General features: G+C 60.1%; 104 protein-coding genes and 1 pseudogene. 57 read left to right on the forward strand and 48 right to left on the reverse strand.

Going from position 1 to position 112,872, the window contains the following annotated elements; translation table 11 throughout:
- A partial coding sequence (locus tag ABLU50_RS07540) for a hypothetical protein (RefSeq protein WP_348864652.1) occupies window positions 1-228 on the forward strand: 228 nt, incomplete at its 5' end.
- Window positions 229-272: 44 nt separating this feature from the next.
- Here the strand turns inward: ABLU50_RS07540 and paaZ are convergent.
- Entirely contained in the window at window positions 273-2,318 is a 2,046-nt protein-coding gene (gene paaZ / locus ABLU50_RS07545) for a phenylacetic acid degradation bifunctional protein PaaZ (protein ID WP_106479176.1), read from the reverse strand.
- A 286-nt stretch (window positions 2,319-2,604) separates the two neighbouring features.
- On the opposite strand from paaZ, the gene paaA reads away from it, so the two are divergent.
- From paaA to ABLU50_RS07615, 14 genes are all read left to right on the forward strand, one after another.
- Entirely contained in the window at window positions 2,605-3,534 is a 930-nt protein-coding gene (paaA, locus tag ABLU50_RS07550; RefSeq protein ID WP_023318104.1) for a 1,2-phenylacetyl-CoA epoxidase subunit PaaA, read from the forward strand.
- A gap of 11 nt (window positions 3,535-3,545) precedes the next feature.
- Window positions 3,546-3,833: a 1,2-phenylacetyl-CoA epoxidase subunit PaaB gene (paaB, locus tag ABLU50_RS07555; protein WP_004224492.1), complete on the forward strand. Its 288-nt coding sequence runs from the start codon at window positions 3,546-3,548 to the stop codon at window positions 3,831-3,833.
- A 7-nt stretch (window positions 3,834-3,840) separates the two neighbouring features.
- On the forward strand, window positions 3,841-4,596 hold the full coding sequence (gene paaC / locus ABLU50_RS07560; protein ID WP_087832845.1) for a 1,2-phenylacetyl-CoA epoxidase subunit PaaC: 756 nt from the start codon (window positions 3,841-3,843) through the stop codon (window positions 4,594-4,596).
- A gap of 11 nt (window positions 4,597-4,607) precedes the next feature.
- Entirely contained in the window at window positions 4,608-5,105 is a 498-nt protein-coding gene (paaD, locus tag ABLU50_RS07565; protein ID WP_069603584.1) for a 1,2-phenylacetyl-CoA epoxidase subunit PaaD, read from the forward strand.
- 7 nt (window positions 5,106-5,112) lie between these two features.
- On the forward strand, window positions 5,113-6,183 hold the full coding sequence (paaE, locus tag ABLU50_RS07570; protein WP_087832846.1) for a 1,2-phenylacetyl-CoA epoxidase subunit PaaE: 1,071 nt from the start codon (window positions 5,113-5,115) through the stop codon (window positions 6,181-6,183).
- A complete protein-coding gene (gene paaF, locus ABLU50_RS07575; protein WP_057214843.1) occupies window positions 6,180-6,947 on the forward strand; it encodes a 2,3-dehydroadipyl-CoA hydratase PaaF in 768 nt (255 codons plus the stop codon). Before paaE ends, paaF begins: the two co-directional genes overlap by 4 nt.
- Window positions 6,948-6,949: 2 nt before the next feature.
- Window positions 6,950-7,738 carry a 2-(1,2-epoxy-1,2-dihydrophenyl)acetyl-CoA isomerase PaaG gene (gene paaG, locus ABLU50_RS07580; protein ID WP_087832847.1) on the forward strand — a complete coding sequence of 263 codons (789 nt, stop codon included), beginning with the start codon at window positions 6,950-6,952 and terminating at the stop codon, window positions 7,736-7,738.
- A complete protein-coding gene (locus ABLU50_RS07585; protein WP_165453201.1) occupies window positions 7,739-9,163 on the forward strand; it encodes a 3-hydroxyacyl-CoA dehydrogenase in 1,425 nt (474 codons plus the stop codon).
- On the forward strand, window positions 9,153-9,575 hold the full coding sequence (paaI, locus tag ABLU50_RS07590) for a hydroxyphenylacetyl-CoA thioesterase PaaI (RefSeq protein ID WP_004204043.1): 423 nt from the start codon (window positions 9,153-9,155) through the stop codon (window positions 9,573-9,575). The genes ABLU50_RS07585 and paaI overlap by 11 nt, the downstream gene beginning before the upstream one ends.
- Window positions 9,575-10,780 (forward strand): 3-oxoadipyl-CoA thiolase, encoded by a 1,206-nt coding sequence (gene pcaF, locus ABLU50_RS07595; protein WP_057214846.1) that lies wholly within the window; start codon window positions 9,575-9,577, stop codon window positions 10,778-10,780. The genes paaI and pcaF (ABLU50_RS07595) overlap by 1 nt, the downstream gene beginning before the upstream one ends.
- A gap of 26 nt (window positions 10,781-10,806) precedes the next feature.
- On the forward strand, window positions 10,807-12,123 hold the full coding sequence (paaK, locus tag ABLU50_RS07600) for a phenylacetate--CoA ligase PaaK (RefSeq protein ID WP_023318113.1): 1,317 nt from the start codon (window positions 10,807-10,809) through the stop codon (window positions 12,121-12,123).
- Window positions 12,124-12,252: 129 nt separating this feature from the next.
- Complete coding sequence (paaX, locus tag ABLU50_RS07605; protein WP_025999095.1) at window positions 12,253-13,179, forward strand: phenylacetic acid degradation operon negative regulatory protein PaaX; 927 nt, start codon at window positions 12,253-12,255, stop codon at window positions 13,177-13,179.
- A gap of 9 nt (window positions 13,180-13,188) precedes the next feature.
- A complete protein-coding gene (paaY, locus tag ABLU50_RS07610; RefSeq protein ID WP_004204049.1) occupies window positions 13,189-13,785 on the forward strand; it encodes a phenylacetic acid degradation protein PaaY in 597 nt (198 codons plus the stop codon).
- A gap of 12 nt (window positions 13,786-13,797) precedes the next feature.
- Entirely contained in the window at window positions 13,798-14,238 is a 441-nt protein-coding gene (locus tag ABLU50_RS07615) for a GFA family protein (protein ID WP_004204050.1), read from the forward strand.
- Window positions 14,239-14,241: 3 nt separating this feature from the next.
- On the opposite strand, the gene azoR is transcribed toward ABLU50_RS07615, so the two are convergent.
- The gene (gene azoR / locus ABLU50_RS07620; RefSeq protein WP_087832848.1) at window positions 14,242-14,847 is read right to left on the reverse strand and encodes an FMN-dependent NADH-azoreductase; all 606 of its coding nucleotides are present in this window, start codon (window positions 14,845-14,847) and stop codon (window positions 14,242-14,244) included.
- A 203-nt stretch (window positions 14,848-15,050) separates the two neighbouring features.
- Here azoR and hrpA point away from each other — a divergent pair, with 203 nt between their 5' ends.
- Both hrpA and ABLU50_RS07630 read left to right on the forward strand, forming a co-directional pair.
- Window positions 15,051-18,953, forward strand: coding sequence for an ATP-dependent RNA helicase HrpA (gene hrpA / locus ABLU50_RS07625; protein WP_060655734.1), 3,903 nt, complete (start codon window positions 15,051-15,053; stop codon window positions 18,951-18,953).
- 148 nt (window positions 18,954-19,101) lie between these two features.
- Window positions 19,102-19,977 carry a hypothetical protein gene (locus ABLU50_RS07630; RefSeq protein WP_227526518.1) on the forward strand — a complete coding sequence of 292 codons (876 nt, stop codon included), beginning with the start codon at window positions 19,102-19,104 and terminating at the stop codon, window positions 19,975-19,977.
- Between the two features lie 133 nt (window positions 19,978-20,110).
- On the opposite strand, the gene ABLU50_RS07635 is transcribed toward ABLU50_RS07630, so the two are convergent.
- The 6 genes from ABLU50_RS07635 to ABLU50_RS07660 all read right to left on the reverse strand — a co-directional run bounded on the left by ABLU50_RS07635 (window position 20,111) and on the right by ABLU50_RS07660 (window position 26,491).
- The gene (locus ABLU50_RS07635; protein WP_060655735.1) at window positions 20,111-20,770 is read right to left on the reverse strand and encodes an O-methyltransferase; all 660 of its coding nucleotides are present in this window, start codon (window positions 20,768-20,770) and stop codon (window positions 20,111-20,113) included.
- Between the two features lie 106 nt (window positions 20,771-20,876).
- Window positions 20,877-22,247 carry an efflux transporter outer membrane subunit gene (locus ABLU50_RS07640; RefSeq protein WP_087832849.1) on the reverse strand — a complete coding sequence of 457 codons (1,371 nt, stop codon included), beginning with the start codon at window positions 22,245-22,247 and terminating at the stop codon, window positions 20,877-20,879.
- A complete protein-coding gene (locus tag ABLU50_RS07645) occupies window positions 22,244-23,329 on the reverse strand; it encodes an HlyD family secretion protein (RefSeq protein WP_004204059.1) in 1,086 nt (361 codons plus the stop codon). Before ABLU50_RS07645 ends, ABLU50_RS07640 begins: the two co-directional genes overlap by 4 nt.
- A gap of 28 nt (window positions 23,330-23,357) precedes the next feature.
- Window positions 23,358-25,010, reverse strand: a complete 1,653-nt coding sequence (locus ABLU50_RS07650; protein WP_017898724.1) for an MFS transporter — start codon at window positions 25,008-25,010, stop codon at window positions 23,358-23,360.
- A complete protein-coding gene (locus ABLU50_RS07655; protein ID WP_004204063.1) occupies window positions 25,010-25,441 on the reverse strand; it encodes a MarR family transcriptional regulator in 432 nt (143 codons plus the stop codon). Before ABLU50_RS07655 ends, ABLU50_RS07650 begins: the two co-directional genes overlap by 1 nt.
- A gap of 135 nt (window positions 25,442-25,576) precedes the next feature.
- A complete protein-coding gene (locus ABLU50_RS07660) occupies window positions 25,577-26,491 on the reverse strand; it encodes a LysR family transcriptional regulator (protein ID WP_087832851.1) in 915 nt (304 codons plus the stop codon).
- A 100-nt stretch (window positions 26,492-26,591) separates the two neighbouring features.
- On the opposite strand from ABLU50_RS07660, the gene ABLU50_RS07665 reads away from it, so the two are divergent.
- The 7 genes from ABLU50_RS07665 to ABLU50_RS07695 are packed head-to-tail and all read left to right on the forward strand — an operon-like array spanning window position 26,592 to window position 34,074.
- The gene (locus ABLU50_RS07665; protein ID WP_106479177.1) at window positions 26,592-27,590 is read left to right on the forward strand and encodes an aldo/keto reductase; all 999 of its coding nucleotides are present in this window, start codon (window positions 26,592-26,594) and stop codon (window positions 27,588-27,590) included.
- A gap of 49 nt (window positions 27,591-27,639) precedes the next feature.
- Complete coding sequence (locus tag ABLU50_RS07670; protein WP_087832853.1) at window positions 27,640-28,827, forward strand: MFS transporter; 1,188 nt, start codon at window positions 27,640-27,642, stop codon at window positions 28,825-28,827.
- Window positions 28,824-29,888 (forward strand): aldo/keto reductase, encoded by a 1,065-nt coding sequence (locus ABLU50_RS07675; protein ID WP_023289473.1) that lies wholly within the window; start codon window positions 28,824-28,826, stop codon window positions 29,886-29,888. Before ABLU50_RS07670 ends, ABLU50_RS07675 begins: the two co-directional genes overlap by 4 nt.
- 60 nt (window positions 29,889-29,948) lie before the next feature.
- Window positions 29,949-31,433: an FAD-dependent monooxygenase gene (locus ABLU50_RS07680; protein WP_087832854.1), complete on the forward strand. Its 1,485-nt coding sequence runs from the start codon at window positions 29,949-29,951 to the stop codon at window positions 31,431-31,433.
- Between the two features lie 2 nt (window positions 31,434-31,435).
- A complete protein-coding gene (locus ABLU50_RS07685) occupies window positions 31,436-32,641 on the forward strand; it encodes an acetyl-CoA C-acyltransferase (protein ID WP_087832855.1) in 1,206 nt (401 codons plus the stop codon).
- A gap of 13 nt (window positions 32,642-32,654) precedes the next feature.
- On the forward strand, window positions 32,655-33,440 hold the full coding sequence (locus ABLU50_RS07690) for an AfsA-related hotdog domain-containing protein (protein WP_004204071.1): 786 nt from the start codon (window positions 32,655-32,657) through the stop codon (window positions 33,438-33,440).
- Window positions 33,421-34,074 (forward strand): HAD-IB family hydrolase, encoded by a 654-nt coding sequence (locus ABLU50_RS07695; protein WP_053810446.1) that lies wholly within the window; start codon window positions 33,421-33,423, stop codon window positions 34,072-34,074. The genes ABLU50_RS07690 and ABLU50_RS07695 overlap by 20 nt, the downstream gene beginning before the upstream one ends.
- A 61-nt stretch (window positions 34,075-34,135) precedes the next feature.
- Here the strand turns inward: ABLU50_RS07695 and ABLU50_RS07700 are convergent, their stop codons facing one another.
- A complete protein-coding gene (locus tag ABLU50_RS07700; protein WP_004204074.1) occupies window positions 34,136-35,410 on the reverse strand; it encodes a Glu/Leu/Phe/Val dehydrogenase in 1,275 nt (424 codons plus the stop codon).
- Window positions 35,411-35,622: 212 nt separating this feature from the next.
- Window positions 35,623-35,769, reverse strand: a pseudogene (locus ABLU50_RS07705) (hypothetical protein).
- A 169-nt stretch (window positions 35,770-35,938) separates the two neighbouring features.
- On the opposite strand from ABLU50_RS07705, the gene ABLU50_RS07710 reads away from it, so the two are divergent.
- Genes ABLU50_RS07710 through ABLU50_RS07735 form a run of 6 tightly spaced genes read left to right on the forward strand, consistent with a single transcriptional unit; the run spans window position 35,939 to window position 43,450 of the window.
- Window positions 35,939-37,144: a bifunctional succinylornithine transaminase/acetylornithine transaminase gene (locus ABLU50_RS07710; RefSeq protein WP_087832856.1), complete on the forward strand. Its 1,206-nt coding sequence runs from the start codon at window positions 35,939-35,941 to the stop codon at window positions 37,142-37,144.
- A gap of 18 nt (window positions 37,145-37,162) precedes the next feature.
- A complete protein-coding gene (gene astA, locus ABLU50_RS07715; protein WP_165453202.1) occupies window positions 37,163-38,185 on the forward strand; it encodes an arginine N-succinyltransferase in 1,023 nt (340 codons plus the stop codon).
- Window positions 38,176-39,642, forward strand: a complete 1,467-nt coding sequence (gene astD, locus ABLU50_RS07720) for a succinylglutamate-semialdehyde dehydrogenase (protein ID WP_087832858.1) — start codon at window positions 38,176-38,178, stop codon at window positions 39,640-39,642. Before astA ends, astD begins: the two co-directional genes overlap by 10 nt.
- Before the next feature lie 21 nt (window positions 39,643-39,663).
- Entirely contained in the window at window positions 39,664-41,004 is a 1,341-nt protein-coding gene (gene astB / locus ABLU50_RS07725; protein WP_004204080.1) for an N-succinylarginine dihydrolase, read from the forward strand.
- Between the two features lie 10 nt (window positions 41,005-41,014).
- The gene (gene astE / locus ABLU50_RS07730) at window positions 41,015-42,010 is read left to right on the forward strand and encodes a succinylglutamate desuccinylase (RefSeq protein WP_087832859.1); all 996 of its coding nucleotides are present in this window, start codon (window positions 41,015-41,017) and stop codon (window positions 42,008-42,010) included.
- 9 nt (window positions 42,011-42,019) lie between these two features.
- Complete coding sequence (locus ABLU50_RS07735; RefSeq protein WP_323084189.1) at window positions 42,020-43,450, forward strand: amino acid permease; 1,431 nt, start codon at window positions 42,020-42,022, stop codon at window positions 43,448-43,450.
- Between the two features lie 219 nt (window positions 43,451-43,669).
- On the opposite strand, the gene ABLU50_RS07740 is transcribed toward ABLU50_RS07735, so the two are convergent.
- Window positions 43,670-44,995, reverse strand: coding sequence for an MFS transporter (locus ABLU50_RS07740; protein WP_004204084.1), 1,326 nt, complete (start codon window positions 44,993-44,995; stop codon window positions 43,670-43,672).
- Window positions 44,996-45,376: 381 nt separating this feature from the next.
- Here ABLU50_RS07740 and ABLU50_RS07745 point away from each other — a divergent pair, with 381 nt between their 5' ends.
- A complete protein-coding gene (locus ABLU50_RS07745) occupies window positions 45,377-46,177 on the forward strand; it encodes a YdcF family protein (protein WP_087832860.1) in 801 nt (266 codons plus the stop codon).
- Between the two features lie 61 nt (window positions 46,178-46,238).
- Here ABLU50_RS07745 and ABLU50_RS07750 read toward each other — a convergent pair whose 3' ends face one another.
- Window positions 46,239-46,376, reverse strand: coding sequence for a hypothetical protein (locus ABLU50_RS07750; RefSeq protein ID WP_032425978.1), 138 nt, complete (start codon window positions 46,374-46,376; stop codon window positions 46,239-46,241).
- Between ABLU50_RS07750 and aldA the strand changes: the two genes are divergently transcribed.
- A complete protein-coding gene (gene aldA / locus ABLU50_RS07755; RefSeq protein ID WP_087832861.1) occupies window positions 46,375-47,814 on the forward strand; it encodes an aldehyde dehydrogenase in 1,440 nt (479 codons plus the stop codon). The genes ABLU50_RS07750 and aldA overlap by 2 nt on opposite strands.
- A gap of 48 nt (window positions 47,815-47,862) precedes the next feature.
- Here aldA and gap read toward each other — a convergent pair whose 3' ends face one another.
- Entirely contained in the window at window positions 47,863-48,861 is a 999-nt protein-coding gene (gene gap, locus ABLU50_RS07760; protein ID WP_348864656.1) for a type I glyceraldehyde-3-phosphate dehydrogenase, read from the reverse strand.
- 282 nt (window positions 48,862-49,143) lie between these two features.
- Between gap and ABLU50_RS07765 the strand changes: the two genes are divergently transcribed.
- Window positions 49,144-49,302 carry a YqaE/Pmp3 family membrane protein gene (locus ABLU50_RS07765; RefSeq protein ID WP_002903230.1) on the forward strand — a complete coding sequence of 53 codons (159 nt, stop codon included), beginning with the start codon at window positions 49,144-49,146 and terminating at the stop codon, window positions 49,300-49,302.
- 39 nt (window positions 49,303-49,341) lie between these two features.
- Here ABLU50_RS07765 and ABLU50_RS07770 read toward each other — a convergent pair whose 3' ends face one another.
- The 4 genes from ABLU50_RS07770 to ABLU50_RS07785 all read right to left on the reverse strand — a co-directional run bounded on the left by ABLU50_RS07770 (window position 49,342) and on the right by ABLU50_RS07785 (window position 51,887).
- Window positions 49,342-49,734 carry a DUF1398 domain-containing protein gene (locus ABLU50_RS07770; RefSeq protein ID WP_087832863.1) on the reverse strand — a complete coding sequence of 131 codons (393 nt, stop codon included), beginning with the start codon at window positions 49,732-49,734 and terminating at the stop codon, window positions 49,342-49,344.
- A gap of 245 nt (window positions 49,735-49,979) precedes the next feature.
- On the reverse strand, window positions 49,980-50,213 hold the full coding sequence (gene yedF / locus ABLU50_RS07775; RefSeq protein WP_004204092.1) for a sulfurtransferase-like selenium metabolism protein YedF: 234 nt from the start codon (window positions 50,211-50,213) through the stop codon (window positions 49,980-49,982).
- Window positions 50,210-51,421 carry a selenium metabolism membrane protein YedE/FdhT gene (gene yedE / locus ABLU50_RS07780; protein ID WP_087832864.1) on the reverse strand — a complete coding sequence of 404 codons (1,212 nt, stop codon included), beginning with the start codon at window positions 51,419-51,421 and terminating at the stop codon, window positions 50,210-50,212. Before yedE ends, yedF begins: the two co-directional genes overlap by 4 nt.
- 103 nt (window positions 51,422-51,524) lie before the next feature.
- Entirely contained in the window at window positions 51,525-51,887 is a 363-nt protein-coding gene (locus tag ABLU50_RS07785) for a DUF1304 domain-containing protein (RefSeq protein WP_087832865.1), read from the reverse strand.
- A gap of 238 nt (window positions 51,888-52,125) precedes the next feature.
- On the opposite strand from ABLU50_RS07785, the gene ABLU50_RS07790 reads away from it, so the two are divergent.
- Window positions 52,126-52,605 carry a hypothetical protein gene (locus tag ABLU50_RS07790; protein ID WP_075201775.1) on the forward strand — a complete coding sequence of 160 codons (480 nt, stop codon included), beginning with the start codon at window positions 52,126-52,128 and terminating at the stop codon, window positions 52,603-52,605.
- 70 nt (window positions 52,606-52,675) lie between these two features.
- On the opposite strand, the gene ydfZ is transcribed toward ABLU50_RS07790, so the two are convergent.
- Window positions 52,676-52,879 (reverse strand): putative selenium delivery protein YdfZ, encoded by a 204-nt coding sequence (ydfZ, locus tag ABLU50_RS07795; RefSeq protein WP_004151566.1) that lies wholly within the window; start codon window positions 52,877-52,879, stop codon window positions 52,676-52,678.
- A 308-nt stretch (window positions 52,880-53,187) separates the two neighbouring features.
- Between ydfZ and ABLU50_RS07800 the strand changes: the two genes are divergently transcribed.
- The gene (locus ABLU50_RS07800) at window positions 53,188-54,216 is read left to right on the forward strand and encodes a CorA family divalent cation transporter (RefSeq protein ID WP_048294707.1); all 1,029 of its coding nucleotides are present in this window, start codon (window positions 53,188-53,190) and stop codon (window positions 54,214-54,216) included.
- A gap of 13 nt (window positions 54,217-54,229) precedes the next feature.
- Here the strand turns inward: ABLU50_RS07800 and ABLU50_RS07805 are convergent, their stop codons facing one another.
- Together ABLU50_RS07805 and malX are read right to left on the reverse strand one after the other, a co-directional pair.
- Window positions 54,230-55,402, reverse strand: a complete 1,173-nt coding sequence (locus ABLU50_RS07805; RefSeq protein ID WP_087832866.1) for a MalY/PatB family protein — start codon at window positions 55,400-55,402, stop codon at window positions 54,230-54,232.
- A 52-nt stretch (window positions 55,403-55,454) separates the two neighbouring features.
- On the reverse strand, window positions 55,455-57,047 hold the full coding sequence (gene malX, locus ABLU50_RS07810) for a maltose/glucose-specific PTS transporter subunit IIBC (RefSeq protein ID WP_023318137.1): 1,593 nt from the start codon (window positions 57,045-57,047) through the stop codon (window positions 55,455-55,457).
- A 173-nt stretch (window positions 57,048-57,220) separates the two neighbouring features.
- Between malX and ABLU50_RS07815 the strand changes: the two genes are divergently transcribed.
- On the forward strand, window positions 57,221-58,249 hold the full coding sequence (locus ABLU50_RS07815; RefSeq protein WP_048334909.1) for a Mal regulon transcriptional regulator MalI: 1,029 nt from the start codon (window positions 57,221-57,223) through the stop codon (window positions 58,247-58,249).
- A gap of 39 nt (window positions 58,250-58,288) precedes the next feature.
- Here the strand turns inward: ABLU50_RS07815 and ABLU50_RS07820 are convergent, their stop codons facing one another.
- Window positions 58,289-59,848, reverse strand: a complete 1,560-nt coding sequence (locus tag ABLU50_RS07820) for a YdgA family protein (RefSeq protein ID WP_087832867.1) — start codon at window positions 59,846-59,848, stop codon at window positions 58,289-58,291.
- 86 nt (window positions 59,849-59,934) lie between these two features.
- Complete coding sequence (manA, locus tag ABLU50_RS07825; RefSeq protein WP_087832868.1) at window positions 59,935-61,113, reverse strand: mannose-6-phosphate isomerase; 1,179 nt, start codon at window positions 61,111-61,113, stop codon at window positions 59,935-59,937.
- A gap of 200 nt (window positions 61,114-61,313) precedes the next feature.
- On the opposite strand from manA, the gene fumA (ABLU50_RS07830) reads away from it, so the two are divergent.
- Both fumA (ABLU50_RS07830) and fumC read left to right on the forward strand, forming a co-directional pair.
- Window positions 61,314-62,960: a class I fumarate hydratase FumA gene (gene fumA, locus ABLU50_RS07830; protein ID WP_087832869.1), complete on the forward strand. Its 1,647-nt coding sequence runs from the start codon at window positions 61,314-61,316 to the stop codon at window positions 62,958-62,960.
- Window positions 62,961-63,102: 142 nt separating this feature from the next.
- Complete coding sequence (gene fumC / locus ABLU50_RS07835; protein WP_004887066.1) at window positions 63,103-64,503, forward strand: class II fumarate hydratase; 1,401 nt, start codon at window positions 63,103-63,105, stop codon at window positions 64,501-64,503.
- Here fumC and tus read toward each other — a convergent pair.
- The 4 genes from tus to rstA form a co-directional block, all read right to left on the reverse strand.
- A complete protein-coding gene (tus, locus tag ABLU50_RS07840; protein WP_087832870.1) occupies window positions 64,493-65,425 on the reverse strand; it encodes a DNA replication terminus site-binding protein in 933 nt (310 codons plus the stop codon). The two genes, fumC and tus, sit on opposite strands and share 11 nt — an antisense overlap.
- Window positions 65,426-65,500: 75 nt before the next feature.
- Window positions 65,501-66,802 (reverse strand): two-component system sensor histidine kinase RstB, encoded by a 1,302-nt coding sequence (gene rstB, locus ABLU50_RS07845; RefSeq protein ID WP_004887061.1) that lies wholly within the window; start codon window positions 66,800-66,802, stop codon window positions 65,501-65,503.
- A 263-nt stretch (window positions 66,803-67,065) separates the two neighbouring features.
- Window positions 67,066-67,428 carry a hypothetical protein gene (locus ABLU50_RS07850; RefSeq protein WP_057214895.1) on the reverse strand — a complete coding sequence of 121 codons (363 nt, stop codon included), beginning with the start codon at window positions 67,426-67,428 and terminating at the stop codon, window positions 67,066-67,068.
- A 232-nt stretch (window positions 67,429-67,660) separates the two neighbouring features.
- Window positions 67,661-68,377 (reverse strand): two-component system response regulator RstA, encoded by a 717-nt coding sequence (rstA, locus tag ABLU50_RS07855; RefSeq protein WP_017898700.1) that lies wholly within the window; start codon window positions 68,375-68,377, stop codon window positions 67,661-67,663.
- Between the two features lie 128 nt (window positions 68,378-68,505).
- On the opposite strand from rstA, the gene ABLU50_RS07860 reads away from it, so the two are divergent.
- Window positions 68,506-68,841 (forward strand): GlpM family protein, encoded by a 336-nt coding sequence (locus ABLU50_RS07860; protein WP_004887053.1) that lies wholly within the window; start codon window positions 68,506-68,508, stop codon window positions 68,839-68,841.
- On the opposite strand, the gene folM is transcribed toward ABLU50_RS07860, so the two are convergent.
- The 3 genes from folM to ydgH form a co-directional block, all read right to left on the reverse strand.
- A complete protein-coding gene (gene folM / locus ABLU50_RS07865) occupies window positions 68,838-69,560 on the reverse strand; it encodes a dihydromonapterin reductase (protein WP_087832871.1) in 723 nt (240 codons plus the stop codon). The genes ABLU50_RS07860 and folM overlap by 4 nt on opposite strands.
- A 36-nt stretch (window positions 69,561-69,596) precedes the next feature.
- Window positions 69,597-70,979 carry an amino acid permease gene (locus ABLU50_RS07870; RefSeq protein WP_032455954.1) on the reverse strand — a complete coding sequence of 461 codons (1,383 nt, stop codon included), beginning with the start codon at window positions 70,977-70,979 and terminating at the stop codon, window positions 69,597-69,599.
- 177 nt (window positions 70,980-71,156) lie between these two features.
- Complete coding sequence (ydgH, locus tag ABLU50_RS07875; RefSeq protein WP_004887044.1) at window positions 71,157-72,107, reverse strand: DUF1471 family protein YdgH; 951 nt, start codon at window positions 72,105-72,107, stop codon at window positions 71,157-71,159.
- 521 nt (window positions 72,108-72,628) lie between these two features.
- On the opposite strand from ydgH, the gene pntA reads away from it, so the two are divergent.
- The 3 genes from pntA to ABLU50_RS07890 all read left to right on the forward strand — a co-directional run bounded on the left by pntA (window position 72,629) and on the right by ABLU50_RS07890 (window position 75,894).
- Window positions 72,629-74,158, forward strand: coding sequence for a Re/Si-specific NAD(P)(+) transhydrogenase subunit alpha (gene pntA, locus ABLU50_RS07880; RefSeq protein WP_087832872.1), 1,530 nt, complete (start codon window positions 72,629-72,631; stop codon window positions 74,156-74,158).
- 10 nt (window positions 74,159-74,168) lie between these two features.
- On the forward strand, window positions 74,169-75,557 hold the full coding sequence (gene pntB / locus ABLU50_RS07885; RefSeq protein WP_004887040.1) for a Re/Si-specific NAD(P)(+) transhydrogenase subunit beta: 1,389 nt from the start codon (window positions 74,169-74,171) through the stop codon (window positions 75,555-75,557).
- Window positions 75,558-75,705: 148 nt separating this feature from the next.
- Complete coding sequence (locus ABLU50_RS07890) at window positions 75,706-75,894, forward strand: YdiH family protein (protein WP_004887037.1); 189 nt, start codon at window positions 75,706-75,708, stop codon at window positions 75,892-75,894.
- 119 nt (window positions 75,895-76,013) lie between these two features.
- Here ABLU50_RS07890 and uspE read toward each other — a convergent pair whose 3' ends face one another.
- The 3 genes from uspE to ogt form a co-directional block, all read right to left on the reverse strand.
- A complete protein-coding gene (uspE, locus tag ABLU50_RS07895; RefSeq protein ID WP_004887033.1) occupies window positions 76,014-76,964 on the reverse strand; it encodes a universal stress protein UspE in 951 nt (316 codons plus the stop codon).
- Window positions 76,965-77,102: 138 nt separating this feature from the next.
- Window positions 77,103-77,855, reverse strand: coding sequence for a fumarate/nitrate reduction transcriptional regulator Fnr (fnr, locus tag ABLU50_RS07900; protein ID WP_004887031.1), 753 nt, complete (start codon window positions 77,853-77,855; stop codon window positions 77,103-77,105).
- A gap of 194 nt (window positions 77,856-78,049) precedes the next feature.
- Window positions 78,050-78,565 (reverse strand): methylated-DNA--[protein]-cysteine S-methyltransferase, encoded by a 516-nt coding sequence (gene ogt, locus ABLU50_RS07905; RefSeq protein WP_004887029.1) that lies wholly within the window; start codon window positions 78,563-78,565, stop codon window positions 78,050-78,052.
- A gap of 267 nt (window positions 78,566-78,832) precedes the next feature.
- Here ogt and ABLU50_RS07910 point away from each other — a divergent pair, with 267 nt between their 5' ends.
- Window positions 78,833-78,991, forward strand: coding sequence for a phosphatidate cytidylyltransferase (locus tag ABLU50_RS07910; RefSeq protein ID WP_087832873.1), 159 nt, complete (start codon window positions 78,833-78,835; stop codon window positions 78,989-78,991).
- Between the two features lie 32 nt (window positions 78,992-79,023).
- Here ABLU50_RS07910 and abgT read toward each other — a convergent pair whose 3' ends face one another.
- The 3 genes from abgT to ABLU50_RS07925 all read right to left on the reverse strand — a co-directional run bounded on the left by abgT (window position 79,024) and on the right by ABLU50_RS07925 (window position 83,428).
- The gene (gene abgT / locus ABLU50_RS07915; RefSeq protein WP_080846653.1) at window positions 79,024-80,550 is read right to left on the reverse strand and encodes a p-aminobenzoyl-glutamate transporter; all 1,527 of its coding nucleotides are present in this window, start codon (window positions 80,548-80,550) and stop codon (window positions 79,024-79,026) included.
- Window positions 80,551-80,672: 122 nt separating this feature from the next.
- Window positions 80,673-82,118 carry a M20 family metallopeptidase gene (locus ABLU50_RS07920; RefSeq protein ID WP_087832874.1) on the reverse strand — a complete coding sequence of 482 codons (1,446 nt, stop codon included), beginning with the start codon at window positions 82,116-82,118 and terminating at the stop codon, window positions 80,673-80,675.
- Window positions 82,118-83,428 (reverse strand): M20 family metallo-hydrolase, encoded by a 1,311-nt coding sequence (locus ABLU50_RS07925; protein WP_087832875.1) that lies wholly within the window; start codon window positions 83,426-83,428, stop codon window positions 82,118-82,120. Before ABLU50_RS07925 ends, ABLU50_RS07920 begins: the two co-directional genes overlap by 1 nt.
- 166 nt (window positions 83,429-83,594) lie before the next feature.
- Here ABLU50_RS07925 and ABLU50_RS07930 point away from each other — a divergent pair, with 166 nt between their 5' ends.
- A complete protein-coding gene (locus ABLU50_RS07930) occupies window positions 83,595-84,503 on the forward strand; it encodes a LysR family transcriptional regulator (protein WP_087832876.1) in 909 nt (302 codons plus the stop codon).
- Window positions 84,504-84,604: 101 nt separating this feature from the next.
- The gene (smrA, locus tag ABLU50_RS07935; RefSeq protein ID WP_004887017.1) at window positions 84,605-85,168 is read left to right on the forward strand and encodes a DNA endonuclease SmrA; all 564 of its coding nucleotides are present in this window, start codon (window positions 84,605-84,607) and stop codon (window positions 85,166-85,168) included.
- On the opposite strand, the gene ABLU50_RS07940 is transcribed toward smrA, so the two are convergent.
- On the reverse strand, window positions 85,165-85,971 hold the full coding sequence (locus ABLU50_RS07940; RefSeq protein ID WP_049116847.1) for an IclR family transcriptional regulator C-terminal domain-containing protein: 807 nt from the start codon (window positions 85,969-85,971) through the stop codon (window positions 85,165-85,167). The genes smrA and ABLU50_RS07940 overlap by 4 nt on opposite strands.
- Window positions 85,972-86,140: 169 nt before the next feature.
- Here ABLU50_RS07940 and ABLU50_RS07945 point away from each other — a divergent pair, with 169 nt between their 5' ends.
- The 6 genes from ABLU50_RS07945 to pcaC are packed head-to-tail and all read left to right on the forward strand — an operon-like array spanning window position 86,141 to window position 91,205.
- Window positions 86,141-86,827, forward strand: a complete 687-nt coding sequence (locus tag ABLU50_RS07945; RefSeq protein ID WP_004887011.1) for a 3-oxoacid CoA-transferase subunit A — start codon at window positions 86,141-86,143, stop codon at window positions 86,825-86,827.
- A gap of 10 nt (window positions 86,828-86,837) precedes the next feature.
- Entirely contained in the window at window positions 86,838-87,494 is a 657-nt protein-coding gene (locus ABLU50_RS07950) for a 3-oxoacid CoA-transferase subunit B (protein WP_004887008.1), read from the forward strand.
- 10 nt (window positions 87,495-87,504) lie between these two features.
- Complete coding sequence (gene pcaF, locus ABLU50_RS07955) at window positions 87,505-88,707, forward strand: 3-oxoadipyl-CoA thiolase (RefSeq protein WP_087832877.1); 1,203 nt, start codon at window positions 87,505-87,507, stop codon at window positions 88,705-88,707.
- A gap of 9 nt (window positions 88,708-88,716) precedes the next feature.
- Complete coding sequence (locus ABLU50_RS07960; protein WP_087832878.1) at window positions 88,717-90,069, forward strand: 3-carboxy-cis,cis-muconate cycloisomerase; 1,353 nt, start codon at window positions 88,717-88,719, stop codon at window positions 90,067-90,069.
- Window positions 90,059-90,826: a 3-oxoadipate enol-lactonase gene (pcaD, locus tag ABLU50_RS07965; RefSeq protein ID WP_004887001.1), complete on the forward strand. Its 768-nt coding sequence runs from the start codon at window positions 90,059-90,061 to the stop codon at window positions 90,824-90,826. The genes ABLU50_RS07960 and pcaD overlap by 11 nt, the downstream gene beginning before the upstream one ends.
- Window positions 90,816-91,205, forward strand: coding sequence for a 4-carboxymuconolactone decarboxylase (gene pcaC, locus ABLU50_RS07970; RefSeq protein ID WP_004886998.1), 390 nt, complete (start codon window positions 90,816-90,818; stop codon window positions 91,203-91,205). Before pcaD ends, pcaC begins: the two co-directional genes overlap by 11 nt.
- 640 nt (window positions 91,206-91,845) lie before the next feature.
- Here pcaC and ABLU50_RS07975 read toward each other — a convergent pair.
- The 3 genes from ABLU50_RS07975 to ABLU50_RS07985 form a co-directional block, all read right to left on the reverse strand.
- Window positions 91,846-93,462 carry a mechanosensitive ion channel domain-containing protein gene (locus ABLU50_RS07975; protein WP_117434978.1) on the reverse strand — a complete coding sequence of 539 codons (1,617 nt, stop codon included), beginning with the start codon at window positions 93,460-93,462 and terminating at the stop codon, window positions 91,846-91,848.
- A gap of 164 nt (window positions 93,463-93,626) precedes the next feature.
- The gene (fumA, locus tag ABLU50_RS07980) at window positions 93,627-95,279 is read right to left on the reverse strand and encodes a class I fumarate hydratase FumA (protein WP_048294808.1); all 1,653 of its coding nucleotides are present in this window, start codon (window positions 95,277-95,279) and stop codon (window positions 93,627-93,629) included.
- A 54-nt stretch (window positions 95,280-95,333) separates the two neighbouring features.
- Window positions 95,334-96,845, reverse strand: a complete 1,512-nt coding sequence (locus tag ABLU50_RS07985; RefSeq protein WP_049092623.1) for an anion permease — start codon at window positions 96,843-96,845, stop codon at window positions 95,334-95,336.
- 642 nt (window positions 96,846-97,487) lie between these two features.
- Between ABLU50_RS07985 and ABLU50_RS07990 the strand changes: the two genes are divergently transcribed.
- Window positions 97,488-100,265, forward strand: a complete 2,778-nt coding sequence (locus tag ABLU50_RS07990) for a flavocytochrome c (RefSeq protein WP_032455986.1) — start codon at window positions 97,488-97,490, stop codon at window positions 100,263-100,265.
- Between the two features lie 65 nt (window positions 100,266-100,330).
- Window positions 100,331-101,281: an FAD:protein FMN transferase gene (locus tag ABLU50_RS07995; RefSeq protein WP_060655762.1), complete on the forward strand. Its 951-nt coding sequence runs from the start codon at window positions 100,331-100,333 to the stop codon at window positions 101,279-101,281.
- Here ABLU50_RS07995 and dcuR read toward each other — a convergent pair.
- Both dcuR and ABLU50_RS08005 read right to left on the reverse strand, forming a co-directional pair.
- Window positions 101,262-101,981 (reverse strand): two-component system response regulator DcuR, encoded by a 720-nt coding sequence (gene dcuR / locus ABLU50_RS08000; RefSeq protein ID WP_017900307.1) that lies wholly within the window; start codon window positions 101,979-101,981, stop codon window positions 101,262-101,264. The two genes, ABLU50_RS07995 and dcuR, sit on opposite strands and share 20 nt — an antisense overlap.
- Complete coding sequence (locus ABLU50_RS08005) at window positions 101,978-103,594, reverse strand: sensor histidine kinase (protein WP_032455987.1); 1,617 nt, start codon at window positions 103,592-103,594, stop codon at window positions 101,978-101,980. The genes dcuR and ABLU50_RS08005 overlap by 4 nt, the downstream gene beginning before the upstream one ends.
- A gap of 152 nt (window positions 103,595-103,746) precedes the next feature.
- Here ABLU50_RS08005 and ABLU50_RS08010 point away from each other — a divergent pair, with 152 nt between their 5' ends.
- The 4 genes from ABLU50_RS08010 to ABLU50_RS08025 all read left to right on the forward strand — a co-directional run bounded on the left by ABLU50_RS08010 (window position 103,747) and on the right by ABLU50_RS08025 (window position 108,191).
- Window positions 103,747-104,070, forward strand: a complete 324-nt coding sequence (locus ABLU50_RS08010; RefSeq protein ID WP_171879697.1) for a hypothetical protein — start codon at window positions 103,747-103,749, stop codon at window positions 104,068-104,070.
- A 199-nt stretch (window positions 104,071-104,269) separates the two neighbouring features.
- A complete protein-coding gene (locus tag ABLU50_RS08015) occupies window positions 104,270-105,190 on the forward strand; it encodes an N-acetylmuramic acid 6-phosphate etherase (protein WP_087833255.1) in 921 nt (306 codons plus the stop codon).
- Window positions 105,191-105,497: 307 nt separating this feature from the next.
- Window positions 105,498-107,108 carry a malate dehydrogenase (quinone) gene (gene mqo, locus ABLU50_RS08020; RefSeq protein WP_231829823.1) on the forward strand — a complete coding sequence of 537 codons (1,611 nt, stop codon included), beginning with the start codon at window positions 105,498-105,500 and terminating at the stop codon, window positions 107,106-107,108.
- Window positions 107,109-107,264: 156 nt separating this feature from the next.
- Window positions 107,265-108,191 carry a LysR substrate-binding domain-containing protein gene (locus tag ABLU50_RS08025; protein ID WP_004206070.1) on the forward strand — a complete coding sequence of 309 codons (927 nt, stop codon included), beginning with the start codon at window positions 107,265-107,267 and terminating at the stop codon, window positions 108,189-108,191.
- Here the strand turns inward: ABLU50_RS08025 and mdcH are convergent.
- The 7 genes from mdcH to ABLU50_RS08060 form a co-directional block, all read right to left on the reverse strand.
- Window positions 108,181-109,083 carry a malonate decarboxylase subunit epsilon gene (gene mdcH / locus ABLU50_RS08030; protein WP_087833256.1) on the reverse strand — a complete coding sequence of 301 codons (903 nt, stop codon included), beginning with the start codon at window positions 109,081-109,083 and terminating at the stop codon, window positions 108,181-108,183. The genes ABLU50_RS08025 and mdcH overlap by 11 nt on opposite strands.
- Entirely contained in the window at window positions 109,083-109,700 is a 618-nt protein-coding gene (locus ABLU50_RS08035; RefSeq protein ID WP_087833257.1) for a malonate decarboxylase holo-ACP synthase, read from the reverse strand. The genes mdcH and ABLU50_RS08035 overlap by 1 nt, the downstream gene beginning before the upstream one ends.
- A gap of 3 nt (window positions 109,701-109,703) precedes the next feature.
- On the reverse strand, window positions 109,704-110,663 hold the full coding sequence (locus ABLU50_RS08040) for an AEC family transporter (protein WP_032455991.1): 960 nt from the start codon (window positions 110,661-110,663) through the stop codon (window positions 109,704-109,706).
- Window positions 110,664-110,803: 140 nt separating this feature from the next.
- Window positions 110,804-111,604, reverse strand: coding sequence for a biotin-independent malonate decarboxylase subunit gamma (mdcE, locus tag ABLU50_RS08045; protein ID WP_087833259.1), 801 nt, complete (start codon window positions 111,602-111,604; stop codon window positions 110,804-110,806).
- Window positions 111,604-112,437, reverse strand: a complete 834-nt coding sequence (locus ABLU50_RS08050) for a biotin-independent malonate decarboxylase subunit beta (protein WP_023282544.1) — start codon at window positions 112,435-112,437, stop codon at window positions 111,604-111,606. The genes mdcE and ABLU50_RS08050 overlap by 1 nt, the downstream gene beginning before the upstream one ends.
- Complete coding sequence (mdcC, locus tag ABLU50_RS08055; RefSeq protein WP_017900317.1) at window positions 112,430-112,729, reverse strand: malonate decarboxylase acyl carrier protein; 300 nt, start codon at window positions 112,727-112,729, stop codon at window positions 112,430-112,432. Before mdcC ends, ABLU50_RS08050 begins: the two co-directional genes overlap by 8 nt.
- Window positions 112,730-112,746: 17 nt before the next feature.
- Window positions 112,747-112,872 (reverse strand): triphosphoribosyl-dephospho-CoA synthase (locus ABLU50_RS08060; protein ID WP_348864660.1); only part of this gene is annotated, 126 nt, incomplete at its 5' end.

Consider the following 112,872-nt stretch of genomic DNA (forward strand, 5'->3'; position numbering starts at 1 on the left):
CGCCACGGAAAACAGAATGAAGAAAAATTAACCGGGAGCGCAATGTGCGCTGAAGCCACAGATAACATAAAGAACCACACTTCAGTACTTCCCCTCACCCTGACCCTCTACCGGAGGGAGAAGGAACTATCCGGTAGCTGTTTTCGCCCCCTGCGCCTTGAGATAAATCACACAGAACAAACGTTTTCCCGGGGCGAAACCGTTGCAAACCGATTGCAGAAGCAATAGCTCAAGGACCGGCCAACAGAGCGCCAGCGGTCTATTTTCCGCCATTACGCCGGGAAATCCCCCTGCTGGCGCGCCACCAGGGTCAGAATGGAATACAGCGCCACCGCCTGCTGGTGCTGGTTGAAAATCTCTACCGCCCATTCCACCACGCCGGTGGCTTTCTCCTCAGCGCTGCGCTGCCGCTTGACCGTTTTCCGCTTACAGGTCAGACGCACCTGGATGGTGTCTCCCGGCTTGACCGGTTCAATAAAGCGCAGGTTTTCCATCCCGTAGTTGGCGATAACTGGCCCGACGCCGGCATCGACGAACAGACCGGCCGCCGCGGAGATCAGGAAATAGCCGTGGACCACCCGCTCGCCGAAAATCGACTCGGCGGCGGCGATTTTGTCCATGTGGGCGTAGAAATGGTCGCCGCTCAGGCAGGCGAAGTTAACGATATCCGCTTCGGTCAGGGTCCGGCGAGGGGTTAATAAGCTGTCGCCGGGCTGGATCTCTTCGAAATATTTGCGAAACGGGTGAATGCGATCTTCGCTCACCTGGGCGCCGCGTACCCACTGCTGGCCGATGGTCGCCAGCATCGTTGGGCTGCCCTGGACGGCGGTGCGCTGCATATAGTGTTTCACCGAACGCAGTCCGCCGAGCTCCTCTCCGCCGCCGGCGCGGCCGGGGCCGCCGTGCACCAGCTGCGGCAGCGGCGAACCGTGGCCGGTTGACTCGACCGAGGACGCCTCGTTCAGTATCTGAATACGACCATGCGCGCGGGCGGCGCCGAGGATAAACTCCCGCGCCAGTTCGCCGCTGGCGGTAACCAGCGTCCCCGCCAGGCTGCCGCCGCCGGCGCGTGCCAGCGTCAGCGCATGCTGGCGGTCCTGGTAGGGCATCAGGGTCGCCACCGGGCCAAAGGCTTCAATGGCGTGAACCGCCGGGGTTTCATCCGGCTGCGCGCAGTAGAGCAACGTCGGCGGGAAAAAGGCTCCGGCCGCGCTGAGGTCTGCCTGTCCGCCAAGCAGCGCTTCGCAGCCGGCGGCAATCAGTTTATTGACGCTCTCCTGTACGTCCCGACGCTGCTCGTGATTAACCAGCGCCCCCATCTTAATCCCTTCCTGCGCCGGGTCGCCGACGGTCACTTTATGCAGGCGGGCGATCAGCGCATCGCTAACCGCATTGATCTGCGCCAGCGGGACGATGATGCGGCGGATAGCGGTACATTTTTGTCCGGCTTTCGCCGTCATCTCGCGGACCACTTCCCGGATAAACAGCGCGAACTCCGGTTGCTCCGGCGTGACGTCTTCGCCTAACACACAGCAGTTGAGCGAATCCGCTTCCATGGTAAAGGGAATCGATTTGGCCACCAGGTTGGGGTGCGACCTCAGCCGCTGGCCGGTGGCGGCAGAGCCGGTAAAGGTCACCACGTCCTGGCTATCGAGGTGGTCGAGCAGATCGCCCGCGCCGCCGCAAATCAGGCTGATGGCGCCCTCCGGCACCAGGCCGCTGTCGACAATCGCTTTCACCATTGCCTGGGTGAGCTGGGCGGTAGCGGTGGCCGGTTTAACGATCGCCGGCATGCCGGCCAGCCACGTGGGGGCCAGTTTTTCCAGCATTCCCCAGCAGGGGAAGTTGAAGGCGTTGATATGTACGGCGACGCCTGATTTTGAGGTCAGCACGTGACGGGCGGCAAAACCGCCCTGTTTTGAGAGCGGGATCAGCTCGTCTTCCGGCCACAGGATATCGTCCGGTAATTCTCGACTACCGAGCCCGGCATAGGTGAAAAGGGTACCGATACCGCCATCAATATCCACCCAGCTGTCGGCGCGGGTGGCGCCGGTTTGCGCCGAGATGGTGTAGAACTGGTCTTTCTGCTCCAGCAAGTGTTTCGCCACCGCTTTCAGCATCGCGCTACGTTCAATAAAGGTCATGGCTTGCAGCGCCTTACCGCCGCGCTCAATCGCGAAGCGGCGCGCCTGCGCCATATCCAGACCTTCACTGGTCACCTCCCACAGCGCCGCGCCGGTAATGGCGTGATGAATAGTACGGGCGCGGCCCCGGCCGGTCTGCCAGGCGCCGGATAAGTAGCTGGCTAACTGCTGCATCGCAAATCTCCAAATGTGTTACGTGTGTTATCTATAAATAGTTCTTTTATGAATCATAAAATGCAAGCCCGTATTTAATAAATTATTAACATTGTGATCGCGATGGCGTTACACATTATGCTTAACTTACTGTATTTATTGTGGTTTACAAAAGGTTTTGCGGAGATCATCACAAAAAGAGCAAACAAAATTTGTGGTTTTATTTAACCAATATGTAACCTTCAATAAACAAAGTGATTCACATAAATGTTTTTGTTGTGAATATCGGAATCATAAAGGTGATGACGTGACAGAAGAACAACGCTTTGACCAGCGCATCGCGCAGGAAACGGCCATCGAACCGCAGGACTGGATGCCGGATGCCTACCGTAAGACCTTGATTCGGCAGATAGGCCAGCACGCGCACTCGGAGATCGTCGGCATGCTGCCGGAAGGCAACTGGATCACCCGCGCGCCGACGCTGCGCCGCAAAGCGATCCTGTTGGCTAAGGTACAGGATGAGGCCGGACACGGGCTGTATCTCTATAGCGCCGCGGAAACCCTTGGCTGCGCGCGGGAAGACCTGTATCAGAAGATGCTCGACGGGCAGATGAAATACTCCTCCATTTTTAACTACCCGACGCTGAGCTGGGCGGATATCGGCGTGATCGGCTGGCTGGTGGATGGCGCGGCCATCGTCAACCAGGTGGCGCTGTGCCGGACCTCCTACGGGCCCTATGCCCGGGCGATGGTCAAAATCTGCAAAGAAGAGAGCTTTCACCAGCGCCAGGGATTCGAAGCCTGCATGGCGCTGGCGCAGGGCAATGACGCGCAGCGGCAAATGCTGCAGGACGCCATTAACCGCTTCTGGTGGCCAGCGCTGATGATGTTTGGCCCCAACGACGATAACTCGCCAAACAGCGCCCGCAGCATGGCGTGGAAAATCAAACTGCACTCCAACGACGAGCTGCGTCAGCGCTTCGTCGATAACACCGTGCCGCAGGTGGAGATCCTCGGCATGACCGTCCCGGACCCGGATTTGCGCTTTGATGAAACCAGCGGCCACTACCGCTTCGGCGAAATCGACTGGCAGGAATTTAACGAGGTGATTAGCGGCCGTGGGATTTGCAACCACGAACGCCTGGCCGCCAAGCGTAAGGCCTGGGAAGAGGGCGAATGGGTGCGCGAAGCCGCGCTGGCCCATGCGCAAAAACAGCAGGCCCGCAGCGCGGCATAAGGAGAGACAACATGAGCAAAGTTTACTGGCCGTTATATGAAGTGTTCGTTCGCAGCAAACAGGGGTTATCCCATCGTCACGTCGGCAGTCTTCACGCTGCCGACGATCAAATGGCGCTGGAAAACGCCCGCGACGCCTACACCCGCCGCAGCGAAGGCTGCTCCATTTGGGTGGTGAAGGCCAGCGAAATCGTTGCCTCGCAGCCGGAAGAGCGCGGCGAATTCTTCGACCCGGCGGAAAGCAAAGTCTACCGCCATCCGACTTTCTATACCGTGCCGGACGGCATGGAACATATGTGAGGCGGCGATGAATAACCCGAATCCCATCGCCACCTACGCCCTGCGTCTTGGCGACAATGGTCTGGTTCTGGCCCAGCGTTTAGGCGCCTGGTGCGGCCATGCCCCGGAGCTGGAGATCGATCTGGCATTGTCCAACATCGGCCTCGACCTGCTTGGCCAGGCGCGCAACTTTTTAAGCTATGCCGCCGAGCTTAACGGCTGCTGCGACGAAGATACCCTGGCCTTCGGCCGCGATGAGCGCCAGTTCAGCAACCTGCTGCTGGTGGAGCAGCCCAACGGCAATTTTGCCGACACCATCGCCCGCCAGTTCTTTATCGACGTCTGGCACGTCGCCCTGTACAGCCGGCTGGTGAACAGCCGCGATGCGCAGCTGGCGGCCATTGCCGCTAAAGGACTGAAAGAGGTGCGCTACCACCAGCGATTCAGCCGTGGCTGGCTGGAGCGTCTTGGCAACGGCACCGAGGTATCCCAGCGCAAAATGCAGCAGGCGGTCGACAATCTGTGGCGCTTCACCGGCGAACTGTTCCTTGCCGATGACCTGGAGCTCAGCCTGGCCGGGCAGGGCATTGCGGTTGATCCGCGCGAGCTTCAGGCCGAATGGCAAAGCACCGTGCATACCGCGCTGCTTGACTCAGGCTTATCGATCCCGCAGGAAGCGGCCTTCCGCAGCGGCGGCAAACAGGGGCTGCACAGTGAACATCTCGGCCCGCTACTGGCGGAGATGCAATATCTGCAGCGTTCGCATCCCGGCCTGCAGTGGTAAGGGAGGGGAATATGCAACGTTTAGATGACATCGCTCCCGCCGAGGTGCGCGCTATCTGGGGATTGTTAAGCGCGATCCCGGACCCGGAAGTACCGGTGCTGACCATCACCGATCTCGGCATGGTGCGCAGCGTCGCGCGCCACGGCGACGGCTGGGTGATTGGCTTTACCCCAACTTATTCGGGCTGTCCGGCGACGGAGCATCTGCTGGGGGAGATCCGCGCAGTGATGAGCGAGCATGGTTATCTGCCGGTCCACATCGTCCTGCAGCTGGACCCGCCGTGGACCACCGACTGGATGAGTCAGGATGCCCGCGAGCGCCTGCGCCAGTACGGCATCAGCCCGCCGCAGGGGCACGCCTGCCATGCGGATATACCCGCTGAGGTGAGCTGTCCACGCTGCGGCAGCACCCATACCTCGCTGATTAGTGAATTCGGTTCCACGGCCTGCAAAGCGCTCTATCGCTGCGACAGCTGCCGGGAACCTTTTGATTACTTTAAATGTATTTGAGGTTGCCATGACGACGTTCCATTCGCTTAAGGTGGCGAGAGTCGAGCCGGAAACCCGCGATGCGGTGACCATCACTTTTGCGATCCCGCAAGCCCTGCAGGCGGAATACTGTTTTCGCCCGGGCCAGCATCTGACGCTAAAAGCCCGTCTGGGCGGTGAAGAGCTGCGCCGCTGTTACTCCATCTGCCGCAGCTGCACGCCGGGAGAGATCAGCGTCGCGGTCAAAGCCATCGACGGCGGGCGCTTCTCGCGCTACGCCCAGCACGATATCCAGCAGGGGATGGAGCTGGAGGTGATGGTGCCGCAGGGGCATTTCGGCTATCAGCCGCAGGCCGAACGGCAGGGCGACTATCTGGCGATTGCCGCCGGCTCCGGGATCACGCCGATGATGGCGATCGTTAGCGCCACCCTGGCCACCGAGCCGTACAGTCGCTTCACGCTGATCTACGGTAACCGCAACAGCCACAGCATGATGTTCCGCCAGGCGCTGGCCGATTTAAAAGACCGCTATCCGCAGCGCCTGCAGGTGATACATCTGTTCAGCCAGGAGTCGATGGACAGCGATCTTTTACAGGGGCGCATTGACGGCGACAAACTGCGCCAGCTCGCTGACCATCTGCTGGATTTCAGCCGTTTCGACGAGGCCTTTATCTGCGGTCCGGCTACGATGATGGACGAGGCGGAAGCAACGTTACGTGAACTTGGCGTAGCGGAGAAATCGATTCATCTCGAACGCTTCAATACGCCGGGCGTCAGCGTTAAGCGCGCCGCCGGGGTGCAGGCGGAGGGACGCACGGTCACCATCCGCCAGGACGGGCGCGATCGGCTGATCGCCCTCAGCGCCGAAGACGACAGCATCCTGGATGCCGCATTGCGTCAGGGGGCAGACCTGCCGTTTGCCTGCAAGGGCGGGGTGTGCGCCACCTGTAAATGCAAAGTGCTGCGCGGCGAAGTGGCGATGGCCGCCAACTATAGCCTCGAAGCGGATGAGCTGGCGGCGGGTTATGTGCTGAGCTGCCAGGCGCTGCCCACCAGCGGCGACGTGGTGGTCGACTTTGACGCGCGGGGGATGGCATGAGCGAGCTGCTGATCCACCGCCATGGCCGTGTGCTGCAGCTGACGCTCAACCGTCCGCAGGCCCGCAATGCACTGAACAATGCCTTATTAACCCAGATTGCCGAGGCGCTGGAGGCCGCGGCCGCTGATAACCACGTCAGCGTCTGCGTCATCAGCGGTAACCCGCGCTTCTTTGCCGCCGGGGCCGATCTGAATGAGATGGCGGAGAAAGATCTCCCGGCGACCCTGGACGATATCCGCCCGCGGCTGTGGGCGCGTATCGATGCCTTCCCCAAACCGCTGATCGCCTCGGTCAACGGCTACGCCCTCGGCGCCGGCTGCGAGCTGGCCCTGCTATGCGATCTGATTGTCGCCGGGGACAACGCCCGCTTTGGCCTGCCGGAAATTACCCTCGGCATAATGCCGGGCGCTGGCGGCACTCAGCGGCTGATCCGCAGCGTTGGCAAGGCGCTGGCCAGCCGGATGGTGCTGAGCGGCGAGAGTATTGACGCCCGTCAGGCGCAGCAGGCCGGGCTGGTGAGCGATGTCCATCCGGCGGCGTTAACCGATGAATATGCCCTGCAACTGGCGACCACCATCGCCCGCCATGCGCCGCTGGCGCTGCGGGCGGCGAAACAGTCGCTGCGCCTGTCGCAGGAAGTGAGCCTGCAGGCCGGCCTCCAGCAGGAGCGCCAGCTGTTCAGCCTGCTGAGCGCCACCGAAGACCGCCGCGAAGGCATCGACGCCTTCTTACAAAAACGTAACCCGGACTTTAAAGGACGCTAATCGTGGAAGCTTTCATTCTCAGCGCAGTGGAACAGGGCGTCATGACCATCACTCTCAATCGCCCGGACCGCCTCAACAGTTTTAACGATCGGATGCATCAGCAGCTGGCGGAATGTCTGAAGCAGGCCGAGCGCGACGACGGCGTGCGTTGCCTGCTGATCACCGGCGCCGGCCGCGGCTTTTGCGCCGGCCAGGATCTGAATGACCGCAACGTCGACCCCAGTGGGCCGCCGCCGGATCTTGGCCTGTCGGTGGAACGCTTTTACAACCCGTTAGTGCGCCGTCTGGCGGCGCTGCCGAAACCGGTGATTTGCGCGGTCAACGGCGTAGCCGCAGGCGCAGGGGCCACCCTGGCGCTGGGCTGCGATATCGTGCTGGCCGCGCGTTCGGCCAAGTTTGTGATGGCGTTCAGCAAGCTCGGGCTGGTGCCGGACTGCGGCGGCAGTTGGTTCCTGCCGCGGGTGGCCGGCCGCGCGCGCGCCATGGGGCTGGCGCTGCTGGGCGACAGCCTCAGCGCGGAACAGGCCGCGCAGTGGGGGATTATCTGGCAACTAGTGGACGATGCCGAACTGGCGGACACCAGTCTGCAGCTGGCGCGCCATCTGGCGGCCCAGCCGACGTTTGGTCTTGGGCTGATTAAAAAGGCGCAGCTGGCGGCGGAAACCAACAGTCTCGACGCGCAGCTGGATCTGGAGCGCGATTATCAGCGCCTCGCCGGGCGCAGCGATGATTACCGCGAAGGGGTCAGCGCGTTTCTGGCCAAACGGCCACCACAGTTCAGCGGGAAATAGATGATGACGACATCCTTAGCCAACGTGGCGGTGATCGGCAGCGGCACCATGGGGGCCGGCATCGCCGAAGTGGCTGCTGCCGCCGGGCACCCGGTACTGATTTACGACATCGATCATCAGGCCATCGTCCGGGCGATCGATGGCATTGCCAGGCGTCTTGCCTCTCGGGTCGAGCGCGGCAAACTGGCGTCAGAGCAGGCCGACGCGCTGCTGGCGCGGCTGCATCCGGCCCACGATTTAGCCGCGCTGGCCGACGCAGATTTAGTGATCGAAGCGGCCTCTGAACGCCTGGAGGTGAAAGCGGCACTGTTCGCGCAGCTGGCGGCGATCTGCGCGCCGTCAACATTGCTGACCAGCAACACCTCGTCGATTTCGATTACCGCCATCGCCGCCGGAGTAAAACATCCCGAACGCGTCGCCGGGCTGCACTTTTTTAATCCGGCGCCGGTCATGCAGCTGGTCGAGGTGGTGAGCGGCCTGGCGACGTCTGCGGAAGTGGTGGAGCAGCTGTGCCAGTGCGTGAGCGGCTGGGGGAAACGGCCGGTTCGCTGCCGCTCGACGCCCGGCTTTATCGTTAACCGCGTGGCGCGTCCGTTCTATGCTGAAGCCTGGCGGGCGCTGGAGGAGCAGGTGGCCGCCCCGGAAGTTATCGATGCCGCTTTGCGTGACGGCGGCGGCTTCCCGATGGGGCCCCTGGCGCTGACGGACCTGATTGGCCAGGACGTCAACTTCGCCGTGACCTGCTCGGTATTTAACGCCTTCTGGCAGGACCGGCGTTACCTGCCATCGCTCCTGCAGCAGGAGCTGGCGCTGGCCGGGCGATTGGGGAAAAAGAGCGGTCACGGCGTCTATCGCTGGCCTGCGGAGACGCAGCCGGAGGTGACGCTGCCGCCGGTCGCCACTGGCGCGCAATCCGTGATGACGGTAAGTGACAGTGTCACCGAGCTGGACGAGCTTTTGCTGCTGGAGACCGAAGGCGAAACCGCCCTGGCGCTGAGCGTTAAGCATCGTCGTCCGGTGGTGGTGTATGACCTGTGCGCCAGCGATACGGTGGTGCTGGCCGCCGCGGCGACCAACGCGCCGGCGGCGACGGACAAAGCGGTGCACTATTTCCAGCAGCAGGGCAAGAAAGTGCTGCGCATCGCCGATTATCCCGGCCTGCTGGTGTGGCGCACGGTGGCGATGCTGGTTAACGAAGCGCTGGACGCACTGCAGAAAGGGGTGGCCAGCGCGCAGGATATCGATACCGCCATGCGTCTTGGCGTCAACTACCCGCAGGGCCCGTTGGCGTGGGGGGAAAGCCTCGGCTGGCGCCGCGTGCTGCGCCTGCTGGAGAACCTGCATCACCATTATGGCGAGGAGCGCTATCGCCCCGGTTCCCTGTTGCGCCAGAAGGCGCTAATGGAGAAGCACCATGAGCAATGATCCGTGGCGCAACGCGCGCGTGATGTACGAAAAAGATACCTGCGCCAGAAAGATGGGGATCGAACTTATCGAAATGGACGATGGTTTTGCGCAGATGACCATGACCGTCTCGCCGGACATGCTTAACGGCCATCAAACCTGTCACGGCGGTCAGCTATTTACCCTTGCCGATACCGCTTTCGCCTACGCCTGTAACAGCCAGGGGCTGGCGGCGGTGGCTTCGGCGGCCAGCATTGATTTCCTTCGCCCGGCGTTTGCCGGGGACCGGCTGGTCGCCACCGCCCGAGTCAAACAGCAGGGCAAGCTGACCGGGGTCTACGACATTGAAATTGTTAATCAACAGCAAAAAATTGTGGCCCTGTTTCGCGGCAAATCGCACCGCATCGGCGGCACAATCACAGGAGAAGTCTAATGCGCGAGGCCTTTATTTGTGACGGGATCCGCACGCCGATTGGCCGCTACGGCGGCGCGCTGGCCAGCGTGCGCGCCGACGACCTGGCGGCGGTCCCGCTGCGGGCGCTGCTGAGCCGCAACCCCAGGCTTGACCCGACCGCGATCGATGACGTGATTTACGGCTGCGCGAATCAGGCGGGCGAAGATAACCGCAATGTGGCGCATATGGCGACGCTGTTGGCAGGTTTCCCGCATACCGTACCGGGCACCACGATTAACCGTTTATGTGGGTCTGGTCTGGATGCGATCGGCTTTGCCGCCAGAGCGATCAAAGCCGGCGATGCCGATCTGCTGATTGCCGGCGGCGTAGAGTCGATGTCGCGCGCGCCGTTTGTGATGGGGAAGGCCAGCGCGCCGTATCAGCGTCAGGCGGAGCTGTTTGACACCACCATTGGCTGGCGTTTTGTGAACCCGCTCATGGCGCAACACTTCGGAACTGACAGCATGCCGGAAACGGCCGAGAATGTAGCTGAATTGTTAAATATTAGCCGCGCCGATCAGGATGCCTTCGCCTGGCGCAGCCAGCAGCGCACGGCGCAGGCCCAGCGCGATGGCATTCTGGCGCAGGAGATCGTGCCGGTGCAGATTGTCGGCCGGAAAGGGGCGGTCAGCGATGTGCGCGAGGACGAGCATCCGCGCCCGGAAACCACGCTTGAGCAGCTGGCGCAACTGAAAGCGCCGTTCCGTCAGGGCGGCGTCATTACCGCGGGCAATGCTTCCGGCGTCAACGATGGCGCCGCGGCGCTGATCGTCGCCAGCGAACAGCAGGCTGCTATCCAGGGGCTCACGCCGCGCGCGCGTATCGTGGCGATGGCGACGGCAGGGGTCGAACCGCGGCTGATGGGGCTGGGGCCGGTACCGGCGGTGCGTAAAGTGCTGGAGCGGGCGGGACTCAATATCCACGATATGGATCTGATTGAGCTGAATGAGGCCTTCGCCGCTCAGGCGCTGGGCGTGCTCAGAAAGCTTGGCGTGCCGGACGATGCGGCGCATGTGAATCCCAACGGCGGCGCCATCGCGTTAGGCCATCCGCTGGGCATGAGCGGCGCGCGTCTGGCGCTGAGCGCCAGCCTTGAGCTGCAGCGCCGCGGCGGGCGCTATGCGTTGTGTACGATGTGTATTGGCGTGGGTCAGGGCATCGCCATGATCCTCGAGCGAGTGTGAGCTAATTTACCTGCGAGTACCCTACAATGATAACTACTACAAAATTAGATCCGATTGAAACCGCCTCGCGTGATGAGCTGCAGGCCCTGCAAACCCAACGGCTGAAGTGGACCCTGAATCATGCGTATAACAATGTGCCGATGTATCGTCGCAAATTCGACGCCGCCGGCGTGCACCCTGACGACTTTCGCGAACTGAGCGACCTGACCAAATTCCCGTGCACCACCAAACAGGATCTGCGCGACAACTATCCCTTCGATACCTTCGCGGTGCCGATGGAGCAGGTGGTGCGCATTCACGCCTCTTCCGGGACCACCGGCAAACCGACGGTGGTGGGCTACACGCAGAACGATATTGATAACTGGGCCAATATCGTCGCCCGTTCGCTGCGCGCCGCCGGCGGCACGGCGAAAGATAAAATTCACGTCGCCTACGGCTATGGCCTGTTCACCGGCGGCCTTGGCGCGCACTACGGCGCGGAACGCTTAGGCGCGACGGTGATCCCGATGTCCGGCGGACAGACCGAAAAACAGGCGCAGCTGATCCGTGATTTCAAGCCGGATATGATCATGGTGACGCCGTCCTACTGTCTGAATCTGATTGAAGAGCTGGAGCGCCAGATGGGCGGCGATGCCCGCGGTTGTTCATTACGCGTCGGCGTCTTTGGCGCCGAGCCGTGGACCCTGGCGATGCGCGCGGAGATCGAGCGCCGGCTGGGGATCACCGCCCTGGACATATACGGTCTGTCGGAGGTGATGGGGCCGGGGGTGGCGATGGAGTGTCTGGAGACCGTTGACGGCCCGACCATCTGGGAAGACCACTTCTTCCCGGAAATCGTTAACCCGGACGACGGCACGCCGCTGGCCGATGGCGAACACGGCGAACTGCTGTTCACCACGTTGACCAAAGAGGCGCTGCCGGTGATCCGCTATCGTACCCGCGATCTGACGCGCCTACTGCCGGGCACCGCCCGCACCATGCGCCGTATGGACCGCATCAGCGGACGCAGCGACGATATGCTGATCATCCGCGGGGTTAACGTCTTCCCGTCGCAGCTGGAAGAGGAGATCCTTAAGTTTGAACATCTGGCGCCGCACTACCAGCTGGAGGTCAATCGCCGCGGCCATCTTGATTCCCTGGCGGTGCGCGTGGAGCTGAAAGAGAGCGGGCTGGCGCTGAGTCACGAGCAGCGCTGCCAGATTTGTCACCAGTTGCGCCACCGCATCAAGTCGATGGTCGGGATCTCCACCGATATCACTATCGTCAACTGCGGCAGCATTCCGCGCTCTGAAGGCAAAGCCTGTCGGGTATTTGATCTGCGTAAAGCGGTGGTCAGCGGTTAAACCTCTCCCCGGTGGCGCTGCGCTGACCGGGGCTACGCGGTTAGCCCGGCTGAGGTCTTTACGCCCTCAGCCGGGGAAATTCCTGTGCTATGATTCATAAAGGAAAAATATAACAACAGCATGAATCAGATGAGTAAACTCGACGCCTTTATTCAACAAGCCGTGACGGCGACGCCGATCAGCGGCACGTCATTGATCGCCTCGCTGTATGGCGACGCCTTATTACAACGCGGTGGGGAAGTGTGGCTGGGCAGCGTCGCGGCGCTGCTGGAAGGATTAGGCTTCGGCGAGCGCTTCGTCCGCACCGCGCTGTTTCGCCTCAATAAAGAAGAGTGGCTTGATGTCGTCCGTATCGGCCGCCGCAGCTTCTATCGTCTGAGCGACAAAGGGCTGCGCCTGACCCGTCGTGCGGAACATAAAATTTATCGGGCGAACGCCCCGGAATGGGATGGTACCTGGCTGCTGCTGCTCTCGGAAGGCCTGGAAAAAAATGTGCTGGCCGACGTCAAAAAGCAGCTGCTGTGGCAGGGATTTGGCGCGCTGGCGCCGAGCCTGTTAGCCTCGCCGTCGCAAAAGCTGGCGGATGTCCAGTCGCTGCTCCACGAAGCAGGCGTCGCCGAAAACGTCATCTGTTTTGAAGCCCACTCGCCGCTGGCGCTCTCCCGGGCGGCGCTGCGCAGCCGGGTAGAGGAGTGCTGGCATCTCACCGAACAAAACGAGATGTATGAATCGTTCATCTCGCTATTCCGGCCGATACTGCCGCTGCTCCGTGACTGCGACCCCGCGGAGTTAACGCCGGAGCGCAGCTTTCAGATCCAGCTACTGCTGATTCATTTCTATCGCCGGGTGGTGCTCAAAGATCCGCTGCTGCCGGAAGAGCTGCTGCCGGCGCACTGGGCGGGGCAAACCGCCCGCCAGCTATGTATCAATATTTACCAACGGGTGAGTCCCGGCGCGCTGGCGTTCGTCAGCGAGAAAGGTGAAAGCTCGGTCGGCGAGCTTCCCGCGCCGGGCCCGCTCTATTATCAGCGCTTTGGCGGTTTGCCGGGCGCATAAGGAGGTTGCATGCCGATTTATCAGATTGATGGACTGACCCCGGTGGTGCCGGAGGAGAGTTACGTCCACCCGACCGCGGTGTTGATTGGCGACGTGATCCTCGGCAAAGGGGTCTATGTTGGGCCCAACGCCAGCCTGCGCGGCGATTTTGGCCGCATCGTGGTCAAAGACGGGGCCAATATACAGGACAACTGCGTGATGCACGGCTTCCCAGGCCAGGATACGGTGGTGGAAGAGGAGGGCCATATCGGCCACGGCGCTATTCTGCACGGTTGCGTAATTGGCCGCAATGCGCTGGTGGGGATGAGCGCGGTGATTATCGACGGGGCGACTATCGGCGAAAACAGCATTGTCGGCGCCTCGGCCTTCGTCAAAGCCAACGCCGAGATGCCCGCCAACCATCTGATTATCGGCAGCCCGGCAAAAGCGATTCGCGTCCTGAGCGAACAGGAGCTGGCGTGGAAAAAGCACGGTACCCGTGAATACCAGGTGCTGGTGGAACGCTGTAAGCAGACGCTGCACCAGGTTGAGCCATTACGGGAAGTGGAAGACGGGCGTAAGCGGCTGGAGTTTGATGAAAACCTGCGGCCAAAATCCTCCACCTGAGGGGTAAATGTAATGGCAGAGAAATTATCCGCTCACTGTCACTGCGGTGCGGTGGCCTTTACCGTTGAGCTCAGCGACGGCTTCAACACCGTTCGGCGCTGTAACTGTTCATATTGTCGAATGCGTGGGGCGGTCGCGGTCTCTTCGCCGCGTTCAGGAATCGATGTGGTACGCGGCAGGGATAAGCTCACAGAGTATCGCTTTAATACAGGGGAAGCCGTGCACTTTTTCTGCTCGGTATGCGGGATCTACACCTTTCATCAACGGCGATCAAACCCACAGCAGTATGGGGTGAATGTGGCCTGCATTGACGGCGTTTCACCTTTCGATTTTCCTTGCGTGGAAGTCAACGACGGCGTGAATCATCCAAAAGATGGCGGCGGAGGCGTGGTGGGGTATTTGCGCTACGAGAAAAAGCAAAAATCTCCTCCCGCAGGAAGCGAGAGGAGTTAACTATTAGGCTGCAACCACGCTGTCGATGGCCGCTTTCGCGTCAGACTGCGCTTTGGCCGCGACTTCCGGGCCGTAAGCGATACCTTCGGCGAACACGAAGTTCACGTCGGTGATGCCGATGAAGCCGAGGAAGGTGGACAGGTACGGGGTGACCAGGTCGGTCGGGGTATCTTTATGGATACCGCCGCGGCTGGTCACAACGACCGCGCGTTTACCGGTCACCAGACCTTCCGGCCCTTTTTCGGTGTAGCGGAAGGTCGCGCCAGCGCGAGCCACCAGGTCGAAATAGTTTTTCAACTGCGTCGGGATGTTGAAGTTGTACATCGGCGCAGCGATAACAATCACATCGTTGCCTTTCAGTTCAGCGATCAGCTCGTCGGAAAGGGCCAGCGCTTCCTGCTGACGCGGAGTCAGCGGCGCGTCGCTCGGACGCAGGGCGCCAACCAATTCACCATCCAGAACCGGGATCGGATTAGCGGCCAGGTCACGCACGGTGATCTCGTCGCCCGGGTGTTTTTCCTGCCATTGTTCAACAAAATAGTCGGAAAGCTGACCAGATTGTGAGTACCCTGCCAGAATACTGGATTTCAGAACTAATACTTTGCTCATGGGTGTTTCCTTTTTTAATGTGATTGACGGGTCAGTGCCCTGGTGCTTGATGACACTGTATTCACAATCGCGCCACAGAGATAGCGCAATATATCGAATCCTATGTTCAGATTTTTTGAACAAGGCATGAGTGGCGCAGATGTGGTACTCTAAGGCAATACTTCAAAAGAGATTTTCCCGGCAGAGCTCTGCCCGATAACGCTATGACAGAACAACAAAAAATCACCTTCCCCCAGCTTTATCAACAGCTCGACGGCCTGATGCTGCGCGACAAAACGCGCTTTGCCCGCCGTCTGCACGGCGTGAAGAAGGTTAAAAATCCTGAATCGCAACAGGCCATCCTTCAGGAGATGGCGCAGGAGATAAGCCAGGCAGCCGGTAAAGTCCTGCTGCGCGAAGCAGCGCGTCCGGCCATCACCTATCCGGAAAATCTGCCGGTTAGCCAGAAAAAACAAGAAATTCTCGAGGCGGTACGCGATCACCAGGTGGTGATTGTCGCCGGGGAGACCGGTTCGGGTAAAACCACCCAGCTGCCAAAAATCTGCATGGAGCTGGGCCGCGGGCTGAAAGGGCTAATCGGCCATACCCAGCCGCGTCGTCTGGCCGCGCGAACCGTCGCCAACCGTATCGCCGAGGAGCTGCAAACGGAGCCGGGCGGCTGTATCGGCTATAAGGTCCGCTTTAGCGATCACGTCAGCGACAACACCATGGTCAAGCTGATGACCGACGGTATTCTGCTGGCTGAGATCCAGCAGGATCGCCTGCTGATGCAGTACGACACCATCATTATCGATGAAGCGCACGAGCGCAGCCTGAACATTGACTTCCTGCTCGGCTATCTGAAAGAGCTGCTGCCGCGCCGTCCTGACCTGAAAATCATCATCACCTCGGCGACCATCGACCCGGAACGTTTCTCAAAGCATTTCAATAATGCGCCGATTATCGAAGTCTCCGGGCGGACTTACCCGGTGGAAGTGCGCTATCGGCCGATAGTGGAAGAGGCGGACGATACCGAGCGCGATCAGCTGCAGGCGATCTTTGATGCCGTCGATGAGCTCGGGCGCGAAGGGCCCGGCGATATTCTGATCTTTATGAGCGGCGAGCGGGAGATTCGCGATACCGCCGATGCGCTGAATAAGCTGGATCTGCGCCATACCGAAGTGCTGCCGCTGTACGCTCGCTTGTCCAACAGCGAGCAGAACCGCGTCTTCCAGCCGCACAGTGGACGACGCATCGTGCTGGCGACCAACGTGGCGGAAACCTCGCTGACCGTACCGGGCATTAAGTACGTTATCGATCCCGGTACCGCGCGTATCAGCCGCTACAGCTACCGCACCAAGGTGCAGCGCCTGCCGATCGAGCCAGTTTCCCAGGCGTCCGCCAACCAGCGAAAAGGCCGCTGCGGTCGCGTCTCGGAAGGGATCTGTATTCGTCTTTATTCAGAAGACGATTTCCTGTCGCGCCCGGAATTTACCGATCCGGAAATTCTGCGCACCAACCTGGCGTCGGTCATCCTGCAGATGACCGCCCTGGGCTTAGGCGATATCGCCGCCTTCCCGTTCGTTGAAGCGCCGGATAAGCGCAACATTCAGGACGGCGTGCGCCTGCTGGAAGAGCTGGGCGCCATCACCACCGATGAGCAGGCCACCGCCTACAAGCTGACCCCGATGGGCCGTCAGCTTAGCCAGTTGCCGGTAGACCCGCGTCTGGCGCGGATGGTGCTGGAGGCGCAGAAGCACGGCTGCGTGCGAGAAGCGATGATCATCACCTCCGCGCTGTCGATTCAGGATCCGCGCGAGCGGCCGATGGACAAACAGCAGGCCTCTGACGAAAAACACCGCCGCTTTCACGATAAAGAGTCTGACTTCCTCGCCTTTGTGAACCTGTGGAACTATCTCGGCGAACAGCAGAAAGCCCTGTCGTCGAATCAGTTCCGCCGTCAGTGCCGGGTCGATTATCTGAACTATCTGCGCGTGCGCGAGTGGCAGGATATCTATACCCAGCTGCGCCAGGTGGTGAAGGAGCTTGGCCTGCCGATCAACAGCGAGCCAGCGGAATATCGCGAGATCCATACCGCGCTGCTGACCGGTCTGCTGTCGCACATCGGCATGAAGGATGCCGATAAACAGGAGTTTACCGGGGCGCGCAACGCCCGCTTTTCCATTTTCCCGGGGTCCGGTCTGTTTAAAAAGCCGCCGAAGTGGACGATGGTGGCGGAACTGGTGGAGACCAGCCGGCTGTGGGGCCGCATTGCCGCCCGCATTGAGCCGGAGTGGGTGGAGCCGGTAGCGCAGCACCTGATCAAACGCTCATACAGCGAGCCGCACTGGGAGCGGGCGCAGGGCGCGGTGATGGCGACGGAAAAGGTCACCGTCTACGGCCTGCCGATCGTGGGCGCGCGTAAGGTCAACTACAGCCAGATCGATCCGGCGCTGTGCCGCGAGCTGTTTATCCGCCACGCGCTGGTGGAGGGCGACTGGCAAACGCGCCACGCCTTCTTCCGGGAGAACCTGAAGCTGCGGGCGGAAATCGAAGAGCTGGAGCATAAGTCGCGCCGCCGCGACATTCTGGTGGACGACGAGACCCTGTTCGAATTCTACGACCAGCGCATCAGCCACGACGTCATCTCCGCCCGCCACTTCGACAGCTGGTGGAAGCAGGCCAGCAAAGAGACGCCGGATCTGCTCAACTTTGAGAAGAGCATGCTGATTAAGGAAGGGGCGGAGCAGGTTAGCAAGCTGGACTATCCGAACTTCTGGCATCAGGGCAACCTTAAGCTGCGGCTTAGCTATCAGTTTGAGCCGGGCGCCGACGCCGACGGCGTGACGGTGCATATTCCGCTGCCGCTGCTGAACCAGGTGGAGGAGGCTGGGTTTGAATGGCAGATCCCCGGCCTGCGTCGCGAGCTGATTATCGCGCTGATAAAATCGCTGCCGAAGCCGGTGCGGCGCAATTTTGTCCCGGCTCCCAACTATGCGGAAGCGTTTCTTGGCCGGGCAACGCCGCTTGAGCTGCCGCTGCTCGATTCCCTGGAGCGCGAGCTGCGTAAGATGACCGGCGTGACCATCGACCGCGAAGCCTGGCAGTGGGATCAGGTGCCCGATCACCTGAAAATCACTTTCCGGGTGGTGGATGACAAAAACAAGAAGCTGCAGGAAGGGCGCTCGCTGCAGGCGCTGAAAGAGGCGCTGAAGGGCAAAGTTCAGGAGACGCTGTCGGCGGTCGCTGATGATGGCATCGAGCAGAGCGGGCTGCATATCTGGAGCTTTGGCACCCTGGCGGAAAGCTATGAACAGAAGCGCGGCAACTATAAGGTGAAAGCCTGGCCGGCGCTGGTGGACGAGCGCGACAGCGTGGCCATCAAGCTGTTTGATAATCCGCAGGAACAGCAGCAGGCCATGTGGCGCGGTCTGCGTCGCCTGCTGCTGCTTAACATTCCGTCGCCGATTAAGTATCTGCACGAGAAACTGCCGAACAAAGCCAAGCTCGGGCTCTATTTCAACCCGTACGGCAAAGTGCTGGATCTGATTGACGACTGCATCTCCTGCGGCGTTGATAAGCTTATCGACGAGGCGGGCGGTCCGGTATGGACGGAAGAGGGCTTCAACCAGCTGCACGATAAAGTTCGCGCCGAGCTCAACGAGACGGTGGTGGAGATCGCCAAACAGGTCGAGCAGATCCTCACTGCGGTGTTCAATATCAACAAACGGCTGAAAGGCCGGGTGGATATGACCATGGCGCTGGGGCTGTCGGACATCAAAGCGCAGATGGCGGGGCTGGTTTACCGCGGCTTTGTCACCGGCAACGGCTTCCGTCGTCTTGGCGATACGCTGCGCTACCTGCAGGCGATTGAAAAGCGCCTGGAGAAGATGGCTATCGATCCGCACCGCGACCGCGCGCAGATGCTGAAAATTGAGAGCGTGCAGCAGGCGTGGCAGCAGTGGCTGAATAAGCTACCGCCGAACCGCCGTGAGGACGACGATGTCCGGGAGATCCGCTGGATGATCGAGGAGCTGCGGGTGAGCTTCTTCGCCCAGCAGCTGGGGACCCCGTACCCCATCTCGGACAAACGTGTCCTGCAGGCGATGGAGCAGGTGACGCCGTAATCCCACCCTTTTCCCTGCCCGGCGGCGCAGTGCTTGCCGGGCAGGGGAAACCCGGGAGCGGTCGCGAAGCCGTACCCGATTATCTCCCCGCCCTGATGCTTCCCCGCCGAATGAAAAATGAACGGAATCTGAAAATCGACCTGCCGGCTTGGGTCATCGGCTGTCTTCGCGTATTTTTAGCCTCGTTTCGCAGGAAAACCAGAACACGGAGTCTATTTTTATCCTTCTTGATATGGACAAATTCCTCATGATGGCGCTGGCTATCCTTGTGATGGCCGCGTGTAAACCCTTCGTTGACGCTTCCTCCTGCGATGAAACACAGCGGGCGATCAACGATGCGAACTTTTTTATTTTAACCTCCCTTCCGCCGCTGAACGGCGAAGTGCAGAGCGTGCAAATCGTCGGCAGCCAGAATAACGAATATGGCGCCCTTCGTTTCGCGCGGTGCCGCCGGCTGGCAAGCTATGAGCGGGCAAAAACCCTTAACACCGCACATGGCGCAACGATCGTCAGAGATAATGTTCGCTGGCGAAATGATAAAGGATGGATGCGGGAATATATCCGGCAGACCCGGAGCGCGACGGGAAATATCAGCAAGATGGTGATGCGCGAACAGTTTTATACCGATTCTCTCGGGCGGATTGTGCGCGCCGAAAATGTGTCCGCGACGCAGCAACCGCCCAAAGTCCTGCATACGACCACCTATCAGTATGACGACCGGCACCGCCTGGTCCGTAAAACGGTCAACGGCGGTATGATGGTCATGCTTGCTGTCGATTACCGCTATACGGATGGGCGCCTTAGCCGCATGGCTGACTCGGACTCCACCTCGACGCTGCGTTGGGATGAAAAAGGGCGCTGGATATCCCGGGAAACGACCTCAACGTATAGTGGAGCACGCCAGGCCCGTTGTTTAGGGTGGGATCACCAGGGGAACTGTACCGCGGAGTATGGCGAGCAGCCTGCAGCAGGGGCAATGAAAGATCAGTCTCTGCACTACCAGTATACCTATTATCCTCGATGATCCTCCGCGGCAGAAAGCCCTGCGGGCCCGGCAGCATAGGTTCATGCAGGCTGGTGCTGCCGGGCAGGAGAGCGGGGTTTCTCCCTCTCTCTGGGGGAGAGGGCCGGGGTGAGGGTATCAGGCCGCCCGGATCTCAGCCATTCACCAGCGCCAGCGTAAAGCCATCCCATCCCTTAATGCCCACCGTCTGCAGCGCGGTGGCGGTGAGCCGCGGGTTATCGCCGATCATCTCGATAAACCGACGCACGCCCTGCACACGCGCGTCATCGCTTTGCCCATTAATCACCTCGCCATCGCGCACCACGTTATCGCCCACGATCAGCGTCCCGGGGCGGGAATAGTGCAGCGCCCACTCCAGATAGTGAGGATTATTAGGTTTATCGGCATCAATAAAGATCAGGTCGAACGGCTGCACATCCTCGAAATTTTCCAGCGTGTTCAGCGCCGGTCCTTCAATGAGTTCAATACGATCGTTTAGCCCGGCGAGGCGGATATTCTGGCGCGCCACCCCCGCATGCGTCGGGTCGGCCTCGAGGGTAATCAGCTTTCCGTCGGCGGGCAGCGCACGCGCCATCCAGATGGCGCTATAGGCGCCGAGCGTGCCAATTTCAAGGATCCGCCGCGCCTGGGTCATGCGCACCAACAACGCCAGAAATTGCCCCTGATTGGCCGCAACATCATGTTCAGGTAGCCCGGCGCGTTTGTTGTTTTCCAGAACCTGTCTCAGCACGTCATCATCAGGAATAAGCGAAGAAATCATGTAATTATCGACAGCAGACCACTGTTGTTGCATAGATTAACTCCCTGGTGGTAGTAGTGGCCGGGTGGCGCAACGCTATCCCGGCCTGAATACTGGCTTCCGCGCTCTGGACGGTGGCGGACCGACGCGCGCAGGCTTTTTACGCGTTCATCCAGCCGCCTCCCAGCGCCCGGTACAGATCGATCTGCGCCAGCAGCAGGTTATTCTTCACCTGGACCACGCTAAGCTGGGTGGAGAACAGCGTTCGCTGGGCATCAAGCACATCCAGATACGAAGAGTAGCCGTTACGGTAGCGATTCTGCGCAATGCGCAATGTTTCCTCCGCTACCGCCACCTGTCCCTGTAGCTCGGTCAACTGTTCGCCGTAGCGGCTAATGGCGTCAAGGCTGTCATTGACCTCTTTGAACGCGCCGCGCACCGTTTTCTCATAGCTGTACAGCGCCTGGTTGCGCTGGGCCATGGAGACATCCACCTGGGCGTTTAACGCCTGGCGGTTAAGCAGCGGCGCCAGGATGCTACCGCCAATGCTCCACAGTCGCAGCGGATCGTCGAGCAGATCCGGCAGCGTCCGGTCCTGCAGGCTGCCGGTGGCGGTCAGGTTGATAGACGGCAGCAGCTGCGCCTGCGACGAGGCCAGGGTGGCATCGGCGGCTACCAGCTGACGCTGGGCCTGTACGATATCCGGGCGGCGATTGAGTAGGGTGGACGGCAACTGCGAGGGCAGACGCAGCGGGGTGAGCCCGGCGAATTCGCCACGTTTGACCGCGCCGGGGTTATCCCCCAGCAGCACGCTGAGGGCGTTTTCCTGCTGCGCAATCTGGTGCTGCAGCGGCGGGATCTGCGCCCGCGTTGAGCGCAGCTCCGAATCCGCCTGCATCAGCTCAAGGCGCGAGGTATACCCGGTTTCAAACTGACGTTTGGCCAGCCGCCAGGCGTCTTCCCGTGATTGGAGCGTCTGCTGCGTGACCCGCAGCTGCTCATCCAGCGACAGCAGCGTCACGTAGCCCACGGCCACCGAGGTGGCGACGCTCAAATTGGCCGCGGCGGCAGCGGCTTTCTGCGCCTCGAGGCTGGCCCCGGCGGCGCTGGCCGCGCTGCGGTTCGCGCCCCAGATATCGACATCATAGCTGGCGGTCAGGCCGCCTTTGTACAGCGTGCTGTGGATCGGCAGGCCGGTGGCGGCGGACTGCGTGCGGGCGCGGGTGCCGGTCAGGCTGGCATCCAGCGAGGGAAAAAGGCTGCTGTCGGCGGCATACGCCCGCGCCTGATACTCATTGACCCGCTCGCGGGCGATCAGCACATCGCTGTTATAGCGCAGCGCCCGGTCAACATACTGATTCAGCGCATTGTCATGAAAATTGCGCCACCATACGCCTTCCACCGGGCTGGCAGGGCCAACGTCGGCCCGCCAGGCGGCAGGGATGGTCAGGGTCGGCTGCGCGCGCTGGACATCGGCGGACTGACAGCCGACCAGCGCCAGGACGATGACAAGGGTGACCGGGCGGATCATGGCTGCTTCTCCGCGCGGGTATCAATGGTCACCTGCACCGACATGCCGGGGCGCAGGCGCTCGCTGTTGCGCTGCCCCTCGTTAACCGTGATGCGCACCGGGATGCGCTGGGCGATCTTGACGAAGTTGCCGGTAGCGTTGTCCGGCGAAATAGCGCTGAACTCCACCCCAGTCGCCGGGGAGATACTCTGCACCTTGCCGTGGAAGGTCTCGCCGTTGAGCGCGTCAACGGTGAAGGTAACCGGCTGGCCGATACGCACATCGGCCAGCTGGGTCTCTTTCAGGTTGGCGATCACCCAGTGCTGCGGCGGGACCAGCGAAGTCAGATGGGTTCCGGCGCTGACGTAAGCGCCAAGACGCACCGAAATCTGCCCCAGCTGGCCGCCGGTGGGGGCGATGATCTGCGTATTCTGCAGGTCAATCTGCGCCAGTTCGAGGGCGGCTTTGGCGCTGGCCACGTCGGCCTCCAGCGAATCGCGATTGACGATGGTCGATTCGAGATCCTGGCGCGACATCTCCAGCGCCGCTTTCGCCTGTTCAATATCCGCTGCCCCCTGGGCGGCGCTGGCGCGGGCGGAATCACGCTCGCGGATCGACAGCGAGCCATCGGCGGTCAGTTCCTGCACCCTTTTTAAATCGGCCTGGATTTTCAGATTCTGCGCGCGGGCGTTTTGCAGCGCGGCTTCGTTTTTGGCGATCGTCGCCTCGGCGCTTTTGCGCTGCTGCAGGTTGTTGCGCAGCGCCGCCTCCTTCATCGCCAGGGTGGCCTGGGCCTGGTGCACCCGCTGCTTATAGATGCGATCGTCTATCTGGAACAGTACCTCGCCCGGCTGAACGATGGCGAAATCCTTGACGTTGACGGCAGTGATGTAGCCGTTGACCTGTGGGCTGATAAAGGTGGTCTGCCCGCGCACGTAGGCGTTGTCGGTAAACTGGCTATGCCGGGTGAACGGCGGTAGCTGCCAGGCATAGAGGATCACCAGTACGCCGACGAGGCCTATCGCCGCGGCGGTAAAAATGGAGACCACGCGAATGTTGTTTCGGGTATTGGCCTGTTGTTTGGCCGCATCCTGCTGACTCATAACGACTCCAGAGATGAAATGATGATAATTATTTGCTGCCAGTGGCGCGTTTTAATGCGATACGGGCGGTCAGTCGTAAGCGAATTAAGCGCCAAAAAACCCACACTAACGTCCCGGCGGAGATCGCCGCCGTCAGCAGATAGGTGTCATTCCAGGCGAGAATATTGGCCTGCAGCGTCGCGGCGTTTTGCAGGAGCGTCGTGGCCTGGACGTTAAGCAGCGTGCTGTCGCCGATCTGGCTCTGGTACATCTGGCTGTACTGCTGCAGGCGCTCGACGATCAGCGGGTTGAGGGTGGTGATCTGATCCGCCAGCTGACTGGAGTGAAATTTCTCCCGCCAGGTCTGGAAAGTACCGAGGATCGCCGATCCCAGCAGGCCGCCGATGTTCTGGCTCATGCCGAACAGCACCGAGAAGCTAACCAGGTTGCGCGGATCGGCGAATACCCCGCCAATACCGGCGAGCATCGCCGGCGCCAGAAAGAAGGCGCTGCCGAAGCCAAGCAAAAACTGGCTGAACATCAGTTGTTCCGGGCGGGTGAGGGCGTTGGACTGACTGTCGAGCAGCGAGGCCACCATGATCAGCGCCAGGGCGGTGGCGGTCGGCCAGTAGAGCTTCTGCGGGTTAAGCGTCAGGCAGCTGGCAATGATCCCGCACAGAATGCCGGCGAAAATTGACCACGCAAGGTTGGTCATCTGTTCGTTTTGCAGGCCAACGTACTGCAGCCAGCCGATCACCCCGGTATTCTGCTCCGCCAGCACGATGCGGATCAGCAGCATAATCAGACCGAGGCGCAGGATACTGCCGCTGGAGAGCCATTTGGTATTGAGCAGGGGATTGCTGCGGTTATGCTCGAAGGCGATGGCAGCGACGATCAGCACCACCGCCGCCGCCAGCGACCAGCCGATCCACGGCGCTTCGAACCACCACTCGAGCCGCCCCAGCGACAGCACCGCGCACACCAGCGCCATGCCGGGGGCCAGCAGGAAGAAGGTGATAAAATCCTTCTTCTCGAACACCTTTTTACGATCGCTCGGCGGCAGCTTCAGCGCGATGACGCAGGCCAGCGACACCAGCGCCAGCCCCAGTTCAAAGAAGTAGAGCCCGCGCCATTCGTCGGTCTGCAGCAGCTCGGTGGAAAAGAGGCGCGCCAGCGGAATGGCCAGCGACGAGCCAGTGATACCGATGGTCAGCCCTTTAAGGCGGTGGCGTGCGGGCCAGGCCTGCACCTGATAGTAGATCCCCAGCGAGCTGAGCGCCGCGGCCACCATGCCGTGGGCGGCGCGGACCATCATCGCCGAGCTGAGATCGTTGACGAACAGGTGGAAGAAGGTGACCAGCACATAGAGCACCAGAAAGCCTTCGGTAAAGGCGCGCAGCCCGAACTGCTGACGAAATTTCACCAGCAGCAGGTTGATGGAGACGTTGGTCATGACATACACCGCCGGCAGCCAGGCGATCTCCGTCGACCAGGCGGCGAAGGTGCCCTGCAGCAGCTGAAGATTGGCGGTGACTACCGCGTTGCCCAGCGCGCCGGTGAGGCACACCAGCAGCCCGACCACCCCGTAGGCCAGGCGCTTCGCCGGGCTGTGCAGCGGCGTCGATGGCGAGCCGAGCAGGGCCGGTTTTTCATGCGGCGCCCAGTCATGGGGGGCGTAAGGGTTACTCTGACGACGGGGCATTATTTCTTCTCCACTTCACGCAACAGCTTTTCCAGCACCCGCTGAGTTTGTTCCCGCTCCTGCGGAGTAATCGCCGTCAGGATCTCTTCACGCAGATCGTCCGCCACCGTTTTGACCTGCTCGAAGAGGGCCTGCCCCTGGTCGGTGACCACCAGCAGCCGCTTGCGTTTATCGCGGTCGGTGGTGACGCGCTCCACCAGGCCGAGGGTCACCAGGCGGTTGATCAGCGGCACAATGGTCGCGCTCTCCACTCCCAGCTCCTGCGCCAGTTCGCTTTGCGACAGCGGCTGGTGATGGCGGGCGATAGCGGCGACCGCTACCCAGCTGGCCTGGCTGAGGCCGAGGTTTTTCAGCCGACGATTAACCGCCAGCCGCCAGTGATGGGCGGTCAGATATAAAAGATGGGAGAAGTTAAGCTGTCGATGGTCCATAGGTCGTCTGCCAAAATCGTTAGAGCTCTAACGAGTTTATGCCTGACGACCGACGAAATTCAAGGGAAAGGATAAATAAGGGTTAACGGTGTGTGCGTTTATTGTAGCGAACAGGAGGATACCCCCTCAGGCCATTTACTCATGGAGGATACTCTTATTCAGCGCCATCACCCAGGTGATAAAAGCGCGCAGGGGCGCGGGAATATGTTTGCGACTCGGATAGTAGACACAGAAATGATCCGCCGGGTAGCGGTAGCTGGGCAATAAGCGGATCAGGCTGCCGGCGTTCAGTTGCGCGGAGACCAGCGACTGATAGACAAAGGCGATCCCCAGTCCGCTCTCCGCCGCCTGGATCATCGCCGTATCGGAATCGACGACCAGATCGCCTTTGACTGCGACTTCGCCTGGCTCGCCGTCGGGGCTGATAAACTCCCACCGATACTTTTCGCCGCTGGGAAAACATCGGTTGATACAGCGAAAATTGATCAGCGACTGCGGGGTGTCGGGCGCTCCGGCCTGGCGGAGATAGTCCGGGCTGGCTACCGGGATCAGCGACAGTTTCTCGCCAAAGGGGATGGCAATCATATCTTTGGGCACATCCCGGGAATAACGAATGCCAGCGTCAAAACCGGACTCGATAATATTCACTTTCCGATCGGTGGTAAACAGCTCCAGCGTCACGTCAGGATAGGCGGTTTTAAAAGCAATAAAATAGCGCTGAAAGAAAAGGTCGAGAACAATACGCGGTAAATTGACTTTCACCACCCCTTCCGGGGTCAGACGGTGATAATTCAGACTGTCGACTACCCGGCGATAATCATTCACCACCGGCGTCATATTATTAAGAAATTCCTCACCCACGGCGGTTAAAGACAAACTGCGCGTCGAGCGATTGAGCAGGCGCACGCCTAATTTTTCTTCCAGATGATTAATAGCGCTGGTGAGGGCCGGCGGTGAAAGATTTAATGCTCTGGCAGCTTGTCGAAAACTACCATGTTTCACTATGAGTATTAATATTTCAATTTGTTGCAAATCAGGCAACGTTTTCATTGTTAATTTCCAGCTAACACCGCGTTCGGAATAGATTAATTGTTATCAATGTAAAAGGGAAGTATATATTTAATAACATTCAGCACGTAAGGAAAATAAGGTGAAAACACGTTATCTCGGAAAAGAGAAGTTCCAGGTTTCCGCATTGGGTCTCGGGTGTATGGGAATGAGTTTTGCCTATGGCGGCGCTGAGGAGTCGCAGGCGATAAATACCATCCATGCCGCAGTGGACATGGGCGTGACCTTCCTCGATTCCGCCGAAGTGTATGGGCCTTTTGACAATGAAGTCCTTGTCGGGAAAGCGATTAAAGGCATCCGCGATAAGGTGCAGATTGCCACCAAATTTGGCTTTCGTATTCTGCCGACCGGCCAGGGGCTGGAGCGGATGGCCGGCGTCGACAGCCGTCCGGAACATATTCGCGAGGCGGTGGAAGGGTCGCTGAAGCGGCTGAATATCGAGACCATCGATCTGCTCTATCAGCACCGCGTCGATCCCGCGGTGCCGGTGGAAGAGGTGGTGGGCACCATGGCCGACCTGGTTAAAGAGGGTAAAATTCGCCACATCGGGCTGTCGGAAGTGTCAGCCCAGACGCTGCGCCGGGCCTGCAAGGTGCATCCGATTACCGCGGTGCAGACGGAATACTCGCTGTGGACCCGTGAGCCGGAGAGCGGCATCCTCAAGGCCTGCCGCGAGCTGGGGGTGGGCTTTGTCCCTTACAGCCCGCTGGGGCGCGGCTTCCTGACGGGCAAAATCACCGACCCCAGCCTCTTCGCTGCCGATGATTTTCGTCGCAATCTGCCGCGCTTCCAGGCCGAAACCATGCGCAAAAACCAGCAGTTGCTCGACCGTCTGCAGCAGGTCGCCGGCCGCTACGATGCCACCCTGGCGCAGATGGCTCTCGCCTGGGTGATGAGCAAAGGCGAAGATATCGTGCCGATCCCCGGGGCACGAAAAATCAATCACCTGCGCGATAATGCCGCTGCGGCCGATATTATGCTCTCGCCTGAGGATATTCTCACCATCGATCATATTTTCGCTGCCGAAAACGTCGCCGGCTTACGCTATAACCAGGGCGACTTTAATTTAATCGATAAATAATCTCCTGAATACGTTCCTCCCGCCGTTCTGGCGGGAGATAAGGTAACTTATGACTATTGCTGTTTCCCGTCCGGCGGGATTGCCTGCGGCGGTGTATGCGCTTTCCGTGGGTTCATTTGGTATTGGCACCACCGAATTTGTGATTATGGGTTTATTACTCGATGTGGCCCATGATTTTCATATATCCATTACCCTTGCCGCCTGGTCTATTACCGCTTATGCCTGTGGGGTGGTGATTGGCGCGCCGCTGCTTACGCCGCTATTAAGCCGTTATCGCAAAAAACCGGCGCTGTTATTTTTGATGATCTTATTTTCCATTGGAAATTTAGGCTGCGCGATCGCCGGTAATATGACCATGCTAATTATTGCCCGGGTAATAACCGCTTTCGCTCACGCTTCGTTTTTCGGAATAAGCTCAGTCTATGCCGCGGAGCTGGCGCCGGTAGATAAACGAGCTTCGGCGGTCTCCGCCGTGTTTCTCGGCGCCACCCTGGCCAATATTCTGGGCGTGCCGCTCGGCGCCTGGGTGGGGCAGTACCTTGGCTGGCGCTATACCTTCTATATGGTCACGCTGATCGGCGTTCTCTCCGCCCTGGCAGTCATTGCCCTGGTGCCTGGCCGTCAGGCGCAACCGTCGGCCCAGAGCCGGATCCGTGATGAGCTAAAGGTGCTCCGCCATCCCGCGGTGCTGCGCAGCCTGCTGATCACTGCCCTCGGGTTCTCCGGCGTCTTCGCCGCCTTCACCTACATCGCGCCGATGCTGAAAACCGTCACCGGGATGAGCGAACACCTTATTCCGCCGGTGCTGATGCTGTTTGGCGTTGGGATGGTCGCCGGAAATCATCTTGGCGGCCGACTGACCGACGGCGGCGTCCGCCGGGCGCTGCTGCTGACCCTCGCCTTGCTGAGCGTCGTCCTGTGTCTTTTCCCGTGGGCTATTCAGACGCTGCCTGGTGCCTGCGCGGCGGTGTTTTTGCTGGGGGCGGCGATGTTCTCCACCATTCCGCCGCTGCAGATGCAGGCGCTGGACAGCAGTGAGAGCGGTAAAAGCATGGTCTCCTCGTGCAATATCGCCGCCTTTAACCTCGGCAATGCCGGCGGCGCCTGGTTTGGCGGGCTGCTGCTCGCCTCCGGCGTCTCTCTATCTCACATTCCTCTGGCCGGTGCTTGCCTGACCGCCAGCGGATTGGTTATCGCTAGTGTGACGTTGTCATCTTTAAAAGGAAGTCAAGCATGAAGTATCGGTATTTAGGTTCCACCGGGCTGTCGGTTTCGGAGCTCTGTTTCGGCGCCATGACGTTTGGTGAGAAAGGGGCCTTTCTCGGCGCGCCGGGGCGCAACTGGTCGGAATTCGGCGTGGTGCCTGAGCAGACGGCCTACGATCTGGTGTACAAAGCGCTGGACGCCGGGATTAACTTTTTTGATACCGCGGACTGTTATAAGAACGGCCAGGGCGAAGAGCTGCTCGGCAACGCGCTGAAGGGAAAACGCCAGCAGGTGATTATCGGCACTAAAGGGCGCTGGCAAACCGACCCCAACCCGAATGCGCTGGGGGCGTCGCGCTACCATATCATCAATGCCGTCGAGGCCAGCCTGCAGCGGCTGAAGACCGATTATATCGATATCTATCACCTTCACGGGTTCGATCCGCGCACCGCACTGGAGGATACCCTGCGCACGCTGGATACCCTAATCCGCGCCGGGAAAATTCGCTATATCGGGGTCTCCAACTACGCGGCCTGGCAGCTGGCGAAGGCGCTGGGGATCTCGGAGCGCCTTGGGCTGGAGAAATTCTGCGTCTATCAGGGCTATTACAATATCGCCGCGCGTGAACTGGAGCATGAGATTATCCCGCTCAGCGTCGATCAGAACGTCGGCATCACCGTCTGGAGCCCGCTGGCCGGGGGCTTTCTCACCGGCAAATACCCGCGCAATCAGGCGTTTCCCGAAGGTAGTCGCCTGGCGAACGCCACGCCGTTCGAATCCGCGCCGATCGCCAACCGCGAGCAGGCCTGGCAGACCCTGGAGGTGATGCAGGAGATTGCCCGCCAGCGCAACGCCAGCGTCGCGCAGGTGGCGCTCAACTGGCTGCGTACCCGTCCGGGGATCGCTTCGCTGGTGATCGGCGCGACCAAACTGGCCCAACTGGAGGATAACCTGGCGGCGCTGAACTGGACGCTGAGCGACGAGGAGACGGCGATCCTCAACAGCGTGAGCGAGAAAGAGAAACCATACCCCTACTGGCATATCTGCAATGTCGCCGGCGATCGTCGTCTGGCCGATGATATCTATCCCTAATCACCCTGCACCCAGGCAACACGCGTATGCCCCACATGGGGCATACAGAGAGGCTCGATCGTGAAAAAAGTACTCATTGTTGGCGCCGGCCCGGTAGGGTTAATCATTGGCTGCTATCTGAATAAGTATGGAATTGATTTTGATATCATTGATAAAAATACCCACAGCACCACCTGGTCCAAAGCGCTGAGCGTCAGTCCGGCGACCATTAAAGCCTTCCACGGCTTAGGCCTTGCCGGGGAACTGATCGCCCAGGGAAAACAGGTGCAGTCAGTCTACGCTTACTATAAAAACCGCAAATTTCTGCATATTGATAACCGCCGACTCGCCACCTGCTATCCCTTCCATGTCAGTATCCCGCAGCCGCGGACGGAGAAGATCCTCGAAACGGCATTAGCCGCCGCCGGGCGGCAGGTGAGACGCGGGCACCAGCTGGTCTCCTGGCGCCGGGAGGGGGAGCGCTATCACGTCTCCCTGCTCGACGATGCCCGTCGGGCCTGTTCCGCCGCTTATGACTATATTATTGGCGCCGACGGCGCGGCCAGCACCGTCCGGGAGCTGGCCGGGATCGGCTTTAGCGGTCATGACTATCCGCTGCATTTTGTGATGGCGGATGTGCAGTTCGACCCCGCGGCGGCGCTCCCGGGGACCTCCTACCATATTGATGAGCAAGGCTTTCTGATTTTCCTGCCCATGCCGGACAATCAGGTCAGGATTGTGATTAAAAAAGCCGGGCGCTTGCCGTCGCCGCGTCCGGTGCCGGACCTGCAGGAGATTAACGCCGCGCTGGCGCGCTACTGCCCTCAGGTGCCGCCGGCGCAGAGGCTCACCTGGTCCTCCAGCGCCAATTTCTATAACCGCATCGCCGATGACAATCTGCAGCACCATATTATGCTGGCGGGAGATGCCTTCCACCTGTTCAGTCCCATTGGCGGGCAGGGGATGAACACCGGCGTCCAGGATGCGGTGAACCTCGCCTGGAAGCTGGCTTTCTATCTGCACGGCGTGGCCACTGACCGACTGCCGGCGTCCTATCGCACCCAGCGCTTCGCCGCGGTGAGCGGTGTGCTGCGCTCCACCGACCATGATACTGGCCTGATCGCCGGTCTGGTGCCGAGAAATCATATCGATGGGGTCTACTTTCCGGAGTTTTGCAACCGTCACTACTATCGTCACCAGCTGCCGCTGCAGTACGCCGGTTTCACCGCGACGCAGGCGCAGGAGCCGGACGGCCTGGCAGGGCACCATGTTCCCTGGTACGTTTTTGCCTCGCCGCAGGCGACGTTTCGCAACAGCTATGACGCCTTCGCCAGCGGTAAGGTGGTGATCTTTTCCGCCCGCGCCGCCTGTCCTCCTTTGTCCCGCCTGAAGCAGGCCGGCTGGTTTATGTTCTGCCCCCTCGAGCCGGCGGACAAGGCGTTTCTTGAGGCGCTACAGATCGGTCCCGATGACTACGCGGTGGTTAATCCCGATGGCTATGTGGGCTTTACCGGCAGCGAAGCCGGGACGCGGCAGTATCTTTCCTCGCTCTACGTAATGGAATAATCATGAACAAAGTCTATATCGTCGCGGCCTGCCGTACGCCGGTGGGGCGCTTTCTTGGCGCCCTGAAAACGGTCTCCGCGGTGGAGCTGGCAGCGCTCACCGTCAGGCACAACCTGCAGCAGGCCGGCATTGACCCGGCGTGGATCGATGAGGTGATCTGCGGCTGCGTCCTCGCCGCCGGGCAGGGAATGGGACCGGCGCGTCAGGTTGCGCTGCGGGCAGGGATCCCGGTGCAAACGCCGGCTTACACCCTGAATATGATCTGCGGTAGCGGCATGAAAAGCATGACCGAAGGGGCAATCCATATCCAGAGCGGTTATGCCGACCTGGTGGTCGCCGGCGGAATGGAAAATATGAGTCAGGCGCCGTTTTTGCTGCAGGGAGAGATAAGGGGCGGGATGAAATTCGGCGCATTCAGCAGTGAGGATGTGATCCAGCGCGACGGGTTAACCGATCCGCTGCTGCAGATTTCGATGGGGGAAACGGCGGAGGCCATCGCCGCGCAGGAGCAGATCTCGCGCGCGGCGCAGGACCAGTATGCGCTGGAGAGCCATCAAAAAGCCTCCGCCGCCAACCGTGCCGGCTATTTTGCCGATGAGATTGTGCCGGTGACGGTCAGCGCGAAGCGGGGCGTCAGCACGGTCCGCGAGGATGAGCCGATCCGCCATGATCTTAGCGCCGGGCAGCTGGCGGCGCTGAAACCTGCTTTTCGCGCTGACGGCAGCGTCACGGCGGGCAACGCCTCCGGGCTGAACGATGGCGCCGCGTCGGTGATCCTCGCTTCGGCGCGCGCCGTTGCCCGCTATGGCCTGCAGCCGCTGGCGGAGATCGTCTCCTTTGGCGAAGGCGGCGTCGATCCGTCCTTGATGGGGCTCGGCCCACTGCCGGCGATAGCGTGCGCCCTGCGCCGCGGTGGTTTTCAGCTCAGCGATATGGCCCGGCTGGAGATTAACGAAGCCTTTGCCGCGCAGGTATTGGGGGTGGTCAGGGGACTGGCCAGAGAGCATCAGATGACGGAGGAGGAGATTGCTTCCCGCCTAAACGTCCACGGCGGCGCGATCGCCCTCGGTCACCCGCTGGGCAGTTCCGGGACGCGGATCGTGGTCAGTCTGGTGCACGCGCTACGCCGGGAGAATCAACCGACCGGCCTGGCGTCGCTGTGCATCGGCGGCGGGATGGGGATTGCGTTACTGGTGAAAACGATCTGAGGAGACAAGCGCCATGGAAAAATTAATTGTGGTGGGTGAGAAATTTACCGATTTTGCCCGGCGGCATGAGAATGTGCTGACGGTTAATGAGTTTGAGCGATTTGTCTGGAGCGGCGAGCTGGCCGGCGTCGATAAAATCGTTATTGGTCAGGGGGTACAGCTCGACGACATCTCCCGCACCATCTGCATTATTCGTCAGCACTATCCGGATAAAATCCGCCAGATCGTCAATCTGCAGGATCTCTATTATCAAAACAACCGCGATCATCAGCGGCTGGTACATAAACGTAAAAAAGCGAATATCCTCATCACCTCGCCGGAAAAACGCGATGAGGATAACTATTGCGCGCGCCTGATCCTGCAGGATGCCTCGGAGTTACTCTGCGACCACCAGACCGGGCAACATATTCAGGGGATGGTGCTGATCGAGGCGGCGCGGCAGACCATCATCGCCACCTCGGAAAAATTCCTGCTGGCGGAGGCCGGCGTGGCAATGGCGGAGAAGTACTTTACCCTGAGCTCGCTGCAGGTGGCCTTTTCCTGCTTTGTTTTTCCGCTGCCGGTGACCATCGTCCTCAACGTAGTATCACGCAAAAGTTCAGCCCATGGCCGCTTCACCTGCGAATGCTCGGTGGGGTTTGACCAGACCGGCACCCGCAAAGCGGAAGTTGGCTTTAGCTTCAGCGTCTATGACCTTAACTACATCACTCGCAAAGAGTGCGAGCAGGCGGCGCAGTGCCATCAACATTATCTGGTCAGTATTGAGCAGGGGGACGGGGATGAGCATCGCCTTTTTTGATGTGGATGAAACGCTGATAACCGGCAAAAGTATGTTCCTGTTTCTGCACCGCTATGCCGAGGAATATCCGCTGCAGTGCGGTTTGACGGCCGCGGCGATTGTCCGCCAGCTTCAGGCGCTTAGCGAAGCGGGTCAACCGCGGGAAGCGATCAACCGCTACTATTACTCGCTGTTTCGCCACGAGTCGCGTCCCCGGGTGCGGGCGGTCGCCGAGCGTCTGTATCGCGAAGGCGGATATGGTTTTCACCACGAGGTGGTGGCGCGCCTCAGGCAGCATCAGGCGCGGGGGGATGACGTGGTGTTTGTCTCCGGGTCGATGACCGACATTCTCTGGCCGGCGATGGCGGCGCTGGGGGTGGAACATGCCCTGTGCTCGGAGCCGGTGGTGGTGGATGACCGCTATACTGGCGAGCTCTGGCGGACCGCCATCGGCGAACACAAGGCGGCGCATGCTCAGTGCTATGCGCAGGAACAGGGCCGGCCGCTGGCGGCGTGCTACGCCTTTGGCGATCATATCTCGGATCTGCCGCTGCTCACCGTGGTTGGTCACCCCTGCGCGGTGAATCCCTGTCCGGGTCTGCTGGCGGAGGCGCAGCGTCGGGGATGGCCGGTGCTGTGGTCCACCGTCGGCTGACGGCGCGACGGCAAAAAAAAGGGTGGCGCAATGCCACCCCTGGTGCACTTTCTGACGGGGATCAGCCCGGGTAGATGCCGCGGTCTTTACGCGCCATCAGGATGCGCTCGCAGGCCACGATATAGGCGGCGGTACGTAGCGTACATTCTTTCTCGGCCGCTTTATCGCAGACGTGAATGATGGCGTCGGTCATGATGCGGTCCATCTTGGCGTTGATCTCCTCTTCGCTCCAGAAGAAGCTGGCCATGTCCTGCACCCACTCAAAGTAGCTGACGGTCACCCCGCCGGCGTTACAGATAACGTCCGGCACCACGATCACGCCGCGCTCGGCCAGCACATCGTCCGCTTCCGGATAGGTTGGGCCGTTGGCCCCTTCCAGCACCAGTTTGCAGGTCAGCTTCTCAGCGCGCTCGCGGGTGATTTGCCCTTCCAGCGCCGCCGGGATCAGGATGTCCATTGGGGTGGTCCAGAAAGCCTCTTTATCAATCTCCTGGGCGCCCGGGAAACCCGCGATCTGCTTTTTCTCCGCCTGCCAGGCGGTGAGGGCGGCCATATCAATCCCGCCTTCGTTGTACAGGGTGGCGGTGTGATCCTGAATAACCACGATACGGGCGCCGACGCCGGCGAACAGGCGCGCTGCTTCGCTACCGACGTTACCAAAGCCCTGCAGCGCCACTTTAGCGCCTTCAATTTCGATGCCGGCGCGACGGGCCACTTCCCGGCCGGTGACGAACACGCCGCGTCCGGTGGCTTTTTCACGACCGAGGGAGCCGCCGAGGTGGATCGGTTTGCCGGTGACCACGCCGGTGATGGTGGTGCCATGGTTCATGGAGTAGGTGTCCATCATCCACGCCATCACTTTGCCGTTGGTGCCAACGTCCGGCGCCGGAATATCTTTCTGCGGCCCGATGATAATGCCGATTTCGCTGGTGTAGCGGCGAGTCAGGCGTTCCAGTTCACCTTCCGACAGCGAGAAGGGGTCGACGCGGATGCCGCCTTTGGCTCCGCCGTAAGGAATATTGACCGCGGCGCACTTAATGGTCATCCAGGCAGAAAGTGCCATCACTTCGTTAAGATCGACATCCGGATGGTAGCGAACACCACCTTTACCCGGACCACGCGAAAGATTGTGCTGAACGCGATAGCCCTCGAAGTGGCGAATGGTGCCGTCGTCCATCTGCACAGGGATGTCGACGATCAGCGCACGCTTCGGATGGCGCAGGGTTTCCACCCAGTAGGCAAGATCGCCGAGATAAGGCGCAACACGGTCGATCTGGCGCAGGTAGGTGGTCCATGGAGATGTACTACTTTCAGATGCGTAAGATAACTTTTCCATAAGAGTCCTGTTTCTCAGTGTTATTTATGTCGTGTAAAACCGTGGAATAGCTACAGCAGTAAACTCTGTGCAATGAATGGTATCACCAATTTTATAAAGCGGTATTTGACGGCAATTCCGATTTTTAAATTTTTGTTAGATTTTTTATTTTTTAAGTGAATAACTACGCACGAGAACCACCCGCAAGCTGTGCATTTTAATTCACTTTTTATTCACTTAAGTGAATAGGAAAATATTTTTTCTATGTTTTTCATTATCTTGATGATCTTCAAAAAGTGAATAAATTGCGTTTCCCCGTATTGACAATCTTATTGTTCACAGGCCAGCATTAGCCCACACAACAACATGGCATTAACCATGAATTAACAATTACCCGCATAAATAATATGGCTTATCTTTTCTGTGGTGAATATTTTTACCATCGCAGCGGGCGCGCTCGTGCCCAAAATAAGCCGAGGGTCAGGGTTAATGTCGATTGTCCAACGCGACGGGAGCGTTTTCCGTCGCCTTACGTTCCGGAGATAAATTATGTCAGGCAGCATGACTCGCGAAGATTTTGACGCTTACCTGGTTCCCTGTTTTGCCCCCGCGCCGTTTATTCCGGTGAGGGCGGCGGGCTCCCGTGTCTGGGACCAGCAGGGGAAAGAGTATATTGATATGGCGGGCGGCATCGCAGTGAACGCCCTGGGCCATGCTCACCCGGCGCTGGCGGAGGCCCTGCAGGGGCAACTGGCGAAACTGTGGCATATCGGCAATGGCTATACCAACGAACCGGTGCTGCAGCTGGCGAAAACCCTCGTGCAGTCCACCTTTGCCGACAAGGTGTTCTTCTGCAACTCCGGCGCCGAAGCGAACGAGGCGGCCCTTAAGCTGGCGCGGAAATATGCCCACGATAAGTTCGGCGGTGAAAAAAGCGAAATCATCGCCTTCAACCACGCCTTCCATGGCCGGACGCTGTTCACCGTCTCCGTCGGCGGCCAGCCGAAATATTCCAGCGATTATGCGCCGCTGCCGCAGGGCATTACCCATCTGCCCTATAACGATATCGAGGCGGTGACTGCGGCGATCTCCTCGCGCACCTGCGCGGTGATTGTCGAGCCGATTATCGGCGAAGGCGGGGTGATCCCGGCGGACCCGGCGTTCCTCCAGGCGCTGCGCGCCCTTTGTGATCGCCATCATGCCACCCTGATATTTGATGAGGTGCAGACCGGCGCCGGGCGTACCGGCCATCTCTACGCCTACCAGCATTACAACGTCGTCCCGGACATCCTCACCAGCGCCAAAGGGCTGGGGGGCGGCTTCCCGATCGGCGCGATGCTGGCGAAAGAGGCCTGGGCGCAGGTCTTCCAGCCAGGCACCCATGGCACCACCTTCGGCGGCAACCCGCTGGCGGCGACCGTCGCCAACGCCGTGCTGGCCCATCTGGATGCGCCGCTGCTGGCGGGCGTCGGCGAGCGCCATGCGCTGATCGTCGACCAGCTGCATGCCCTCTCTGCCCGTTACGATGCGTTTAGCGCCGTGCGCGGCGCCGGTCTGCTGATCGGCGCCGAGCTGGCGGGACCGCTGCGCGGGAAGGCCAAAACCCTGACCAACCTGGCGGCGGAAGAGGGTGTGATCGCCCTGATTGCCGGTCCGGACGTGCTGCGCTTCGCGCCGGCGCTCAATATCCCGCTGGCAGATATTGCGGAAGCCTTCGTGCGCCTCGATCGCGCCGTTGCCCGCTTAACCCGCTAACCGGGAGGACGGCCTGTGATGCTATTTCGTCCCGTACGGGAAAACGATCTTGACGACATCGTCCGCCTTGCCGCGCGGGCGGGGGTCGGCATGACCTCCTTACCCCATGATGCCGGGCGCCTGGCCGCCCGGATCCGCCGCAGCATTGACACTTTCGCCGGCGCGCTGCCGCGCTGCCAGCAAGGCTTTCTGTTTGTGCTGGAAGACACCGCGCTGTCGCGAGTGGTGGGGGTCAGCGCCATTGAGGTGGCGGTAGGCCTGGACGAGCCGTTTTACAATTTTCGCATTCAGAAAACGGTCCGCGCCTCGAAAGCGCTGGGGGTCTACAAGCCCCAGGAGCTGCTCAATCTGAGCTATGACCACACCGGCCACAGCGAGCTGTGTACGCTGTTTCTCGACCCCGAGTATCAGCGCAACCGCAACGGTCTGCTGCTCTCCAAAGCGCGGTTTTTGTTTATCGCCGCCTTCCGCGAGTGGTTTTCGCCGCACCTGTTTGCCGAACTGCGCGGCTGCAGCGATGAGCAAGGGCAGTCGCCGTTCTGGGATGCGCTAGGCCATCACTTCTTCGAGATCCCGTTCGCCGATGCCGACCGGCTGACCGGCACCGGCATGAAAACCTTTATTGCCGAGCTGATGCCGGCGTACCCGATCTATATCTCGCTGCTGCCGGAGAATGCCCGTCAGGTTATCGGCCAGGTGCACCCCAACACCGCCCCCGCGCGGGCGATCCTCGAGAAAGAGGGGTTCAGCTGGCGCGGCTCGGTGGATATTTTCGATGCCGGTCCGGTGCTGGAGGCGGAGACCGATCAGATCCGCGCCGTGCGCGACTGCCAGTGCCTGCCGGCTCAGCAGTTGGCGGGCACGCTGTCGGTGCCGACGCTCGTCGCCAACGGTCAGTTCGACAATTTTCGGGCGCTGCTGGTGGCCCACGAAGAGCAGGTCTCACTGGACGCCGCCGCGCTGGATGCGCTGCAGGTCACTGAGACCGACCGCGTTTATACGGTAACCCTGAACCCAGAGGAAAACAGATCATGGCGGTAAAAGCACAGTTCATAGCCGGGCAGTGGCAGCCGGGCAGCGGCGCAACGATGAGCAAACTGGCCCCGGAGGATCAGTCTCTGCTGTGGCAGGCGGCCAGCGCGGGGGCCGACGACGTCCAGGCGGCCTGCGCCGCGGCGCGCGCCGCGTTTTATCCCTGGTCGCACCGCCCGCTGGCCGAGCGTATTGACGTCGTACAGCGTTTCGCCGCGCTGCTGGAGACGCATAAAGAGGCGCTGGCGACCCTGATTTCCCGGGAGACCAGCAAGCCGCTGTGGGAGACCCGCACCGAAGTGCAGGCGATGATCGGCAAAGCCGCCATCTCCATCGAGGCCTATCACCAGCGGACGGGCTTTCATGAGTCGACGCTGCCGGACGGTAAAGCGCTGCTGCGCCACAAGCCGCACGGCGTGATGGCGGTCTTCGGCCCTTACAATTTCCCGGGCCACCTGCCCAACGGGCATATCATTCCGGCGCTGATCGCCGGGAATACTATCGTATTTAAACCCAGCGAGCTGACTCCGGCCACTGCGGAACTGACGGTCCAGCTGTGGCAGCAGGCGGGCGTCCCCGACGGGGTGATTAACCTGCTGCAGGGCGGGAAAGCCACCGGCCAGGCGCTGCTGGAAAACCGCGATATCGACGGCGTGCTGTTCACCGGCAGCGCAGCGGCGGGTTTCCACTTCCATCGCTACTTCGGCGGCCAGCCGGAGAAGATGCTGGCCCTCGAAATGGGCGGCAACAATGCGCTGATCGTGGCTGATGTGGCCGATGTCGATGCGGCGCTGCATGTGATTATCCAGTCGGCGTTTATCTCCGCCGGACAGCGCTGCACCTGCGCGCGCCGGCTGATTGTTCAGCGCGGCGAGCAGGGGGATGCGCTGCTGCGGCGGCTGGTGGAGGCCAGCGCGCAGATCCGCGCCGGGAAATGGGATGACCAGCCGGCGCCGTTTATGGGGGGCGTGATTTCCCTTGAGTCGGCGCAGAACATGCTGGCGGCGCAGCAGAAACTGGAGGGACTTGGCGGCAAGGTGCTGCTGCGCATGCGCCAGCCCGACCCGCACTCCACGGTGCTGACCCCGGGGATCGTCGACGTCACCGGTATCGAGGTGCCGGATGAAGAGTACTTTGGCCCGCTGCTGACGGTTGTCCGTTACGACGACTTCCCGGAGGCGATTCGCCTCGCCAACCAGACCCGCTATGGCCTGGCCGTGGGGCTGATCTCCAGCGATGCGGCGCAGTTTGACCAGCTGGCGGACGAGGCGCGCGCCGGGATCGTCAACTGGAACAAGCCGCTGACCGGCGCTTCCAGTAAAGCGCCGTTTGGCGGGGTGGGCGCCTCCGGCAACCACCGCGCGGCAGCGTGGTACGCCGCCGATTACTGTGCCTGGCCGATGGCCTCTCTGGTCAGCGACACGCTGACGCTTCCGGCGAACGTATCGCCGGGCCTGCCATTCTGATAACGGATCCTGTGAGGACATATGTCTGGTTTTGAAGCTAACTTTGATGGCCTGGTCGGCCCGACGCACCACTATGCCGGACTCTCCGTCGGCAATGAAGCCTCGCAAAATAACCGCGATGGTCTCTCTAACCCTAAAAAGGCGGCGCTGCAGGGGCTGTATAAAATGAAAGCCCTTGCCGATCGCGGATTCGTGCAGGGGATTCTGCCGCCGCAGCCGCGGCCGAACCTGCGTCTGCTGCGCGACCTGGGATTCGAGGGCAGCGATGAGCAGGTCATCCGCCAGGCGGCCCAGGCGGCGCCGCAGCTGCTCTCCGCCTTCAGCTCCGCCTCGTCGATGTGGACCGCCAACGCGGCGACCGTTTCGCCGTCGGCGGACAGCGCCGATGGCAAAGTCCATTTCACCGTCGCCAACCTGAACAATAAGCTGCACCGCATGCAGGAGGCGCCCACCACCTCGGCGATCCTGCGCGCCACCTTCGCCGATCCGCGCTACTTCGCCCACCACGCGGCGCTGCCGCAGCATGGCGACCTCGGCGACGAAGGCGCGGCCAACCATAACCGCTTCTGTCGGGAGTATGACCGGCAGGGGGTGCAGCTGTTTGTCTACGGTCGACGCGCCAGCGGCGGGATCGCCCCGGTGAAGTATCCGGCGCGGCAGACCCTGGAGGCCAGCGAAGCAGTGGCTCGCCTGCATCAGCTGGATCCGCGCTACACGGTGTTTGCCCAGCAGGCGCCGCAGGCTATCGATCGCGGCGTGTTTCATAACGACGTTATCGCGGTCAGCAATCGCCATGTGCTGTTCCACCATCAGCAGGCGTTTGTCGATCAGTCGACAGTATTGGCGACGCTGCGGGCAAAAAGCGACAGTCTCGATATTCCGTTTACCAGCGTGGAAGTGCCGGACGAGCGGGTGTCGCTCGATGACGCGGTGGCCTCCTATCTGTTCAACAGCCAGCTGCTGAGCAAACCCGACGGCAAGATGCTGATTGTGGTGCCAGAGGAGTGCCGCCAGCGGGAAAACGTCTGGCGTTACCTGAGCGATCTCGCGGCCGACAGCGCGTCGCCGATCGATGAAGTGGCGGTTTTTGACCTGCGGGAAAGCATGCGCAACGGCGGCGGCCCGGCCTGCCTGCGGCTGCGGGTGGTGCTCAACGAGTCTGAACGTAAGGCGGTCAACGCCCACAGCCTGATGAACGACGAACGTTACCAGCAGCTGACGGCGTGGGTGGAAAAACATTACCGTGACCGGCTGCACGCCCGCGATCTGGCAGACCCGCAGCTGCTGCGCGAGGTTTATCAGGCGCTGGATGAGCTGACGCAGATCCTGCGTCTGGGCGCTGTCTATGATTTTCAGCGTTAAGGAGCGGCAGATGGAGCATCTGGTTAACGATTTACTGCACTGCCGCCTGCAGGCGTGGATCTTTCCGGCGGACATCGAGGCCCGCTGGCTGGGCGAGGGCATCCTGCAGCTGCTGCCGGCCACGCCGTGGCGTCAGGCGACGATCCTCTCCGCTGGCGTCCATGGCAATGAGACCGCGCCGACCGAGCTGCTGCTGCAGCTGACTCACGATCTGAGCCAGGGGCGGCAGCCGCTCACCCAGGCGCTGCTGATCGTTTTTGGTAACCTGCCGGCGATCCGCGCCGCGCGTCGCTATCTGCACAACGACCTCAATCGCCTGTTCGGCGGCCGCCATCTGGCGGTCACCCCGGGCAATGAGTCGCGGCGGGCTTTTGCTCTCGAGCAGGCGGTGCAGGCCTTCTATCGCGCCGCCGATGCGGCGGGGCCGGTCAGCCGTAGTCATCTCGATATGCATACCGCCATTCGCGGGTCGCTGTATCGCCAGTTTGCGCTGCTCCCGGCCCACGAGGAGGATTTTTCGCCCGGCTTCTATCAGCTGCTGCAGGCCAGCGGGATGGACGCCATCGTGCGCCATACCGAAGCGGGCGGGACCTTCACCCACTTCACCTGCGAAAAGTTCGCCGCGCAAAGCGCCACCCTTGAGCTGGGAAAAGTGATGCCGTTCGGCGCCAACGATCTTAGCCTGTTCGCCGCCGCCGACGCGGCGATCCGGGCCTGGATTTCTGACGCGCCGCTGCCGGCGCGCGATAAAGCGCCGGTGGATTACTTCCTGGTCGAGGAGAGCATCATCAAGCGCGAAGGGGAATTTACGCTCAATCTGGCGGCCAACGTCGAGAACTTCACCGCGCTCCCGGCAGGGTATGAGATCGCCCGCCAGGCAGAGAAACGGTGGGTGGTGCAGGCCCGGGCCCCCTATATCCTCTTTCCCAATGCCGGGGTCGCTACCGGCCAGCGCGCCGGGCTGCTGCTCCGCGCCGCGGCGCTTCACCTCCCGCAACCAGCCTGAGGAAACACCATGACTGAACATCAACATCAGGCGCCATCTGCCGCCGGAGGTGAAGGCGCGTCACAGCTTAAGCGCGGGCTTGGCGCCCGCCATATCCAGATGATTGCCCTCGGCGGCGCCATCGGCACCGGGCTGTTTATGGGGGCGGGGCGCAACATCGCCGTCGCCGGCACCTCGATCCTGGTTATCTATGTGCTGGTCGGGTTCTTTACCTATATGGTGATGCGGGCGATGGGGGAGCTGCTGCTCACTCGCCATGACTACCGCTCGTTTGCCGACTTTGTCGGCGAGTATCTCGGACCGCAGGCCAGCTTTTATCTCGGCTGGACCTACTGGCTGAGCTGGGTGGTGACCTGTATCGCCGACGTGGTGGTGTGCGGGAGCTATATGCAGTACTGGTTCCCCGAGCTGTCGGCGTGGATGCCGGCCCTCAGCATGCTGGCTATCCTGTTCCTGCTCAACCTGCTGTCGGTGAAGATGTTTGGCGAGGCGGAGTTCTGGTTCGCCCTGATCAAGGTGATCACCATTATCGCCCTGATCGTCACCGGCGGCTGGATGATTGCCACCGGCTGGACCTCTCCGGACGGCGTGACGGCTTCCCTGAGCCATCTCACCGACCCGACGGCCTTTATGCCTCACGGTATCACCGGCTTTTTCGCCGGCTTCCAGATAGCGATCTTCTCCTTTACCGGTATCGAACTGCTGGGGACGATGACGGCGGAGACCCGCGATCCGCAGCGCATTTTGCCCAAGGCGATCAATGCGCTGCCGCTGCGGATTATCATCTTCTATCTGCTGTCGATGGTGGTGATCATCGCTGTCGCCTCCTGGCCGGGGGTGTCGGCGGAGACCAGCCCCTTCGTAACGCTGTTTGCCAAAGCCGGGCTGCCCGCGGCGGCGGCGGTGATTAACTTCGTGGCGCTGACCTCGGCGATGTCCTCGGCCAACAGCGGGGTCTTCTCCAGCACCCGCATGCTGTACGGCCTGTCGGTGGAGAAGCATGCGCACTGGCAGTTCCGCATTCTGTCGCGCAGCACCCGCATTCCGGTGCGCAGCCTGCTGATCTCCTGCTTCTGCATGCTGATCGGTACGCTGCTGCTGTTCCTGGTGCCGAATGTGATGACCCTGTTCACCATCGTCTCGACCCTGGCGGCGATTATGGTGGTGTTCAGCTGGGGGATGATCCTCGCGGCCTATCTGGTTTATCGCCGTCAGCGTCCGGACCTGCACGCCGGGTCGATCTTTAAGATGCCCTTTGGCGTGGTGATGAGCTGGGTGAGCCTGCTGTTCTTCGCCTTCGCCATCTTCATCATGATCTTTGACCCGGACACGCTGCTGGCGCTGCTGGCTTCTCCGCTGTGGTTTATCGCGCTGTGGGCCTTCTGGAAGCTGAAGCAACGGCGCGAAGGGCAGCTTCAGCTGGACAATCAGAGCGCCTGACACCCGCCGGCCCTGGCGGCCGGCTAAGGGGTGTGGCCAGGGCGTCTTAGCCGTTGTTCCCGTTCGTCTGCCCGGTGGCGGCTGGCGCCTTACCGGGCCTACTGTCTTACTGAGCCTGGGATGAGCGGTTTCCCCCGCGGCGTGATCCCCCTGTAGGCCCGCGCAAGCGCAGCGCCCGGGCAGGATGGTCGGCGCCGAGGTAGCCCGGACCGGCTGCGGTTAGGCGCTTTCCGCCCGGGAGCGCGCCGCGCCAGGGACGGATTTCATCCGGCTGGCGCAGAATATCGCCAGCAGCGAAATCGCCACCGTCACGCCCAGGTAGACGGCCACCGGTCGCCAGTCACCATCGTATTTCGCCAGCAGACCGGTGGCGATAAGCGGCGCGGTGCCCCCGGCCAGCGCGGCGCCCAGCTGGTAGCCGAGGGTGATTCCGGTATAGCGCACATTGGCGCTGAAAATCTCTGAGCACAGGGTGCCCAGCACCGCGGTCACCGGCGCCCACAGGATGCCGAAGGCAACGATCGTCGCCAGCATAATGCCCCAGCTGGTGCCGGTGTCGAGCAGCAGAAACCACGGGACGATAAACAGCCCCAGCAGCACCACGCTCAGGGTGTACATTTTTTGCCGACCCACCTTGTCGGACAGCAGCCCCATCAGCGGGATCATCACGGTGGCCACCAGCGCGCCCAGGGTGACGGATTCCAGCGCCTGCGACTTCTGATAGCTCAGGGTGGTGGTGGCGTAACTGACCACAAAGGTGGAGAAGATATAGAAGGGGGCGGTCTCCACCACTTTCAGACCCGCGGCGATCAGCACTTCCCGCCAGTGGTGTTTGAGCGTCTCGCGCAGCGGAGCCTTCGCCACCTGGCCAGACTGTTTCACCTGCTTAAAGGCGGGCGTTTCGTCGATGTCTTTGCGGATCCACAGGCCGAGGAAAACGAGGACGGAGCTGAGCAGGAACGGAATGCGCCAGCCCCAGGCGAGAAACTGCGCCTCATCGAACAGGGTCATCAGCGAGACGATGAAGGTTGCCATCAGCATGCCGATGGTCACGCCGGCCTGGGGAATACTGCCGAAAAAGCCTTTCCGCTTTTCCGGGGCGTATTCGTAGGCCAGCAGCAGCGCGCCGCCCCATTCGCCGCCGATACCCATGCCCTGAATAATGCGCAGGGTAATCAGCAGGGCCGGCGCCCACAGGCCCACCATCTCGTAGGTGGGCAGCAGGCCAATGGCCACCGTGGCGCTGCCCATCAGCGACAGGGTGAGCACCAGCGTCTTCTTGCGACCGATGCGATCGCCGATATGGGCGAAAATGACTCCGCCGATGGGGCGGATAAAAAAGGTGAGCGAAAAGGAGAGCCAGGAGAGGATCAGACCAATGACCGGGTCGACCATCGGAAAGAAGATTTTGTTAAACACCAGCGCGGCGGCGGTGCCATAGAGAAAATAATCGAACCATTCGATGGCGCTGCCGGTCAGGCTCGCGATCAGTACCTTCTTGTTTTTCTGCAGAATGGATGCAGTGTTGCTTGCTGGATTGCTCATTACGAAACGTTCTCCCGCCACGGTAAAAGGTCAGGTGTCACTCTGTGCGTGCAGGGTGCAACCTGATGTGAAAAAGGTTGTGTAATTGTTAAGCAAATTAGAGTTGATGGTTACAATTGGCAAGTTATCCCTCGGCAATGCGGGCAAGAAAACGCGCTTTTGTCTGGTGTAACCGCGAGGTAAATTTTTATTTTCCACCTGTTTTTGCTGTTTTTTGTTATTTTCATGGTCAGTTATTCAGGTGCAACCTGCGTGTTTTTAGATGTTTCTTGTTATTTCAAAATAGTTACAAATCAGCGTCGCTTTGCGCCCCGGCAGGCGGCGTTTATGATGGCCAGACTATTCTCTCTGCGCGGCTGAGAGGTGATTAAGGAGATCAGAATGGCAGAACACTTTCCCCCGCTGTCGGCGACGACGCTGGCGGCGGCAAACCTGACCGGCGGCTGGCTGGCGCAAAACGATCTGGCGACGCTGACCGCGCCGCCGGCGGTGGATGTGGTGGTGCTGGCTGGCAACGCCGTGATCCCTACCATCGACGCCGCCTGCCGACTGGCGGCGGAGCAGGAGGTTCCGCTGCTGATCAGCGGCGGCGTTGGGCACTCTACCGGTTTTCTGTATGAGGCGGTGCGCGAAGATCCGCGCTACCGTTCGCTCGCGGTGGAGGGGCGTCCGGAAGCGCATATTCTGGCGGATATTGCGCATGACTTCTGGCACATTCCTCGCCCGCGGCTGGTGGTGGAGGATCGGTCGACCAACTGCGGCGAAAACGCGCGCTTTACTCGCACAATGCTGGAGAGTCGGGGGATCCCCCATCGTCGCGGGATCGTCATTCAGGACCCCACCATGCAGCGGCGGACGATGGCCACCTTCGCCCGCGTCTGGCAGGGGGCGACGACGCCGCCGCAGTGGCTGAGCTTTCCCGGCTGCACGCCGGTGCTGGAACAGACCGACGGCCAGCTGGGGTTCGTGGGCGGCGGGGCGGGGCTGTGGCCGGTGACCCGCTACCTGGCGCTGCTGCTCGGCGAACTGCCGCGTCTGCAGGATTCCCCTGAAGGGTACGGTCCACGGGGGAAAGACTTTATCAGCCACGTGACTTTCCCGCCGGAGATCCTCGACGCCTGGCGACAGCTGCGGGAGGATGACCGGCTCGCCGGGGCGCTGCAGGCCCGCATCCTCGGCTGATAAATGCCCGTTTGCGGCAGATTTATCGCAAACGGGCAATTTGTGTTATTGAAATGTAACCTCAACCGGGTATTTTTGGCCCGGTTTTATGAATCAGCTCACAAAACTGCGCCAACGTGCTGCGAAGCCACGGCTTATCCGCCCGATATTTAACAAAAAAATCACTTGTTAAATACAAATGCACCACAGGAGCAGCCATGACAGCACCCGTTCAACACCAGATGTATATTGATGGCCAGTTCGTTTCCGGTCACGGCGACGGCTGGATCGACGTGCTTAACCCGGCGACCGAAGCGCTGCTGTCGCGGATCCCGGACGGGACCGCGGAAGAGGCGCGGCTGGCGATTGACGCGGCGGAGCGCGCCCAGCCGGCCTGGGAGGCGCTGCCGGCCATTGAGCGCGCGGGCTGGCTGCGCAAAATTGCCGCCGGCATCCGTCAGCGTGCCGATGACATCGCCGGGCTGATCGTCGCTGAAGGCGGCAAGATCCAGCAGCTGGCGGCGGTGGAGGTGGCGTTCACCGCCGACTATCTCGACTACATGGCCGAATGGGCGCGGCGTTATGAAGGGGAGATCGTGCAGAGCGACCGTCCCGGGGAAAATATCCTTGTCTTTAAACGCGCGCTGGGGGTGACCACCGGGATCCTGCCGTGGAACTTCCCGTTCTTTCTTATCGCCCGCAAGCTGGCGCCGGCGCTGATCACCGGAAATACCATCGTCATTAAGCCCAGCGAATTCACGCCCAATAACGCCATCGCTTTCGCCGAGATCGTTCACCAGGTTGGGCTGCCGAAAGGGGTCTTTAACCTGGTGCTCGGCCGTGGGGAAACCGTCGGCCAGGAGCTGGCCGGCAATCCGAAGGTGGCGATGGTCAGCATGACCGGCAGCGTGGTGGCGGGGGAGAAAATCATGGCCGCCGCGGCGAAAAATATCACCAAAGTGTGCCTTGAGCTCGGCGGCAAAGCGCCGGCCATCGTCATGGACGATGCGGATCTGGATCTGGCGGTGAAAGCGGTGGTGGACTCGCGGGTGATCAACACCGGGCAGGTGTGCAACTGCGTCGAGCGGGTCTATGTTCAGCAGGGGATTTACGACCGCTTCGTCAACCGCCTCGGCGAGGCGATGAAGGCCGTGCAGTTTGGCGACCCGGCGGCGCGGGATGACATCGCGATGGGGCCGCTGATCAACGCTGCCGCGCGGGATCAGGTGGCGCGCAAAGTGGCGAAGGCGGTGGCGCAGGGGGCGCGGGTAGCGCTGGGCGGTCAGCCGCTGGAGGGGAAAGGCTATTTTTATCCGCCGACCCTGCTGCTGGATGTGCGTCAGGAGATGGATATTATCCATGAGGAAACCTTCGGTCCGGTGCTGCCGGTGGTGGCGTTTTCAACTCTCGATGAAGCGCTGGCGATGGCCAATGACAGCGATTATGGCCTCACCTCCTCAATCTACACCCGCGATCTCAACGTGGCGATGAAGGCGATTAAGGGGCTGAAGTTCGGCGAAACCTATATCAACCGCGAGAACTTTGAGGCGATGCAGGGATTCCACGCCGGCTGGCGTAAATCAGGGATCGGCGGCGCAGATGGCCGCCATGGCCTGAATGAGTACCTGCAGACCCAGGTGGTCTATCTGCAGGCCTGAGACGCTCAATGCAGAATCGGCGGGCAGCGCAGGCTGTCCGCCGTTCACTTAGCGGGCAAATTTCTCCAGCACGCGGATCAGCTGGGTGACAAAACCGTATTCGTTGTCGTACCAGGCGACGGTTTTCACCAGCTGTACGCCGCCGGCCTCCACAATCTCCAGCTGGGTGGCATCGTAGATTGAACCGAAATGGCTGCCGATGATATCGGAAGAGACAATCTCTTCTTCGGTATAGCCAAAGGATTCATTGTCCTCGGCCGCCTGCTTCATCGCTTGATTGACCTCATCCGCAGTTACCTTTTTCTCCAGCACCGACACCAGCTCTGTCACTGAGCCGGTTTTGGTCGGTACGCGCTGGGCATGGCCTTTCAGCTTGCCGCTCAGGGCGGGGATCACCAGGCCGATAGCTTTGGCCGCGCCGGTGGTGTGCGGGATGACGTTTTCCGCCGCCGCCCTGGAGGTGCGCAGATCTTTACCGCGCGGTCCGTCCACCAGCGACTGGGTGCCGGTATAGGCGTGGATGGTGGTCATGGTGCCTACGGTGATGCCGAAGGCATCCTGCAGCACTTTGGCCATTGGCGCCAGGCAGTTGGTGGTGCAGGAGGCCACGGAGATGATGGTGTCATCCGCCGTCAGGGTGTCATCGTTGACGTTATAGACGATGGTTTTCATCTCGCCGGCGGGGGCCGAAATCAGTACCTTGCGTGCACCGGCCTGAAGATGGGCCTGCGATTTCTCTGCCGAGGTGTAGAACCCGGTACACTCCACAATCACTTCCGCGCCCGCCGCCTGCCACGGAATATGCTGCGCCTCTTTTTCGGCATACACGGTGATGGTCTTGCCGTTGACGATCAGCGCATCTTCCGTGAAGTCGACGCTCCACGGGAAGGGGCCGTAGTTTGAATCATGCTTTAACAGGTAGGCCAGCACTTTTGGCGAGGTGAGGTCGTTGATGGCCACCACCTCGAGGCTGCTGTCGACTTCTAATAAACGGCGTAACACCAGACGTCCGATACGACCAAAACCATTAATCCCAAGTTTACTCATGGATATTCTCCGGTTGGTAAAACGACTCGATGTGATAAAACTTCTCCAGGCTTAGTCCTGACTGGCAGCCAGGTCAACTGACAATCTGTGCGGTTCGCTGTCAGGCCCACAGCATGAGGCAAAAAAGTGGATGTTTTGGCGGACTTTTTTATCCGTGACGGCAGGAAATAATTTTTGTTACCGGAGATGAGGGCGCTGCCTGCTGGCGAAGCGGTGAAAAGCGTCTATGCTTAACTATTGAATAGCTTAGTAAAATGTTGACATTAGATGAAGGGAGAACTTATGGGATTCTGGAGAATCGTTTTTACTATCATTCTGCCGCCGCTGGGGGTTCTGCTGGGGAAAGGTTTCGGCTGGGCGTTTATTCTCAACATTATTTTGACCCTACTGGGCTATATTCCAGGCCTGATCCACGCCTTTTGGGTCCAGACACGCGATTAAGGGCTGGCCCCGCAAACCAGACTTCCCCCCGGGACCCGCTCAGGGGGGAATCAGGCTCTCTTTATACAGCAGCCGGTTATCCTTCGACCAGTAGTGGCGAGTCTCCTCGTGCAGGTCGACGCTCCACTTAAACACCCCGGCGCTGGCGAGATCCTTACAGTATTGTTCAAAGTTGATGGCGCCGGCAAAATGGCGGATGACCGCAGCCGAGGTCAGCTGCTGGTTGGGGGCGCTGCGCACGCGCAGCAGGCTGCGGGCGCTTTTTATCGTGATCACCTTGTCGTTTGCCATCACGAAATTCATATTGCCGGTGGAGACAAAGTAGATGTAACACGAGACCTGGTGCCGACGTAGTTCATTGGCGAAGGTGGCAAAATCGGCATCTGCACGCACTTGCTCAAAAAAATAACCCAGCCTGGCCAGCAGTTCCATTTCTATCCTTATTGTATTGCTGTGTGCGGCTTTGGCCGGTAGCGGCAGAAACCATTCACGAAGTTACTTATTCGTATTTTAATAATATAGCCGCGTTATATTAATGGTTATTTGATAACTGGAACACCGTTTCAAGTGTTACAATCTATTGCAATCGTTTGCCTGCACGGCCCATCTGATGGTGAGGACATGGCGAGACGGGGAAATCCATGCCGGCGATGAAGGTCGCCGGCGGGAAAACGGGATTACTTCTGGATCAGATAGCGAATGGTCGGGCCATCCTGCTGAATATCCAGCACCGTATAGCCATGGTTCCTGGCATCGAGCGGAATGTTATTGATCGACTGCGGACAGTCGCTTATCACTTCGAGGATCTCGCCTTTTTGCAGGGAGGGCATCGCCTCCAGGGTGGCGACCGCCGGATAAGGGCAGGGCTCGCCGACCATGTCCAGGCGATAATCAGGGATGATGTTTTTCATGCACTCTCCTTCACGGTCCGGACCGCTGCCGACTGGCGGCGGAAAAAATGTCTCTCCCAGGCGATCACCAGCAGCAGGGCGATCAGCAGCAGCAGATAGGTCGCCAGCAGTCCGCCGAAGGGACCAAAAGCGTTCAGCAGGTTGACCTTTTGCCAGTGGATGGCGAGCGGGGCGGCGATATCGTCCCAGCACCAGGCGAGCAGCGTGGAGCCGATGACGTTGCCCAGCCCCACCCACCAGTAGTGAACCTGGCCTTCCACCGCCCGGTACATCCAGCCGGTCTCACAGCCGCCGGCCAGCACGATGCCAAAGCCGAACAGTAGCCCGCCGATCGCCGCATTGGGACCGGCCCACATGATTTTCGGCGCCATCCCCAGTTGCACATAGCTGAAGATGCCGATGGCGCTCGCCGCCATGCCGAAGATTATCGCCTTCGCCATCACCGTCCGGCCGGTGATCCACATATCGCGAAAGGCGGAGGTAAAGCAGATCTGCGCTCGCTCGATAAGCAGACCGAAGCCGATGCCGAACAGCATCGCAAGGCCGAGCGCAGGGTGGTCTGCGGCGGTGAGCAGGCCCCAGCCGATCATGGCGAAAAAGACCGCCATGCCCAGGCGGAAACGGCGGCGTGCCTGCAGCGGTTTTTGGGTTAACGGCGAAGCGGCGGATACCTTTTGCATTTTTACCGGGATGCGAAATAGAGGCAGCAGGGTGAAGCGAGCGCCAAACCAGGAGCCGATGGCGGTGGCGATGGCAAACAGCCAGGCGTGCAGGGAGAACTGCGGAATGCCGGTGAAAAACGCCGCCAGGTTGCAGCCCATCGCCAGCCGCGCGCCGAACCCGGCGATGATGCCCCCGGCCACGGCCTGCACTATGCGGATCCGGCTGCGTGGCAAGCGCAGTTTGACGTTATTGGCCCACAATGCCGCGGCCAGGCAGCCGCCGAACATGCCGATGATCATCCTGCCGTCGATGCGGGTCAGCGGCGTCCCGTCGAGATGGATCAGCTGATAATAGCCCCACTGTTCGCTGTGGACCCCCAGCAGCTGCAGCAGCTGGCCACCCCAGCGGGTAAATTCGCCGGTCACCGCCCAGAAGGTGCCGGTGATGCCAAAATAGTAGGTTGAGAGAATGCCCGCGGCGATGACCGCCGGGACGGGAGACCAGAACCGGATAAGCCAGGCCTGTTTGAAGGATTGCCATGTCATAAAAATGCCTCTGAACTCAGAAGGTATTAACGGTCGATGACCGACCGAAGGGGGCACATAGTATCCGCCTTAGCGCCTGCTTTCTCTGTTTTGGATCAAGACCCTACGCCTGCGCCAGCACCGCAAGCAGCGCCAGCAGCGCGGGCAGCGCGGGCAGCGCCTGAATATAGAGAATTTTGCGGCTGGCGGTCAGCGCGCCGAATATCCCAGCGGCCAGCACGCAGGCGAGGAAAAAGATCACCACCTGCACGCCCGACGCCCCCAGCCACAGCCCCCACGCCAGGCCGGCGGCCAGGAAACCGTTATACAACCCCTGGTTGGCCGCCAGCACCCGGCTTTCCCGGGCGAAATTGACGCTGAGGTTAAAGGCCCGGCGCCCGGCGGGCGCTTCCCAGAAAAACATCTCCAGCACCAGGATGGCGAGATGAATAATAGCGACCAGCGCAACGAGGAGAGTGGCTAACACAGCAGTCCTTAATCAATAAGATGAATGTGTCAGCAGTATAGCCGCTGGCGCTCACCAGGCGAGAGGGCGACTGCTATAGTGCTTATAGCATCATGTTTGCCTGCCGCGAAAAGCGTCGGTGTATCTGATTGCCCTTTGGTTTAGCTTCGCGGTGATAGTATGCCGGGTTCTTTTTTACAGGTGTGGCGTAGGTTACTGAATGTTAAATAAATTATGGATCTTGTTATCCGGGCTATTGTTGGTTGCCATGCCGTCGGCGCAGGCCGGGGAATTCAATCTTTATTCGATGAATACCGGCTCCTATGTTTATCACATGACCGGTAACCACGGACAATATAACGAGCATTTCAACAACAACTTTTTCTCGGTGGAGCGCAAGTTTTCAGCGGATTCAAAATACAGCGCGCTGGTCGGCACCATGAAAAATAGCTTCGACGATCGCTGTCTGACCCTCGGCGTGCGCCGCGACTGGCTGAAAAACGACACCGGCTGGCTGCTGAAAGGGGTGTATGCCTATACCGGAGAATTTTTCTTTGACGCTTTCAGCCACTGCGGCGACTCAGGCACCTACCGCACCGCCAAAAAAATCACCGGCGTCGGTTTTTCGCCCTATATTTATCATGGTCTGCAATACAATTTTACCGATTACTTCGGCGTCGAGGGCGGGATTATTATACCGGCGATCTTCGTGATGAGTATTCAGTGGAGCTTTCGCTAAGCGCCTGGATCAGCCTGAAAAAGAAGAGGCCACGCTGGGTGGCCTGCTCATGGTGCCTTGACGGCAGGGATTAATGGAAACCGAGACGGATCAGATCTAACGGGCAGAAGCGTCCCTCGCAGCCGTCGATTTCCACGCAGTCCGCCCGACGCAGCTGCTCGGCGGTTTTCCCCTCGCCATGGATCGCTTTAATCACGCCCGTCGTACCGTTACCAGCGATCATGACCATACTGCCGGTAGCAATAGCGTTACGATTACGGTCATAGGTTTTCATGGTCTCCTCCTCAATAAACCAGGGTAAGCAATGATTAAGCGGCCAAATTAATACCGCTTCCCGCCTAAAAAAGTTTTGAGGAATATCAAAATTATTTTAATAGTGACAATAAAAGCACAGCGAGAAGGCCAGATCGTCGCGCGATGCGCTTGGTCAGCACGCCGGGTATGACTCAGGCATGCAGCCCGAAATATATCCGTCAGATGACGGTTTTGCGGCAGGATTATTAACCTTGCCAGTCCGCGAAAAATAGCGAAATATGGCGCTATCTGGGCATCAACGGTGCCAGTGCCTGTCCTGAGGGAGCCATGAGTCAAGACGTCACCGCGAAGATGTTAAAGCCCGATTTTGATATGGAAGTGTCCGGCCTGGTGTATGGCTATCTGTTTCATGAAGATCACCCCCCACAGCCTATTGCCTCTGGTGAGGTATGCGCCAGCTATCAGGCGCTGGCTGACGATAAGGCCTTTATCTGGCTGCATCTTAATCTCAATCACGCCACCGCCGAAAAATGGCTAATCAGTCACTTTCCCGTGGCGGACTTTTTCTTTGAGGAGATCCGCAGCGGCTCGCATACCACCCGTATTGAACGGCAAGGGGAGAATCTGTTCGCCGTGCTTAACGACGTGCTGTTTCGTCCGCAAGACACCAGCGCGGAAACCGCCACGCTGTGGCTCTACTGTAGCCCGAAGCTGGTGGTGACAGCGCGTTTCAAACCATTGCGGTTTATCGAATGGATGCTGCCGCGTCTGCATACGCTTAAGGTGCATACCTCCGCTGAACTGCTGGCCTTTTTGCTGGAGGAGCAGGAGGAGGTGCTGGAGCAGGTGGTGCGCCAGGCCAGCCGCCACGTCGACCTGATTGAAGAGCGGCTCCTGAGCAATCACGTGCAGCGTAATCGGGCCGATCTGGCGCGGCTGCGGCGGATGCTGCTGCGTTTTCAACGGCTGCTGGCGCCGGAACCGGCGGCAATGTTCCGGCTGCTTAACCGGCCGCCAGCGTGGATGGATCGCGCGGTGGTGCAGGCATTTCGTCAGTTCACCGAAGAGTTTAGCGTGGTGCTTAATGACCTGTCCGGCCTGATCGAGCGCATCAGCCTGCTGCAGGAGGAGATCGGCGCCCGCCAGCTGGAGCAGAGCAACCGCACCCTCTACACCCTGACGGTGATCACGGTCCTCGCGCTACCGATTAACATTGTGGCCGGTTTCTTCGGCATGAACGTCGGCGGGATCCCGCTGGCGAGCAATCACCACGGGTTTATCCTGCTGGTGGTGATTGTCGGCATCTTTACCCTCGGCGCCGGCTACCTGGCGTTCCGCCGGCGTGACGATCTGTAGTCAGTGCCGCGCGTCAACTGAGGCTGCGCAGGGCGGCTATCAGCCCTGCGACACCGCGCTCCAGCTTCTCGCGTGGACAGCCGACGTTGAGGCGCAGAAAGCCATTGCCTTCGGGACCATAGGTATATCCCGGCATAATCGCCACCTTCTGCCCGGCGATCAGCGCCTGCTGCAGTGCGCGGTCGTCAATGTTGAGGGGGCGCAGGTCGATCCACGCCAGGTAGGTGGCCTCCGGCGGCTGCCAGCGTAGCGCAGGAAAGGCGCGATTGAGCGTATCAGCCACAAAGCGCAGGTTCTCCTGCAGGTAGTCGCGCAGGGCGTCGAGCCAGGGCGCCCCGTCGCGGTATGCGGCGATATGAGCCAGCAGCGCCGGCACCGAGGGCGACGAGAGTCCATCGCGCGCTTTCAGCGCCTGCAGATAGCTGTCGCGGCAGTTTGCCTCAGGGATAAAGCCATAGGCCCCGGTAAAGGCCGGAATATTGAAGCTCTTTGATCCGGAGGTGAACAGCGCCCACGGCCCCTGAGCCACCTCGCTCCACGGGATATGACGGTGGTCGCCCCAGGTCATGTCCATATGAATTTCGTCGCTAATCACCCTGACGCCATGCTTTTGGCACAGCGCCGCCATGGTCTGGAGCTCCTCGCGGCGCCAGACTTTGCCCGTTGGGTTGTGCGGGCTGCAGAGCAGCAGCAGGGTATTCTTCGGCTCCGCCAGCGCCGCTTCCAGGCGCGCCATATCGCAGTGCCAGTGATTGTCCGTCAGGGTCAGTGGCACCGGGGCGATCTGTCGGCGGTTAGCGGTGATAGTGTTATAGAACGCATCGTAGGCGGGAGTATGGACGACGACGCCGTCGCCTTCTTGCGACCACTGGCGGATGGTTTCCGCCACCATATAAATAACCGACGGTCCGTAAACCACCGTTTGCGGATCGATGACGCTGTGAAAGCGGCTGGCGTACCAGTGGGCAATCGCCCCGAGAAACGCCTCGTTCTGCCAGCGGCTGTAGCCCAACACGCCGTGGGCCAGCCGCCGGCTGACGGCGTCGAGAATGCAGGGCGCGGTGGCGAAATCCATATCGGAGATGGTGAACGGCAGCAGGTCGGGGACGCCAAAGCGGTCGGCGACATAGTCCCACTGCGTGCACCAGGTGCCGTGGCGGTCGATGGGTATGGAAAAATCAAACATCGGAACTTCCTTAGCGAGGGTCCCCTTCCGTGCCGGAAGGGGACCGGTGGGATCAGGCCTGAACGGTATTCATCAGCGTGGCCATTTCATCTTTTACCGACTGCACCTGCGGGCCAATCACCACCTGCAGATTATGCTGGTTGAGCTGAACCACCCCGATGGCGCGGTGGGCTTTCAGCGCGGCAGCGTCCACTTTGCTCATATCGTGTACCGACAGACGCAGACGGGTAATGCAGTTATCCAGCGAGACAATGTTGTCGGCGCCGCCGAGGGCCGCCAGAATCGCCGGCACGTTATACCCGGATTTACCAATGGTGCCAGCGACCGCTTTCTCCACGCTGGCGGCGGTGTCGATATCGCGGCCCGGCGTTTTCAGATTGAAGCGGGTGATGGCGAAGCGGAAGATGGCATAGTAGGCCGCAAACCAGATTGCCGCCACCACCGGCACCAGATACCACTTGGTCGCCAGACCATGCAGGATGCCAAACACCACGAAGTCGATGATATTGCCGTCGGTGTTGCCGATGGTGACGCCGAGCACCGCCATGATGGTAAAGCCGAGACCGGTCAGCAGGGCGTGGATGACATACAGGACCGGCGCCACGAACAGGAACAGGAACTCCAGCGGCTCGGTGGTGCCGCCCACCACGCAGGCGATCACCCCGGAGATCAGCAGGCCTTTAATTTTATGCCGGTTTTCCGGACGGGCGCAGTGGTACATCGCCAGCGCGGCGCCCGGCAGACCGCCGAGGAAGGCTGGCATCTTACCCTGCGACAGGAAGCGGGTGGCGCTTTCGGCGAAGCCGTGGGTGGTCGGGCAGCTCAGCTGCGCCTGGAAGATGGTCAGCGCGCCGCTGACGCTGTGGCCGCAGACGTCAAGGGTGCCGCCGGCTTCCGTGAAGCGGATCAGCGCCACCAGGATGTGGTGCAGGCCAAACGGCAGCAGCAGTCGCTCGCCGGTGCCGAAGATCATCGGCCCAAAATCGCCGGCGCTATTGATCATCTTCCCGAGGGCGTTGATCCCCATGGCGAAGACCGGCCACACCAGCGGGATCGCCAGACCGACCAGACCCAGCACCACGGTGGTGACGATCGGCACGAAGCGAGTGCCGCCGAAGAAGGCCAGGGCGTCCGGCAGGCGAATGTTGTGAAAGCGCTCATGCAGCAGCCAGACGATAATCCCGGCGATAACCGCCCCGAGGATCCCGGTATCGATCGATGGAATACCGATGATGTTCTGGATATTGTTGGCCTTAAGGATCGCGGCGTCGGTGGTGGGCAGAATGCCTTTCGCTGTCAGCCAGAAGTTGACCGCCAGGTTCATGACCGCGTAGCCGACAAAACCGGCGAAGGCGGCGACGCCTTTGTTCTCCCGCGCCAGCCCCAACGGGATGGCGATACAGAACATCACCGGCAGGAAGCTGAAGGCAAAGGAGCCGACTTTGCTCATCCAGATAAAGATGGCCTGCAGCAGCGGCATATCCAGCCACGGCAGCAGGGTCAAAACATCGTGACTGCTTAACGAGCTGCCGATCCCCAGCATGATCCCGCAAAACGAGAGCAACGCCACGGGCAGCATAAAGGTTTTTCCCAGCTGCTGGAAAAATTCCCACAAGGTGATTTTTGGTGCGGTTTTCGCCGTCATAGCACGGTTCCTGATTCTCAAGTGGTCGGGAAGAACTAACGCCACGGCAAGATAAAACGTTTTACCACTTTTTAGTGCGATAAAAATCACATATTCAAGCGATAATAAGGTTTATAAAGATCACACAATGATAAAACGTTTTATCGACAGGCAAGGGAGTCAGCCAGCAGGTTATGGCAATCGCAAAAAAGATCACCATCAATGATGTAGCGCTGGCCGCCGGCGTCTCCGTGAGCACCGTTTCGCTGGTGCTGAGCGGCAAAGGGCGCATCTCCAGCGCCACCGGCGAGCGGGTTAATCAGGCCATCGAGCAGCTGGGATTTGTGCGCAACCGTCAGGCCGCCTCGCTGCGCGGCGGACAGAGCGGGGTGATTGGCCTTATCGTCAGCGATCTCTCTAAACCGTTCTATGCCGAGTTAACCGCCGGCCTCACCGATGCCCTGGAGAGGCAGGGGAAAATGGTGTTTCTCACCCAGGGGGGACGCAGCGGCGAGAAGATGGCTCAACGGTTTGATACGCTGGCGGCGCAGGGGGTGGACGGGGTGATCATCGCCGGGGCCATCGACCGCGGCAGCGAGCTGCGCGAGCGGGCGGCGGAGGCGGGGGTGCCGCTGGTGTTCGCTTCCCGCGCCAGCTACCTCGACGATGTCGACCTGATCCGCCCGGACAACATGCAGGCGGCGCAGCTGGTGACCGAGCATCTGATCCGCCGCGGCCATCAGCGGATCGCCTGGCTTGGCGGCCAGAGCTCGTCGCTGACCCGCGCCGAGCGGGTCGGCGGCTATTGCGCCACCTTGCTGAAATACGGTCTGCCGTTTCACAGCGAATGGGTGCTGGAGTGCGAGTCGAGCCAGAAGCAGGCGGCGGAGGCGATGACCGCGCTGCTGGGGCAAAATCCGACCATCACCGCGGTGTTGTGCTACAACAACGTGGTGGCGACCGGCGCGTGGTTCGGACTGCTGCGGGCTGGAAGGCAGAGCGGGGAAGATGGCGTCGACAGCTACTTCGAGCAGCGGGTGGCGCTGGCGGCGTTCGCCGATGTGCCCGAGGCCGCGCTTGACGACCTGCCGCTCACCTGGGTCACCACCCCGGCGCGCGAGATGGGCAAAACGCTGGCGGAGTCGATGCTGCGGCGGCTGGAGGAGGGCGCGGGCGAGACGCGAAACCAGATCATGCCCCCGCGGCTGGTGACGAGAAAATGACGGAGACGGCGCGCGGTGGCCGTCTCCTGAGCCGATAAGTTACGGCTGCGGGGCGGCGTCGTCCTGCTGAGGCGCGGCGTCATCCTGCTGCGGCTGGCCGTCCTGCGGCGCGCCGTCCGGTAGCGAAGGCGCTTCCAGACCAAACATCGCGGCAAAATCCTCCAGCGGCATTTTCTGGCCGTTCAGCGTCACCTGGCCGTTCGCGTACTGCAGGCTGCTGCTGATGGCGTTATCTTCCATGGTGGTGATGCGGAACATCTGGCCCATCGCCGCCAGGCCTTTGACCTGCTGATCGGCGAGTTTGGCGGCGTCGGCTGGCTGGTAGCCTTCCAGACCGGCGATCTTAGTCATAAACTCCGTCGCCATATCCACCGGGATCACCACTTTGCCGTCAAGGGACTGCACCACGCGATCCAGGCTGTCCGCCAGCGTCTGCGGCGGAGCGGTCACCTGGGCCGGATCTTTCAGCAGAACCGAGAGGTTGAGGGTGCTTTCGCCTTTGGCATTGCGCCAGCTCAGCGGGGAGATGGTCACCGACGGATTGCCCTTAAGCAGGATCGGCAGCGCATTGAACAGGGTTTCGGTAAGCGCCTGCTGGTACAGCTCCGGGTTCTGCGCCAGCTCTGGCTTCGCCAGCAGCGCCTGAGACTGCGCGCTGTACTGCTGGCTGAACTGGTGCCACGCCTGACCGTCGACGTTATCCACTTTCAGCGTCAGTTTGCCGCTGCCCATATCCTGACCCTGCAGCTTAAGGCTGTTGACGGTATAGTTCACCTGGCTGTTCACGGCTTTGCCGTCCTTGGTCAGCGTCGAGCCGCCGTCCAGCGCCATGCCGTCAACCAGCGCCAGCTCTTTGCCTTCGACGCTGATGGCCAGTTTATCGAGGGTCATTTTTTGCTGGCCGATACGCTCGTTGAAGCTGGCCAGCTCGGTGGCGCCGTCGGTGGTCAGGTTGACGAAGCGCAGTTGCACCTTCTGGTTATATTCGTTGAGGGCATCGATCTGACCGCTGCCGGCCTGGCCCTTCAGGCTGATGTTTTTGCCGTCGCGATCGGCGTCGAGCTGGAACTGGCCGCCGCTGAAGGTGACTTTCTCATCCCCTTTGGCGTAGTCGAGGGCATTGAGAACGATCGCCGACTGGCTGTCGCCGCTGTAGGCGATGCGCGTATCTACGGTGAAGGGGGTAGTGCCTTTGGCTATCTCGAACAGCGCCTGGCTGGCGTCGTTTTTCACCAGCGTGGTGTGGACCGAAGCCATCGCCGGAGCCAGATTAAAGGTTTTTAACGAGGCCAGCGGGAAGGGGCCGTGATCGACCACCTCGTCAAGCACCACGCTCTGTCCGGCGGCCAGCCAGCCGTTAGCCTGACCGGCGATGGGCTTCACCACCAGCTGCAGATGGCTGCTGAACAGCCCGCGCTGGTAGTCCTGATAGCTCAGCTCCAGACCTGACTCCGGCGCGCTGCTGCGTAGCTGCGCGTTAGCCTGCTGCACCATATCGGCAATTCGGCCTTCCAGCTGTTTGCCGGTGTACCAGGCGCCGCCTGTCCATACCACGCCCAGCGCCACGATGATTCCTGCTGCGACCAGCGATTTTTTCATAGCATTTGTCCATAAATGAAGCCAGGCGGAGAGACCGCCTGGCTGACTTGTCATAATCAGTAAGCGCGACCTGAAAGGTCAGTCGTTTACTGGAGCTTATTGAACACGCGCGCCACGCGGCCATGGCCGCTGACCTGCACCGGCGATTCATTGGCGGCCACAAAGGCCGATTCGCCCGGCTTGAGGGTCAGGCTCTGGTCGCCTTTGCGCAGCACGGCTTCGCCGTCGACGCAGAAAACGATCGCCGCGCTCGCCTGGGCCAGATCGCTGGCCTCGGTGGAGAGATCGTGCAGCGAGAAGGCAAAATCTTCCACCGGGATCGGAAAGTCCAGTTCCGCGCCGTGGCGCTGCGGCTGGGTCAGCAGCTCACCCGCCGGTTTAGCCTCGAACTTAACGTTGGCCACCAGCTCAGGGATATCAATGTACTTCGGCGTCAGGCCGGCACGGAGCACGTTATCCGAGTTGGCCATCACCTCCAGCGCTACCCCTTGCAGATAAGCGTGCGGCGTTTCGGCAAACAGGAACATCGCTTCGCCAGGATTCAGCTTCACCACGTTCAGCAGCAGTGGGGAGAAGAGGCCGCTGTCCTCGGGATAGAATTCCGCGATCAGGCGGATGGTCTGCCACGGTTCGCCCTGCTCACGGTCCAGCACCTCGCGCAGCGCCTGCAGCGCCTGGGCTTTTTCCTCGCCCTGCATATTCAGCAGGCTGGCAAACAGCTGGCTCAGGCGAGTCGCGTCCGGCTGCTGCAGGAAGGCGCCGATCGCCGGGTGTGCGTTGGCCACCGGCTGCAGCAGGCTGACAATTTCGCTGAACTCGCGAAACGCGTTCATCGCCAGGAACGGGGTCAGGGCGAAGACCAGCTCCGGCTTGTGGTTCGGATCTTTGTAGTTACGTTCGGCGGCGGAGAGGGGGATGCCGGCGGCGTTCTCGCGGGCGAAACCCTCTTCGGAGGCCTGCTTGTTAGGATGGACCTGAATGGAGAGAGGCTGCGCGGCGCACAGCACTTTAAACAGGAACGGCAGCTCACCGAAGCGTTGCGCCACTTTGTCGCCGAGCAGGGCGGCTTTATCCGCGTCAATCACCTCGCGCAGCGAACGCGGCTGGCCATCGGCCGTCAGGACCTGCGAGCTGCTCTTCGGATGCGCCCCCATCCACAGCTCTGCCATCGGCTGGTTGTCCGGGTTGGCGATGCCATACAGTTCAGTTAAGGCGGTATGGCTTCCCCAGGCATAGTTCTGTACGGCGTTGATCAGCTTTTGCATTCTCATTCCCTGTATCAATCAAAGTAAAATTATCGCCCTATTAAACCAGCAAACGCTGGAGAAGCAACTGCTGAAAGAAAAAGTCGTCCCTGTCTCAGTTTTTGTTAAAAAATTGTGTAAGATTGATCGACTCGCTTTTCTACAGGCACATGGAGTCCCTGCCTGAAACATAATCAGCCAAAGCAGTAAGTGAGAGTACAATGTCGAATAAACCGTTTGTTTACCAGGATCCTTTTCCCCTCAAAAAGGATGACACCGAGTATTATCTCCTCAGCAGTGATTACGTCTCCGTCGCCGAATTTGCCGGCCAGGAAGTGCTAAAAGTTGACCCTCAGGCGCTGACCCTTCTGGCGCAACATGCCTTCCACGACGCCTCCTTTATGCTTCGCCCGGCGCATCAGCAGCAGGTGGCGGATATCCTGAACGACCCGGAAGCCAGCGAAAACGACAAATACGTCGCCCTGCAGTTCCTGCGCAACTCCGATATCGCCGCCAAAGGCATTCTGCCCACCTGTCAGGACACCGGCACCGCGATCATCATGGGTAAAAAAGGCCAGCGCGTCTGGACCGGCGGAGGCGATGAGGCCGCCCTGGCGCAGGGGGTGTACAACACCTATATCCAGGACAACCTGCGCTATTCGCAGAACGCCCCGCTGGATATGTATAAAGAGGTCAACACCGGCACCAACCTGCCGGCGCAGATTGACCTCTATGCTACCGATGGCGATGAGTATAAATTCCTCTGCATCGCCAAGGGCGGCGGCTCGGCTAACAAAACCTATCTGTACCAGGAAACCAAAGCGCTGATCACCCCGGCGAAGCTGAAAAACTATCTGGTCGAGAAGATGCGCACCCTGGGGACCGCCGCTTGTCCGCCGTACCATATCGCCTTTGTCATCGGCGGGACTTCGGCGGAAGCGACGCTGAAAACCGTCAAGCTGGCCTCCACCAAATACTACGATGGCCTGCCGACCGAAGGTAACGAACATGGGCAGGCTTTCCGCGACATTCAGCTGGAGCAGGAGCTGCTGGTAGAAGCGCAGAACCTCGGCCTCGGCGCGCAGTTCGGCGGCAAATATTTCGCCCACGATATCCGCGTGATCCGTCTGCCGCGTCACGGCGCTTCCTGTCCGGTAGGGATGGGCGTCTCCTGTTCCGCCGACCGCAACATCAAAGCCAAAATCAACCGCGACGGCATCTGGATTGAGAAGCTGGAGAGCAATCCGGGGAAATATATCCCTGAGCATCTGCGCCAGGCCGGGGAAGGCGAAGCGGTGAAAGTGAATCTTAACCAGCCGATGAGCGAGATCCTGGCGCTACTGTCGCAGTACCCGGTGTCCACGCGTCTGTCGCTGAGCGGCACTATTATCGTGGCCCGCGATATCGCCCACGCCAAGCTGAAAGAGCTTATTGATAATGGCGAAGCCCTGCCGCAGTACGTGAAAGATCACCCGATCTACTACGCCGGCCCGGCCAAGACGCCGGACGGTTACGCCTCCGGCTCCCTCGGCCCGACTACCGCAGGGCGCATGGACTCATACGTCGATCTGCTGCAGTCCCACGGCGCGAGCAAGATCATGCTGGCGAAAGGCAACCGCAGCCAGCAGGTCACCGATGCCTGCCACAAGCACGGCGGCTTCTACCTCGGCAGCATCGGCGGCCCGGCGGCGGTACTGGCTCAGCAGAGCATCCGCAGCCTTGAGTGCGTGGCGTATCCGGAACTGGGGATGGAGGCTATCTGGAAAATCGACGTGGAAGACTTCCCGGCGTTTATTCTCGTCGATGATAAAGGCAACGACTTCTTCCAGCAGATCCAGACGTCGCAGTGCGCCCGCTGCGTGAAGTAAACCTGGCCGCCCTTCGGGGCGGTTTTTTTATGCCGCTTCGCGGCACGAACCACCAAAACAACTTTTCAATCTGGCCAATACTTACTCTTTTAAGCAGGTGAGCTTTGTCGCTATGACGCACTTTTCATCCAAGGAGAAAGTAATGACAACGCATCGCAGTGAAAAAGACTCGATGGGCGCCATCGACGTCCCGGCCGATAAACTCTGGGGCGCCCAGACCCAGCGTTCTCTGGAGCATTTCCGCATCTCGACCGAAAAAATGCCCGGAGAGCTGATATATGCCCTCGCGCTGACCAAGCGGGCGGCGGCGAAGGTCAATCAGGATCTTGGCCTGCTGACGCCGGAGAAAGCCGGGGCGATCGTCGCCGCCGCTGACGAAGTGCTGGCCGGAAAACACCCCCAGGAGTTTCCGCTGGCTATCTGGCAGACCGGTTCCGGCACCCAGAGCAATATGAATATGAACGAGGTGCTGGCCAACCGCGCCAGTGAACTGCTCGGCGGTGAGCGGGGGATGGCGCGAAAAATCCATCCCAATGACGATGTCAATAAAAGCCAAAGCTCGAATGATGTGTTCCCCACCGCCATGCACGTCGCGGCGCTGATTGCCCTGCGGGAAAAATTGCTCCCGCCGCTGCAGGCGCTGCGGGCCACGCTCAACGAAAAAGCGGTGGCCTTCAGGGATATCGTTAAGATCGGTCGCACCCATCTGCAGGACGCCACGCCGCTCACCTTAGGCCAGGAAATCTCCGGCTGGGTGGCGATGCTGGACCATAACCTGAAGCATCTTGACGCCAGCCAGCCGCATCTCGCCGAGCTGGCGCTGGGCGGGACGGCGGTGGGGACCGGGCTGAATACCCATCCGGAATATGCCGTGCGGGTGGCGGCCGAACTGGCCTCACTCAGCGGACAGCCGTTTGTCACCGCGCCGAACAAATTCGAAGCGCTGGCCACCGTCGATGCCCTGGTCCATGCCCACGGCGCGCTGAAAGGTCTGGCGGCCTCGCTGATGAAAATCGCTAACGATGTCCGCTGGCTGGCCTCCGGGCCGCGCTGCGGGATTGGGGAAATCGCCATCCCGGAAAACGAGCCCGGGTCATCGATTATGCCCGGCAAAGTCAACCCGACGCAGTGCGAAGCCCTGACCATGGTCTGCTGCCAGGTGATGGGTAACGACGTGGCAGTGAATATCGGCGGCGCCTCGGGTAACTTCGAGCTCAACGTCTATCGGCCGATGGTCATTCACAACTTCCTGCAGTCGGTGCGTCTGCTGGCGGACGGCATGGCGAGCTTTAACGAGCACTGTGCGGTGGGGATTGAGCCGAATCGCGAGCGGATCAACCAGCTGCTCAACGAGTCGCTGATGCTGGTGACCGCGCTGAATACCCATATCGGCTATGATAAAGCGGCGGAGATCGCCAAAAAAGCGCACCATGAGGGGCTGACCCTGAAGGCCTCGGCGCTGGCGCTGGGCTACCTGACGGAAGCCGAATTCGACAGCTGGGTGCGCCCGGAGCTGATGGTCGGCAGCCTGGCTACTCGCTAGCCAGCCAGAGGTGCAGACGAGGAATCAGTAATCTCAGCGACTGCGCCTCCGGTTTGTAGCGGTATTGCACGTTGTCGGCATCGTAGTTGAGCAATTCGCCCATATCCGGCACGCTGACCCCCTGGCTGCCGGATATCAGGGCGATCAGCGGGCTGGGGCAGGCGTACTGCACCTGTTTCTGCTCGCTGGCATACCAGACGCGGGCAATCGGCTGCACTTTCACCGGCCGTTTAATTTTCAGCCGCGCCCGCTGCGGCAGGGCAGCGATATCCTGATACTCCCTCTCCAGTTTGCTCTGCCACTGCTCGCGGGTCCAGGGCGGCACCGCCCGCGGCGATTGCAGGCTTTTCTCCAGCATCATCAACACCTGGTCGCGGGTCAGGTTTTTGATCACGTGCTTATTGGCCCAACCGAAGCGGATAGTGCTCGGGTCGAGAAGGGGCGTTAGCGTGCGATAGGCGCTGAGGGTAATTAATCCAGGCAGATGGCGATGCACCCACTCAAAGCGGGCGGTGGGGGGCAGGCCAGAGTCGACGGTGACGATTTTCTCGAAGGTGGCCTTAAGGGCGTTGATCTGCTGAATGCGCGCCAGCAGCGCCTGCTGTTCCGCGGCGGTGACCTGCAGGCAGATAGCACCCGGCAGGCGGACGGCGGCTTTGCTGCTGCGGGTTTCCGATTGCTGCTGGATAAACAGATGGCCATAGTGTCGCAGGGCGAGATCCAGCGCCGCCTCCCCGGTGTGCTGGACGACAGTAATGTTCGCCAGCGGGTCATGCTCGGCATCTTTACTGATTGCCGGCAGCTCAAACACCCGGCCCGCCAGCAGTCGACAGGTCGTTAACGCCTGGCGCAGCGCCTGCAGCTCCAGCTCGATCTGGCGAAAGGTATCATTCAGACGTTCAACGAGGTCGTAGCTGGCCATCGCATTCACCTTAGTTACAACATACTATTCGATTTTTACAGCATACCCAGCCCGCGGCCGCTGCGCAAGTTTTATTCAGGCAGAGGTAAAATCGGGCAACTGATGATAGACCGGCCAGCTAAAGCAGAAGCGGGCGCCGCCGAGAGGACTGGCCTCGCAGCGAACCTCGCCCCCCATCGCCTGGGCGATACTGTGGACGATGGCCAGGCCGAGGCCGCAACCTCCGGTCGCCCGATCGCGGCTGGGGTCTAGACGAACAAAAGGTTCGAACACCCGCTCGCGCTCCTCGGGGGCAATGCCCGGGCCGTCATCGTCGACCTGCAACGACGCGCGGGCACCCTGCAGGGTCAGGCTGACCGCCACCCGCTGACTGCTGTAGCGCAGGGCGTTATTCACCAGATTATCCAGCACCCGCTCCATCAACCGCATATCCAGCGCGCCATAGTTGCCGCGGGTCAGCGTCGCCAGGCAGACCTCGCGCTGCGGGTTGACCATCTGGATATCCTCGACGTGGTCGCTGATCCAGGCGGGAAAATCGGGGGTGGTCAGGCTGAGCTCCGTCTGCGGACGGTCGAGACGGGCGTAGGTCAGGAGCTCTTCAATGAGCGCTTCCAGCTGGCCGATATCACGGTTTAGCGCCTGTGATTCCGCCTCGGTGAGGTTTTCGCTCATCTCCAGACGGTAGCGCAGGCGCACCAGAGGCGTCCTGAGCTCATGGGCGATGCCGTCAATCAGCTGCTTTTTGCTGGCAATGAGGGCGTTAATGTTGTCGGCCATCTGGTTAAAGGCCACCCCGAGCCGCTCAAAGCTGGACATGCTGTCAAAATGAATACGCTCGCTGAGGTGGCCTTCGCCAAAGCGCTGGGCGGCGGTCTCAATGCGCAGCATGTCCTGCCAGTGCGGACGCATCCAGATAAACACCGGGAAGGCCAGCGAGATAGCGATAAACGCCATCAGCGCCACGTCCAGCAGGCGCATTTCATGCAGAAAATAGAGATAGGGTACCGGACCCACGGATAACACATAGTGGCTGCGGGGGATGCGCTGGATAAAGGTGTACTGGTCGTCGAGCGCGACAATATCCCCAGCGCGCAGGTGCTGCATCGAGCTTTCCGACAATTTAAATTTGCTCATCGGCTCGATGTGCAGGTCGAACGACAGATTAAGGTCCAGCTCTTTAAGCGTCTTGCTCCAGTCGCGAGGCGGGATTTCCCGCAGCTCGCTGCGCATCAAATACAGTGAGCTTTTCATCAGATCGTCAAGCGACTGCCTTCCGGCGCGTTCAGCGGTAAATTTATAGACCAGGCCCACCAGCATGGTCATCACCAGAAAGCAGACGAAGAGCAGAAGATAGAACTGCACGAACAGCTTTTTCATTACATTACCGCATATTCAAAAAGAGAAACCTGCCGGCGCCCCGGACCATCTGCAGGGCAGGGCGAAAACGTCACGGATTTACCGGGGCGAGCCGAAGCCCGCGCGGGCATAACCGATACGCTATCAAAGCAGGGTTTATGCCCCCTGACAATAGCCAGCCGGGGGGAGCGACGTCGTTAAAAATGTGACAGTGTCACTCATTGCGGGCTTACGTCTGCATGAGGCCAGGATTGTGGCCAGCGTATTCTGCGCGCCGCTGGGCGCTACTCGCGATAGTAGGGTATATCCACCGGATAGAGGGTGGCCAGGCTCAGCAGCCGACAGCGCACCAGCTGTTCTGCTTCGGCATACCAGTAAGCAAATTCGCCAGTGGTCTGGTGGTAAATCATCTGATCAAGATTAGCAAACGGGATCACCAGCAGCGGCCCCTGGCGCATGTATCCGCCGCCGGTTTCGAAATGGTGATCTCCCCAGGATTGCTGGGTATGTTGATAGCGGTGAAGAAGCACCTTAATCTGCCCGCGCTGTGGACAGAGGAGCCGGATATCGGCGTTGTCGAGAGAAAAAGCCCAGCCAGAGAGTGACGTGAAGAGAGTAAGTGCCAAAAGTACAACGTATTTCATCATGCAAAAGTCCTGTGTTTTCAGACTTTATGCCACTCTGATAACGCTAAGTCCTTGAGCACAATCATATTGAGGGGTTATGTGATGGGCTTCTGTACGGCGAAACATATTGATTTACTCAATATGACAAATGGGTGGCGGTCAGCCAGCGCGAAGGTGGCGAAAAAATGCGATGCGCTTGCCGCCGGGGAACAGGCGGTGAAACGGGCCCCTTTCAGGGCCGCAGACGGACCGCTCAGTTATCCCAGGCGTGGGGGGCGAAGAGGTAGCCTTTGTTGCGTACCGTCTTAATCCGGTAGGGTTCGGTGGCGTTATCGAGCAGTTTTTTGCGCAGGCGCGAGATAGCGACGTCAACGCTGCGATCCATCCCGTCGTAGGTGACGCCGCGTAAATTTTTCAGCAAGGCGTCGCGGTCCATAATCTGCCCGGCGTGGGTGGCCAGCTCCCACAGCAGGTCGAAATCGGCGGTGGACAGGGCGACGCTTTCTCCGCCGAGCAGCACCTGGCGGTTGACCGGGTCAATGGTCAGTGAGCCAAAGGAGATGGTCTTGTGCGGGGTCAGCGTCGAAGGCGCGCCTGTACCCGCCGGGGCGATATGCTGGCGCAAATGCAGACGCAGTCGCGCCAGCAGCACAGCCGGCGGTGTGGTCTTCAGGATATAATCGCTGGCGCCCATCTCCAGGGAGAGGATATGGTTCATATCGCTGTCGAGCGAGGTCAGCAGAACAATCGGCCCTTGCCATTGCCCACGCAGATCGCGACAGAGGGTCATTCCGTCCTTGCCGGGCAGCATAATGTCCAGCAGCACGAGGTCCGGTTTCTCCCGCGCGATCACTTCCTCTGCGCGGTCGCCGCGAGGCTCGACCACCACCTCCATATCATGCTTGCCGAGATAGGCGGCGATCAGCGCTCCTACCTCAGGATCATCCTCAACAAAAACGATTTTATTCATGTCTATTGCACATCAGTAAAAGAAGTAACATACACCGCGGCTATTTTACCCGCCATTCCTGTTTTATAAACAGCGCTAATTCCGCTATGCTGCGCTAACTTGTTGATTCATTGTTAAGGCATATGGACATGGGGCTGTTAATCAAAGGGCTGCTGGGCGCGCTGGTGGTGGTGCTGATTGGCGTGCTGGCAAAAACCAAAAACTACGCCATCGCCGGGCTTATTCCGCTGTTTCCCACCTTTGCGCTCATCGCCCACTATATTGTTGCCAGCGAGCGTGGTATTGAAGCCCTGCGCGCCACTATCGTGTTCGGCATGTGGTCGATCGTTCCCTATTTTATCTATCTGCTGTCGCTGTGGTACTTCACCGGCATCATGCGCCTGCCGTTAGCGCTGGCAGGCGCAGTGGGGTGCTGGGGGCTGTGTGCCTGGCTGTTGATTGTTGGCTGGAGCCGCTTCCACTAACGCAGAGGGCGACCGCCGTCGACGGCGTATGACCGGCCGGTCACGTAGCGGCTGGTAAACAGATAGTCGATAAGGTCGCTGATCTCTTTCTCGCCCGGGGCGATTTTCATCAGCGATTTATCCAGCGCCTGCTGACGATAGGCCTCGTCGTCACCTTCATTGAACATGATCAGCGACGGGGCTATAGCGTTGACTTTGATCTCCGGCGCCAGCTTGCGGGCGAAGGAGCGGGTCATGTTGTCCAGCGCGGCCTTGCTGGCGGCGTAGGCGATATGTTTATCGCTCCCGCGCTCCACCACGTAATCGGTGATATGGATAATGTCGCTGGCGGCATGGCCGTGACCGCGCAGGAGTTCTTCCAGCGCGTGGTTGAGCAGATAGGGGGCATGGACGTGGATCTGCATCATGCGGTTGATCACCGTGCTGAGCGGTACTCCCGGCTTCTCCGCCATCCAGTCGCTGGCGTTGTGGATGATAGCCCGCAGGCCGCTGGTATGCGATTTAACCGCTTCGGCAAAGGTCAGAATGCCGTCATCGCTACTGAAGTCGGCCTGCAGACAGAGAGCGCCTACCTGGCGCAGGTCATCGATCGCCGGATAGGGCGTGCGATAGCTGACGATGACCGGCTGGTGTTGCTGTAGAAAATGGTGCGCCAGCGCGAGGCCGATGCGGCGGCCTCCTCCTGTGATCAGAACCGGGCGGGGCTGTAGTTCAGCCATGGGTATCTCCTTTGATTTAGGCGGCAGGGCGACCGCTTACCCCACCAGCATCCACGTTGCCGGCACAGCGGCAACCAGCAATAAACCAATTAGCGCCAATTCGCGGCGTTTGAGCGAACGATCGTGCTGGTGCGTACGCCGCGCGTACAAAAAGACCAGAAGACCCGGAGCGTAAAGTACCACCGACAACAGCAAATGCACAGGTCCCGACGCGTATAATAACCATAAGCCATAAATGCAGGCGCCGATACCCACCGCTTGATGCAGCGGACGGGTGGCGATTTTCAGCAAAAAGGCGCCGACCAGCAGATAGGGCACGAGGATCATCTCTGACGCAATAGTCAGCAGGGTGCCGTAGTCCGAACCGGTCAGCCAGATCAAAACCAGCGACGCCTGAACGCTGATATTGGTCAGCCACAGCGAGGCGGAGGGGGCGTTGTTGCGGTTCTGACGGGCGAACAGGCGCGGGAAGGCTTTGTGGGTGGCCGCGAGGTAAGGCACTTCGGCGGCCATGATGGTCCAGCTGAGATAGGCGCCGCACACCGACACGATAAGCCCGGCGGCAATCACAATTTCACCCCACGAGCCCATCAGTCTGACCATCAGTCCCGCCATCGACGGGTTGCGCATTTCGGCCAGTTCGCTACGCGGCACCACGCCCAGCGACAGCAGGGTGACCAGCAGATACACCGCGAGGGCCGAAAGCACCGCCAGCAGCGTCGCGCGCCCAACGTCGCGCTTGTGACGCGCGCGTGCGGAGACCACCACTGCGCCTTCGACGCCGATGAACACCCACAGAGTGATCAGCATCGTGTTTTTAACCTGCTCCCACACCGGTACGCCCAGCGCCAGGCCGCTGAAATCGAGGCGGAACGTATCCAGCTGAAAGGCCAGGGCGGCGAGGGCGACAAACGCCCCCAGCGGCAACAGCTTGGCGAGGGTCGCGACCAGGTTAATCCCCGCCGCCGTCTGCACCCCACGCAGGACCAGAAAGTGGACTACCCACAGCAGAACTGAAGCGCCGACGATCGACTGCCAGGTGTTGCCATCGCCAAACAGGCGCAGCTCAGGGGTATCGGTGAAGAAACTGAGCGCCGAAAAGACGATCACCAGATAAGAGACATTGGCAATCACCGCGCACAGCCAGTAGCCCCACGCGGAACAGAAGCCGATCAGCTCGCCGAACCCTTCACGGGCGTAGGTGAAGATCCCGCCGTCGAGGTCGGGGCGAATACGGGTCAACAGCAGCATCGCGAAGGCGAGGAACAGGATCCCGACGCCGGTGATCGCCCAGCCGATGAGCAGAGCGGAAGGGCTGGCCACGGCCGCCATATTTTGCGGCAAACTGAATACGCCAGCGCCGAGCATTGAGCTAAGGACCAGGGCGGTCAGGGCGCTCAGGCCCAGTTTCTTTTCCATTGCATTCCCGAGGTGAAAATGGCTGTTCCAGAATATTTATTTTGCGAAATCGCATAAAAATGGAGGATTGCGCTAAGGCGCGGGATTTTACGGAGTGTCCGGGGGCCATGCAATGGCGGGGGATGAAAAAAAATGAAAAGGCGGCAATGCGCCGCCTTTTTAGCCAGTCAGCAGCGATTATTTGTACAAATCGGCGCTGATGGTGATGTTGCCGCCGCGTTCCTGCCACTGGCGGGTAATGTGGTAGTACTTCGCCCCTTTCTTCGCCGCGCGTTTCGCCGTCTGATAAGAGATTTCCGTCATGTTGCCATAGTTGCCGGTGAACTTGATGTTATCGAACGGCACCATTTGCGCCGCGGTCACTTTGTTCACTTCTTCAACTTTGGTGCCGTCCGGCAGCGTGACAGTGTAACGTCCGCCTTTCGACGACTGGGTCTCGAAGAAACGACCTACGCCGGTGCCGGAGCCAACCGCCGCGGTGGTGGCGACGCCCGGGATTTCGACGTTTTTCGCCGCTTCGCCGCCTTTGGCCAGCGCCGCGCGGCCGGCTTCAGAATCAGCCGGGATAGCGTCCGGGCTCTGCAGAACGCGTTTCTCCGCATCTTTTTTGTAGATATAGGCGGTAATGCGCTGGTTGCCGCCCTGGTTGGCGTCCACCTGGCGGACGATGAAGAACGCATAGGCGCCTTTCGCTTTCGCCGCTTTGGTGATGGCGTCGTTCACTTCTGGCTGACTGCGATAGAAGCCCTGGACGGTGACGGTGTCGTAAGGCATCAGCTCAACGGCCTGATCTTTCGGCAGCTCCATCACGCCATTGATGATGCGATTTTTCGGCGCATCCGCTTTCGGCGCGTCGTCTTTATAGAGGTCAGCCGTGACGCGCCAGTTGCCGCCATTGCCGTAATCCGACGTGTCGACAACATAGAATGAGGCCGCGCCGTCTTTGTCAGCTTTGCGCGATACCGCTTGCACCGCGTCGCCAATGGCATTAAACCGGCCGGTGACGACAACGCGATCGTAGGGCTTCAGCGCAGCCGCCTGCTCCGGGGTCAACTCGGTCGCTGCGTGGGCAGACAACGTGGCGGTTGTCAGGAGAGCAGACGCCAGGAGGGTGTTTTTAAGCTTCATAAAAATAATCCTTTGCCTTGCGCAAACCATATACTGGTGTTGTTGTTGACTGAAAACGTTTGATTATTGCATTTAATCGCCGTGACTGTCTGCGTCATTTTTTGCTTGCCGCCCGAATCGTATACTACGGAAAGATAACATTTTTCGATATGTTGAAAAAACAGCCGCTTGACCAGCAAAAACGATAATCGATACCACTTTTATTAGTTAATGTAATGTTAATACAATGATCTCAATGGCGATAAATGGCGTTTTATACCACTGGATAAGCGGATTATCAGGCCTGAAAGGCAAATTCAGGTAAATATTGCTGCCCGGAACCATCTGTGCTGACAATAAGCAATAAAATCAAAATTTCTGTTTTATCGCTGTAGATCACAATCGCTATTTTCAGTAGGTTATAAAAAGTTTGTTACTGTTTCATTTTGCAGACAGCGAAAGACGGCGAGGACGATTTTGCCGTCCTGTCGTTGTTGGTCAGAAAAGTAAACCATCATCAAAAACCGATGGAAGGGAAAACTATGCGTATTGGTGTACCACAAGAAAGGCTAGCCCAGGAGACCCGGGCCGCCGCCACGCCGAAGACCGTTGAGCAGTTGCTCAAACTCGGCTTTAGCGTCGCGGTAGAAAGCGGCGCCGGGAAGCTGGCCAGCTTTGACGATGAGGCCTTCGCCCAGGCGGGGGCTGAGATCGTGACCGGCGACGAGGTGTGGCAGTCTGATGTCATCCTCAAGGTCAATGCCCCGAATAACGATGAAATTGCCCTGTTGAATCCAGGAACCACGCTGATTAGTTTTATCTGGCCGGCGCAAAATCCGCAGCTGATGGAAAAACTGGCGGCCCGCAATATCAACGTGATGGCGATGGATTCGGTGCCGCGTATCTCCCGCGCCCAGTCGCTGGATGCGCTCAGCTCAATGGCCAATATCGCCGGGTACCGCGCTATCGTTGAAGCGGCCCATGAATTCGGCCGTTTCTTTACCGGGCAGATTACCGCGGCAGGCAAAGTTCCGCCCGCCAAAGTGATGGTTATCGGCGCCGGGGTGGCCGGTCTGGCGGCGATTGGCGCCGCCAACAGCCTGGGGGCGATTGTTCGCGCCTTCGATACCCGTCCGGAAGTGAAGGAGCAGGTGCAGAGTATGGGCGCCGAATTCCTCGAACTGGATTTTAAAGAGGAAGCGGGCAGCGGCGACGGCTATGCCAAGGTGATGTCCGAGGCCTTTATTCAGGCCGAAATGGCGCTGTTCGCCGCCCAGGCGAAAGAGGTCGATATTATCGTCACCACGGCGTTAATTCCGGGCAAGCCGGCGCCGAAGCTGATCACCCGGGAAATGGTTGACGCCATGAAGTCGGGCAGCGTGGTGGTCGATCTCGCCTCACAAAACGGCGGCAACTGCGAGTACACCGTGCCGGGCGAAGTGGTGACCACCGCCAATGGCGTGAAAATTATCGGTTATACCGACCTGCCAGGCCGTCTGCCGACCCAGTCCTCCCAGCTCTACGGCACCAACCTGGTGAACCTGCTGAAGCTGCTGTGCAAAGAGAAAGACGGCAATATCGTCATCGATTTCGATGACGTGGTGGTGCGCGGCGTGACCGTGGTGCGTGAAGGCGAAATCACCTGGCCGGCGCCGCCGATTCAGGTCTCCGCTCAGCCGCAGGGCGCGGCGAAAAAAGTGGAAGCGCCGAAAGAAGAGGTGAAACCGGCGTCGCCGTGGCGCAAATATGCGCTGATAGCGCTGGCGATTATTCTCTTCGGCTGGCTGGCCAACGTGGCGCCTAAAGAGTTCCTCGGCCATTTCACCGTCTTCGCGCTGGCCTGCGTGGTGGGTTACTACGTGGTATGGAATGTCTCCCATGCGCTGCATACGCCGCTGATGTCGGTGACGAACGCCATTTCGGGCATTATCGTGGTTGGCGCGTTGCTGCAGATAGGCCACGGCGGCTGGGTCAGCTTCCTGAGCTTTATCGCGGTACTGATCGCCAGCATTAATATTTTCGGTGGTTTTACCGTGACTCAGCGCATGCTGAAAATGTTTCGCAAAGGATAAGGGGTAGCACATGTCTGGTGGATTAGTTACAGCTGCATACATTGTTGCTGCAATCCTGTTTATTTTCAGCCTGGCGGGTCTGTCGAAACACGAAACCTCGCAGCAGGGCAACTATTTCGGCATCGCCGGGATGGCCATCGCCCTGATCGCCACTATTCTGGGTCCGGACGCTGGCAACGTCGGCTGGATTATCCTCGCGATGGTGATCGGTGGGGCAATCGGTATTCGTCTGGCGAAGAAGGTCGAAATGACCGAGATGCCGGAGCTGGTGGCCATCCTGCACAGCTTCGTGGGCCTGGCGGCGGTGCTGGTAGGGTTTAACAGCTACCTGCAGCATGAAACCGGCATGGAGCAGATTCTGGTCAATATCCATTTGACCGAAGTGTTCCTCGGCATCTTCATCGGCGCGGTGACCTTCACCGGTTCGGTAGTGGCGTTTGGTAAACTGCGCGGCAAGATCTCCTCCAAACCGCTGATGCTGCCTAATCGCCATAAGCTTAACCTGGCGGCGCTGGTGGTTTCCTTCATCCTGATGGTGATTTTTGTGCGCTCCGATAGCACCGGCACCCAGGTCCTGTGCCTGCTGGTGATGACCGCGATCGCGCTGGCCTTCGGCTGGCACCTGGTGGCCTCCATCGGCGGCGCGGACATGCCGGTAGTGGTCTCGATGCTCAACTCCTACTCGGGCTGGGCGGCGGCGGCGGCGGGCTTTATGCTGAGCAATGACCTGCTGATCGTCACCGGCGCGCTGGTGGGCTCTTCCGGCGCCATCCTCTCTTACATTATGTGTAAGGCGATGAACCGCTCCTTTATCAGCGTGATCGCCGGCGGCTTCGGCACCGATGGCTCCTCCAGCGGTGGCGATGAAGAAGTGGGCGAGCACCGCGAAATTAGCGCCGAAGAGACGGCGGAGATGCTGAAAAATTCGCACTCGGTCATCATCACCCCGGGCTATGGTATGGCGGTGGCCCAGGCGCAGTATCCGGTGGCAGAAATTACCGAGAAGCTGCGGGCGCGCGGCATTAAGGTGCGCTTTGGCATTCACCCGGTCGCCGGCCGTCTACCGGGACATATGAACGTCCTGCTGGCGGAGGCTAAAGTGCCTTACGACATCGTGCTGGAGATGGATGAGATCAACGATGATTTCAGCGATACCGACACCGTGCTGGTCATCGGCGCTAACGATACCGTCAACCCGGCGGCGCAGGATGATCCGAAGAGCCCGATCGCCGGCATGCCGGTGCTTGAGGTGTGGAAAGCGCAGAACGTGGTGGTCTTTAAGCGTTCGATGAACACCGGTTACGCCGGCGTACAGAACCCGCTGTTCTTTAAAGAGAACACCCATATGCTGTTCGGTGATGCCAAAGCCAGCGTCGATGCGATCCTGAAAGCGCTGTAATGTAACATTATTGTTTTACAACGTTTGTTTATAAGCCGTCTCCTGTGAGACGGCTTTTTTATATGCACAAGGATGCCAGGGATTGTTCATAAAATAAGCGACAAAAGGTGATATAATGTTCCGGTTTTTACATCAGACAGAGGATATTATGGATACCGAGTTAACCCCAACGCAGATGGCCATCGAATTCTTACGCCGCGACACCACCGTCATGACTCCAGCGCAGTATCTGAAAAAACTTAAACTGCTGGAACTGGAGTTTGCTGACCTGATGGCGCTCTCCTCGCTGGAGCTGAAAGAAGAGATCGATCTGGCCTGGCGTCTGGGTATCCACTGAGTCGTTCAGGATCGCCATGCCATGACGGGGCCGCAAGCGGCCCTTTTTTGTGCCTGAGGGAAAGCGGGCAAAAAAATCCCCCGCGAGGCGGGGGATGATGAACGTTCCGGGAGGGAAGATTAATCGTCGTCGTCGTCGTCCAGTTCCACCGGCGTCTGATAGGCCTCTGGTTTAAGCACCAGCAGATCGCAGCGCAGGTGGTCGACAACCTGCTCCGCGGTATTGCCAAGGAACGCCGCGGAGAGGCCGGTTCGTCCGACCGTACCCAGCACCACGATCCCCGCCTGCAGATGCTCGGCGAGATCCGGGATCACCTCCTCAGGCAACCCTTTTTCCACGTGGGTGAATTTCTCGTCAATGCCAAACTTCTGCCGCAGGGCTTTCATCGCCAGCAGATGCTGGCCGCGGATGGCGTCGTTGTAGACGCTGGGATCGAAATCCGGCAGCTCAATCGCGATATTGATCGGGGTGACCGGATAGGCGCCGATAAGGTGCACTTCAGTGTGGTTGACTTCTTCCGCCAGCGACAGGGTCTCGCGCACCAGCTTCTCGTTGAGGGTGTTGTGATAATTTTCTTCACTGGCCAGATTGACGGCGACCAGCGCTTTACCGCCTTCTGGCCATGGCTGGTCTTTCACCATCCAGACCGGGCAAGGGCACTTACGCAGCAGATGCCAGTCGGTCGGGGTGAAGATCACCGCTTCCAGCTTGTCGTGTTGGTGGGCCATCTTCAGCAGCAGGTCGTGTTTCTCACTGATCACTTCCTGAATAATGGCTTCGAAGGGGCGGTTGTGCCACACCACCTTCACGTCAATCGGCACACCGGATTCAAGATAGAATTTCGCCTGCTCGCGGATCCAGGCCGTTCGTTGGGCAATGACGCCCTGACGCATCGCCGTCCGTTCATCCGGCGACAACAGGGTGGTCATTTCATAAGAAAAATCATAGATCGGCAAAAAGGCTTTGATGCGTCCACCAATCCGTTGGTGCAGGTACACCGCTCGCCTTAGTGCCGGCTGGTCGTCCTGGTTAGGATCGATTACTACCAGCATGCTCTGATACTTCGCCATACAGGGTCTCCTTACAACTGCAGCTACCGTCAGTTATTAAAAAGATAACCTATATGGATGAATTGAAACAGGGGAGGAGCCTGGTCAGATCAACAAATCTGAAAAAATTGCCGATCCTGACCAGGTGTTGCGCGGAGATTAAGCGACGTTACGCGCCTGACCGGCCAGCTGGGCCAGCAGGTCGCCGTTTTCAATGGTGATGTATTTGCCTTTCACCGCCAGCATGCCGCTCTTCTGGAAACGCCCCAGCAGACGGCTGATGGTTTCGACGGTGAGGCCGAGATAGTTGCCAATGTCGCCGCGGGTCATGGTCAGACGGAACTCACGGGGAGAGAAACCGCGCTGCGCGAAACGGCGGGACAGGTTATAGATAAACGCGGCCAGGCGCTCTTCGGCGTTCTTTTTGGAAAGCAGCAGGATCATATCCTGGTCGCCTTTGATCTCACCGCTCATCAGGCGCATCATCTGCTGACGCAGATTCGGCATTTTTCCGGAAAGATCGTCGAGGGTTTCAAAGGGGATCTCGCATACCATCGACGTTTCCAGCGCCTGGGCGAAGCTCGGGTGCAGGCCGGTGCCGATGGCGTCAAAGCCCACCAGATCGCCCGCCAGGTGGAAGCCGGTAATCTGCTCATCGCCTTGCTCGGTGATGGTGTAGCTTTTGATGGTCCCGGAGCGAATGGCATACAACGATTTCAGCTCATCACCGGCTTTGAACAAGGTTTGACCTTTCTGGATGGGCTTTTTCCGCTCGATAATATTATCCAGCTGATCAAGCTCGTGCTCGTTCAGAGTAAAGGGGATGCAGAGCTGGCTGATACTGCAATCCTGACAATGGATAGCACAACCGCCAGACTGAATGCGTCGAATAATTCGCTTCTCAGGGATCATATGTCTGCTCAGGCCTTAATTGATATTGGTCAATTTTAACATCTTTTTGATGAGCAGGTAAGTCTTCAGGCTCTGAAACACGTAATATCAGCAGGGGAAATCAAAACAGGCTGATATCTGCTTGATTAAAAATAGATTATTCAGCCACATTTGATTGTAAAATTACCTGAAAATTCCAGAAAAGGCATTTTCAGTCAAAGCAACAGATAGCCCTCGTGGCGCAGTAGCCACTCTTTACGCTGCACGCCGCCGGCATAGCCGGTCATCGTACCGTTACGCCCGATGACCCGATGGCAAGGCACCACAATACTCACCGGGTTGGCGCCATTGGCGGCCCCCACCGCGCGCGCCGCGCCGGGACGACCGAGCGCTTCGGCCAGCTGACCGTAGTGCATCACCTGGCCGCAGGGGATATCGCGCAACGCCTGCCAGACCTGGCGCTGGAAAGGGGTGCCGGCGGTAGCGGTAGGCAGGGTCTCGATAACGGCCAGGTCGCCGGCAAAATAGTCGTTCAGCTTACTGCTGAGACCGCCCGGATTGCGGCAGTCAACGCGCTGATAGCCTTCCCGGCGATAGTGTACGTCGAGCAGGGTTTCCATCCGATCGCGGTGCTCGTCCCACTCGACGGCGCGTAAATTAAACTGTTCGTCGCAGAGTACCCACAGCGCCCCCAGCGGGGTATCCATTTTATCCTGCAGCAAGGTCAACATCGTTTCAGTCATCCACCATCGTACACGAGGGCCACACGATACCACGCGCCGGCGGCGGTCAACTATACTCCCAAAAGATAAACCCGTATCCCCGGCCGGCTTCCTGCGGCCTGTACGTTGATTTATTTGTGGATCGATCCTGGCGGGTTATCGGGCATGGTTTTTGCTACTTTTAAGCTGACGACGCCGGTCCTCCGCGCCGCTTTGCGCGCCTGGGAAGGTGCCACCGCGTCGTCGCGGCGCGGTTAATAACTCAGAGGTGGGGCTATGCAATATATACTGACTGGCGTAATCGTATTGATCTTCAGCGGCCTCGTTATCCACGGCCTCACGCTGTTGCTCGAACGCGGGTATCGCGCGCTTTTCGGCTTCTTCGCCGGAGCCGTAGATGTCCCCCGTAAGGTCAAAATGAAGGTGCCGCGTTAAGAGTAAGCAGCCGTCCCTGGCGCTTCAACGGCTTAAGGGAGCCGCGGATAAATGCCAGGGCCGATGGGCAGTCCTGCCAAATACCAGCCCACCAGCAACAGCAGCCAGACGGCGAGAAAAATCAGCGGGTAAGGGAGCACCAGCGAGTAGTAAGTCCCGAGGCGGGCGTCGGGTCGGTAGCGCTGTAAAAAACCGAGAAACAGCGGTACAAACGGTGAAACCGGCGCCAGCGGCAGCACCGATGAATCGGCGATGCGAAACAGGATCTGCGCAAACGCCGGGTGGAAGCCCAGCAGCATAAACATCGGCACGAAGATCGGCGCCAGAATCGACCAGATGGCCGAGCCGCTGGCGATAAACATGCACAGAAAAGCCGACAGCAGCGCCAGACCGACAAACGCCGGGACGCCGTTCATGCCGGCGCTCTCCAGCAGGTCCGTCAGGCCAACGGCCATAAACTTGCCCATATTGCTCCAGTTGAACATCGCCACGAACTGCGCCAGCGGGAAGACCATCACGATAAATCCAGCCATCTCTTTCATCGGCTCAATCATCAACTGCGGCAGATCGGCCTGACGGCGAATTTTGCCAGTGGCGATGCCGTAAGCCAGCGACACGACAAAGAAGAAAAAGATGATCAGCGGCACGATGCCTTTGATAAACGGCGAGGGCATCACCGTGTGCTGAACCGGATCGCGAAGAATGCCGTTTTCAGGAACCACCATCAGGGCGATGACCGCCACGAACGCCAGCGTTGCTACCCCGGCGATGCGCAGGCCGAAACGCTCCTCAGTGGTCAGGGTTTGCAGCTTTTCGTCGCGGCTGCCTTGCCACTGTCCCAGCCTCGGCTCCACCAGCTTGTCAGTGATTAAACCGCCGACGAGGGTCAGGAGGATCACCGAGGTCGCCATAAAGTACCAGTTGTCGATCACGCTGACGTGCAGAGAGGCATCGATGGATTTGGCCGCCTCGGTACTGATCCCGGAGAGCAGCACGTCGGTGGTGACGATCAGTAAATTGGCGGTAAAGCCGCAGCCCACGCCGGCTATCGCCGCCAGCAGGCCGGCGACCGGATGCCGACCGACAGCGAGAAACATCAGCGCCCCCAGCGGCGGCATGATCACCAGCGCGGCGTCGGAAGAGATATGGCTGAAAAAGGCGATGAATAGCACCATATAGCTGGCATAACGGGCGCTAACGTGGGAGGCCATCTTGACCATCAGCGCGGGCAACAGGCCCACCCGCTCGGCAAAGCCGGCGCCCAACACCAGGGCGAGGATCGCCCCCAGCGGCGCGAAACCGCTGAAGTTTTTAATCACGTTCGGTAAAAACCAGTGCAGCCCTTCCACGCTGAGCAGGTTTTTGACCACCACCCGCGACCCGTCCGCAGGGTTTTGCACCCCGACGTTGAAGGCGGAGAGTATCGCCGTGGCGGCGATCAGCGCCACGATAAGATAGATAAACAGCAAAAACGGGTGCGGGACCTTATTACCGATCTTCTCTACCCAGCCATAGCGCTTTCCGGTGGGGGAAGGCGACGGTATGGATGACATACTCATGGGCGTTCCTCTGTTGTCGTTGTTGTGTTGGGCAGGCCTGCTCCCTTACTGCCGGCGGTTATTATGGTCGGTGCGTGCCGCTATGCCGGTCAGCGTCTGTCAGGAGCGGTCTGGTCTTATGGTTATCGTAAAACCGACGGTCTCACCTCCGCCGGAATCGGGCAGCGGTAAGGATGTTCGGACAGCGCCTGCCAGAGCTCTCGCTGGCTGGCCTCCAGCAGCGCGTGGTCGCTGAATAAACGGATCGCCGTCGCCGCGAGGACTTTCCCCGCCAGCAGCATCCCTTTATGGGCGATGGCGGTGCGTCCCTGGCTCACCAGCTGCCAGCTGTGCAGCGGGGTACCCACCGCGAAGCAGGGGCTGAAGCATTGGGCCACCGGCGCTTTCCAGCTGACGTCGCCGACGTCGGTGGAGCCGGCGAGAATCGTATCCGTGGCCGCCCACGGCGCCACCTCATCAATCAGCAGCGTATCGCGGTGGCGACGAGCGAAGGTTTTCCCCGCCTCGCCGCCGGTGCCGGCGATATTGTTCAGGCTGTTGTTGATATCGTTGGCGCTGAGAGTGGCGCGGATCGCCGCGGCAAAGGCGCGATCGTCGTCGCTCCATGCCGGCGTGCCGTAATGCGCTACCGCCTGATACATCGCCGCTTCGAGCGTGCGGTTGGGCAGATAGCTGGAACAGGCTTTTTCAAAGCGGCAGCTGACGTGGGTCTCGGTCATCAGCGCGGCCCCCTGGGCAATCTTCTCAATGCGGGCGAAGATCTGCTCTACATCTGCCATCTCCGGGGCGCGGATCAGATACAGCACTTCCGCCTGGGCCTGGACGACGTTGGGCGAGACGCCGCCGGTATCGGTAATGGCGTAATGAACCCGCGCCTTCTCGATAATATGTTCATTCAGGAAGTTACTGCCGGTGGTCATCAGGGTGACCGCGTCCAGGGCGCTTCGCCCCAGGTGCGGCGAATTGGCGGCGTGGGCGGCGGTGCCGGTAAAGCGCCACGCCGCCTGAATGTTGGCGAGAGTGCGGGTGCTGAACATCCCGGCCCAGGCCTCCGGATGCCAGGTGAGGGCCGCATCGACGTCATCAAACAGCCCTTCGCGCACCATGAACGTTTTGCCCGAGCCGCCTTCTTCCCCCGGGCAACCGTAGAAGCGCAGGGTACCCGCGCCGCCGTGCTGCTGCAGCCATTTTTTGGCGGCAACCGCCGCGGCGAAAGCCGCTGTCCCGAGCAGATTGTGCCCGCAGCCGTGACCGTTGCCCCCCGGCGTTGACGATGTCGGCTGCGCGCAATGGGCCTGTTGGCTGAGACCCGCCAGGGCGTCAAACTCGCCCAGCAGGGCAATAACCGGTTGGCCCTCGCCGACGCTGGCGATAAAAGCATTGGGGATCCCGCCAGCATCACGGGTGAGCTGGAAACCTTCCGCTTCCAGGGCGTCCGCCAGCCGCCGGGCGGACCAGAACTCCTCAAAGCGCGTCTCCGGGTGGTCCCAGATATCATCGGCGATGGCGCAATAGGTCTCGCGGCTTGCCTCAACTACCTCTTCAACAAACTGAAAAATCGGGTCCATCACACCCCCCGCTGCCAGGGAAAGTTAAGCGCGACGCGCGCCAGGGTGTCGACCGCGACCGTCATTACGCTCTCGTCGAAGTCAAACTTCTCGTTGTGATGACCGGCACTCAGTTCGGTGCCGAATATCATGTATGACGCAAGGCCGCCGCGCGCCTGGACCCGGGCCATCATCAGGGTGGCGTCTTCCGATCCCGCCGGGGCGGCGATGCGATCCACCGCCTGCTGCACGCCGGGCACCCGCGCGGCCTGTTCGCGCAGGTACGCCACCCACGCCGGCGACGGGGCGCTGGCGGTGGCGGCCCCCATCATGCGTAACTCGTACCCGGCTTGATACATCGCCGCGGCCCCGGCGATGACGTGCTGCGCCCGGTCAAAAACATACTGGTTGATGGCTTCGCTTTCGCCGCGGGTTTCCACTTTTAACAGAGCCGAGGAGGGCACCACGTTGCGTCCGGTGCCGGCCTGCATCACCCCGACGTTGACCCGCGAAGCGCCGGCGCTGTGCGGTGGGATGGCGTGCAGGGCAAGGGCGGCCTGGGCGGCGGCGAGCAGCGCGTTGCGCCCATCTTCAGGCTTGCCGCCGGCATGAGCGGCCACGCCGCTGAACTGCACATCGAATTTGGTGGTGGCCATAAAGTTGTCGCCACCGCACACCACGGTGCCGACCGGGACGCCGGTGCCGATATGGATGGCGGTAAAATAGTCCACCTCGTCCACCACGCCGGCGGCCACCATCGCGCGGGCGCCGCGGGTACCCTCTTCAGCAGGCTGGAAAATCAGTTTAATGACGCCATTGAGCTGGGCGACATACTGCTTGAGCACATGCGCCAGCCCCAGCCCGATGGCGGTATGCCCATCGTGGCCGCAGGCGTGCATCATGCCGGCGTTGCAGGAGGCGAAATGGTCGCGATGGGGGCGATGGCTGTCATCGTGCTGCTCATTGAGGTCGAGGGCGTCCATGTCGACGCGAAAGGCCAGGGTTGGGCCGGGACGTCCGGTGTCGAGCGTCGCCACCATGCCGGCGAACCCGCCTTCAAACGCCGGCAACCAGCGTTCCGGCGCCCCTTGCTCGCGGGCGCGCTCGAAAGCCTGGGCCAGGGTCTCCTCATCCGGCAGCCCCATCCGGCTGTCGGCATCGATGACGTCGCGCCCCAGCGCCAGCTGGTAGCCGAGCCCGTCGAGGATCTCCGCCACCTTACTGGCGGTGCGAAACTCCAGCCAGCCGGATTCAGCGTGCAGGTGAAAATCGCGGCGCCATTGGGTCATGGCTGGCGCCAGCTGGCGCAGGTATTCATCAAGTTGCGGCATAGCTTATCCTGTCATAAGTAAAAAATGTGATGGCGTTCACGATGTGATAGCTTTTATTTATCACTGACACGCTACAGGTCTTAACGCTCTTAACCTGCCACAGCCTGATGGATTACAGTAGATGTCATTTTCTTGCGTCTGATAAACAACGGTTATCACCAAAAGCATGGCCTTTCAGATCAAATTTCATCAAATTCGCGCCTTCGTCGAGGTGGCCCGGGAAGGGAGTATTCGCGGCGCCAGCCGCTCGCTGGCGATCTCGCAGCCGGCCTTGACCAAAGCGATTAAAGAGCTCGAGGAGGGGCTTTCCGCTCAGTTGTTCGTCCGCCGCCGCCAGGGGGTGGCGCTGACTGACAATGGCGAAAGTTTTTATCAACATGCGAGCCTGATCCTTGAGGAGCTGCGGGCGGCGCAGGATGAACTGCTGCAGCGTCAGGGAGAGCAGGCCGGGCAGATCAATATTGGCCTTGGCGCCAGCGTCGCCCGGTCGCTGATGCCGTCGGTGATCTGCCGCTTTCATCAGCAGCATCCTCAGGTGAAGGTGCGGATCATGGAGGGCCAGCTGCTGGCGATGATCAATGAGCTGCGCCAGGGAGAGCTGGATTTCACCATCAATACCTACTATCCCGGGCCATACGACCATGAGTTCAGCTTTGAAAAACTGTTTGAGAAACCGTTCGCGGTGTTCGCTCGCGTGGGGCATCCGGCGGCGCAGGCCACCTCGCTGGTGGAGCTGATGGATCACCACTGGACCATGCCGACGCCGCGCGGCAGCTACTTTAAACAGCTGCAGGACAGGTTTAATCAGGCCGGGCTGGCGCCAAAGGTGAATATTGTGTGCGAGACCTTCTCGTCGTGCATCAGCCTGGTGGTGAAAAGCGATTTTCTCAGTATCCTGCCGGTGGAGCTCGGCAACGATCCGCTGATGGCGGACAAGCTGATGATGATCCCCGTCCGCGAAGCATTGCCGACGGCGGCCTATTTTCTGATCCAGCGGCGCGACACCCGACAGACGCCGCTAACGGCGTCATTAATCACCCTGTTTCGCCGTCAGAGTCGACAATGGTTTTCTTAACCGCCCGTCACGCTCACTTTGCCAGCAGACGGGGCTAAACGCATTGAGGGGGGAGCGCGAGGCGGCTATAGTAGCTGGCGACAGCCGCTGGAGGAGAGCCCATGAACCTTGATGACAAATCCCTGTTTCTTGACGCCATGGAAGATGTCCAGCCCCTGAAACGTAACAATGACGTGCACTGGCATCCCGGGCGCAACAGTCGCGCCCCGCAGCGCGTCGACACCCTGCAACTGGATAATTTTCTCACTACCGGCTATCTCGATATCGTACCGCTCGCCACGCCGCTGGAGTTTAAGCGTGAAGGGCTGCAGAGCGGCGTGCTGGATAAGCTGCGGCGGGGGAAATACGGCCAGCAGGCGAGCCTCTCCCTGCTGCGCCAGCCGGTGGAGCAGTGCCGGCAGATGCTCTTCGCCTTTATGGTGCAGGCGCAGAAAGAGGGCTTACGCAATGTGCTGATCGTTCACGGCAAAGGCCGCGACGATCAATCCCACGCCAATATCATCCGCAGCTATCTGGCGCGCTGGCTGGAAGAGTTGCCGGAGGTGCAGGCCTTCTGCGCCGCGCTTCCGCACCACGGCGGCAGCGGCGCCTGCTATGTCGCGCTGCGTAAATCGGCCGAAGCGAAGCAGGAGACCTGGGAGCAGCACGCCAAGCGCAGCCGTTAGCGCATCAGCAGCGTCAGCTCGCGGGCGGCTTTTTGCAGCTCCGGCAGCACGCGGTCGATCATTTCGCGGGCCGACATCTGGCCCGCATGCACCCCGACGTTCAGCGCCGCCTGCACCTGACCCTGGGCGTTAAACAGCGGTACCGCGAGGGAGCGCAGGCCCATCTCCAGCTCCTGATCGTTGAGGGCATACCCCTGTTGATGCACCCGTTTCAGTTCGGCGCGCAGCTTCGCCACCGAGTCCACCGTCTGCGGGGTATAGCGGATCATGGTTACCCTGGCCAGCATATCGTTGAGCTTCTCCTCTGGCTGATGGCTGAGCAGCACCCGGCCCATCGAGGTCGCCCACGCCGGAAGGCGGCTGCCGATATCGAGGTCGATGGTCATGATCCGCGAGCTGGAGGCGCGGGCGATATACAGAATATCGTCGCCATCGAGGGTGGCGATGGAGCAGGACTCGTTGAGCATTTCGCTCAGATGCCGCAGCACCGGCTGCGCCGAACGCGCCAGCGGCGTCGAGGCCAGCCAGGCGTGACCGAGGGACAGGATCCGCGGCCGTAGCTGAAAGTTTTTACCGTCTTCGGCATAGACGAACCCCAGCTTGCTCAGGGTATACAGGCAGCGGCGCACCGCGGCGCGCGGAATACCGGTCTTCTGACTGATCTGTGAGATAGACAGCAGGGGCCGCTGCGGCGTGAATGCCTGAATGACCTCCAGGCCGCGCGCCAGCGAGGCCATAAAGTTAGGATCGCCCTTAAACGGATCGCCGTCGCCGGTCAGTAAATCGTCTGGATGCTTATCCATTTCTGTTCCCCATATTTGCCATCGATCACATTCTTTCGCTAAAGATAACCGATGTTCGATTATCGCACCATATTTCGATTATCGCCCTTGACCGACATCGTTAAGCGGGTCACATTTTGTGCGAACAACGAATAAAAGTGCGATTACCGCACATCAATGGAGCGACCTGATGATTGATAAAAGCGTATCGACGCTGAGCGAGGCCATCGCCGGGATCCACGACGGGGCGACTATTATGATCGGCGGCTTTGGTCCTGCCGGCCAGCCGACCTTTCTGATTGACGCCCTGATAGACCAGGGCGCCCGCGACCTGACCATCATTAACAACAACGCCGGTAACGGAGAAGTGGGGCTCGCGGCGCTGCTGAAGGCTGGCCGGGTGCGCAAAATGATCTGCTCCTTCCCGCGCCAGGTCGATTCACAGATTTTTGATGACCTCTATCGCCGCGGCAAAGTGGAGCTTGAGCTGGTGCCGCAGGGCAACCTCGCGGCGCGGATCCAGGCCGCCGGCGCCGGGCTGGGCGCGGTCTTTACCCCCACCGGCTACGGCACGCCGCTGGCGGAAGGGAAGGAGACGCGGGAAATCGACGGCCGCCACTATGTGCTGGAGTATCCGATCAAAGCCGATTTCGCGCTGATTAAAGCTCACCAGGGCGACCGTTGGGGCAACCTGGTGTATCGCAAGGCGGCACGCAACTTTGGCCCGATTATGGCGACGGCGGCGAAAACCACCATCGTTGAAGTCTCGCAGCTGGTGTCGCTGGGCGACCTCGACCCTGAACACATTATCACCCCCGGCATTTTCGTCCAGCGCCTCTTCTCGCTGGAAAACCTGACTGCCGCACAACGCGCCTGAGGAACCCGAGATGCAAAAACTGACCCGTGACGAAATGGCCCAGCGCGTGGCCCGCGATATCCCCGAAGGCGCTTACGTTAACCTCGGTATTGGCCTGCCGACCCGGATTGCCAATTACCTGCCCGCCGACAAAGAGGTGTTCCTGCATAGCGAGAACGGCCTGCTGGGCATGGGGCCGAAACCGCTGCCTGGCGAAGAAGATCCGGAGCTGATCAATGCCGGAAAAGAGTACGTCACCCTCCTGCAGGGCGGCTGCTATTTCCACCATGGCGACTCCTTTGCCATGATGCGCGGCGGCCATCTCGATATCTGCGTGTTGGGGGCCTATCAGGTCTCCGCCAGCGGCGATCTCGCCAACTGGAGCACCGGCGCGCCGGACGCTATCCCGGCGGTCGGCGGGGCGATGGATCTGGCCATCGGCGCTCGCCAGGTGTTTGTGATGATGGACCATCTGACCCGCGACGGCGAGTGCAAGCTGGTGGAACAGTGCAGCTATCCGCTGACCGGGGTCGGCTGCGTTAGCCGGATCTATACCGACCTGGCGGTGATCGACATTACCGACCGCGGCCCGGTGGTGCGGGAAATCTTTAACGGTCTCTCTTTTGAAGAGCTGCAGCGCATCACTCCGGTGACGCTGACCTTTGAACAACTGGCGGAAAGCGCGTAAGGAACCTATGATGAATCAGGCATTTATCTGTGATGCGGTGCGTACACCCTTTGGCCGTTTTGGTGGTACTCTGGCGACGATGCGCGCCGATGACCTCGCGGCGCTGCCGCTGAAAGCGCTGCTGGAGCGTAACCCGGGGCTGGATCCCTCGCGCATTGACGATGTGATTCTGGGCTGCGCCAACCAGGCCGGGGAAGACAACCGCAACGTGGCGCGCATGGCGCTGCTGCTGGCCGGGCTACCGGAGAGCGTGCCCGGTAGCACCATCAACCGCCTGTGCGGCTCCAGCCTCGACGCGATCGGCGTCGCGGCGCGGGCGATTAAAAGCGGTGAAACGCAGCTGATGATCGCCGGCGGGGTGGAGAGCATGTCCCGGGCGCCGTTTGTGATGGGTAAAGCGGAGAGCGCCTTTAGCCGCAACATGCAGATGGAAGATACCACCATCGGCTGGCGCTTTATTAACCCGCAGATGAAAGCCTTGTACGGTGTCCATTCCATGCCGGAGACGGCGGAAAACGTCGCCGATGAGTTTGCCATTTCCCGCGCCGATCAGGACGCGTTCGCTCTACGCAGTCAACTGCGCGCCGCCGCGGCCCAGGAGGCAGGACGCTTCGCCGATGAGCTGATCGCCGTCCAGGTGCCGCAGCGCAAAGGCGAGCCGCTGCGGTTTAGCCGCGATGAACACCCGCGCAGCACCTCGCTGGAGGCGCTGGCTAAACTGCGCGGCGTGGTGCGCGCCGACGGCAGCGTCACCGCCGGGAATGCCTCCGGCGTTAACGATGGCGCCTGCGCGCTGCTGCTGGCCAGCGAAACCGCGCTGGCGGCCAACGATCTTCAACCGCTGGCCCGGGTGGTCGGCGTGGCGACGGCGGGGGTGGCGCCGCGCATTATGGGCTTTGGCCCGGCGCCGGCGGTGCGGAAGGTGCTGGCGCAGACCGGCCTGACGTTAGCCAAGATGGATGTCATCGAGCTGAATGAAGCCTTCGCCGCCCAGGCGCTGGCGGTGACCCGCGATTTGGGCTTACCGGACGATGCCGCCCATGTGAACCCCAACGGCGGGGCGATCGCCCTGGGGCATCCGCTCGGCGCCTCCGGCGGCCGCCTGGCGATGACCGCGGCTTACCAGCTGAAACGGACCGGCGGCCGCTACGCGCTGTGCACCATGTGCATCGGCGTCGGGCAGGGGATCGCCCTGATTATTGAACGTGTTTAAGGAGCCAGAATGAGTTTGTTGACCCCGATGCTGCGCAGCAGTCCGCTGACCGACTGGTTCAGCGACGCGCAGCGGGTGCAGGGCATGCTGGATTTTGAAGCGGCGCTGGCCCAGGCGCAGGCCGCCTGCGGCATGGTGCCGACGGCGGCGGTCGGGCCGATTGTCGCCGCCTGCCGCCACGAGGCGATCGATTTTACCGCCCTCGGCGAGGCGGCGGTGGGGGCGGGAAATCTGGCGATCCCGCTGGTGAAACAGCTGACGGCCCAGGTAAAAGCGCGGGATCCGGACGCCGCGCGCTACGTTCACTGGGGCGCCACCAGTCAGGACGCTATCGACACCGGGCTGGTGCTCCAGCTGCGCGGGGCGCTGGATGCCGCAGAGCGACTCCTTGAACGGCTGTTGGCGGCCCTCGCCGGGCAGGCGGATCGTTATCGCGATACCGTGATGCCGGGCCGGACCTGGATGCAGCACGCGCTGCCGGTGACCTTTGGCCTGAAGCTGGCGGGTACCCTCGACGCGCTCCTGCGCTGGCAGCAGCGGCTGCGAGAGATGCGTCCGCGTCTGCTGGTGCTGCAGTTTGGCGGCGCCGCGGGAACCCTGGACGCGTTGAAAGCGCAAGGACCGGCGGTTGGCCAGGCGCTGGCGCAGAATCTCGGTCTGACGCTGCCGGACACCCCGTGGCACAGCCAGCGCGATCGGCTGCTGGAGGCGGGCGCCTGGTTCGCCGGGGTCTGCGGCACCCTGGGGAAATTCGCTAACGACTTCTCCCTGCTGATGCAGACCGAAGTGGCTGAGGTGGGCGAGCCGGTAGCGGAAGGGCGCGGCGGCTCGTCGACGATGCCGCATAAGCGCAATCCGGTGGCCTGCGCGGCGATCCTGACCGCCGCCCAGCGCACGCCGGGGCTGATGGCGACCCTCTACGCCTGCCAGATTCAGCAGCACGAGCGGGCGCTGGGCGGCTGGCAGGCGGAGTGGGAGACCCTGCCGGAGCTGATTACCCTGGTGGGCGGGGCGCTGGCGCAAAGCGAGGCGCTGGTGCGCGACATGCAGGTCTTCCCGCAGAAGATGCGCGCCGATCTCGATATCACCCACGGGCTGATCATGGCTGAGGCGGTGACCCTGGCGCTGGCGGAATTCATCGGCAAAGCCGAGGCGCATCATCATATTGAGGCGCTGTGCCGTCAGGCGCTGGACCGCCACTGTCCACTGGTCGAGCTGCTCGCGGCGGATCCGCAGGTCAGCCAGTATCTCTCCCGCGAACGCTTAACCACGCTGCTGGACCCGGCAACGGCGACCGGCAGCGCCGAACGCTTTGTGCGCCAGGTGCTGGCGCGTTATCAGGAGCAACATGATGAATCTTGATTATCAACTCGACGGACCGGAAGGTGCGCCGGTTATCGTTCTCTCCAACTCGCTGGGCACCACCCGGGCGATGTGGCAGCCGCAGATTGAGGCGCTAACCGCCCATTTCCGAGTGCTGCGCTACGACACCCACGGCCACGGTAAAACGACGAAAAATGGCAAAGTGACCCTCGCCCAGCTGGGGGAAGATGTAATTGCGCTGCTAGATCATCTGAATATCGACCGGGCCTGGTTCTGCGGGATTTCGATGGGCGGTCTGACCGGTCTGTGGCTGGGCCGCTTTGCGCCAGAGCGTTTTTATGGTCTGGCCGTCGCCAACACCGCGGCGCGCATCGGCGATCAGGCCAGCTGGCTGTCGCGGGCGCGGGCGGTACGCCAGGAAGGAATGGCGGTGGTGGCCGCCGGGGCGGCGGACCGCTGGTTCACCCACGCGTTTCGCCAGAAGGCGCCGGAGGTGGTGGAGGCCCTGTGTCACCAACTGACCCATACCGATGCCGAAGGCTATGCCGCCTGCTGTGAGGCGCTGGCCGCCGCCGACCTGCGGGGCGAAGTGGGGCAGATCCCGCTGCCGACGTTAATCATCGCCGGGGAAAGTGACCCTGTCACCACGGTCGCTGACGCCAATTTTCTGCAGCAGCAGATCCCCGCTTCCCAGGTGGTGGTTCTGCCGGCATCGCATCTGTCAAACATTGAGGCGGCGAAAAGCTTTACTTCAGCGCTGCTGAGCTTTTTCCAGGGAGAACGCCATGGAGGATAAACAGCGCTACCAGGACGGAATGGCTGTGCGGCGCAAAGTGTTGGGCGACGCCCACGTCGACCGTACCCTGCAGCATCTGACGCCGTTGAATGACGAGTTTCAGGACTTTATCACCCGCTACGCCTGGGGTGAGACGTGGACGCGTCCGGGGCTCGACCACCACACCCGCAGCATGATCACCATTGCCATGCTGATCGCTCTCAATCGCGAGGCGGAGCTGAAGATGCATCTACGCGCGTCGTTTAACAACGGGGTGACCCGCGATGAGCTGAAAGAGCTGATCATGCACTCTGCGCTGTATTGCGGGCTGCCGGCGGCCAATGCCACGATGCATCTGGCGCAGCAGGTGTTTGACGACATCGACGCCGGGCGGGGTTAAGTCGTCGTCCGAGTCGGATTGCCCGGCAGTTGTTGTAGGCCGGGTAAGGCGTAGCCGCCACCCGGCGAAATAACGGCACAACCGGAAATGTCCCTGTTCGCACTATGTTTGGTAGGGCCATAACGTTTGGCAGGGCTACAACCTCTATGTTAATTCCGGGCAGATTGCGCTCCCGGTTGATCTTCTGCGTTATGTCTCTTATGGCGCAGGGAGCGCACAGGGGGCGGCCAGTCGCCGCAGCCCCCTGTACCCCCGGGCTCCGGCCAGCAAAATCGCCACTGCGTGGTGCCTTCGACTTATCCCTGCAGGCATCGGGTCGGGCCGAGGCAGCGTCCCTGCAAAACACGGCCCTCAGCCCGCATCCATGCGGGCTGCCCCGGCCTTCCGGGAACGTCTCAGCGATTTTGAGGCCGCCAGCATCGGCAGTTTCAGCAACAATGGTGAATAAATTAACGGCAGGTCGTACGTACATAGGCCGGGTAAGGCGTAGCCGCCACCCGGCATAATGGCGGGTACGGCGCCGATAGATTGCGCAGCGGCGCTGCGCTTGCCGGGCCTGCGAAGTGTAAGCTTGCGAGAGGATCCTGTAGGCCGGGTAAGGCGTAGCCGCCACCCGGCCACATTCCCGCTACGTTAACCCTTATTTCTCAGGCTCCTGCGGCGCGACAGCCGGGGCGGCGTACCAGGCTTCCTGCGGCACCACCACTGCGGCTCGGGGCTGCATCACATAGTTCGGCGACATAATCTGCACCCCGAATTCGTTAAACACATCAATAATGCTGCTGTGTAACGCGTTACGGCCATCTGGCAGCTTCGTCGCGGGTAATAAGCGCACCTGCAGCTCATACGAGGTGTACCAGTCGAGCAACCCCAGCTTACGCACCACCGGCGCAATTTGCTGATCGACACCGGGGGTGCGTCTCGCCGCCAGCTCCAGCAGCGCATGAACCTGGCGCCAGGGCGTATCGTACCCGATGGTGACGCTGGTAGTGAGATTGAACCCGCCGTCGCTGCTCTCGGCGCTGAGATTGACAATCTTGCCGCTCACCACCACCGCGTTCGGTACCGTCACGATGTAATTCTCACGGGTGAGGATCTTGGTCGCCAGCACGCCAATCTCGCTGACCTGTCCCTCATTGTCAGCGAGGCGGATCCAGTCGCCTTTACGCAGCGCCCTGGAGTAGATTAGCACCAGGCCGCTCATCGCATGGTTCATTACCCCGGTCGAGCCGAGGGTCAGCATCAGGCCGAAGAACACGCTGATGCCCTTGAAGGCAAGGGAGTTGGCGCCGGGAAGAAACGGGTAGGCGGCGGAGAGGGCGAACAGCCAGATGACCACTGAGATAAGCCGACGGGTAGCGCTCACGGTCTCCGGATGAATGCCGGGAACCTGAATGCGGCCGGCGGCGACCTGGTTGAGAACCACTTTCACCAGGCGAATGATGAGCCAGGTAATGAGAAAAATAAGCACCACGATCATCAGCCCCGGCAGGGAAGCGACAATCGACAGCGAGATATCGCGGATCACCCCCAGCGACCAGTCACCCAGCGATTCACTCCATACGCGCGTCCAGGGAAACAGACTGAAGGCCCAGCTCAGCCAGATGTAACAGGCCAGGACACCGACGAGGATCGCCAGCGCGGCATACAATCGGACCTCGATATTGCCGAGAAAGCGCCGCCAGTGCTGAGGAATAGCGCTGCGCTTTTCGAGGATCCGCAGCTGGAAAAAGCGCCGTACCCGCCGCCAGGCGCGGAAAGCGCCGTAGTAAAACAGCGCCAGCAGCAGCGCCCCGGCGAGGGCCTTACCGGCGGAGATCAGCAGATAGCGTTGATTGAACTGTTCCTGCAGGCCGGTGCGCTGGGCTTCCATCCGCGCCAGCACCCGCTGGGCCGCCTGGTCGAGGGTTAAGTCATCGCCCTCGTCGAGATCCGCCTGGCTCAACAGCAGCACCGGTTTGCCGTTCATCAGAAACAGCCGTCCCGGCTGACCATAGCGAATAACCGGCACGATCCGCAGCGGCTGGCGAATATCATCCTCGGTAAATGCGCGCAGGGCGCTGCGGGTGCGCAGCACGCGCTCTTCTGGCGTCGTCTGGCCAAAGGTCGCCTGCAACATCACTACCGGCTGGTGGAAAATATATACCGTGCGCGCCTTTTCGAGAGCGGTTGGCTGCTGCCGAGGCTCTGCGGCCAGCGCCGGCTGTAACGCCAGCAGCGCCAGTACCCAGAGGATAACCACGCTTATCCTGTTCATAGAAGCACCTGAGAAAGAGAATTATTGTTATTTTTCAGCAAGCAAGGTAGGACTTGTAGTTGAGCATAGCCTGGCAGGAAGTGAATTCAAGCTGGCGCGGCGCGGGCATAAAAAAAGCCGTCACCTGAACGGCGACGGCCTGCTGTTAGCGCCAGAAGGGGGTGTTAGCCGTGCTGTTTACAGCCAGCGCACTGCTTGTTCTGGATCTGCTGGAAGAAATCGTTGCCTTTATCGTCGACGAGAATAAACGCCGGGAAATCTTCCACTTCGATTTTCCAGATAGCCTCCATCCCCAGTTCCGGGTAGGCCACGCACTCGAGGCTCTTGATGCTCTGTTGCGCCAGCACCGCCGCCGGGCCGCCGATGCTGCCGAGGTAGAAGCCGCCGTGTTGGTGGCAGGCGTCGGTGACCTGCTGGCTGCGGTTGCCTTTCGCCAGCATCACCATGCTCGCGCCGTGGGACTGCAGCAGATCGACGTAAGAGTCCATGCGGCCAGCGGTGGTCGGGCCGAGGGAGCCGGAGGCGTAACCGGCAGGCGTTTTGGCCGGGCCGGCGTAGTAGATCGGATGATCTTTCACGTACTGCGGCAGTTCCTCGCCGTTGTCGAGCAGCTCTTTCAGCTTAGCGTGCGCGATATCGCGGGCGACGATAATGGTGCCGTTGAGGCTCAGGCGGGTGGAAACCGGATGGGCAGATAGTTGCGCCAGGATCTCGCTCATCGGCTGATTCAGGTTGATGCTGACCACCTTGCCTTCGCCCTGCTGACGCAGATGTTCAGGGATATATTTTCCTGGATTGCTCTCCAGCTTCTCAATCCAGATGCCGTCGCGGTTGATTTTGGCTTTGATGTTGCGGTCGGCGGAGCAGGAGACGCCCATGCCGATCGGACAGGAGGCGCCGTGGCGCGGCAGGCGGATCACCCGGATATCGTGGGCGAAGTATTTGCCGCCGAACTGCGCGCCGAGGCCGAGGTTCTGCGCTTCCTGCAGCAGTTCCTGTTCAAGCTGCACATCGCGGAACGCCTGACCGTGCTCGTTGCCTTCGGTCGGCAGGCCGTCGTAGTAGCGGGTGGAGGCCAGCTTGACGGTCTTCAGCGTCGCTTCCGCCGAAGTCCCGCCGATGACAAAGGCGATGTGGTACGGCGGGCAGGCGGCGGTACCGAGGGTGCGCATCTTCTCGACCAGATAGTTTTTCAGCTTCGTCGGGGTGATCAGCGCTTTGGTTTCCTGATAGAGATAGGTTTTATTGGCGGAACCGCCGCCTTTCGCCATGCACAGGAATTTATATTCGTCGCCGTCTACGCTGTAGAGATCGATCTGCGCCGGCAGGTTGGTGCCGGTGTTGACCTCTTTATACATATCCAGCGGGGCGTTCTGTGAGTAGCGCAGGTTATCTTCGGTATAGGTGTTGTACACGCCCTGCGCCAGGGCGGCTTCGTCGCCGCCGCCGGTCCAGACGCGCTGGCCTTTTTTACCCATGATGATGGCGGTGCCGGTGTCCTGACAGGTGGGCAGGACGCCTTTGGCGGCGATTTCCGAGTTGCGCAGGAACTGCAGGGCGACATACTTATCGTTATCGCTGGCCTCCGGGTCGAGCAGAATCGAGGCCACCTGCTGCTGATGGGAGACGCGCAGCATAAAGGCGGCATCGTGGAAGGCCTGTTGCGCCAGCAGGGTCAGCGCCTGCGGTTCCACTTTCAGCACTTCCTGGCCGTCAAACTCGGCGACGGAGACGTGCTCTTTGCTGAGCAGATAGTATTCGGTATCGTCGTGCGCCAGCGGGAATGGATCCTGATAAACAAACGGTTTAGTCGACATAATCACTTACTCCATAAAGATAAAAACCGCCGGGGTGCTCCCGGCGGTTATGAATCAGAACATCATGGACATCCACGGATAGCCAATCAGCAGCAGGGCGGCCAGGAAGATGGCGCCAAAGATGGTGCCGAGGCGCCAGTAATCTTTGGTCGGCAGATAGCCGCTGCCGTAGTAGATCGGGCTCGGGCCGGTACCGTACGGGGTGATGATCCCCATCACGCCCAGCGAGGTCACCATCAGCAGAACGAACACTTCCATATTCATTCCCGGAATGGTGGCGGCGATGGTCAGCATGGCCGGCAGCAGCGCGGTAGTGTGCGCGGTGGTGCTGGCAAACAGATAGTGCAGCAGGTAGAACGCCAGCAGCAGGACGATGGTGGCCATCCCCGGGGAGATACCGCTCATCAGCGCGCCGCCCTCTTTACCCAGCCAGGCGATAAAGCCGGTGGAGGAGAGGCCATCGGCCAGCGCCACCAGGGTGGCGAACCAGACAAAGGTGTTCCACGCCGCTTTATTGTTGGTGATATCGCTCCAGGAGAGCACGCCGGTCCACAGCATCAGCACGATAACCAGCAGGGCGGCCAGGGCCGGTTCAATCCAGTCGGCGGCGAAGATCCACATCATCAGCGCGAAGCAGACGAACACCAGCAGCAGGATCTCATTGCGCGACAGTTTGCCCAGTTTTTCCAGTTCACGAGCGGCCCACAGCGGCACTTCATTATTGACTTTCACTTCCGGCGGGTAGAACCAGTAGGCCAGCAGCGGCATGGTCAGGATCAGCAGTACGCCAAGCGGCAGGAAGGCGATGAACCAGGTGCCCCAGGAGATATTGATACCGACGATGCTTTTTACCAACGCCAGCGCCAGCAGGTTCGGCGCCAGTGCCGACAGGAACATCGAGCTGGTGATACAGGCGGCGGTGATCGCTACCCACATCAGATAGGAACCGATTTTACGCGCGCTCGGATCGTTCGGTTTTGAACCGTACAGCGGCGGCAGGTTGGCGATAATTGGGTAAATGGTGCCCCCGCTGCGCGCCGTATTCGACGGCGTAAACGGCGCCAGCAGCAGATCCGCGAAGGTGATGGCGTAGCCCAGCGTCAGGCTGCGACGGCCGAGATATTTCACCAGAATCAGCGCCAGGCGGCGGCCGAACTGGGTTTTATCGTAGCCGGCGGCGAACATAAAGGCGCCGAAGATAAGCCACACGGTGGAGTTGCCGAAGCCGCTCACCGCCCACTTAAAGGAGGCGCCAGCCATTTTGAAGCCGGGTGCGGCCATCTGTTCCGGGCTGAACAGCAGCCACTGACTGCACAGGGCGATGACCACCACGCCGGTGATGCCGATAACGGCGCCAGGCAGTGGTTCAAAAATCAACCCGACGATCACCCCGACGAAGATAGCGAAGTAGTGCCAGGCGTACGGCGGCAGGCCGTCCGGGACCGGGACGAAGAGTAACAGCACAGCAACGATAATCGGCAGCGCCATCATCAGGAGACGTTTTTTATTCGCAGTCGTTGGATTGACTGCACCGGCAGGCGGTATGGTTGTCTTTTTCTCTTTCATAATGAGTATCTGCAAGTTGTTGAAAATAACGTTTCCGCCAGCGATGCGCTCAGTGATTTCTTTAATTACAAAAGTTACTTTAGTTTTTGTTTTGCGTTTCTGAGTATCGTCGTGGCGATTATTTAACGCGGTTTGATGGGCGTTAAATTAAATTTGTTGGTTATTTATATATTGCGCTTTCAATGGTCGTTGCAATTGATCGAGATCAAGAAAAGCAGGTGATCTCACTATTTTTTTATTTTCGATATAACCCTATCTGATGAGGTGTTATTTTGGCGAAAATATCGATAAATGTTAAAATAAAAAATGTACAACTAATGCTTTTTTTACTCTATGCATGTGTATGTCTTTGAAATAATGACAAATAATTTTGATGGCTGGTCGTTTTGAATGTTAACGCAAGTATCTAAAATGTTATCCTTCATTTGTATTATGTAAATGCTATTTATTATTTTAATAATACAATAGGGGTAGCGATGTTATTGCTGGGGTTAAATAGTTTTATAACTAACGTAATTGATTTGGTAACTAAAAAAGTCGCTATATTATTAGCATGGCAACAGGAATTAAAAAAACACAACCATTAATGATTCCGTCACCCCATTCTGAATTTTTAATATTTCAAAATCTGGAGCGTAACTTATGACCAGTAACGAACGTATTTTGCAGCCATTTACTTTACCAAATGGTACGGAGCTGAAAAACCGTTTGCTGATGGCGCCGATGACCACCTGCACCGGTTATTTCGACGGGACTGTCACCAGCGAGCTGGTGGAGTACTACCGCGCCCGCGCCGGCAGTATCGGCACCATTATTGTTGAGTGCTGCTTTATTGATGACTACGGTCTGGCCTTCCCGGGCGCTATCGGTATCGATAACGATGAAAAAATCGCCGGCCTGGCGAAAATCGCTGAAGCAATTAAAGCGGAAGGTTCGAAAGCGATTCTGCAGATCTATCACGGCGGCCGCATGGTCGACCCGCAGCTGATTGGCGGACGTCAGCCCGTGGCGCCGAGCGCCATCGCCGCCCCGCGTGAGGGCGCCGCGATGCCGCGGGCGCTGAGCGGAGAAGAAGTGGAGGGGATGATCGCCAAGTTTGGCGAGGGCGTCCGCCGCGCTATCCTTGCCGGCTTCGATGGGGTCGAAATTCACGGCGCCAACACCTACCTTATTCAGCAGTTCTATTCGCCAAACTCCAACCAGCGCGACGACGAATGGGGCGGTAGCCGCGACAATCGCGCCCGTTTCCCGCTGGCGGTTCTCGACATCACCCATAAAATGGCCCGCCAGTACGCTGACGATGCCTTTATCATCGGCTACCGCTTCTCGCCAGAAGAGATGGAGGTCCCGGGGATCCGCTTCGATGACACCATGTATCTGCTGGAAAAACTGGCCGCTCGCGGCGTCGATTATCTGCACTTCTCGGTGGGCGCGACCCTGCGTCCCTCTATCGTCGATACCAGCGACCCGACGCCGCTGATCGAGAAATACTGCGCCATGCGCTCTGACACTCTGGCTCAGGTGCCGGTGATGGGCGTCGGCGGGGTGGTTAACGTTGCCGATGCCGAGCTGGGCCTCGATCACGGCTATGACCTGATCGCTGTGGGCCGCGCCTGCATCGCCTATCCTGACTGGGCGGCTCGTATCGCCGCGGGTGAAGAGCTGGAGCTGTTTATCGACAGCACCCAGCGCGAAGCGCTGCACATTCCGGAACCGCTGTGGCGCTTCTCGCTGGTGGAAGCGATGATCCGCGACATGAGCATGGGCGACGCTAAATTTAAGCCGGGGATGTTTGTTGAAACCGTTCAGGATGACGCCAATGAACTGGTGATCAACGTCAGCCTCGAAAATGACCATATCGCCGATATCGAACTGGCGGCGAGCCCGGTGCAGACCGTGGAGTTCACCACCAGCTTCGAAGAGATCCGCGAACGTATTCTCACCGCCAATACCCCGCACGTCGACGCCATTTCCGGGGCCACCAGCCAGAGCGAGGCGGTGAAAAAAGCGGTCGCCAAAGCGATGCTGAAATCGAGCAAAGCGCTGGCGGCGGAAGAGGGCGGCAATGACGCCGCGCCGAAAAGCTATGATGTGGTGGTCGTCGGCAGCGGCGGCGCCGGCCTGGCGGCCGCCATTCAGGCTCACGACGAAGGCGCCAGCGTGCTGATCGTCGAGAAAATGCCGACCATTGGCGGGAACACCATCAAGGCTTCCGCCGGGATGAACGCCGCGGAGACCCGCTTCCAGCGCGTGAAAGGCATTCAGGACAGCAAAGAGCTGTTCTATCAGGAAACCCTGAGGGGCGGGCACAATAAAAACAATCCGCAGCTGCTGCGCCGCTTTGTGGAGAATGCCCCGCAAGCCATTGAATGGCTGGCGGACCGCGGCATTATGCTTAATGATATCACCACCACCGGCGGGATGAGCATTGACCGCACCCACCGTCCGCGCGACGGGTCAGCGGTCGGCGGCTATCTGATTAGCGGCCTGGTGCGCAACATCACCAAACGCGGCATCGACGTCCTGCTGGATACCTCGGTGGAAGAGATCCTGATGAGCGGCGATGAAGTCAGCGGTGTGCGTCTGATCAACGACGAAAACGAGATCGTAGAGATCCAGACTAAAAGCATTGTGGTGGCCACCGGCGGCTTCAGCGCCAACAGTGCGATGGTGGTGAAGTATCGTCCTGACCTCGAAGGCTTCGTCACCACCAACCACAAAGGGGCCACCGGGAGCGGTATCGCGCTGCTGGAGCGCATTGGCGCCGGTACCGTGGATATGGGCGAAATTCAAATCCACCCGACCGTTGAACAGCAGACCTCCTATCTGATTTCCGAGTCGATTCGCGGCGGCGGGGCGATCCTCGTCAACCAGCAGGGTAACCGCTTCTTCAACGAAATGGAGACCCGCGATAAAGTCTCCGCGGCGATTATCGCCCTACCGGAACACTATGCGTACATCGTCTTTGACGAACATGTGCGGGCGAAAAACAAAGCCGCCGATGAGTACATCGCCAAAGGCTTCGTCACCAGCGCCAGCTCGCCGCGTGAACTGGCGGATAAACTGGGGATGGATTACCATGCCTTCCTCGCCACCCTCGAGTGCTACAACGGGGCGGTGGAAAAACAGCATGATGAACAGTTTGGCCGTACCACCGCGCTGCGCGCGCCGATTAACGAAGGTCCGTTCCATGCCATCCGTATCGCCCCGGGGGTGCACCACACCATGGGCGGCGTGACCATTAACACCGATGGCGAAGTGCTGGACGTTGCCCGGCAGCCGATCCGCGGCGCCTACGCCGCCGGTGAGGTGGTCGGCGGGATCCACGGCGGCAACCGTATCGGTGGTAACGCGGTGGCGGATATCATCATCTTCGGCACCCTCGCGGGTCGCCAGGCGGCGAAACGCGCCAGAGGATAAGACGTAATTGCTGATGCCGGGCTGGCGCTCTCGCCGCCCGGCTTATCCCTTCTAAGGAGAGCCCGATGTCTGATAACCGCGTCTATAGCTACTCCACCGTTCTGATGGGTTCTCCCATCCTGCTCAAACTCTGCAACCATGATGAGGCGCTGGCCTCCCGCGTATTTCAGTTAATCAAACGCTACGAAGATCTGCTTACCGTTAACCGCGCCGAGTCGCAGGTAATGGATATCAACCACGCCGCCGGACGTCACCCGGTGACGGTCAGCCGCCCGGTCTTTCAGCTCATTCAGTGCGCCAAAGCCGCCAGCATGGTGCGCGACAGCGCCTTTAACCTCGCGATTGGGCCGCTGGTGAAGCTGTGGCGAATTGGCTTTCAGGGACACAGCGTGCCTGACGCCGGCGAAATCAGGGCCCGGCTGGCGCTGACCCGCCCGCAAGAGGTGATCCTGGATGAGGCAACCTGCAGCGTGTTTCTTCAGCAGCCGGGGATGGAGCTGGATCTTGGGGCGATCGCCAAAGGCTATATCGCTGACCGGGTGCGTGATTATCTTCGTCAGCAGCAGGTGGAAAAGGCGCTGATCAACCTCGGCGGCAACGTGCATACCCTTGGCGAATGGGCCATTGGCCTGAAAAAACCGTTTGCCGATGCGCAGGCGCTGATCGGCTCTCTGACGGTTAACGGACAGTCGGTAGTCACATCGGGCACCTACGAACGTTATTTCGAGCAGGATGGCAGGCGCTGGCACCATATTCTCGACCCGCGCAGCGGTTACCCGCTGGATAACGAACTCGACAGCGTCACGGTGATTTCCACTGATTCTTTAGACGGCGATATCTGGACCACGCTGCTGTTCGGCCTCGGCGTCGAGAAAGGCTGCGCAGCGCTGCGTCAACGGCAGGATATCGACGCGATTTTCGTCACCAAAAATCGCGACATTATACTTTCATCGCCGCAGCGATTGCGCTTTGCGCCGCTGGATAGCGGCTACCACGTTATTGACTGTACTGCTTAAGCAAACTGTACTGTTCGGCCACCAGCCGGTAGCGATAGACCGGCCGCCCGGTGGCGCCGTAGTGGATAGTGGTATAGAGAATATTGATCTGCGCCAGCCAGATCAGATACTTACGGCAGGAAACGCGGGAGATATTCACCGCCGCCGCCAGCTCATCGGTAGAGAATTCAACGTCCGGGTGGGCGTCAATCCACTGGCACAGCGTGCGCAGGGTTTGCGCGGTAAGCCCCTTGGGCAGCTTGCGCGCGTCGCTGGCCTCCGGCGTGCCGCCGTGCAGCAGGCGGTCAACGTCGGCCTGCTCGTAATAGGGTTGGCCGGTTATCAGCTTGCGCTTCTCCCGCCAGGTAGTGAGCGCCTCTTCAAAACGGGGAAACTGGAAGGGTTTGATCAGGTAATCGACTACCCCGTAATGCATGGCGGTCTGCACCGTGGCGGCATCCGCCGCTGAGGTGATCATAATGACGTCGATGGCGCGCCCCGATTGACGGATAGTCGGCAGCAGATCGAGCCCACTGTCCTGCTGCATATAGACATCCAGCAGCACCAGATCGATCTCCTGTTGCGGATCGTTAATCATCTCCTGGGCTTGACTGAGCGTCGAAGCGCTCCCGCTGCAACGAAAGCCGGGAACCCTTGCCACGTACAGGCGATTCAGTTCGGCCACCATGGCATCATCGTCAACAATCAACACATTTATCACGCACGTTTCCTTTTACTATCCCAGGGGAGATGAACAAAAAATTGAGTAAATACGCCGGGTTCCGACTCGACGGCGAGGGTGCCGCCCAGCTCGCGTAATTGCTGGTTGGCGAGAAACAGCCCGACGCCGCGATTCTCGCCTTTGGTGGAGAACCCTTTGTTAAAGATAGCGTCGATGTTGTTTTCCGGGATCCCCGGCCCGTCGTCGCTCACTTCACCGCTTAGCCAGCCGTCCTGATAGTGCAGCAGCAGGCCGATCTCGCCCTCCGCCTGACCGTTCATGGCATCCAGCGCGTTCTCAATAAGGTTACCCAGTACCGTCACCAGCACGGTGACCTGCTTCTCATTCGGGCAATCCGGCACCAGGCTCTCTTCCGCCAGCTTAAGGGTAAAGCCGCACTCGGTGGCGCGCTGCATTTTACTTATCAGAAAGCCGGCGACCACCGGGGATTTTATGCGGTGCTGAATATCGCCGATGTCCGCCTGGTAGCGATGGGCGGTCTGCAGCACGTACTCCTCGAGTTTGCCATAGCTTTTCATATTCAGCAGGCCGAGGATCACGTGCAGTTTATTCATAAATTCATGGGAGGTGGTGCGCAGGGCATCGACATAGCTCATCATACCGTCCAGCCGCTGCAGCAGCTGGCTGACTTCGGTCTTATCGCGGAAGGTACAGATGGCGCCGACCACGGCCTCCTGGCTGCGGATAGGCACCGTGTTGCTGATTAGCAACAGGCCATTGCATCCCAGCTCGCGGTCGTACATCGGCTCGCCGCTGTGCAAAACCGTCTGCAGGTCAGCGAGCAGCGGGGTATGAGCGAGCGTCTTGTCCGGCCCGGAAAAGAGGATCTCGCGCGCCGCCGGGTTGATCAGGTTAACCTCACCATGGGCATCGACGGCCACCACCCCCTCCTTGAGGGCGTGCAGCATGGCCTGACGCTGCTGAAACTGAGTGGAGATTTCGTGCGGCTCCAGCCCCAGCAGGACGCGCTTCAGGCCGCGCACCAGGCTCCAGGTGCCGAGGGCGCAAACCAGCGCGCTGAACAGGATGGTCAGCAGCACGTCCCAGCGGCTGTTGGCGATCTGCTCGTCCACTTTACTCAGCGAAATGCCGACCACCACCACGCCAATCTGCTGATGCTGATCGTTGAACACCGGGGTAAACACCCGTAGCGCCGGGGCCAGCACGCCGTGGTTAATGGCCACGTTCTCTTTTCCCTGCAGCGTCGGCTGGATATCGTGGCCGATGAAGGGTTTGCCAATAATTGAGCTGTCCGGATGCGAATAGCGAATACCCTGCATATCGGTGACGATAGCGTACAGCAGGTCGTTGCGCCGGGTGATGGCCTGCGCCAGCGGCTGAATAATTTGCTGCTGCGGCGGCGCCTCCAGTCCGCGCTTCACCTGCGGCATATCGGCCATGGTGCGCGCCACCGCCAGCGCGGTCTCTTTCAGACCATCGCGAGTGGCATTGCTGATCTGCATATACCACAGGGCATAGACCAGCAGCAGCACGGCGCCGATCACGCTGCCGATCATCAAGGAGACGGCGGTGCTCAGCTTTAACGGTAAGGCGCGTTGACGAACGCGAGGCGGGTGCTCTGATGCCTTCATGACGATCCCGGATAGAGTCAGTAAACGATTATTATCGCTGATAGCGTGGCATTCATAAAGCCGTGTAATCAAAGCAAAAGGCCGCTTTTGCTACGGTAGCCTCGTCCCGTCCACGATAAACTGTCGCTTTTCACCACAGGCTTAAGGCAGACATGATGGAACTGGCATCTCTGGTCCGGGATATTCTCCGGCAACAGCACGTTGAACGACTGGCACAGCATCGTGAACAGGACCATGAAGCGGAAGCAGAGTGGCAGATCGCGCGCTGGCGACATCGCAGCGGGGTGGTGATCCAGCACCGCTACGAACTCGAACTTCCGCAACAGGATGCCGCCTCCTGCCCGGAGTGCTGGATCGAGTGGCAGGTTATCGATAGCGCCGGCCTGGTGGTGCAGCCAATGCGCAAACAATTTTATAACCTCTGTCAGCAATCCTTCTGGCTGGCCATGCAGGCGGACGGCGAAGATGAGAGCTGAGACAGGATTGTACAGATAATCGGCAATTGCCCGTGAACGGGCGATCGGGACGGTAAACTGTGACCCCGACGGCGGTAAAGCGCGGAAGATTCCCCTTATAGTGGCGACAGAGGTTAAATAGTCCTGATGAATATAAGGATATGCATCAGGCCGCTGATTTCGCCGAGATGCGCTTTTTCTGTCGTAAATGGAGGTTGTTATGAGCAGTTCGCTAACCGCGTCAATGCAGGCACGTCGTCACCCGGATACCACCCACATCGATCGCCTCGCCACCGCCGACATGCTGGCGATGCTGCATCAGGATGATAAGCAGATATCGGAGGCGGTTGGCGCCTGTTTGCCGGATATCGCCCGGTTGATTGATATTGCCACCGCGACAATGAGCCGGGGAGGGCGTCTGGTTATTATCGGCGCCGGGGAATCAGGCCGCACGGCTGTCCAGGCGGTCAGCGACTACTCTCCGGAAGGCAAACACGCGCTGGTGGGGCTGATTGCCGGTGGGCAGACGGCGGCGATGGCCGAGCGGGAGACCGCGGCGAATAATTACGATCTAGGCGCCTTCGAGCTGCAGTCGCTGGACTTTTCCAGCCACGATATGCTGCTGGCGCTTACCGTTAGCGGCAAGACCCCATGGGTCTGGGGGGCGATGCGCCACGCCTGGTCGCTGGGGGCTCCGATCGCGGTGGTGACTCAGCAGGCGGCCAGCGAGGCGGCGCAGCTGGCGGATATTACTATTGCTCCGCAAACCGGGCCGGAAGCGGTGGCGGGCTTGACCAATCCGAAGGCCCGGCTGGCCCAGCGGCAGATCCTTAACATGGTGTCGACGGGCCTCGCTATCCGTGACGGCCGGGTGTACAGCAACCTGCGAGTGGATCTGCAGGCTGACAGTCCACACTGGGCGGAGCGGCAGGTGGCGATTGTCATGGCGGCCACCGACTGCACGCGCAGCGAAGCGAAAGCCGCGCTGACCAGCTGCCACCACCATTGCCGCACCGCTATCCTGATGCTGCTCAGCGGGCTGGACGCCTGGCACGCACGGGAGCTGCTGACCAAACATCACGATCATCTGCGTCTCGCCCTGCGCGAAGCCCAGCGCAGCGCTGTCACTCCCGCCCATTAAGCCTTTAGCCAGGCGCGCACAAACGGTGTGCGCGCCTGCACTTTATTAACTAAAGAAATTCCTCTCTTCTATTTATTCCGGTAATTGCGCTGAATTTTCAGTGATATTTTACGCCGACGCTTATTTTTTAGTGCCGCTCTGATTTTTTAAGTTAAATAATTATTTGATTAAAAATGCGAGAGTGTAAATGATATTTTAAAATAAAGTAAAAGTGCGTTAATATGCTGCCTCTTATTACCGTGTGCTACGTGATAATTCTATTATGCCTGCAATGAAAAAAACGATTATTTCCTTTACCGCATTAGCGATGTTTGTCAGCGCGGCGACGCATGCTGAAGCGGATACCTCTAAAAAAACCGACTTCCTGCTGATTGGCGGCGGGATCATGAGCGCCTCGCTTGGCACCTGGCTGCAGGCGCTGCAGCCGGACTGGAACCTGACGATGGTGGAGAAACTGGACGGCGTGGCCCTGGAATCCTCCAACGGCTGGAATAATGCCGGTACCGGTCACTCGGCAAATATGGAGCTGAACTATACGCCGGAGCGGGCGGACGGATCGATTGACGTCAGCAAAGCGCTGGATATTAACGAACAGTTCATGATTTCCCGTCAGTTCTGGTCGGCACAGGTGAAGCGCGGTATTTTGCACGACCCGCACTCCTTTATTAATTCCACGCCGCATATGAGTTTCGTCTGGGGCGATAATGTCGACTATCTGCAGAAGCGTTATACCGCGCTGCAGCAGACCACCTTATTCCAGGGGATGAAATTCTCCACCGACCACGCGCAAATTAAACAGTGGGCGCCGCTGGTGATGGAAGGCCGCGATCCGCAGCAGAAAGTGGCTGCCACCTGGACGCCGGTGGGTACCGACGTTAACTATGGCGAAATCACCCGACAGCTGATCGGCAGCCTGAAGAAAAACAGCCATTTCACCCTGCAAACCTCCTCTGAGGTCACCGATTTCAAACGCAATGCCGATAACTCCTGGCACGTAACCATTAAGAACGTGCAGAGCGGCGAGGCGCAGACCATCGATGCGAAATACGTCTTTATTGGCGCCGGCGGCGGCGCGCTGAAGCTGCTGCAAAAAACGGGTATTCCGGAAGCGGACAACTATGCTGGCTTCCCGGTGGGTGGTTCGTTCCTGATGACCGAGAACCCGGCGGTCACCGCGCAGCACCTCGAGAAAGTGTATGGCCAGGCTTCGGTCGGCGCACCACCGATGTCGGTACCGCACCTTGACGCCCGCTACCTCGATGGCAAGCGCGTGGTGCTGTTTGGGCCTTTCGCCACCTTCTCGACCAAGTTCCTGAAAAACGGTTCCTTCTTCGACCTGTTGAGCACCACTACCACTGACAACGTGCTGCCGATGACCCACGTCGGTCTCGACAACTTCGATCTGGTGAAATATCTCGTCAGCCAGGTGATGCTCAGCGATGATGACCGCTTCGCCGCGCTGAAAGAGTACTACCCTGACGCGCGTAAAGAGGACTGGAAGCTGATCCAGGCCGGCCAGCGCGTGCAGATCATTAAGAAAGACGCAGAGAAGGGCGGCGTGTTGAAACTGGGCACCGAAGTGGTGGTCGATCAGCAGAAAACCATTTCCGCGCTGCTTGGCGCGTCGCCGGGGGCTTCCACCGCTGCGCCGATCACCCTCAATGTGCTCAAGCAGATGTTCCCGACGCAGTTTAACTCGCCGGAGTGGCAGACCCGTATCCACCAGATCGTGCCGAGCTACGGCCAGAAGCTGAACGGCAACGTGGCGCTGACCCAGCAGGTTTGGGATGATACCGCCGCGACCCTGCAGCTGACGAAACCGCCGGTGATCCAGATGCCAGCGGCTGCGCCCACCGCGACCGCGAAGCCGGCTGAGCCTCAGCGCGACGCCTCGCCGCAGCATGATATGGCGCTGTAAAAGCAAACTTGATAGTGAACAAAAGGGAAGACCACGGTCTTCCCTTTTTTGCGTCTATTCCCCGCCTGCGCCGCGCTCTGCCTGCAACTTTGCCGTCATAAACGATATACTGATTTGAATTGAAAAAGAAAAGCAAATCAGGAGTGTGGAAGGGCTATGCAAGACGATATCAACCAGGAGATCACCTTCCGCAAGTTGTCGGTCTTTATGATGTTTATGGCGAAAGGCAATATCGCCAGAACCGCCGAAGCGATGAAGCTCAGCAGCGTCAGCGTCCACCGCGCGCTGCATACGCTGGAAGAGGGGGTGGGCTGCCCGCTGTTTGTTCACAAAGGGCGCAATTTACTGCCGCTGCAGGCGGCATGGACGCTGCTGGAATATTGTCAGGATGTGATGAGTCTGATGAGCCGGGGGCTTGAGGCGACGCGCAAAGTTGCCGGCGTCGGCCAGGGGCGGCTGCGCATCGGCACTCTTTATTCCCTGACCCTGGAAACCGTCCCGCGCATTATCATGGGCATGAAGCTGCGGCGCCCTGAGCTGGAGCTGGATCTGACCATGGGCTCTAACCAGATGCTGCTGGATATGCTGGAAGACGACGCTCTCGACGCTATCCTGATCGCCACCAATGAAGGGGAGTTCAACAATACCGCTTTCGACGTGGTGCCGCTGTTTGAGGACGATATTTTTCTCGCCGCCCCGGCGACGGAGCAGCTGGATGCCTCACAACTCGCCGACCTGCGCGATTACGCCGATCGCAAGTTTGTGTCGCTGGCGGAGGGGTTCGCCACCTATGCCGGATTTCGGGAAGCATTCCATATCGCTGGTTTCGAGCCGGAGATCGTCACCCGGGTGAATGACATCTTTTCGATGATTAGCCTGGTGCAGGCGGGCGTCGGGTTTGCGCTGCTGCCGGGGCGAATGAAGAAAGTCTATGAAAAAGATGTACAGCTGTTAAAGCTGGCGGAACCGTACCAGATGCGCCAGCTGATCTCGATTGTCTATTCACACCATCGCGAGCGCGATGCCGACCTGCTGGCGCTGGCGGCGGAAGGAAGGATGTACGCCCGGAGCCTTATTCGTTAAGCCGCTGCGCCAGATGGCGGGCAACGTCCACGCCGCTGCGTTCCAGCGAAAGGGTCTCCCCGCGCCAGCCCGCCTGGCGGGTCAGGCAGGTCAATACCCCGCCGGGGGGCATCTCAATGGCTAAGCGCGCGTCGCGCTCATCGGCGGCGATCATCGCCTCCTGCCAATGCACGGTGCGCGCCATGTTCATCGCCAGATCGTCGGCGATCCGCAGCGGGTCCCACAGCACGCGCGCCGTCGAGCCGCTTAAATAGGCGCACTGCGGGCGCGTTAAGGCCAGGTCGGCAAAGGCTTTTGCCAGCGTTGCGGCGGGTTTATCCAGCAGCGCACAGTGCGATGGCACGCTGACCGCCAGCCGCTGCGCCTTGCTGGCGCCCGCCTGCAGCGCCAGCTGTGCCACTTCGGCCATGGCTTCATCGCGTCCGGCGATTACAATCTGCGTTTCGGCGTTGAGGTTGGCGAGATAGACCTCGTGGCCCTGCATCAGCGCCTCAAGCCGCGGGCGGGTCAGGCCCATAATCGCCGTCAGCCCGTAACCTTCAGGATAGGCCTGCTCCATGAGATCGCCGCGCAGGGCTACCAGGCGCAGCGCGCTGGCGAAATCGAGCGCACCGGCAATCACCGCTGCCGGAAACGCGCCGATAGAGAGCCCGCTGACCATCTGCGGATCCACGCCCTGGCGCTGTAGTTCGCGCGCCCAGGCTACCCCGGCGATCAGCAGACAGAGTTGTACTGCACGGGTATGCTTTAGCGCGTCGGCGCTATCGAGGGTATCGACTTCATCCCCCAGCACGGCGCACGCCTGGCTGAGGATCGCTTCGCGGTCGGGGATAGCCGCCAGCATGTTGGGACGCTGGGCGCCCTGTCCGGGAAAAGTAAACAAAATCTTCATCATTCCTCCCTGCGCCACGGCGCAGTAGTTAAGCGCGCACCGTGTGACGTTTTCAACAGCGCCCGCCCATCGCGTAGCCACTCATTGAGGGCGAAGGCGCCGTACGGCGTTTCGACCTGGGTATCGGCGCGGCACGGGAGCTTGGCCACCCGGGACTGCCATTCCAGCAGCGCCTCGCGGGCCAGCGGCTGCGGCGCGCGGATCAGCAGATCCAGATCGCTTGCTGCATGGAGTACCGGAATTTCGGTCGCCAGCGCGTAGCCAGTGCTGCCGGTGACGCCCCAGCCCCAGGGCCAGCGGTGTAAGGTGAGGGCGATAGCAGCCTGAACCGGCGGCTGCGAGACAAACGGCGAGCAGAGTAATGCTTCGCGCTCGACAAGCATCTCCGGGGTGACGCTGCGCACGATATTCTGCGCCTGTACCCAGCCGGCGGCACGCTGCTCGCGCTTCATGCCCCTCACCCCAACCGGGATACGGGCCTGGTCGTCAACGTCGCGCCTCACCACCACCGGCAGCGCGGCTCGCCACTGCTGAACCACCCACGGCTCGGCAATATCTTCCAGGGCGCTGGCGTGGTTTAACCAAACTAAATCGTGGGGACGCGGCGTTGATGACATGGTTTACAGTCCTGAAGTCAGAGAGATAAACAGCGGTAACGACAGGATACACAGAACCGAGCTTAACAACAGCACGGCTTCAGCATCCGGGGACTGCACGCCGAAGCGGTTGCCGAACACCACGCCGAAGAAGCCGGCGGCCAGGGCAATCATCAGGATCGCGGTAATCGCGATGGAGCCATGCAGACCCAGCAGCATCACCAGACCCCAGGCGATAAACGGCTGTACCAGCAGTTTTACGAGGGTGGAGGTGGCGATCAGCGCATTGATCTGCAGTTTACGCGCCGAGAGGATCACCCCGGTGAGGAACAGCGCTGCTGCGGTAGCGGCCAGGCCCAGCGGTTTGATGGAGGCCAGCAGCAGGTCCGGCATGTTAATGCCGATAGCGGAAAGCACCACCCCGAGCAGCGGGCCCCAGACGATCGGCTTTTTCACCGAACGCCACATCAGCACCGGCAGCATCGCCAGCGTAGAACCGGTGTTTTCCCCCGCGGCGCGGGCTTTTTCACGTTCCAGAATCAGCAGGCAGAAGGGGGTCATCAGGACCGAACCGCAGGCGATAGAGACCGCCACCGACAGCGAGGTCGATGCGCCTTCGCCGAGCACGCTGCCAAGGATCGGCAGGCCCAGCGCGGCGTAGTTCGGCAGCGCGACGGTGAGGGTCAGCACCGCGGCATCCTGCGGGGTGCGTTTGAACACGCTGGTGGCGAGGAAGTAGATCCCGGCGTAGGTGATCCACATCGCGCCGGTGAGCACCAGCACCAGCGGCGACTGGGCGACGATACCGGCCCATGGGGTTTGCACCGTGGCGCTGAACAGCGTAGCGGGTAAGGCGAAATCCATTACAAAGATATTGAGCAGGGAGACATTTTTGTTATCTACCATCCCGGCTTTACCGGCCCAGAAGCCCAGCAGCATAATGACGAAAATCGGGGCAAGAGCATGAATAATCACATAAGTCATAAATCACCTGTAAATAAAATAGAGTACTGGCGCGATTGTTATTTTTTCTAAAAGCCGTCCCTGCCCGGCGCGGTTATTACGCGCTCCGGGGGACGGCTTCCGGCAGGTTTTCTTCTACTACTTACGTACGAACGAACGTCTTACCAGCTGGCGCGCATAAGGTCGCGGACCTGCTGCGAACTGCGGCGGTTTTCCGCACCCAGGCGGCACTTCAGCGAGGGATCCTGGCGCGCGTCAGCGATGGCGTCGCGCAAGGTGTGGCTGACCAGCGCCAGATCGTGGTCGTCAGGCGCGTCCGGATTGCTGATGTCAAGCAGAGCAGAGAGCAGGCCGAGCGTGGCGTAGTTGTTGACGTCATAGGCCATCGGCGGGATGGTCGCCGCCAGTTTCTCCAGCGCCTCTACGGTACGCAGCGTAATGCGCGCTGCCGATTCTTTACCCATCGCGTGAACCAGCACGCCGCTATCGTTAAAAGCGATCAGGCGGTTGGCCTGATAGCCGTGGGCCAGAAACGCCCCTGACATCGCTTTTCCGACGATCAGGCCAATCACCGGATGGCCGACAAGACGGGCTTTGGCGTAGGCGCCTGCCGCCCCGGCCAGGGCCTGGTGGATGCCAAAGGCTTCTTCGCGGCGGCCATAGGCCTGGCTCGGGACATCAATTACCGCGACGATCGGCCGTTTGACAGGCTGATCGGCGTCGGCGGCGATGGTTTCGTTGACCACTTTCGCCAGCGTCCAGCCTTCCAGCAGGCCGACTTCGCCGCCGGCGGCGCGCGGATAGTGGTTGTTAGCGTCAGGCACCACGGCGATAAAGCGGACGTTTTCGCCATCAATCTGGCCATCTGCGACCTGTACAGAGGCGCATAACCCGTTCATCAGCGGCGCGTTGGGCGCCAGTTTATTCAGCCATAGCGCGGCGCGGTTTGGGAACTGACTCATTATTTATCCTCCCGGGCAAAAAGCTGTTTAATTTGCGCGGTATCCGCCTGCTGGCGGGTATCGAATTGGCTCAAGCGACGCAGATAATCGTCATAGTTGTCGCTGCGGTGCTGCGCCGGTACGCCTTTGGCGATCGCCTCGTTCATCGCGGTTTTGACCGCGTTGACGCCATCGTTAACCAGCGCGTCGACCAGGCCGCTGGCGGCGCGAATTTCGCCGCCGGTCATGCTCCAGATAAATGGCCGGTTGCGTGAGTCGTACTCTTCAATGCCGGCTTCCTGCTCGATAACCTGCGGGCCGTTGAGACCGAGGCGGGCTTCACGGGTGACGATAAGGTAGCTGCACAGCGCGGCGGCGATGGACATGCCGCCGAAGCAGCCGACGGTGCCAGCGATGATGCCGACTACCGGGGTGTAGCGGCGCAGATCGACAATCGCCGCGTGAATATCGGCGATGGCGGCCAGACCGAGGTTGGCCTCCTGTAGCCGGACGCCGCCGGTTTCCAGGCACAGCACCGCCTGCGTCGGGATACCGTTGCGGTTATCCTCCGCCGCCAGCTCAAGCGCGGCGGCCATTTTGGCGCCGGATACTTCGCCCATACTGCCGCCCTGGAAGGTGCCTTCGATGGCAATCACCACCGCCGGCTGGCCGTTGATCGTGCCTTTGGCGACCACCATACCGTCGTCGGACTGCGGGACGATGCCCTGAGCGCCCAGCCATGGCGACATAATGCCGTCAAACGGATCCAGCAGTTCGCGGTAACTGCCGTCGTCCAGCAGGGCGTGTGCGCGTTCGCGAGCGCGCAGTTCGATAAAGCTGCGATCGTTACGCATGAGCGGCCTCCTCAAAGACTTGTTCAATACGAATACGGGCGACGCCCGGCGTGGCGCCGAAGTCGTGAATAACCAACTGCCCGGCGGGCAGGCCGTTGATCAGGTTCAGCCGGTCGAACAGCGCCTGCCAGCGCGCCTGGCTGTTATCCACCGAGGTGGTAATTTGCACGCGGAGCGTATCGCTCCCGGCGGCGGTATAGAGCACCTCCATATCGCCTGAACCTACAACCCCTGCCAACGCTCTGCCGCTGAGGGCGCGGCTGGCAGGAAATGACAATGTAATCTGTTCCATAACATCCTCTGAATGCGTTAGCCGGCAACCCGGTCGAGAAACAGGGTGGCGGCAAGGAGATCGGCGGCGCCGCCCGGCGAGGCGTTGTGCGCCAGCATCTGCGCGTCAAGCCGCGCCAGGGCGGCGGGGGGGGGGGGGGGGGG

This window comes from Klebsiella sp. GG_Kp173 (assembly GCF_040062415.1).
Lineage (GTDB): Bacteria > Pseudomonadota > Gammaproteobacteria > Enterobacterales > Enterobacteriaceae > Klebsiella > Klebsiella quasipneumoniae.

Excerpts from the sequence above, each read along its gene's own strand:
- fumA (WP_087832869.1), top strand. The coding sequence starts at position 61,314 with ATGTCGAATAAACCGTTTGTTTACCAGGATCCTTTTCCCCTCAAAAAG.
- ydgH (WP_004887044.1), bottom strand. The coding sequence starts at position 72,107 with ATGAAGCTTAAAAACACCCTCCTGGCGTCTGCTCTCCTGACAACCGCC.
- ABLU50_RS07675 (WP_023289473.1), top strand. The coding sequence starts at position 28,824 with ATGAAGTATCGGTATTTAGGTTCCACCGGGCTGTCGGTTTCGGAGCTC.
- paaB (WP_004224492.1), top strand. The coding sequence starts at position 3,546 with ATGAGCAAAGTTTACTGGCCGTTATATGAAGTGTTCGTTCGCAGCAAA.
- paaE (WP_087832846.1), top strand. The coding sequence starts at position 5,113 with ATGACGACGTTCCATTCGCTTAAGGTGGCGAGAGTCGAGCCGGAAACC.
- manA (WP_087832868.1), bottom strand. The coding sequence starts at position 61,113 with ATGCAAAAGCTGATCAACGCCGTACAGAACTATGCCTGGGGAAGCCAT.
- mqo (WP_231829823.1), top strand. The coding sequence starts at position 105,498 with ATGTTTGTCAGCGCGGCGACGCATGCTGAAGCGGATACCTCTAAAAAA.
- ABLU50_RS07960 (WP_087832878.1), top strand. The coding sequence starts at position 88,717 with ATGAGTTTGTTGACCCCGATGCTGCGCAGCAGTCCGCTGACCGACTGG.
- ABLU50_RS07740 (WP_004204084.1), bottom strand. The coding sequence starts at position 44,995 with ATGAGCAATCCAGCAAGCAACACTGCATCCATTCTGCAGAAAAACAAG.
- ABLU50_RS07655 (WP_004204063.1), bottom strand. The coding sequence starts at position 25,441 with ATGGACCATCGACAGCTTAACTTCTCCCATCTTTTATATCTGACCGCC.
- ABLU50_RS07805 (WP_087832866.1), bottom strand. The coding sequence starts at position 55,402 with ATGTTTGATTTTTCCATACCCATCGACCGCCACGGCACCTGGTGCACG.
- ABLU50_RS07770 (WP_087832863.1), bottom strand. The coding sequence starts at position 49,734 with ATGGAACTGCTGGCCAGGCTGGGTTATTTTTTTGAGCAAGTGCGTGCA.
- ABLU50_RS07700 (WP_004204074.1), bottom strand. The coding sequence starts at position 35,410 with ATGGAAAAGTTATCTTACGCATCTGAAAGTAGTACATCTCCATGGACC.
- ABLU50_RS08010 (WP_171879697.1), top strand. The coding sequence starts at position 103,747 with ATGATGGAACTGGCATCTCTGGTCCGGGATATTCTCCGGCAACAGCAC.
- paaK (WP_023318113.1), top strand. The coding sequence starts at position 10,807 with ATGATAACTACTACAAAATTAGATCCGATTGAAACCGCCTCGCGTGAT.
- malX (WP_023318137.1), bottom strand. The coding sequence starts at position 57,047 with ATGACGGCGAAAACCGCACCAAAAATCACCTTGTGGGAATTTTTCCAG.
- aldA (WP_087832861.1), top strand. The coding sequence starts at position 46,375 with ATGACAGCACCCGTTCAACACCAGATGTATATTGATGGCCAGTTCGTT.
- ogt (WP_004887029.1), bottom strand. The coding sequence starts at position 78,565 with ATGTTGACCTTGCTGCAGGATAAAATGGATACCCCGCTGGGGGCGCTG.
- paaZ (WP_106479176.1), bottom strand. The coding sequence starts at position 2,318 with ATGCAGCAGTTAGCCAGCTACTTATCCGGCGCCTGGCAGACCGGCCGG.
- ABLU50_RS07995 (WP_060655762.1), top strand. The coding sequence starts at position 100,331 with ATGTCTGATAACCGCGTCTATAGCTACTCCACCGTTCTGATGGGTTCT.
- pntA (WP_087832872.1), top strand. The coding sequence starts at position 72,629 with ATGCGTATTGGTGTACCACAAGAAAGGCTAGCCCAGGAGACCCGGGCC.
- mdcE (WP_087833259.1), bottom strand. The coding sequence starts at position 111,604 with ATGAGTCAGTTCCCAAACCGCGCCGCGCTATGGCTGAATAAACTGGCG.
- hrpA (WP_060655734.1), top strand. The coding sequence starts at position 15,051 with ATGACAGAACAACAAAAAATCACCTTCCCCCAGCTTTATCAACAGCTC.
- paaI (WP_004204043.1), top strand. The coding sequence starts at position 9,153 with ATGAGCAATGATCCGTGGCGCAACGCGCGCGTGATGTACGAAAAAGAT.
- ABLU50_RS08035 (WP_087833257.1), bottom strand. The coding sequence starts at position 109,700 with ATGTCATCAACGCCGCGTCCCCACGATTTAGTTTGGTTAAACCACGCC.
- ABLU50_RS07765 (WP_002903230.1), top strand. The coding sequence starts at position 49,144 with ATGGGATTCTGGAGAATCGTTTTTACTATCATTCTGCCGCCGCTGGGG.
- ABLU50_RS08050 (WP_023282544.1), bottom strand. The coding sequence starts at position 112,437 with ATGCGTAACGATCGCAGCTTTATCGAACTGCGCGCTCGCGAACGCGCA.
- ABLU50_RS07690 (WP_004204071.1), top strand. The coding sequence starts at position 32,655 with ATGGAAAAATTAATTGTGGTGGGTGAGAAATTTACCGATTTTGCCCGG.
- ABLU50_RS07920 (WP_087832874.1), bottom strand. The coding sequence starts at position 82,118 with ATGGACCCGATTTTTCAGTTTGTTGAAGAGGTAGTTGAGGCAAGCCGC.
- ABLU50_RS07850 (WP_057214895.1), bottom strand. The coding sequence starts at position 67,428 with ATGATGAAATACGTTGTACTTTTGGCACTTACTCTCTTCACGTCACTC.
- ABLU50_RS07930 (WP_087832876.1), top strand. The coding sequence starts at position 83,595 with ATGGCCTTTCAGATCAAATTTCATCAAATTCGCGCCTTCGTCGAGGTG.
- ABLU50_RS07650 (WP_017898724.1), bottom strand. The coding sequence starts at position 25,010 with ATGCCCCGTCGTCAGAGTAACCCTTACGCCCCCCATGACTGGGCGCCG.
- ABLU50_RS07695 (WP_053810446.1), top strand. The coding sequence starts at position 33,421 with ATGAGCATCGCCTTTTTTGATGTGGATGAAACGCTGATAACCGGCAAA.
- ABLU50_RS08015 (WP_087833255.1), top strand. The coding sequence starts at position 104,270 with ATGAGCAGTTCGCTAACCGCGTCAATGCAGGCACGTCGTCACCCGGAT.
- ABLU50_RS07985 (WP_049092623.1), bottom strand. The coding sequence starts at position 96,845 with ATGAAAGAGAAAAAGACAACCATACCGCCTGCCGGTGCAGTCAATCCA.
- abgT (WP_080846653.1), bottom strand. The coding sequence starts at position 80,550 with ATGAGTATGTCATCCATACCGTCGCCTTCCCCCACCGGAAAGCGCTAT.
- paaD (WP_069603584.1), top strand. The coding sequence starts at position 4,608 with ATGCAACGTTTAGATGACATCGCTCCCGCCGAGGTGCGCGCTATCTGG.
- ABLU50_RS08040 (WP_032455991.1), bottom strand. The coding sequence starts at position 110,663 with ATGACTTATGTGATTATTCATGCTCTTGCCCCGATTTTCGTCATTATG.
- ABLU50_RS07670 (WP_087832853.1), top strand. The coding sequence starts at position 27,640 with ATGACTATTGCTGTTTCCCGTCCGGCGGGATTGCCTGCGGCGGTGTAT.
- pcaF (WP_087832877.1), top strand. The coding sequence starts at position 87,505 with ATGAATCAGGCATTTATCTGTGATGCGGTGCGTACACCCTTTGGCCGT.
- gap (WP_348864656.1), bottom strand. The coding sequence starts at position 48,861 with ATGAGTAAACTTGGGATTAATGGTTTTGGTCGTATCGGACGTCTGGTG.
- yedF (WP_004204092.1), bottom strand. The coding sequence starts at position 50,213 with ATGAAAAACATCATCCCTGATTATCGCCTGGACATGGTCGGCGAGCCC.
- astD (WP_087832858.1), top strand. The coding sequence starts at position 38,176 with ATGGCGGTAAAAGCACAGTTCATAGCCGGGCAGTGGCAGCCGGGCAGC.
- ABLU50_RS07910 (WP_087832873.1), top strand. The coding sequence starts at position 78,833 with ATGCAATATATACTGACTGGCGTAATCGTATTGATCTTCAGCGGCCTC.
- ABLU50_RS07945 (WP_004887011.1), top strand. The coding sequence starts at position 86,141 with ATGATTGATAAAAGCGTATCGACGCTGAGCGAGGCCATCGCCGGGATC.
- ABLU50_RS08005 (WP_032455987.1), bottom strand. The coding sequence starts at position 103,594 with ATGAAGGCATCAGAGCACCCGCCTCGCGTTCGTCAACGCGCCTTACCG.
- ABLU50_RS07615 (WP_004204050.1), top strand. The coding sequence starts at position 13,798 with ATGGCAGAGAAATTATCCGCTCACTGTCACTGCGGTGCGGTGGCCTTT.
- ABLU50_RS07815 (WP_048334909.1), top strand. The coding sequence starts at position 57,221 with ATGGCAATCGCAAAAAAGATCACCATCAATGATGTAGCGCTGGCCGCC.
- pcaF (WP_057214846.1), top strand. The coding sequence starts at position 9,575 with ATGCGCGAGGCCTTTATTTGTGACGGGATCCGCACGCCGATTGGCCGC.
- tus (WP_087832870.1), bottom strand. The coding sequence starts at position 65,425 with ATGGCCAGCTACGACCTCGTTGAACGTCTGAATGATACCTTTCGCCAG.
- ABLU50_RS08025 (WP_004206070.1), top strand. The coding sequence starts at position 107,265 with ATGCAAGACGATATCAACCAGGAGATCACCTTCCGCAAGTTGTCGGTC.
- astE (WP_087832859.1), top strand. The coding sequence starts at position 41,015 with ATGGAGCATCTGGTTAACGATTTACTGCACTGCCGCCTGCAGGCGTGG.
- fumA (WP_048294808.1), bottom strand. The coding sequence starts at position 95,279 with ATGTCGACTAAACCGTTTGTTTATCAGGATCCATTCCCGCTGGCGCAC.
- folM (WP_087832871.1), bottom strand. The coding sequence starts at position 69,560 with ATGGCTGAACTACAGCCCCGCCCGGTTCTGATCACAGGAGGAGGCCGC.
- ABLU50_RS07685 (WP_087832855.1), top strand. The coding sequence starts at position 31,436 with ATGAACAAAGTCTATATCGTCGCGGCCTGCCGTACGCCGGTGGGGCGC.
- ABLU50_RS07870 (WP_032455954.1), bottom strand. The coding sequence starts at position 70,979 with ATGGAAAAGAAACTGGGCCTGAGCGCCCTGACCGCCCTGGTCCTTAGC.
- paaX (WP_025999095.1), top strand. The coding sequence starts at position 12,253 with ATGAGTAAACTCGACGCCTTTATTCAACAAGCCGTGACGGCGACGCCG.
- ydfZ (WP_004151566.1), bottom strand. The coding sequence starts at position 52,879 with ATGAAAACCTATGACCGTAATCGTAACGCTATTGCTACCGGCAGTATG.
- rstB (WP_004887061.1), bottom strand. The coding sequence starts at position 66,802 with ATGAAAAAGCTGTTCGTGCAGTTCTATCTTCTGCTCTTCGTCTGCTTT.
- ABLU50_RS07940 (WP_049116847.1), bottom strand. The coding sequence starts at position 85,971 with ATGGATAAGCATCCAGACGATTTACTGACCGGCGACGGCGATCCGTTT.
- ABLU50_RS07750 (WP_032425978.1), bottom strand. The coding sequence starts at position 46,376 with ATGGCTGCTCCTGTGGTGCATTTGTATTTAACAAGTGATTTTTTTGTT.
- mdcC (WP_017900317.1), bottom strand. The coding sequence starts at position 112,729 with ATGGAACAGATTACATTGTCATTTCCTGCCAGCCGCGCCCTCAGCGGC.
- paaF (WP_057214843.1), top strand. The coding sequence starts at position 6,180 with ATGAGCGAGCTGCTGATCCACCGCCATGGCCGTGTGCTGCAGCTGACG.
- ABLU50_RS07710 (WP_087832856.1), top strand. The coding sequence starts at position 35,939 with ATGTCAGGCAGCATGACTCGCGAAGATTTTGACGCTTACCTGGTTCCC.
- mdcH (WP_087833256.1), bottom strand. The coding sequence starts at position 109,083 with ATGAAGATTTTGTTTACTTTTCCCGGACAGGGCGCCCAGCGTCCCAAC.
- ABLU50_RS07890 (WP_004887037.1), top strand. The coding sequence starts at position 75,706 with ATGGATACCGAGTTAACCCCAACGCAGATGGCCATCGAATTCTTACGC.
- ABLU50_RS07860 (WP_004887053.1), top strand. The coding sequence starts at position 68,506 with ATGGGGCTGTTAATCAAAGGGCTGCTGGGCGCGCTGGTGGTGGTGCTG.
- rstA (WP_017898700.1), bottom strand. The coding sequence starts at position 68,377 with ATGAATAAAATCGTTTTTGTTGAGGATGATCCTGAGGTAGGAGCGCTG.
- ABLU50_RS07735 (WP_323084189.1), top strand. The coding sequence starts at position 42,020 with ATGACTGAACATCAACATCAGGCGCCATCTGCCGCCGGAGGTGAAGGC.
- smrA (WP_004887017.1), top strand. The coding sequence starts at position 84,605 with ATGAACCTTGATGACAAATCCCTGTTTCTTGACGCCATGGAAGATGTC.
- yedE (WP_087832864.1), bottom strand. The coding sequence starts at position 51,421 with ATGACATGGCAATCCTTCAAACAGGCCTGGCTTATCCGGTTCTGGTCT.
- ABLU50_RS07635 (WP_060655735.1), bottom strand. The coding sequence starts at position 20,770 with ATGCAACAACAGTGGTCTGCTGTCGATAATTACATGATTTCTTCGCTT.
- ABLU50_RS07990 (WP_032455986.1), top strand. The coding sequence starts at position 97,488 with ATGACCAGTAACGAACGTATTTTGCAGCCATTTACTTTACCAAATGGT.
- fnr (WP_004887031.1), bottom strand. The coding sequence starts at position 77,855 with ATGATCCCTGAGAAGCGAATTATTCGACGCATTCAGTCTGGCGGTTGT.
- pntB (WP_004887040.1), top strand. The coding sequence starts at position 74,169 with ATGTCTGGTGGATTAGTTACAGCTGCATACATTGTTGCTGCAATCCTG.
- pcaD (WP_004887001.1), top strand. The coding sequence starts at position 90,059 with ATGAATCTTGATTATCAACTCGACGGACCGGAAGGTGCGCCGGTTATC.
- ABLU50_RS07585 (WP_165453201.1), top strand. The coding sequence starts at position 7,739 with ATGATGACGACATCCTTAGCCAACGTGGCGGTGATCGGCAGCGGCACC.
- ABLU50_RS07745 (WP_087832860.1), top strand. The coding sequence starts at position 45,377 with ATGGCAGAACACTTTCCCCCGCTGTCGGCGACGACGCTGGCGGCGGCA.
- ABLU50_RS07640 (WP_087832849.1), bottom strand. The coding sequence starts at position 22,247 with ATGATCCGCCCGGTCACCCTTGTCATCGTCCTGGCGCTGGTCGGCTGT.
- fumC (WP_004887066.1), top strand. The coding sequence starts at position 63,103 with ATGACAACGCATCGCAGTGAAAAAGACTCGATGGGCGCCATCGACGTC.
- pcaC (WP_004886998.1), top strand. The coding sequence starts at position 90,816 with ATGGAGGATAAACAGCGCTACCAGGACGGAATGGCTGTGCGGCGCAAA.
- ABLU50_RS07975 (WP_117434978.1), bottom strand. The coding sequence starts at position 93,462 with ATGAACAGGATAAGCGTGGTTATCCTCTGGGTACTGGCGCTGCTGGCG.
- azoR (WP_087832848.1), bottom strand. The coding sequence starts at position 14,847 with ATGAGCAAAGTATTAGTTCTGAAATCCAGTATTCTGGCAGGGTACTCA.
- ABLU50_RS07800 (WP_048294707.1), top strand. The coding sequence starts at position 53,188 with ATGAGTCAAGACGTCACCGCGAAGATGTTAAAGCCCGATTTTGATATG.
- ABLU50_RS07645 (WP_004204059.1), bottom strand. The coding sequence starts at position 23,329 with ATGAGTCAGCAGGATGCGGCCAAACAACAGGCCAATACCCGAAACAAC.
- uspE (WP_004887033.1), bottom strand. The coding sequence starts at position 76,964 with ATGGCGAAGTATCAGAGCATGCTGGTAGTAATCGATCCTAACCAGGAC.
- paaY (WP_004204049.1), top strand. The coding sequence starts at position 13,189 with ATGCCGATTTATCAGATTGATGGACTGACCCCGGTGGTGCCGGAGGAG.
- paaC (WP_087832845.1), top strand. The coding sequence starts at position 3,841 with ATGAATAACCCGAATCCCATCGCCACCTACGCCCTGCGTCTTGGCGAC.
- astB (WP_004204080.1), top strand. The coding sequence starts at position 39,664 with ATGTCTGGTTTTGAAGCTAACTTTGATGGCCTGGTCGGCCCGACGCAC.
- ABLU50_RS07660 (WP_087832851.1), bottom strand. The coding sequence starts at position 26,491 with ATGAAAACGTTGCCTGATTTGCAACAAATTGAAATATTAATACTCATA.
- ABLU50_RS07820 (WP_087832867.1), bottom strand. The coding sequence starts at position 59,848 with ATGAAAAAATCGCTGGTCGCAGCAGGAATCATCGTGGCGCTGGGCGTG.
- astA (WP_165453202.1), top strand. The coding sequence starts at position 37,163 with ATGCTATTTCGTCCCGTACGGGAAAACGATCTTGACGACATCGTCCGC.
- ABLU50_RS07950 (WP_004887008.1), top strand. The coding sequence starts at position 86,838 with ATGCAAAAACTGACCCGTGACGAAATGGCCCAGCGCGTGGCCCGCGAT.
- ABLU50_RS07925 (WP_087832875.1), bottom strand. The coding sequence starts at position 83,428 with ATGCCGCAACTTGATGAATACCTGCGCCAGCTGGCGCCAGCCATGACC.